Annotated in this window: 105 protein-coding genes and 2 pseudogenes (2 of these 107 running past the window's edge); 55 read left to right on the forward strand and 52 right to left on the reverse strand. The window is 70.3% G+C overall.

The window, feature by feature from the left end:
* Positions 1 to 1828: the 5' portion of a primary-amine oxidase gene (locus ACFSVL_RS32430; protein WP_378309571.1), read on the reverse strand. It extends 110 nt beyond the left edge of the window; 1828 of the gene's 1938 nt are visible here — the first part of the coding sequence; the start codon lies at positions 1826 to 1828; its stop codon lies off the left edge, out of view.
* Positions 1829 to 1906: 78 nt separating this feature from the next.
* Between ACFSVL_RS32430 and ACFSVL_RS32435 the strand changes: the two genes are divergently transcribed.
* Positions 1907 to 2515 carry a TetR/AcrR family transcriptional regulator gene (locus ACFSVL_RS32435; RefSeq protein WP_378309572.1) on the forward strand — a complete coding sequence of 203 codons (609 nt, stop codon included), beginning with the start codon at positions 1907 to 1909 and terminating at the stop codon, positions 2513 to 2515.
* Here the strand turns inward: ACFSVL_RS32435 and ACFSVL_RS32440 are convergent.
* Both ACFSVL_RS32440 and erm read right to left on the reverse strand, forming a co-directional pair.
* Positions 2506 to 3960: an aldehyde dehydrogenase gene (locus tag ACFSVL_RS32440; protein WP_378309574.1), complete on the reverse strand. Its 1455-nt coding sequence runs from the start codon at positions 3958 to 3960 to the stop codon at positions 2506 to 2508. The two genes, ACFSVL_RS32435 and ACFSVL_RS32440, sit on opposite strands and share 10 nt — an antisense overlap.
* 39 nt (positions 3961 to 3999) lie before the next feature.
* Positions 4000 to 4818, reverse strand: a complete 819-nt coding sequence (gene erm / locus ACFSVL_RS32445) for a 23S ribosomal RNA methyltransferase Erm (RefSeq protein ID WP_378309576.1) — start codon at positions 4816 to 4818, stop codon at positions 4000 to 4002.
* A gap of 567 nt (positions 4819 to 5385) precedes the next feature.
* On the opposite strand from erm, the gene ACFSVL_RS32450 reads away from it, so the two are divergent.
* From ACFSVL_RS32450 to ACFSVL_RS32470, 5 genes are all read left to right on the forward strand, one after another.
* Positions 5386 to 5625: a hypothetical protein gene (locus ACFSVL_RS32450; RefSeq protein ID WP_378309577.1), complete on the forward strand. Its 240-nt coding sequence runs from the start codon at positions 5386 to 5388 to the stop codon at positions 5623 to 5625.
* Positions 5606 to 7057, forward strand: a complete 1452-nt coding sequence (locus tag ACFSVL_RS32455; RefSeq protein WP_378309579.1) for a sensor histidine kinase — start codon at positions 5606 to 5608, stop codon at positions 7055 to 7057. Before ACFSVL_RS32450 ends, ACFSVL_RS32455 begins: the two co-directional genes overlap by 20 nt.
* Positions 7057 to 7716 (forward strand): response regulator transcription factor, encoded by a 660-nt coding sequence (locus tag ACFSVL_RS32460; protein ID WP_378309581.1) that lies wholly within the window; start codon positions 7057 to 7059, stop codon positions 7714 to 7716. The genes ACFSVL_RS32455 and ACFSVL_RS32460 overlap by 1 nt, the downstream gene beginning before the upstream one ends.
* 68 nt (positions 7717 to 7784) lie before the next feature.
* A complete protein-coding gene (locus ACFSVL_RS32465; RefSeq protein ID WP_378309582.1) occupies positions 7785 to 9206 on the forward strand; it encodes an SLC13 family permease in 1422 nt (473 codons plus the stop codon).
* Between the two features lie 30 nt (positions 9207 to 9236).
* Positions 9237 to 10547: a glycerate kinase family protein gene (locus ACFSVL_RS32470; RefSeq protein ID WP_378309584.1), complete on the forward strand. Its 1311-nt coding sequence runs from the start codon at positions 9237 to 9239 to the stop codon at positions 10545 to 10547.
* A gap of 156 nt (positions 10548 to 10703) precedes the next feature.
* On the opposite strand, the gene ACFSVL_RS32475 is transcribed toward ACFSVL_RS32470, so the two are convergent.
* The 3 genes from ACFSVL_RS32475 to ACFSVL_RS32485 are packed head-to-tail and all read right to left on the reverse strand — an operon-like array spanning position 10704 to position 14081.
* The gene (locus ACFSVL_RS32475; RefSeq protein WP_378309586.1) at positions 10704 to 11447 is read right to left on the reverse strand and encodes a succinate dehydrogenase/fumarate reductase iron-sulfur subunit; all 744 of its coding nucleotides are present in this window, start codon (positions 11445 to 11447) and stop codon (positions 10704 to 10706) included.
* The gene (locus tag ACFSVL_RS32480) at positions 11444 to 13372 is read right to left on the reverse strand and encodes a fumarate reductase/succinate dehydrogenase flavoprotein subunit (RefSeq protein WP_378309588.1); all 1929 of its coding nucleotides are present in this window, start codon (positions 13370 to 13372) and stop codon (positions 11444 to 11446) included. Before ACFSVL_RS32480 ends, ACFSVL_RS32475 begins: the two co-directional genes overlap by 4 nt.
* Before the next feature lies 1 nt (position 13373).
* Positions 13374 to 14081 carry a succinate dehydrogenase cytochrome b subunit gene (locus tag ACFSVL_RS32485; protein ID WP_378309590.1) on the reverse strand — a complete coding sequence of 236 codons (708 nt, stop codon included), beginning with the start codon at positions 14079 to 14081 and terminating at the stop codon, positions 13374 to 13376.
* 83 nt (positions 14082 to 14164) lie between these two features.
* On the opposite strand from ACFSVL_RS32485, the gene ACFSVL_RS32490 reads away from it, so the two are divergent.
* On the forward strand, positions 14165 to 15103 hold the full coding sequence (locus ACFSVL_RS32490; protein ID WP_378309592.1) for a LysR family transcriptional regulator: 939 nt from the start codon (positions 14165 to 14167) through the stop codon (positions 15101 to 15103).
* On the opposite strand, the gene ACFSVL_RS32495 is transcribed toward ACFSVL_RS32490, so the two are convergent.
* Positions 15078 to 15638 (reverse strand): TetR/AcrR family transcriptional regulator, encoded by a 561-nt coding sequence (locus ACFSVL_RS32495; protein WP_378309594.1) that lies wholly within the window; start codon positions 15636 to 15638, stop codon positions 15078 to 15080. The genes ACFSVL_RS32490 and ACFSVL_RS32495 overlap by 26 nt on opposite strands.
* 90 nt (positions 15639 to 15728) lie before the next feature.
* Here ACFSVL_RS32495 and ACFSVL_RS32500 point away from each other — a divergent pair, with 90 nt between their 5' ends.
* Positions 15729 to 16541 (forward strand): SDR family NAD(P)-dependent oxidoreductase, encoded by an 813-nt coding sequence (locus ACFSVL_RS32500; RefSeq protein WP_378309596.1) that lies wholly within the window; start codon positions 15729 to 15731, stop codon positions 16539 to 16541.
* On the opposite strand, the gene ACFSVL_RS32505 is transcribed toward ACFSVL_RS32500, so the two are convergent.
* The 7 genes and pseudogenes from ACFSVL_RS32505 to ACFSVL_RS32535 form a co-directional block, all read right to left on the reverse strand.
* Positions 16542 to 16922: a PPOX class F420-dependent oxidoreductase gene (locus tag ACFSVL_RS32505; RefSeq protein WP_378309598.1), complete on the reverse strand. Its 381-nt coding sequence runs from the start codon at positions 16920 to 16922 to the stop codon at positions 16542 to 16544.
* A gap of 11 nt (positions 16923 to 16933) precedes the next feature.
* Positions 16934 to 17536, reverse strand: a complete 603-nt coding sequence (locus tag ACFSVL_RS32510; protein WP_378309600.1) for a dihydrofolate reductase family protein — start codon at positions 17534 to 17536, stop codon at positions 16934 to 16936.
* A gap of 19 nt (positions 17537 to 17555) precedes the next feature.
* Positions 17556 to 18749: an FAD-binding oxidoreductase gene (locus tag ACFSVL_RS32515; protein WP_378309602.1), complete on the reverse strand. Its 1194-nt coding sequence runs from the start codon at positions 18747 to 18749 to the stop codon at positions 17556 to 17558.
* A gap of 313 nt (positions 18750 to 19062) precedes the next feature.
* Positions 19063 to 19902, reverse strand: coding sequence for a DUF6597 domain-containing transcriptional factor (locus ACFSVL_RS32520; RefSeq protein WP_378309604.1), 840 nt, complete (start codon positions 19900 to 19902; stop codon positions 19063 to 19065).
* 340 nt (positions 19903 to 20242) lie between these two features.
* Positions 20243 to 21586 (reverse strand): NADP-specific glutamate dehydrogenase, encoded by a 1344-nt coding sequence (gene gdhA / locus ACFSVL_RS32525; protein ID WP_378309606.1) that lies wholly within the window; start codon positions 21584 to 21586, stop codon positions 20243 to 20245.
* 72 nt (positions 21587 to 21658) lie between these two features.
* On the reverse strand, positions 21659 to 22411 hold the full coding sequence (locus tag ACFSVL_RS32530; protein WP_378309608.1) for a flavin reductase family protein: 753 nt from the start codon (positions 22409 to 22411) through the stop codon (positions 21659 to 21661).
* A 346-nt stretch (positions 22412 to 22757) separates the two neighbouring features.
* A pseudogene (locus ACFSVL_RS32535) lies at positions 22758 to 24992 on the reverse strand (molybdopterin-containing oxidoreductase family protein); the annotation flags it as partial.
* 97 nt (positions 24993 to 25089) lie between these two features.
* Here ACFSVL_RS32535 and ACFSVL_RS32540 point away from each other — a divergent pair.
* Positions 25090 to 25731 (forward strand): GntR family transcriptional regulator, encoded by a 642-nt coding sequence (locus tag ACFSVL_RS32540; RefSeq protein WP_378309609.1) that lies wholly within the window; start codon positions 25090 to 25092, stop codon positions 25729 to 25731.
* A 268-nt stretch (positions 25732 to 25999) separates the two neighbouring features.
* On the opposite strand, the gene ACFSVL_RS32545 is transcribed toward ACFSVL_RS32540, so the two are convergent.
* The 3 genes from ACFSVL_RS32545 to sucC all read right to left on the reverse strand — a co-directional run bounded on the left by ACFSVL_RS32545 (position 26000) and on the right by sucC (position 28963).
* Entirely contained in the window at positions 26000 to 26854 is an 855-nt protein-coding gene (locus ACFSVL_RS32545; RefSeq protein ID WP_378309611.1) for a LysR family transcriptional regulator, read from the reverse strand.
* A 69-nt stretch (positions 26855 to 26923) separates the two neighbouring features.
* Positions 26924 to 27799 (reverse strand): succinate--CoA ligase subunit alpha, encoded by an 876-nt coding sequence (sucD, locus tag ACFSVL_RS32550; protein ID WP_378309613.1) that lies wholly within the window; start codon positions 27797 to 27799, stop codon positions 26924 to 26926.
* Positions 27800 to 27802: 3 nt separating this feature from the next.
* The gene (gene sucC / locus ACFSVL_RS32555; protein ID WP_378309615.1) at positions 27803 to 28963 is read right to left on the reverse strand and encodes an ADP-forming succinate--CoA ligase subunit beta; all 1161 of its coding nucleotides are present in this window, start codon (positions 28961 to 28963) and stop codon (positions 27803 to 27805) included.
* A 588-nt stretch (positions 28964 to 29551) separates the two neighbouring features.
* Here sucC and ACFSVL_RS32560 point away from each other — a divergent pair.
* The 4 genes from ACFSVL_RS32560 to ACFSVL_RS32575 all read left to right on the forward strand — a co-directional run bounded on the left by ACFSVL_RS32560 (position 29552) and on the right by ACFSVL_RS32575 (position 36525).
* Positions 29552 to 31576, forward strand: coding sequence for a thiamine pyrophosphate-binding protein (locus ACFSVL_RS32560; protein WP_378309617.1), 2025 nt, complete (start codon positions 29552 to 29554; stop codon positions 31574 to 31576).
* Between the two features lie 16 nt (positions 31577 to 31592).
* Entirely contained in the window at positions 31593 to 32822 is a 1230-nt protein-coding gene (gene frc, locus ACFSVL_RS32565) for a formyl-CoA transferase (protein ID WP_378309619.1), read from the forward strand.
* Positions 32822 to 34960: an acetate--CoA ligase family protein gene (locus ACFSVL_RS32570; protein ID WP_378309621.1), complete on the forward strand. Its 2139-nt coding sequence runs from the start codon at positions 32822 to 32824 to the stop codon at positions 34958 to 34960. The genes frc and ACFSVL_RS32570 overlap by 1 nt, the downstream gene beginning before the upstream one ends.
* Positions 34961 to 35121: 161 nt before the next feature.
* Positions 35122 to 36525, forward strand: a complete 1404-nt coding sequence (locus tag ACFSVL_RS32575; protein WP_378309623.1) for an OFA family MFS transporter — start codon at positions 35122 to 35124, stop codon at positions 36523 to 36525.
* A 428-nt stretch (positions 36526 to 36953) separates the two neighbouring features.
* On the opposite strand, the gene ACFSVL_RS32580 is transcribed toward ACFSVL_RS32575, so the two are convergent.
* Complete coding sequence (locus ACFSVL_RS32580) at positions 36954 to 37694, reverse strand: GntR family transcriptional regulator (RefSeq protein ID WP_378309625.1); 741 nt, start codon at positions 37692 to 37694, stop codon at positions 36954 to 36956.
* Between the two features lie 283 nt (positions 37695 to 37977).
* Between ACFSVL_RS32580 and ACFSVL_RS32585 the strand changes: the two genes are divergently transcribed.
* From ACFSVL_RS32585 to ACFSVL_RS32595, 3 genes are all read left to right on the forward strand, one after another.
* Entirely contained in the window at positions 37978 to 38988 is a 1011-nt protein-coding gene (locus tag ACFSVL_RS32585; RefSeq protein WP_378309626.1) for a pyridoxamine 5'-phosphate oxidase family protein, read from the forward strand.
* Positions 38989 to 39259: 271 nt separating this feature from the next.
* Entirely contained in the window at positions 39260 to 40447 is a 1188-nt protein-coding gene (locus ACFSVL_RS32590; protein WP_378309628.1) for a cupin domain-containing protein, read from the forward strand.
* Between the two features lie 78 nt (positions 40448 to 40525).
* Positions 40526 to 41473: a sucrase ferredoxin gene (locus tag ACFSVL_RS32595; RefSeq protein ID WP_378309629.1), complete on the forward strand. Its 948-nt coding sequence runs from the start codon at positions 40526 to 40528 to the stop codon at positions 41471 to 41473.
* Between the two features lie 6 nt (positions 41474 to 41479).
* On the opposite strand, the gene ACFSVL_RS32600 is transcribed toward ACFSVL_RS32595, so the two are convergent.
* A complete protein-coding gene (locus ACFSVL_RS32600; RefSeq protein WP_378309630.1) occupies positions 41480 to 41881 on the reverse strand; it encodes a polyketide cyclase in 402 nt (133 codons plus the stop codon).
* A 468-nt stretch (positions 41882 to 42349) separates the two neighbouring features.
* On the opposite strand from ACFSVL_RS32600, the gene ACFSVL_RS32605 reads away from it, so the two are divergent.
* The 4 genes from ACFSVL_RS32605 to gcl all read left to right on the forward strand — a co-directional run bounded on the left by ACFSVL_RS32605 (position 42350) and on the right by gcl (position 46951).
* A complete protein-coding gene (locus ACFSVL_RS32605) occupies positions 42350 to 43339 on the forward strand; it encodes a 2-dehydropantoate 2-reductase (protein WP_378309632.1) in 990 nt (329 codons plus the stop codon).
* A 200-nt stretch (positions 43340 to 43539) separates the two neighbouring features.
* Positions 43540 to 44364 carry a hydroxypyruvate isomerase family protein gene (locus ACFSVL_RS32610; protein WP_378309633.1) on the forward strand — a complete coding sequence of 275 codons (825 nt, stop codon included), beginning with the start codon at positions 43540 to 43542 and terminating at the stop codon, positions 44362 to 44364.
* A complete protein-coding gene (locus ACFSVL_RS32615; RefSeq protein ID WP_378309635.1) occupies positions 44364 to 45254 on the forward strand; it encodes a 2-hydroxy-3-oxopropionate reductase in 891 nt (296 codons plus the stop codon). Before ACFSVL_RS32610 ends, ACFSVL_RS32615 begins: the two co-directional genes overlap by 1 nt.
* A 2-nt stretch (positions 45255 to 45256) precedes the next feature.
* Positions 45257 to 46951: a glyoxylate carboligase gene (gene gcl, locus ACFSVL_RS32620; protein WP_378309637.1), complete on the forward strand. Its 1695-nt coding sequence runs from the start codon at positions 45257 to 45259 to the stop codon at positions 46949 to 46951.
* Between the two features lie 46 nt (positions 46952 to 46997).
* On the opposite strand, the gene ACFSVL_RS32625 is transcribed toward gcl, so the two are convergent.
* Positions 46998 to 47798, reverse strand: a complete 801-nt coding sequence (locus ACFSVL_RS32625; RefSeq protein WP_378309639.1) for a helix-turn-helix transcriptional regulator — start codon at positions 47796 to 47798, stop codon at positions 46998 to 47000.
* Between the two features lie 44 nt (positions 47799 to 47842).
* Between ACFSVL_RS32625 and cmtR the strand changes: the two genes are divergently transcribed.
* From cmtR to ACFSVL_RS32640, 3 genes are all read left to right on the forward strand, one after another.
* Complete coding sequence (gene cmtR, locus ACFSVL_RS32630; protein ID WP_378309641.1) at positions 47843 to 48169, forward strand: Cd(II)/Pb(II)-sensing metalloregulatory transcriptional regulator CmtR; 327 nt, start codon at positions 47843 to 47845, stop codon at positions 48167 to 48169.
* The gene (locus ACFSVL_RS32635) at positions 48145 to 48816 is read left to right on the forward strand and encodes a cation transporter (protein WP_378309643.1); all 672 of its coding nucleotides are present in this window, start codon (positions 48145 to 48147) and stop codon (positions 48814 to 48816) included. The genes cmtR and ACFSVL_RS32635 overlap by 25 nt, the downstream gene beginning before the upstream one ends.
* A 279-nt stretch (positions 48817 to 49095) precedes the next feature.
* On the forward strand, positions 49096 to 49836 hold the full coding sequence (locus tag ACFSVL_RS32640; RefSeq protein ID WP_378309645.1) for an SDR family oxidoreductase: 741 nt from the start codon (positions 49096 to 49098) through the stop codon (positions 49834 to 49836).
* A 13-nt stretch (positions 49837 to 49849) separates the two neighbouring features.
* Here the strand turns inward: ACFSVL_RS32640 and ACFSVL_RS32645 are convergent, their stop codons facing one another.
* A complete protein-coding gene (locus tag ACFSVL_RS32645) occupies positions 49850 to 50488 on the reverse strand; it encodes a hypothetical protein (RefSeq protein WP_378309646.1) in 639 nt (212 codons plus the stop codon).
* Between the two features lie 287 nt (positions 50489 to 50775).
* Between ACFSVL_RS32645 and ACFSVL_RS32650 the strand changes: the two genes are divergently transcribed.
* The 3 genes from ACFSVL_RS32650 (at position 50776) to ACFSVL_RS32660 (ending at position 52685) form a co-directional block, all read left to right on the forward strand.
* Positions 50776 to 51375, forward strand: a complete 600-nt coding sequence (locus tag ACFSVL_RS32650; RefSeq protein WP_378309648.1) for an RNA polymerase sigma factor — start codon at positions 50776 to 50778, stop codon at positions 51373 to 51375.
* Complete coding sequence (locus ACFSVL_RS32655) at positions 51368 to 51700, forward strand: hypothetical protein (protein WP_378309650.1); 333 nt, start codon at positions 51368 to 51370, stop codon at positions 51698 to 51700. The genes ACFSVL_RS32650 and ACFSVL_RS32655 overlap by 8 nt, the downstream gene beginning before the upstream one ends.
* Positions 51701 to 52013: 313 nt before the next feature.
* The gene (locus ACFSVL_RS32660; protein ID WP_378309651.1) at positions 52014 to 52685 is read left to right on the forward strand and encodes a hypothetical protein; all 672 of its coding nucleotides are present in this window, start codon (positions 52014 to 52016) and stop codon (positions 52683 to 52685) included.
* 539 nt (positions 52686 to 53224) lie between these two features.
* Here the strand turns inward: ACFSVL_RS32660 and ACFSVL_RS32665 are convergent.
* Positions 53225 to 53674 (reverse strand): single-stranded DNA-binding protein, encoded by a 450-nt coding sequence (locus ACFSVL_RS32665; protein WP_378309653.1) that lies wholly within the window; start codon positions 53672 to 53674, stop codon positions 53225 to 53227.
* 197 nt (positions 53675 to 53871) lie between these two features.
* On the opposite strand from ACFSVL_RS32665, the gene ACFSVL_RS32670 reads away from it, so the two are divergent.
* Entirely contained in the window at positions 53872 to 56169 is a 2298-nt protein-coding gene (locus ACFSVL_RS32670; protein WP_378309655.1) for a glycoside hydrolase family 15 protein, read from the forward strand.
* A 19-nt stretch (positions 56170 to 56188) separates the two neighbouring features.
* Here ACFSVL_RS32670 and ACFSVL_RS32675 read toward each other — a convergent pair.
* Positions 56189 to 57019: pseudogene (locus ACFSVL_RS32675) on the reverse strand (DMT family transporter); the annotation flags it as partial.
* A gap of 36 nt (positions 57020 to 57055) precedes the next feature.
* Here ACFSVL_RS32675 and ACFSVL_RS32680 point away from each other — a divergent pair.
* Entirely contained in the window at positions 57056 to 57616 is a 561-nt protein-coding gene (locus ACFSVL_RS32680) for a TetR/AcrR family transcriptional regulator (RefSeq protein ID WP_378309656.1), read from the forward strand.
* Positions 57617 to 57620: 4 nt separating this feature from the next.
* Here the strand turns inward: ACFSVL_RS32680 and ACFSVL_RS32685 are convergent, their stop codons facing one another.
* Positions 57621 to 58178, reverse strand: a complete 558-nt coding sequence (locus ACFSVL_RS32685) for a CGNR zinc finger domain-containing protein (RefSeq protein WP_378309658.1) — start codon at positions 58176 to 58178, stop codon at positions 57621 to 57623.
* A gap of 102 nt (positions 58179 to 58280) precedes the next feature.
* On the opposite strand from ACFSVL_RS32685, the gene ACFSVL_RS32690 reads away from it, so the two are divergent.
* Positions 58281 to 59204: a pyridoxamine 5'-phosphate oxidase family protein gene (locus tag ACFSVL_RS32690; RefSeq protein WP_378309660.1), complete on the forward strand. Its 924-nt coding sequence runs from the start codon at positions 58281 to 58283 to the stop codon at positions 59202 to 59204.
* Positions 59205 to 59217: 13 nt separating this feature from the next.
* A complete protein-coding gene (locus tag ACFSVL_RS32695; protein ID WP_378309662.1) occupies positions 59218 to 59679 on the forward strand; it encodes a nuclear transport factor 2 family protein in 462 nt (153 codons plus the stop codon).
* A 91-nt stretch (positions 59680 to 59770) separates the two neighbouring features.
* On the opposite strand, the gene ACFSVL_RS32700 is transcribed toward ACFSVL_RS32695, so the two are convergent.
* A complete protein-coding gene (locus tag ACFSVL_RS32700; protein ID WP_378309664.1) occupies positions 59771 to 61162 on the reverse strand; it encodes an amino acid permease in 1392 nt (463 codons plus the stop codon).
* A 334-nt stretch (positions 61163 to 61496) separates the two neighbouring features.
* Between ACFSVL_RS32700 and ACFSVL_RS32705 the strand changes: the two genes are divergently transcribed.
* From ACFSVL_RS32705 to ACFSVL_RS32725, 5 genes are all read left to right on the forward strand, one after another.
* Complete coding sequence (locus ACFSVL_RS32705; RefSeq protein ID WP_378309666.1) at positions 61497 to 63536, forward strand: MDR family MFS transporter; 2040 nt, start codon at positions 61497 to 61499, stop codon at positions 63534 to 63536.
* A gap of 154 nt (positions 63537 to 63690) precedes the next feature.
* Positions 63691 to 65235, forward strand: a complete 1545-nt coding sequence (locus ACFSVL_RS32710; protein ID WP_378309668.1) for a hypothetical protein — start codon at positions 63691 to 63693, stop codon at positions 65233 to 65235.
* A 33-nt stretch (positions 65236 to 65268) separates the two neighbouring features.
* Positions 65269 to 66210: a non-homologous end-joining DNA ligase gene (ligD, locus tag ACFSVL_RS32715; RefSeq protein ID WP_378309670.1), complete on the forward strand. Its 942-nt coding sequence runs from the start codon at positions 65269 to 65271 to the stop codon at positions 66208 to 66210.
* A gap of 77 nt (positions 66211 to 66287) precedes the next feature.
* Entirely contained in the window at positions 66288 to 66638 is a 351-nt protein-coding gene (locus ACFSVL_RS32720) for a hypothetical protein (RefSeq protein WP_378309672.1), read from the forward strand.
* Between the two features lie 77 nt (positions 66639 to 66715).
* On the forward strand, positions 66716 to 67492 hold the full coding sequence (locus ACFSVL_RS32725) for an SDR family oxidoreductase (protein ID WP_378309674.1): 777 nt from the start codon (positions 66716 to 66718) through the stop codon (positions 67490 to 67492).
* On the opposite strand, the gene ACFSVL_RS32730 is transcribed toward ACFSVL_RS32725, so the two are convergent.
* The 13 genes from ACFSVL_RS32730 to ACFSVL_RS32790 form a co-directional block, all read right to left on the reverse strand.
* The gene (locus ACFSVL_RS32730; RefSeq protein WP_378309676.1) at positions 67489 to 67962 is read right to left on the reverse strand and encodes an SRPBCC family protein; all 474 of its coding nucleotides are present in this window, start codon (positions 67960 to 67962) and stop codon (positions 67489 to 67491) included. The genes ACFSVL_RS32725 and ACFSVL_RS32730 overlap by 4 nt on opposite strands.
* A gap of 43 nt (positions 67963 to 68005) precedes the next feature.
* Entirely contained in the window at positions 68006 to 68209 is a 204-nt protein-coding gene (locus ACFSVL_RS32735; RefSeq protein ID WP_378309678.1) for a DUF6186 family protein, read from the reverse strand.
* Positions 68206 to 68799 carry a hypothetical protein gene (locus ACFSVL_RS32740; protein WP_378309680.1) on the reverse strand — a complete coding sequence of 198 codons (594 nt, stop codon included), beginning with the start codon at positions 68797 to 68799 and terminating at the stop codon, positions 68206 to 68208. Before ACFSVL_RS32740 ends, ACFSVL_RS32735 begins: the two co-directional genes overlap by 4 nt.
* 153 nt (positions 68800 to 68952) lie before the next feature.
* On the reverse strand, positions 68953 to 69852 hold the full coding sequence (locus ACFSVL_RS32745; RefSeq protein WP_378309682.1) for a cobalamin-binding protein: 900 nt from the start codon (positions 69850 to 69852) through the stop codon (positions 68953 to 68955).
* 14 nt (positions 69853 to 69866) lie between these two features.
* Positions 69867 to 70967, reverse strand: coding sequence for a serine hydrolase domain-containing protein (locus ACFSVL_RS32750; protein ID WP_378309683.1), 1101 nt, complete (start codon positions 70965 to 70967; stop codon positions 69867 to 69869).
* A 10-nt stretch (positions 70968 to 70977) separates the two neighbouring features.
* Positions 70978 to 72543: an ATP-binding cassette domain-containing protein gene (locus ACFSVL_RS32755; RefSeq protein WP_378309685.1), complete on the reverse strand. Its 1566-nt coding sequence runs from the start codon at positions 72541 to 72543 to the stop codon at positions 70978 to 70980.
* Positions 72540 to 73436, reverse strand: coding sequence for an ABC transporter permease (locus ACFSVL_RS32760; RefSeq protein WP_378309686.1), 897 nt, complete (start codon positions 73434 to 73436; stop codon positions 72540 to 72542). Before ACFSVL_RS32760 ends, ACFSVL_RS32755 begins: the two co-directional genes overlap by 4 nt.
* Positions 73433 to 74389 carry an ABC transporter permease gene (locus tag ACFSVL_RS32765; RefSeq protein WP_378309688.1) on the reverse strand — a complete coding sequence of 319 codons (957 nt, stop codon included), beginning with the start codon at positions 74387 to 74389 and terminating at the stop codon, positions 73433 to 73435. Before ACFSVL_RS32765 ends, ACFSVL_RS32760 begins: the two co-directional genes overlap by 4 nt.
* Positions 74386 to 75978, reverse strand: coding sequence for an ABC transporter substrate-binding protein (locus ACFSVL_RS32770; protein WP_378309690.1), 1593 nt, complete (start codon positions 75976 to 75978; stop codon positions 74386 to 74388). The genes ACFSVL_RS32765 and ACFSVL_RS32770 overlap by 4 nt, the downstream gene beginning before the upstream one ends.
* 82 nt (positions 75979 to 76060) lie before the next feature.
* On the reverse strand, positions 76061 to 76486 hold the full coding sequence (locus ACFSVL_RS32775) for a thioesterase family protein (RefSeq protein ID WP_378309692.1): 426 nt from the start codon (positions 76484 to 76486) through the stop codon (positions 76061 to 76063).
* Positions 76479 to 77432 carry a 3-hydroxyacyl-CoA dehydrogenase NAD-binding domain-containing protein gene (locus ACFSVL_RS32780; protein ID WP_378309694.1) on the reverse strand — a complete coding sequence of 318 codons (954 nt, stop codon included), beginning with the start codon at positions 77430 to 77432 and terminating at the stop codon, positions 76479 to 76481. The genes ACFSVL_RS32775 and ACFSVL_RS32780 overlap by 8 nt, the downstream gene beginning before the upstream one ends.
* Entirely contained in the window at positions 77425 to 78318 is an 894-nt protein-coding gene (locus tag ACFSVL_RS32785; RefSeq protein WP_378309696.1) for a BKACE family enzyme, read from the reverse strand. Before ACFSVL_RS32785 ends, ACFSVL_RS32780 begins: the two co-directional genes overlap by 8 nt.
* The gene (locus ACFSVL_RS32790; RefSeq protein ID WP_378309699.1) at positions 78318 to 79178 is read right to left on the reverse strand and encodes a TetR family transcriptional regulator C-terminal domain-containing protein; all 861 of its coding nucleotides are present in this window, start codon (positions 79176 to 79178) and stop codon (positions 78318 to 78320) included. The genes ACFSVL_RS32785 and ACFSVL_RS32790 overlap by 1 nt, the downstream gene beginning before the upstream one ends.
* Positions 79179 to 79600: 422 nt before the next feature.
* Between ACFSVL_RS32790 and ACFSVL_RS32795 the strand changes: the two genes are divergently transcribed.
* The 6 genes from ACFSVL_RS32795 (at position 79601) to ACFSVL_RS32820 (ending at position 84184) form a co-directional block, all read left to right on the forward strand.
* On the forward strand, positions 79601 to 80923 hold the full coding sequence (locus ACFSVL_RS32795) for a M20/M25/M40 family metallo-hydrolase (RefSeq protein WP_378309701.1): 1323 nt from the start codon (positions 79601 to 79603) through the stop codon (positions 80921 to 80923).
* Positions 80923 to 81816, forward strand: coding sequence for an alpha/beta fold hydrolase (locus ACFSVL_RS32800; RefSeq protein ID WP_378309702.1), 894 nt, complete (start codon positions 80923 to 80925; stop codon positions 81814 to 81816). The genes ACFSVL_RS32795 and ACFSVL_RS32800 overlap by 1 nt, the downstream gene beginning before the upstream one ends.
* A gap of 31 nt (positions 81817 to 81847) precedes the next feature.
* Complete coding sequence (locus ACFSVL_RS32805; RefSeq protein ID WP_378309704.1) at positions 81848 to 82450, forward strand: ArsR/SmtB family transcription factor; 603 nt, start codon at positions 81848 to 81850, stop codon at positions 82448 to 82450.
* A complete protein-coding gene (locus tag ACFSVL_RS32810; protein WP_378309706.1) occupies positions 82443 to 83171 on the forward strand; it encodes an SRPBCC family protein in 729 nt (242 codons plus the stop codon). Before ACFSVL_RS32805 ends, ACFSVL_RS32810 begins: the two co-directional genes overlap by 8 nt.
* A 68-nt stretch (positions 83172 to 83239) precedes the next feature.
* Positions 83240 to 83602 (forward strand): YciI family protein, encoded by a 363-nt coding sequence (locus ACFSVL_RS32815; protein WP_378309708.1) that lies wholly within the window; start codon positions 83240 to 83242, stop codon positions 83600 to 83602.
* A gap of 6 nt (positions 83603 to 83608) precedes the next feature.
* A complete protein-coding gene (locus tag ACFSVL_RS32820) occupies positions 83609 to 84184 on the forward strand; it encodes a dihydrofolate reductase family protein (protein ID WP_378309710.1) in 576 nt (191 codons plus the stop codon).
* Between the two features lie 3 nt (positions 84185 to 84187).
* Here the strand turns inward: ACFSVL_RS32820 and ACFSVL_RS32825 are convergent, their stop codons facing one another.
* From ACFSVL_RS32825 to ACFSVL_RS32850, 6 genes are all read right to left on the reverse strand, one after another.
* Entirely contained in the window at positions 84188 to 84604 is a 417-nt protein-coding gene (locus ACFSVL_RS32825; RefSeq protein ID WP_378309711.1) for a VOC family protein, read from the reverse strand.
* 10 nt (positions 84605 to 84614) lie between these two features.
* Positions 84615 to 85817 carry an RNA polymerase sigma factor gene (locus ACFSVL_RS32830; RefSeq protein WP_378309713.1) on the reverse strand — a complete coding sequence of 401 codons (1203 nt, stop codon included), beginning with the start codon at positions 85815 to 85817 and terminating at the stop codon, positions 84615 to 84617.
* Positions 85818 to 85831: 14 nt separating this feature from the next.
* Positions 85832 to 86149: a dihydrofolate reductase family protein gene (locus ACFSVL_RS32835; RefSeq protein ID WP_378309715.1), complete on the reverse strand. Its 318-nt coding sequence runs from the start codon at positions 86147 to 86149 to the stop codon at positions 85832 to 85834.
* A gap of 180 nt (positions 86150 to 86329) precedes the next feature.
* On the reverse strand, positions 86330 to 86554 hold the full coding sequence (locus ACFSVL_RS32840; RefSeq protein ID WP_378309717.1) for a DUF5703 family protein: 225 nt from the start codon (positions 86552 to 86554) through the stop codon (positions 86330 to 86332).
* Positions 86551 to 87564: a YncE family protein gene (locus ACFSVL_RS32845; RefSeq protein ID WP_378309719.1), complete on the reverse strand. Its 1014-nt coding sequence runs from the start codon at positions 87562 to 87564 to the stop codon at positions 86551 to 86553. Before ACFSVL_RS32845 ends, ACFSVL_RS32840 begins: the two co-directional genes overlap by 4 nt.
* Positions 87565 to 87662: 98 nt before the next feature.
* Positions 87663 to 88625: an aldo/keto reductase gene (locus ACFSVL_RS32850; protein ID WP_378309721.1), complete on the reverse strand. Its 963-nt coding sequence runs from the start codon at positions 88623 to 88625 to the stop codon at positions 87663 to 87665.
* 161 nt (positions 88626 to 88786) lie between these two features.
* Here ACFSVL_RS32850 and ACFSVL_RS32855 point away from each other — a divergent pair, with 161 nt between their 5' ends.
* From ACFSVL_RS32855 to ACFSVL_RS32865, 3 genes are all read left to right on the forward strand, one after another.
* Positions 88787 to 89629 carry an undecaprenyl-diphosphate phosphatase gene (locus tag ACFSVL_RS32855; protein WP_378309723.1) on the forward strand — a complete coding sequence of 281 codons (843 nt, stop codon included), beginning with the start codon at positions 88787 to 88789 and terminating at the stop codon, positions 89627 to 89629.
* Between the two features lie 29 nt (positions 89630 to 89658).
* Positions 89659 to 90363, forward strand: coding sequence for a histidine phosphatase family protein (locus tag ACFSVL_RS32860; protein ID WP_378309725.1), 705 nt, complete (start codon positions 89659 to 89661; stop codon positions 90361 to 90363).
* A gap of 92 nt (positions 90364 to 90455) precedes the next feature.
* Complete coding sequence (locus ACFSVL_RS32865) at positions 90456 to 92507, forward strand: M3 family metallopeptidase (RefSeq protein WP_378309727.1); 2052 nt, start codon at positions 90456 to 90458, stop codon at positions 92505 to 92507.
* A 55-nt stretch (positions 92508 to 92562) separates the two neighbouring features.
* On the opposite strand, the gene ACFSVL_RS32870 is transcribed toward ACFSVL_RS32865, so the two are convergent.
* A complete protein-coding gene (locus tag ACFSVL_RS32870) occupies positions 92563 to 93513 on the reverse strand; it encodes an Lrp/AsnC family transcriptional regulator (RefSeq protein WP_378309729.1) in 951 nt (316 codons plus the stop codon).
* Between the two features lie 85 nt (positions 93514 to 93598).
* Here ACFSVL_RS32870 and ACFSVL_RS32875 point away from each other — a divergent pair, with 85 nt between their 5' ends.
* From ACFSVL_RS32875 to ACFSVL_RS32900, 6 genes are all read left to right on the forward strand, one after another.
* Positions 93599 to 95038 (forward strand): UbiD family decarboxylase, encoded by a 1440-nt coding sequence (locus ACFSVL_RS32875; protein WP_378309731.1) that lies wholly within the window; start codon positions 93599 to 93601, stop codon positions 95036 to 95038.
* 25 nt (positions 95039 to 95063) lie between these two features.
* Positions 95064 to 95531, forward strand: coding sequence for a pyridoxamine 5'-phosphate oxidase family protein (locus tag ACFSVL_RS32880; protein WP_378309733.1), 468 nt, complete (start codon positions 95064 to 95066; stop codon positions 95529 to 95531).
* Complete coding sequence (locus tag ACFSVL_RS32885; RefSeq protein WP_378309735.1) at positions 95528 to 96115, forward strand: UbiX family flavin prenyltransferase; 588 nt, start codon at positions 95528 to 95530, stop codon at positions 96113 to 96115. The genes ACFSVL_RS32880 and ACFSVL_RS32885 overlap by 4 nt, the downstream gene beginning before the upstream one ends.
* Before the next feature lie 19 nt (positions 96116 to 96134).
* A complete protein-coding gene (locus ACFSVL_RS32890; protein WP_378309737.1) occupies positions 96135 to 97565 on the forward strand; it encodes an amidase in 1431 nt (476 codons plus the stop codon).
* Between the two features lie 155 nt (positions 97566 to 97720).
* The gene (locus ACFSVL_RS32895) at positions 97721 to 98971 is read left to right on the forward strand and encodes an MFS transporter (RefSeq protein WP_378309739.1); all 1251 of its coding nucleotides are present in this window, start codon (positions 97721 to 97723) and stop codon (positions 98969 to 98971) included.
* A gap of 257 nt (positions 98972 to 99228) precedes the next feature.
* Entirely contained in the window at positions 99229 to 100947 is a 1719-nt protein-coding gene (locus ACFSVL_RS32900) for a glycosyl hydrolase family 18 protein (RefSeq protein WP_378309741.1), read from the forward strand.
* A gap of 64 nt (positions 100948 to 101011) precedes the next feature.
* On the opposite strand, the gene ACFSVL_RS32905 is transcribed toward ACFSVL_RS32900, so the two are convergent.
* From ACFSVL_RS32905 to ACFSVL_RS32915, 3 genes are read right to left on the reverse strand one after another with little or no spacing between them, the layout of a single operon-like run.
* A complete protein-coding gene (locus ACFSVL_RS32905) occupies positions 101012 to 102682 on the reverse strand; it encodes a beta-ketoacyl reductase (RefSeq protein ID WP_378309743.1) in 1671 nt (556 codons plus the stop codon).
* Positions 102683 to 102701: 19 nt separating this feature from the next.
* Positions 102702 to 103301 (reverse strand): AAA family ATPase, encoded by a 600-nt coding sequence (locus ACFSVL_RS32910; protein ID WP_378309745.1) that lies wholly within the window; start codon positions 103299 to 103301, stop codon positions 102702 to 102704.
* Between the two features lie 10 nt (positions 103302 to 103311).
* Positions 103312 to 104109 (reverse strand): MBL fold metallo-hydrolase, encoded by a 798-nt coding sequence (locus tag ACFSVL_RS32915; protein ID WP_378309746.1) that lies wholly within the window; start codon positions 104107 to 104109, stop codon positions 103312 to 103314.
* Positions 104110 to 104208: 99 nt separating this feature from the next.
* Between ACFSVL_RS32915 and ACFSVL_RS32920 the strand changes: the two genes are divergently transcribed.
* Positions 104209 to 104643, forward strand: a complete 435-nt coding sequence (locus tag ACFSVL_RS32920) for a MarR family winged helix-turn-helix transcriptional regulator (protein ID WP_378309748.1) — start codon at positions 104209 to 104211, stop codon at positions 104641 to 104643.
* Here the strand turns inward: ACFSVL_RS32920 and ACFSVL_RS32925 are convergent.
* Positions 104567 to 105205 (reverse strand): TetR/AcrR family transcriptional regulator, encoded by a 639-nt coding sequence (locus ACFSVL_RS32925; RefSeq protein ID WP_378309751.1) that lies wholly within the window; start codon positions 105203 to 105205, stop codon positions 104567 to 104569. The two genes, ACFSVL_RS32920 and ACFSVL_RS32925, sit on opposite strands and share 77 nt — an antisense overlap.
* 93 nt (positions 105206 to 105298) lie before the next feature.
* Between ACFSVL_RS32925 and ACFSVL_RS32930 the strand changes: the two genes are divergently transcribed.
* Positions 105299 to 106336, forward strand: coding sequence for a Gfo/Idh/MocA family protein (locus tag ACFSVL_RS32930; RefSeq protein WP_449224394.1), 1038 nt, complete (start codon positions 105299 to 105301; stop codon positions 106334 to 106336).
* Positions 106337 to 106475: 139 nt separating this feature from the next.
* Here ACFSVL_RS32930 and ACFSVL_RS32935 read toward each other — a convergent pair whose 3' ends face one another.
* Positions 106476 to 107465, reverse strand: a complete 990-nt coding sequence (locus ACFSVL_RS32935; protein WP_378309755.1) for a malate dehydrogenase — start codon at positions 107463 to 107465, stop codon at positions 106476 to 106478.
* A 649-nt stretch (positions 107466 to 108114) separates the two neighbouring features.
* On the opposite strand from ACFSVL_RS32935, the gene ACFSVL_RS32940 reads away from it, so the two are divergent.
* The gene (locus ACFSVL_RS32940) at positions 108115 to 108744 is read left to right on the forward strand and encodes a DUF4360 domain-containing protein (protein ID WP_378309756.1); all 630 of its coding nucleotides are present in this window, start codon (positions 108115 to 108117) and stop codon (positions 108742 to 108744) included.
* Positions 108745 to 108781: 37 nt separating this feature from the next.
* Here the strand turns inward: ACFSVL_RS32940 and ACFSVL_RS32945 are convergent, their stop codons facing one another.
* The gene (locus ACFSVL_RS32945) at positions 108782 to 109219 is read right to left on the reverse strand and encodes a MarR family winged helix-turn-helix transcriptional regulator (RefSeq protein ID WP_378309758.1); all 438 of its coding nucleotides are present in this window, start codon (positions 109217 to 109219) and stop codon (positions 108782 to 108784) included.
* Between the two features lie 102 nt (positions 109220 to 109321).
* Between ACFSVL_RS32945 and ACFSVL_RS32950 the strand changes: the two genes are divergently transcribed.
* Entirely contained in the window at positions 109322 to 109708 is a 387-nt protein-coding gene (locus ACFSVL_RS32950) for a nuclear transport factor 2 family protein (protein ID WP_378309760.1), read from the forward strand.
* Positions 109709 to 109813: 105 nt separating this feature from the next.
* Here the strand turns inward: ACFSVL_RS32950 and ACFSVL_RS32955 are convergent, their stop codons facing one another.
* Complete coding sequence (locus ACFSVL_RS32955; RefSeq protein ID WP_378309762.1) at positions 109814 to 111604, reverse strand: hypothetical protein; 1791 nt, start codon at positions 111602 to 111604, stop codon at positions 109814 to 109816.
* Between the two features lie 128 nt (positions 111605 to 111732).
* Between ACFSVL_RS32955 and ACFSVL_RS32960 the strand changes: the two genes are divergently transcribed.
* Positions 111733 to 112086 carry the beginning of an aldo/keto reductase gene (locus tag ACFSVL_RS32960; RefSeq protein WP_378309764.1) on the forward strand. It continues 597 nt past the right edge of the window, so 354 of the gene's 951 nt are visible here — the first part of the coding sequence; its start codon is at positions 111733 to 111735; its stop codon lies beyond the right edge, outside the window.

Below are 112086 nucleotides of genomic sequence, written 5' to 3' on the forward strand. Positions count from 1 at the left end.
TGATCGGCCAGTCCTCGGTGCGCGGGTAGTGCGTGAGCCCGAAGGTATGCCACACGACGAGGTCAGTGCCGTCGAGGTCGCGGTCGGCCTGGATCCAGGTGTCGATGCCGGTGGTGCCGTCGTTCTGGTTGACGTACTCGCCGGCCGGGAACCGCTCGTCCTCGGCGTATGCGGTGACCCACAGGTGCTTCCGGGTGAAGGCGGCGCGGCGGGCGATGGACGACGCGTCGTCGGCGAGCAGCGGCGGCAGGCCCTCCGGGTGCAGCGTGTAGCCGACCGGCTGCCCGAGTGCGTTGCGGGAACCGGGATTGCTGATCCGCCAGGTTCGACCGACGGTGCCGTCGGCGAGCCTCGCCGCCTCGGATTCCTTGGCCAGTCTGGTGATCTTGCGGGTGAAGGCGTTGCCGTGCGGGTTGCCGGGGCCTATCGGCACGCGCTGCGCGTCGATCTCGTCCACGGCGTTCGCGAGGCCGTCGACCATCATGTCCAGCCGCGCGGAGAACAGGTGCTGGTGGAACGGCGCGCCGACGCCCGGGGCGATTTCGCTCGCCCACGGATAGTCCTCGGTGCCGCTCGGGAACGCGGACGTGAAGACGATGCCGGTGGCCTTGCACTCGAGTTCGATCGTGCCGTCGAGGTAGAGGTACCAGTAGAAGCCGTAGTCGTAATTGCCGACTGTCACGAAGAACGAGATGACCAGCCGCCGCTGCCTGCGGGTCGAAACACTGCCGTTGTAGTGGTCAGTGTGCTTCCACAGCACTCCGGCGTCTTCCTCGTGCATGCAGATCGCGTTGGCGATGGTGTGCGGGTGGCCGTCGTCGTCATGCAGCACGGCGTCGAAGTAGCGGATCTCGCCGAGACAGTCGCAGCCGAGAGTGAGGGAATTGGCTTCCTTGCCCAGGGAGTACTCGCCCGCGTCGAAGTAGTTCTGCCAGAACCGGACCGGGCTGGGATCGCCGTACGGCACGACCATCTCGGCGACCGAGGCGCGGTAGACCACCGGACGCAGCCGTTCGCCGTCCTGGAAGCCGATTTGGTGCAGGGTAAGGCCTTCCACGGCGTTGAACCCGATCCGGAACTGCCACTTCTCCCACGTGACGGCGTCGCCGTCGACGGTGAAGCTCGGCCCCTCGGGCTGGGTGATCACGATGGGCTTCTGGGTGGTCCGCTCGGGGCCGTCGAGGTGGTAGTCGTAGGCGGTGCGCGGGATGTCGGCCGGGCCGTCGTCGATCAGGTCGTGCACGCGGCCGGCGATCAGGTCGACGTAGGCCACCACGCCGTCGATCGGGTGCGCCCAGAGGTTGTCGTCCTTGTTCAGCTGCAGGAACGCCAGGCAGCGCACGAGCCGCAGGCCGGTCTCGCCGGGGATGTCGAAGCACCCGGCGCTGAGCGCGGAGATCCGGACCGAACGGGGTTCTTCGATGCCGCGACGGCCCATCGCGGCGTTCCACGCCTCGTCCGCCCAGAGGATCTCCTCGACCAGGTCGAACTCCTCGTGCAGGATCGGCGGCTGCCCCTCGGCGACGACGTCCACCGCCCGGTCGGCCACGACTTCACCAGCGGTCAGCGAGACGACCACCTCGCGTACGTCGCCGGTCTGCCGGTCCAGCAGCAGCGAACGGACGCGCCGGTCCGCCGGGTCGCCCGGCTGCCAGGCCAGCACGGCCGCCTTGGCCGGTTCGAGCAGGGAGACGAGCGCGAACCGGGTGTGCTCGGTCGCGATTCCGGCTTCGACCAGCAGCGCGCGGTTGCCGGCGACCTCGGCTTCGGTCAGGCGCGAGAGGGGGTGGGCCATGCGCGTCTCCTCATTCTTTGCGGTCTGTCGCAAAGAATGCGCCCTCGCTGTCCGGGTGGCAAGCCCTGTGCCGGTTGGGTTTTTCGATGCTCGTCATCAATAATCCTGGACGTGGCACGACCCAAGGACCAGGCGAAGCGGCGCGACGAGCTGGTGGCGGCGGCCGGTCGCGCGATCCGGACACGGGGGCTGGCGGGCCTGCGGGTGCGGGACGTCGCGGAGGAAGCGGGGCTGTCGGCCGGGTCGGTCAGCTATTACTACCCGGACCTCGACGACCTGCTGTTCGAACTGCACCGGGACGCGGTCGACCGGTTCTACTGGGCGCGGGCGCGGGCCGCCGAGGTGGAGGAAGACCCGGCCCGGCGGCTGGTGCGGCTGGTCGACGCGGGGCTCCCGGACGCGGAGGGGGATCCGCTGAGCCGGGTGCTGTACGAAATGCACGTCCACGCGGCGCGCAACCCGGCGCATGCCGTGCTGATGACCGCGCTCTGGGACCGCGAGGTCTCGCTGTACTCGGCCGCGCTCGCGCACGGACGGGACACCGGGATGTTCGAGCTGCGGTCGCCTGCGGCGGACATCGCGGCGAATGCGGTCGCGCTGGAGGACGCGTACGGCCTGCATCTGGCCGGGCGCAACACCAGCCTGTCCGCGGCCAGGGTGCGGGAACTGCTGCTCGGCTACCTGGCCGCGGAGACCGGGCGGGACCTCGGTCAGGCGTAGGCGGTCCAGACCGTTTTGAGGCCGGTGTACTTGTCGAACGAATGCAGGGAGAGGTCGCGGCCGAAGCCGGACTGCTTGAAGCCGCCGAACGGGGTGGCGGTGCTGAGGGCGTCCACTGTGTTCACCGAGACGGTTCCGGCGTGGATTCCGTCCGAGACGCGGTGTGCGCGGGCGAGGTCCCGGGTCCAGACCGAGGCGGCGAGGCCGTAGGGGGTGTCGTTCGCGAGACGGATGGCTTCGGCTTCGGACTCGAAGGTCTGCGTGGCGAGTACTGGGCCGAAGAGTTCGTCGGTGACCAGCGGGTCGTCCGGGCGCAGGCCGGTCACGATAGTTGGGTCGAGGAACGCGCCCCGGCGGGTGCCGCCTGCGAGGACGGTCCCGGTGCTGGCCTCGACTGCGGCCAGTACCCGGGCCGCGGCGGGTTCGTCGATCATCGGGCCGAGCTTCGTGGCCGGGTCCAGCGGGTCGCCGGGCACCCACGCGGCGACCTTTTCGCGGAGCAGAGCCAGGAAGTCGTCGGCCGCTTCCGCTTGGACGAGCAGGCGGGTGGTGGCGGAGCAGACTTGGCCGGAGTTCGCGCAGAAGCCGAAGGCGACCTGGGCTGCGGCGGCTTCGAGGTCGGCGTCGGCGAACACCGCGACCGGGCTCTTTCCGCCGCATTCCAGCCAGACCTGCTTGAGGTTCGATTCCCCGGCGTAGCGCAGGAACAGCCCGCCTACCGGGGTCGATCCGGTGAAGGCGAGGACGTCGACGTCCGGATGCTGCCCGAGCGCTTGGCCCGCGGTCTCGCCGAAGCCCGGGACGACGTTCAGGACCCCGTCCGGAATGCCTGCCTCGGCGGCCAGTTCCGCCAGCCGCAGCGCGGACAGCGGCGATTGTTCAGCGGGTTTGAGGACGACGCTGTTGCCCGCGGCCAGTGCCGGGGCGAGTTTCCACCCGGCGATGTCCAGCGGGAAGTTCCACGGTACGACTGCGCCCACCACGCCGAGCGGGACGCGCTGGATGGTGGCGAAATTGCCGGGCGGAGTGGGGGCGACCTCATCGTAGCGCTTGTCGATTGCTTCGGCGTACCAGGCGAAACACTCGGCGGTCGCGGGTACGTCCTGGTCGAACGTGTCCGTGATCGGACGGCCGACGTCGAGGGTGTCGCAGAGGGCTAGTTCGCGTTCGTGAGAACGGATCAGGTCGGCGAGCTTCAGGAGGCGTTTCTTGCGTTCGGCCGGGGCGGACCAGCGGCCGTCCTCGAACGCGCGCCGGGCGGCCCCGACCGCGAGGTCGATTTCGTCGGGGCCGCCTTCGGCCACGTGCGCGACTGGGTGCCCGGTGGCGGGGTTGAGGTCGGCGAAAGTCTTGCCCGACTTGGGGGTGAGCCAATCGCCGTCCACAAAGGCCGCGGTGCGGGGCCGCAGGTGCGCCGCCTCGTGCACCCAGTCGCTGTGGTCCATTGCCGGAACCGCCTTTCGTCGCTTCCGGTTCACTATTCGTCAGGGGCGGGGGCGCGGGAAAGCGGAGCTTTCCGGTGCGCTGCATCGGGTTCGTTGATGCAGGGCCAGGTGCCACAGCGAGGCCCAGTGCTCGGCGGTCAGGTCCCGGGGGAGTGCTTGCGGGGACAGCCGGTGCCGGGCGAGCCAGTTGCGCGCCGCCCGGGCGCTGAGGTGTCCGGTGCGGGGGAGGATTCCGGCCAGCCCGCGTCCGCGGCCGGTGAAGACTTCGCGCACGAACTCCTGATAGCCAGCCTGGTTCTCGACGAGCGGTTCCGGCCGGCGGGCCATCACGAGGATCCCGCCGTCGACGGCCGGGCGGGGGCGGAAGGCGTGCGCCGGGACCTTGGCCGGGACGGAGAACTCGAACCACGGCCACCAGGACGCGGTCATCTGGGAGGCACCGCCGATGCCCGCGCGGCGACGGGCGACTTCCCATTGCACCAGCAGCACCGCGAGTTCCCAGTGCCGCTGGCGGAACAGGCGGCGCAGGGCCGCGGTGGTGAGGTGGAAGGGGAGGTTGCCGACGACGGTGTGCGGGACGTCCGGCAGCCGGTGCCGGAGAAGATCGCCGTGGACGACCTCGACGTTGGCACCGGTCCGCCGGGCAAGGCGGCTTGCTCGGCGGGGGTCCAGTTCCACGGCGGTGACGGGGCGGCCGGTGCGGCTGAGCGGGAGGGTGAGGGCTCCGTCGCCCGCGGCCAGTTCCACCAGGGGACCGGTGGTGCGGCTGGCGGCGGTGCAGACGGCGGCGATGACGGCGGGGTCGGTCAGGAAGTTCTGGCCGAGTTCGTGCCGTCCGCCGTAGGGAAGGGCAGACATGGGTGTAGTGCTCCGCGGCAGGAAGAAGTGTCCCGGGGGCCGGGAACGGCGGCCGGGGTGGGCTCTGCTGAAGGAGCGGCGGAGGGCTTCCGGCGCTCAGCGGCGGCGGAAGCGGGTCAATGCGAAGAATGCACCCATGGGCGGTGAGCTTAGCCGGTGGGGCGGGCGGGGCGCAGCCGGGTTTCCGGGGCGCGACGAGCGGAACGTCCCCGGGCACGTGCCGCGCGGGCCGGTCCTTTGTGGATGGACCAGCCGTCGGCGGCCCCAGCGCGCCCCTCCCGGTTGATGCCCATATGACCATATCCGAAGGTCCGTGAGGGGAACCCTGAGGGAATCAGAGTCCGTGAGGGTTCCCCTCACGGACGACGGCATCCGCTGCCGCCGCTCTGCCGTGAGACGCATCGGCCCTGGCCAGCCCGTTCGACCTCGGCAGACGAGCCTCAACGGTGCCGACTTGAGTCCTTGGCATTGGTGGCGGAGAAGGCGCGGTGCGGCGAGGGTGGGCAGATGAAGAAATCCTCATCTCCGCCTCATCCGGTCTTCGCCGGGACCGGAGACGGTGGGGGCATGAGCCGGGTACCTCGCATCGCCGCGTTCGTCGGCGTCCTGCTCCTGCCGGTCGGCGCGGGCGTCGCCGTCGCGCTGGCCGCCGATCCGGATCCGCCGCGGGTGCCGCCCGCCGTGCGGATCGGCGAGTCCCCTGCCGCGCCGCTGCCGTCCTCCGCCGGCGCCCCGGGCCGGCTGCCGCCCCCGGCGCCGAAGACCGACGATGACGACGATCCCTTCGATGACCTCTTCGACGACTGAACCGGCACCCCGGGGCAGCCGGATTCCTGCGCGGGCGCGGATCATGGGCTGGTTCGTGCTCCTGATGACCGCGGGGCTCGCGACGGTCGTGCTGCTGGTGAGCGAGTTCGAGTACGCCGCGGTCGACGACCGCGTCAATCGCGCGCTCGAACAGGACGCGACCGAGTTCCGCACGTTCGCCGCGGTCGGCAGCGACCAGAGCGGCGTTCCGGTGGCGTCGCCGCGCGCGGTGTTCGACCGGCACCTGCGCACCCAGTACGTGCACGAGGCGGAGGTGCTGATCGGCGTCGTCGACGCCGGGGCCCGGCTGGAGCCGCTGGCGCAGGCGGACCGGTCGATCGAGCACGTCCGGCTGGACCAGGCGCTGCTGCGGCGGCTGGTCGCGGAGCCCTCGGGCACCGGCACGATCGCCACCGCGGCCGGGAGCCTGCGGTTCCTCCGGGTCGACGTCGCGGAGCAGGCGGGCGGGCCGCCGCGGGCCTGGTTCGTCGCGGGGTACTTCGTCGACCGGCTGCGCGAGGACGCCTCCGGCACGGTCCGGACGCTGCTGTGGGTGAGCCTGGTCGCGCTGGTGCTCGCCGCCGGGGTGTCGTGGCTGGCGGCGGGCCGGATCCTGGCTCCGGTGCGGACAGTCCGCCAGGCGGCCGCGGCGCTGACCGGGGACGACCTCACCCACCGCATCCCGGTGCACGGGCGCGACGACATCGCGGCGCTCGCGGAGCAGTTCAACGCGATGCTGGACCGGCTGGAGCGGGCGTTCCGCACCCGCCGCCAGTTCCTCGACGACGCGGGGCACGAGCTGCGCACGCCGATCACGATCGTCCGCGGGCACCTCGAGGTGATGGGCGACGACCCGGCCGAGCGCGCCGAGGTGGTGCGGCTGTGCACCGACGAACTCGACCGGATGGCCCGGATCGTCGGCGACCTGCTGCTGCTGGCGAAGACCGAGCAGCCGGACTTCCTGCGCTTGGAACGGGTTTCGGTGCCGGAACTGACCAGCGACATCGAGGCGAAGGCCCGCGCGATCGCCGACCGGAGGTGGTCGCTGGAGTCGGTGGGCGAGGGCGAGGCCGTGCTCGATCCGCAGCGGGTCACCCAGGCGGTGCTGCAGCTGGCCCAGAACGCGGTGCAGCAGACCGCCGGGGGCGCGGTGATCCGGATCGGTTCGTCAGCCGATGACGGCGCAGTGTCGTTCTGGGTGGCCGACTCCGGGCCGGGCGTCCCGCCGGAGGACGCGGAGCGGATTTTCGAGCGGTTCGCCCGGGCGGGCGGCGGCGAACGGAGCGGGGCCGGGCTGGGGCTCGCGATCGTGAAGGCGATCGCCGAGGCGCACCGCGGCCGGGCCTGGGTGCGTTCGGCGCCGGGCGAGGGCGCGACGTTCGGGATCGAGCTGCCCGCCGGGGTCCGCGAGCAACAGCCGGAGGCGGTGTGATGGGACGGATCCTGATCGCGGAGGACGAGCGGCGGATCGCCTCCTTCGTGGAAAAAGGACTGCGGGCCAACGGGTTCGCCACCACGGTGGTGGAAGACGGGGACGCGGCGCTGGCCGCCGCGCTCGCCGGCGGGCACGACCTGATGGTCCTCGACCTCGGCCTGCCGCGGCGGGACGGCTTCGAGGTGCTGCGGGAGATGCGCGCGGCGAACGTGCCGACCCCGGTGCTCATCCTGACGGCGCGGGACTCGGTGCACGACACCGTGGCCGGGCTCGAAGGCGGGGCCGACGACTACATGACCAAGCCGTTCCGGTTCGAGGAACTGCTGGCCCGGGTGCGGCTGCGGCTGCGCGCCGGGGAGGCGAAGGCGGAGTCCGGCGTGCTGCGGCACGGGTCGCTGGCGCTGGACCTGCGCACCCGCCGGGCGCGGATCCCGGAGTCCCTGGTGGACCTGACCGCCCGCGAATTCTCGCTGCTGGAGCTGTTCCTGCGGCATCCCGGCCAGGTGCTGGCCCGCGAGCAGATCCTGTCGCACGTGTGGGGATACGACTTCGATCCCGGGTCCAACGTGGTCGACGTCTACGTCCGCACGCTGCGCCGCAAGCTCGGGGCGGAACGGATCGAAACCGTGCGGGGCATGGGGTACCGCCTGACCTGACGCCCGGATGAAGATCCTCTCATCCGGGCTTCACGCACGGCTCAGCCGCGGTCGGCAGGCTCGGCCGTATGACCAACCCGACTGCGGTGCGCCCGGCGGTGCGCGGCACGGTCCCGCTGTGGCCGTTCGCCGCCGGGTCCGTTCTCGTCACCGCGATCATCCTTCTCCCGTCCGGCGCCGCGCCGGGCACGCACGGCCGGATCGCGCTCGCGGTGTTCGCGCTGGCCGTGGTCGCCTGGGTTTCCGGCCGGCTCGACGACACCTTCGTCGGCCTCGCCGCGGTGGCCGTCCTCGCGTTCGCCGGCGTCATCAAGGCTTCCGCCGTGTTCGGCGCCCTCGGCGGCGAGACGATCTGGCTGCTCATCGCCGCGTTCGTGCTCGCCGCCGGGCTCGGTGCGACCGGATTGCCGGAGAAGGCCGCCATGGCGCTGGCGGCGAAGGCACGCACCCCGCGCCAGCTCGCGCACCTGGTCACCGCGGCGCTGACCGGAACGGCACTCGCGGTCCCGGCCACGTCCGGGCGCGCCGCGCTCGCCCTCCCGGTGTTCGTCGCGCTGGCGAAGGCGCTCGCCGGGCAGCGGCGGCTCGTGCGCGCCCTGGCTTTGCTGTTCCCGACCGTCATCCTGCTGTCCGCGGCGGCGACCCTGATCGGCGCGGGTGCGCACGTGATCACCAACCAGCTGCTGGAGACCGCGACCGGGCAGGGCATCGGCTACGGCCAGTGGCTGCTGCTGGGCCTGCCGTTCGCGGTGGTCAGCTCGCATCTCGCGGCCGAGGTCGTGCTGCTCACCGCCACCGGCCGCGCGGACCGCCGGGTCCGGCTCTCGATCCCGCACGAAAAAAGCGCGCTCAGCGGGGGACAGTGGCGCGCGCTGGCCGTTCTCGCGCTGGTGGTTTCCTTGTGGTGCACCGAATCCTGGCACGGGTTGTCGCCGGCGCTCGTCGCGCTCGGTGGCGCGCTGCTGATCACCTCGCCACGGCTCGGCACGATCAGCCTGGGACCGGCGTTCGGCTCGGTTCCGTGGTCGCTGCTGGTGTTCATGGCTTCGACGGCGGTGCTCGGCACCGCGCTGGCGGCCACCGGGGCTGCGGGCTGGCTGGCCGGGCTGGTGTTGGGGTCGGGCGGTTCCGCGGCCGGGTTCCTGGTGGCCGTCGTCGTGCTGAGCGCCGCCGCGCATCTGGTGCTGCAGTCCCGTTCTGCCCGTTCCTCGGTGCTCGTACCGCTGGTGATCCCGCTGGCGGCCGGCTTCGGGCTGAACCCGGCCGCCGTCGCGTTCGCCTCGACCGTCGCGGCCGGCTTCTGCCACACCCTTCCCTCGTCGGCGAAACCGGTCGCCTTGTTCGCCGCCGTACCGGACGTGCCCGGTTATCGCGGAGCGGATCTCGCCCGGCTCTCGGCGGTGCTGGGACCGCTCGTGGTGGTGCTCGTCCTCGGCTTCGCCGTCGCCGTGTGGCCGACGCTCGGTCTCCCACTGTCAGTGTCCGATTAGAACTGTCTCATTAGGACTGAAAGGACCGTCATGCCTACGCGTTTCCTCGTCGCTCCCAGCGGTTTCAAGGAATCCCTCCCGGCGGAGGAGGTGGCCGCCGCGATCGCCGCGGGCATCCGCCGGGTCGTCCCCGGCGCGGTCGTCGACCTCGTTCCGCTGGCCGACGGAGGCGAGGGTTCCGCGCGGACGCTCGCCGCGGCGACCGGCGGCGAACTCGTCCCGGCCGTCGTCACCGGCCCGGTCGGAGACCCGGTTTCCGCGCACTTCGCGATTCTCGGCGGAGACGGGCCGCGCACCGGTTTCGTGGAGATGGCGGCGGCCGCCGGGCTGCGCCTGGTGCCCGCGCGGCTGCGGGATCCCGGCCGGACCACGACGCACGGGGTCGGCGAGCTGATCGCCGCCGCTCTCGACGCGGGCTGCCGCCGGATCGTCGTCGGCTGCGGCGACTCCGGGACCTGCGACGGCGGGGCGGGCGCCCTGCACGCGCTGGGCGCGAAATTCCTCGACGCGAACGGGACGCCGGTGCGCCCGGACGGCACCGCCCTCGCCGACGTCGTCCAGCTCGACCTGTCCGGCCTGGACGAGCGGCTTGCGTCGGCGGATGTGGTGGTCGCGTGCAACGAGCACAACGTGCTCACCGGCCCGCGAGGCGTCGCCAGGGTCTTCGGCGCGCAGAAGGGGGCGACCGCCGACCAGGCCGACAGCCTGTCCGCGACAATGGACCACTGGGCGAAACTCCTCGAACACCACTGCGGCGCCGACCTGCGGACCGCCCCGGGCGGCGGCGCGTCGGGCGGGCTCGGCGCCGGGCTCGCCGGTGCGCTCGGCGCGCGCCTGGTGCCCCGGTTCGAGGTCCTGCCTGGCCGCGCCGCACTGGCGGCCGCGCTGCCGGGGACAGACCTCGTGCTCACCGCGGAAGGCGCGCTCGACGCGCAGTCGCCGTCCGGCAAGGTGCCCGGCGAGGTGGCCCGTCAGGCGAAACGGCACGGCAAGCCGGTGATCGCGCTCGCCGGGACGATCGGGGTCGGCGCGAGGACCGCCCATGACGCCGGAATCGACGCGTTCGCCGGGATCCTGCCCGCGCCGCTCTCGCTGCCCGAAGCGATCGCCAGGACCGCGGAGCTGGTGACTGACGCCACCGAACGGACCCTGCGGCTCGTCCTGCTCGGAACGGCACTCGCGCACGGCGAGTTTCGCGTCCGGATGGGGGTTAACGGCCAATGCGAGGAACTTGAGGCTGCGTCATGTGTGCGGCGTGAGGCGCGTCCGCCCCGGCCAAAAGAGCCGGCGGGCTCTTGCCAGGCCCAGCACGAGCGGCGAGAGCAGGATCATCGTCTGTGAGGGACTCCCTGAGGGAATCAGATTCCCTCAGGGAGTCCCTCACAGCCCTGCACACCCGGTCACATGGGTATTAATCGGGCATTTCGCCGAGCCTGGCGTCCTTTGTGGACGGTCGAAAGGCTCGGCGCCTCGCAGCTCAAGTTCCTGGCATTGGGGTTAACGGCGGGTGCGGCTGGCCTTCATGAACTCGCGGTTGAGGTTCGCGATGCTCGTCAGCGGGATGCCCTTCGGACACGAAGCGACGCATTCGCCGGTGTTGGTGCAGCCGCCGAAGTCGGCCGCGTCCATGGTGTCCACCATGTCGAGCACCCGCTGCGCGCGTTCCGGCTGGCCCTGCGGCAGCGAGTTCAGGTGTGCGACTTTCGCCGCGGTGAAGAGCATTGCCGAACCGTTCGGGCAGGCCGCCACGCAGGCGCCGCAGCCGATGCAGGTGGCGTTGTCGAAGGCCAGGTCCGCGTCCGGTTTGGGCACGGGGGTCGCGTGTGCTTCGGGCGCGCTGCCGGTGGGGGCGGTGACGTAGCCGCCTGCCTCGATGATGCGGTCGAACGCCGAGCGGTCGACCACCAGGTCCTTGATCACCGGGAAACCCTTGGCGCGCCAGGGTTCCACGTCCAGTACGTCGCCGTCCTGGAAGGAGCGCAGGTGGAGCTGGCAGGTGGTGGTGCGTTCGGGGCCGTGCGCGCGGCCGTTGATGACGACGCCGCAGGAGCCGCAGATGCCTTCGCGGCAGTCGTGGTCGAAGGCGATCGGCTGGGCGCCGTCCTCGATGAGGTGCTGGTTGAGGACGTCCAGGAGTTCCAGGAAGGACATGTCCGGGCTGGCGTCGTCGACCGGGTAGTCGACCAGCCTGCCGTCGTCGTCCGGGCCGGACTGGCGCCAGACTCGCAAGGTGAGTTTCACGTGTAGCTCCGCTGGGTGGGGTGGACGTGCTCGAAGTTCAGGATTTCCTGATGCAGCACCGGCTTCTCGCCGTATTCCCAGGCCGAGACGTAGGAGAACCGCTCGTCGTCGCGTTGCGCCTCGCCGTCTCCGGTCTGGTGTTCCTCGCGGAAATGACCGCCGCAGGACTCTTCGCGGACCAGTGCGTCCAGGAGCAGGAGTTCCGCCAGTTCCAGGAAGTCGGCGACGCGGCCGGCCTTTTCGAGTTCCTGGTTCAGCTCCGCGCCAGTGCCGGGGACGCGGACGTCCCGCCAGAATTCGGCGCGCAGTCCCGGGATGCGGTCGAGTGCTTTGCGCAGGCCCTCGGCGGAGCGGGACATGCCGCAGTGATCCCACATCAGGTGCCCGAGTTCGCGGTGGAACGAGTCGACGCTGCGGGTGCCGCGCACGGACAGCAGCCGTTCGAGCCGTTCGCGGACAGCGGTTTCCGCGGACGCGACAGCGGGGTCCGCCGGGTCGAGGGCGGGGAAGCTGCCGCGGGCGATGTAGTCGTTGAGGGTGGCCGGGAGGACGAAGTAGCCGTCCGCCAGGCCCTGCATCAGGGCGGACGCGCCGAGCCGGTTCGCGCCGTGGTCGGAGAAGTTGGCCTCGCCGATCACGAACAGGCCGGGCACGGTGCTCTGCAGGTCGTAGTCGACCCACAGACCGCCCATCGTGTAGTGGATCGCCGGGTAGATCCGCATCGGGACCTCGTACGGGTTCTCCGCGGTGATCCGCTCGTACATGTCGAACAGGTTGCCGTACTTGGCTTCCACCGCCGGGCGGCCCATCCGCTCGATCGCGTCCGCGAAGTCGAGGTACACGCCGAGCCCGCCGGGACCGACGCCGAACCCGGCGTCGCAGACGTTCTTCGCCGCCCGCGAGGCGATGTCGCGCGGCACCAGGTTGCCGAAGCTCGGGTACATCCGCTCCAGGTAGTAGTCCCGTTCGGACTCCGGGATCTCCTGCGGCGGACGGGGATCGCGCGGCTGCTTCGGGACCCAGATCCGTCCGTCGTTGCGCAGTGACTCGCTCATCAGGGTGAGCTTCGACTGGTGCTCGCCGGAACGCGGGATGCAGGTCGGGTGGATCTGCGTGAAGCACGGGTTGGCGAAGTACGCGCCGCGTTTGTGCGCCCGCCAGATCGCGGTGGCGTTGGAGCCCTTCGCGTTGGTGGACAGGTAGAAGACGTTGCCGTAGCCGCCGGTCGCGAGGACCACGGCGTCCGCCAGATGAGTGGTCACCTCCCCGGTCACCAGGTCGCGCGCGACGATGCCGCGGGCCCGGCCGTCGGACACGATCAGGTCCAGCATCTCCGTGCGCGGGTGGATTTCCACGCCGCCGGCGTCGATCTGCCGCGCCAGCGCCTGGTACGCGCCGAGCAGCAGCTGCTGACCGGTCTGGCCGCGCGCGTAGAACGTCCGCTGCACCTGCACGCCGCCGAACGAACGGGTGTCGAGCAGCCCGCCGTACTCCCGGGCGAACGGCACGCCCTGTGCCACCGCCTGGTCGATGATCTGCGTCGACACCTGCGCCAGCCGGTACACATTGGACTCCCGGGACCGGAAGTCGCCGCCCTTCACCGTGTCGTAGAACAGCCGGTAGACCGAATCGCCGTCGTTGCGGTAGTTCTTCGCCGCGTTGATCCCGCCCTGCGCGGCGACGGAGTGCGCGCGCCGCGGCGAGTCCTGGAAACAGAACTGGACCACGTGGTAGCCCTGCTCGGCGAGCGTCGCCCCGGCGGACGCGCCGGCGAGGCCGGTGCCCACCACGATGATCCGGTGCCGCCGCCGGTTGGCCGGGTTGACCAGCTTCGCGCCGAAACGGCGGCTGTCCCAGCGTTCCTCGATCGGGCCGTCCGGCGCGCGGTCGTCGGCGATCGGCTCGCCGAGCGTGTAGTCGCTCATGTCAGGCCACCCATCCCGCCATCACGGCGATCGGCACGATCAGGAAACCGCCGGTGATCACGACGGCGAGCACGGTCCCCACGGTCTTCAAGGCCCGGTCCCGCGTCTTGCTGGCGATGCCGAGGGTCTGCGCCGCGCTCCAGAAGCCGTGGTTGATGTGCAGGCCGAGCATCAGCAGCGCGACGATGTAGATCAGGTTGACCCACCAGACCTGGAAGTCCGCGACGACGTTGTGGTACGGGTGGCCGTCGCGGAAGTCCTGGTTGGCCACGCCGACGGTGAGGTCGAGGATGTGCCACACGATGTAGAGCGCCAGCGTGGCGCCGCCCCAGCGCATGGTGTGCGTCGCGAAGCTGGCCTTGCGCCGCTGGCCGTGCGCGTACTTCACCGGGCGCGCTCGCCGGTCCCGTTTGGACAGTTGCACGGCGGCGACCACGTGCAGCACCAACGCGATCAGGAGCACGACCCGCTGGATCGAGAGGTACCAGGCGTTCTGCAGCACCGGTTCGCCGATGGTGCGCAGCCAGGCCCCGTAGTCGTCGAAATGCTGCGGGCCAAGGAAAACCTTGAGGTTCCCGGCCATGTGCACGAACAGGAACGCGACGAACATCAGCCCGGTGACGGCCATGACGGCCTTCTTGCCGATGGTCGAACGCCAGAACGTCACCAGCGCGGGGCGACGGCGGGGCGGAGCGGGTGCGAGTGCCACGGAACCGACGGTAAGTCGGCGCTGACGAGAGGGCAAACACATGCTTTCTCTCGACATGAGAGGCAATGCCTATGATGGCGGTCATGCAGTTCCAGCAGCTGGCGTATTTCCTGGCAGTGGCCGAGACGCGGCATTTCACCCGCGCCGCGGAACGGATGCGTGTGGCGCAGCCCTCACTGTCGCAGCAGATCCGGGCGCTGGAACGGGATGTCGGCGCGGGGCTGTTCCACCGGATCCGCGGCAACGTCACGCTCACCGAGGCGGGGGAGACGCTGCTGCCGATCGCGCGCCGGATCCTCGCCGAGACGGAGAACGCGTACCGGGCGATCCGCGAGCTGGACGAACTGGGCCGCGGCCGGGTGCGGCTGGGCGCGACCCCGAGCCTGTGCACCGGCCTGCTGCCCGCGATGCTCGCCGCGTTCCGCCGGGACTATCCGGGGATCGAGCTGGTGCTGCACGAAAGCGGGTCCCGCGACCTGCAGACCGAGCTGTCCGAAGGCGGGCTGGACCTGGCGATGATCGTCGACAGCCGGCTGCACGACGATTCCCGGCTGGAGAGCCGCGCGCTGTTCGTCGAGGACCTGGTGGTGATCTCGCCGAAGGACGCGCCTGCCCCGGTGCGCGGGCGGATGCCGATCGCCGCGCTGCGGGACCGGCCGCTGGTGATGTTCCGGCAGGGCTACGACCTGCGCGAGGCGACCGTGACCGCTTGCCGCGCCGAGGGTTTCGACCCGCTCTTCGCGATCGAAGGCGGCGAGATGGACGCCGTGCTGGAGCTGGTGCAGGCCGGACTGGGCTTGGCGGTCGTGCCGAGCACCGTGGTCGGGGACCGGTTCCGCCGCACGCAGTTCACCGCACCCGGCCTGAGCCGCGTGGTGCGGCTGGCGTACCGGCGCGACGTCGAGCAGCCGCGCGCGGTGCGGGCGCTGCAGGAGGCGGTGGTGCGGTACCTCGGCGGCGGGGTGGCGCAGCTGCCGCCGGGGACGCGTCCGCTCGTCAGCGGGCCAGTGAGTCCAGGATGAGGCCGATGAGCCGTTGCACCTGGGGTTTTTCGCAGTACTGCGCGGAATAGCCGATACCGCCGACGAGGAGCAGGACGTCCTCGGCGGGCACGTCGTCCCGGAGCGTGCCGTCTTTCGCGCCAGCTTCCAGGAGGGCATTGACGGCGTCGAGGAGCAGCTTCCGGCTGTCCGAATAGGGATCGACGCCGGACGCGATCACCGCATTGAGCGCTTCGGACATCCCGTGCTTGGCGCGGACGTAGGCGAGGAAATGCGTCAGCCACTCCCGCAGCGCTTCCGCGGCCGGATGCCGGGCGAGGAGCGTCGAGGCTTGCTCGCAGACGCCCGCGAGCTGATGCCGGTAGGCGGCGTCGATCAGGGCTTCGCGGGTCGGGAAGTGCCGGTACAGCGTCCCGACGCCGACCCCGGCCTGCTTGGCGATCGCGGACGGCGCGGCGTCGAGGCCCTGCTCGGCGAAGGCCTGCGCGGCGACCTCCAGGAGCCGGGCGCGGTTCTCTCGCGCGTCGCGCCTGGTGCGGCGCGGGGCGTCGGACATCGGGCTCCTCCCGGGTTGCTAACCGGAACGCGTTCCGGATACGGTAAACGGAACGCATTCCGGTTGACCTTACCCCTGGGAGATCCCGTCATGGCCGCTCGGCATTGGTTCGTCACCGGCGCTTCCGGCGGTCTGGGCCGGCACCTGGTCGGGGAGGCGCTGCGCCGCGGCGAGCACGTCACCGCGACAGTCCGGCGGCCGGACGCCTTGCCCGCTTCGCCGCGGCTCACCGTGGAGCGGCTCGACCTCTCGCGCCCGGCCGACGTCGCCGCCGTGGTCGAGCGGACGTCGCGGCGGCGGCCGGTGGACGTGGTCGTGAACAACGCCGGTTACGCCCTCGTCGGCGCGGCCGAGGAGATGACGCCCGCGCAGATCCGGGACCAGATCGAGGTGCTGCTGCTCGCCCCGATCCTGATCACCCGCGCGTTCCTCGGCCCGATGCGCGCGCGGGGCGGCGGCCGGATCCTCCAGATCTCCAGCATGGGCGGCCAGCTCGGCTCGCCGACGCACAGCGCGTACCACGCGGGCAAGTGGGGGCTGGAGGGGTACTCGGAGAGCGTCAGCCGGGAGGTCGCCGAGTTCGGGATCCACCTGACGCTGGCCCAGCTAGGCGGGACCCGGACCGGCTTCGCGTCCGCGCTGCGGTACACCGCCGAAACGGAGCCTTATCGCGACAACGCCGTCGGCCGGACCCGCCGCTACCTGGAATCCCTCGATGACAGCGCGCTTGCCGGCGACCCGGCCAAAATCGCCGCGCTGCTGTACGAAACCACTCTCCAGCCGAACCCGCCGCTGCGGCTTTCGCTGGGCTTGGACACCTACGAGGCTGTCCACAATGCACTCGCCGAACGGCTGAACGTCCTTGAGTCGCAACGGGAACTGGCGGCGTCGATCGCGTTCTGACTACATCCCCACGGACTGCCGCTCCGGCTCGATCAGGCCCACGACGCGCACCTGCTCCCGCGTGTACGGCTGGCCGATGTACTTCTTGGCCACCTCGTCGACGATCTCCCACGCCGGGTCGCCCTCGATCCATTCGGCCACCCGGCCGCGGATGGTGATCGGCTCGAACGGATTGTCCGGCGGGGTAAGGGAAATCGCCACGCGCGGGTCGTGGCGGAGGTTGCGGGCCTTGCGGCTGTCCGGGCCGGTCAGGAAGACGATCCGGTCGCCGCGGGTGCCGATCCACACCGGGACGACGTGCGGCGACCCGTCCGGGAGCACGGTCGCGAGGTGGGCGATCGGGGTGCCGTCGAGCACGCGGCGGATCTCGGGGTTCAGCATGGGATTTCCTTTCAGCGGAGGATTTCGTAGTGAAGGTGGGTGACGCCGGGTGCCGGGACGGCTTCGACCAGCCGCAGCCGGACGTGCTCGGGCAGTTCGCCGAAGAAGCTCCGGCCGCCGCCCAGCAGGACCGGAACCTGGTGCAGGACGAAGTCGTCGACCAGCCCGGCCTTGATCGCCTCGGTGACCAGAACCCCGCCCATGAGCGCGACGTCCTTGTCGCCGGCCGCCGCCCGTGCGCCGGCGATGGCCTCTTCGACGCTGGCGGCGTGGGTCTGCGTCCCGCTCAGTTCGGGCACCGGCTGGTGGCTGACCACGAACAACGGAGCGGTCGGATGCGGGCCGCCGCCGTTGAAGTGGCTGGAGTGGTCGTAGGTCGCGTGCCCGACGACGGACGCCCCGACGCGCGCGGCGAGCTTGTCGAACACCCGGGCGCTGGGTTCGGACAGGGTGAAGCCGTCGAGGACCTTGCTCGGCGTGTCGCCGGTGAAGTACCAGTCGAACAGCATCCCGGCGTCGCCGAGCCCGCTCCCGGTTTCGTCGGCTCCCGCCGGACGGCGGCCGCTGATGTAGCCGTCGACCGAGACGGACAGGGCACTGAACACTGTGGTCATTACGCTCCTTAGTAGTCGCTCAAATCGCCTGGGGGAAGTGGAAAACGCGGTGCGGGTCGTAGCTCTTCTTGATCGCCGCCAGCCTGGGGTAATTGCCCGCGTGGTACGCCCCGGCCGGATCCTCGAGCGCGAGGTCGGGAAAGTTCGGGTAAACCCGGCCGGACCCCTCCGCGTGCGCCGCGCCCCAGGACTCGTCCACCCACGGGGCGTCGCCGACGTGCTCCAGCAGAAACCGCTCACCCCGATGGGCAAACGCGGTCTCGTCCGCCGCGACCCGGTTGTACGCCCCGCCCATCGCCGTGAACGCGAGCCGCCGGTTCCCCAGCAACTGCCGGACGAGCCTGGCCGTGGTGCGCTCCGACATCGTGCGCCCGAAAAACTCGGACCGGCTCCGCTGGTGCCCCTCGACCGGGTCGAGTCCACTGAATGTCGGCTTCAGCATGCTGTAGGGAACATCCTGTCGGATGTCTATTGCATACAGAACACCGGCCCGCGCGGTGAAGTCCCGGAGCAGCTCCCGGGTCGTGGCGGCGGGCAGGGCGGAGGAGCCGAAGAGCGTCGCGTGTCCGGCTGAGACAGTGAGGTTGACGGTCAGTTCGTCGGGTGCGTCGGGTGCCCAGTCCTGCCAGGCCGTGACGAGGTTTTCCGATGCCGCCCAGCGTCCTTCGATCCGGCAGGCCAGCGGTTCCGGCACGGTGGCGAACCGCAGTTCCGTGACGATGCCGAACTGCCCGCCGCCCGCGCCGCGCAAGGCCCAGAACAGGTCAGGCTCCCGGCCTTCGGCGCACTCCACGACGCTCCGGTCGGCGAGGACCACCTGCGCCCCGACGAGCCGGTCGCAGGTCAGCCCGTACTGGCGGCCGAGAAGCCCGATCCCGCCGCCGAGCGTCAGCCCGGCGATGCCGACCGTGTCGCCGCACCCGGCGGGAATCGTCCGGCCGCACGCGTGCAGTGCCCGGTACACCGCGCCGAGCCGAGCGCCCGCGCCGATCGTGGCCACGCCGGCGGCGTCGACGGTGATCCGGTCCATCCCGGACAGATCCGCGACGATCCCGTCGGTGGCGGACCGGTTCGCGAAGCAATGCCCGCCACCGCGCGGCACGAGATGCTCGCCGGTCCGGGCCGCGAGTTCCATGGCGTGCACGACATCGGCTACCGAGCGGCAGCGGACGACCTGGCGGGGCCGCGGACTGGGGGCGAGGGCTTCGATCACGGATCAGACGCTACGGAGGGGCGGCTCGCGGTTCTTGAACAAAACGCGCACGGGTCCTCGGGGGCAATGCCAGGGATTTAAGCTGCGCGGCCGCACGCCCGCTGGACCATCCACAAAGGACGCCAGAACCGCTGAATCGCCCGGTTGATGCCAACATGACCACATCCGGAGGGCGGTGAAGGGAACCCCGAGGGGATCAGAGGCTGTGAAGGTTCCCCTCACGGACGGCCCAACCCCGCGCTGGCCAGCCCCTTCGACCCGGGCAAGACGAGCCCCAAGTCGCTGCCGAGGAAGTGCTTCGGGGTGCCGCTGGTCAGCCAGAGAGTTTCACCCGCGAACGCCCCCGGGTAGCAAGAAACGGCGCATACGAAGCCGAATGATCATGCCCGCAAGCACACCGATCCAAATCCCCGCCGAGAAGCTGCCTAGGCGTAACTCCAGTCAACCGGAGACACTCCCGGCTCAGATGCGCCTGATCGGCATACCCGGCGTCAACGGCGAGACCCGCCACCCCGTCCGCCCCGCGCCGCCCGCTGGCGATCGCGCCGGACTGGGCCAGCGCGAGAAACCCCTGGAACCGCAACGTCCGTTGGAGCACCTTCGGGCTCGTCCCGACCGCCTGCAGGCACCGTCGCCGCAGCTGGCTCGCCGAGAGCGCCAGATGTGCCGCGACTGCGTCGACGCCGACCGGATCCCACGGCATCAGCACCTGAACCGCTTCCCCGACCAGCGGATCCAGCCCGCCGCGACGCCGGAACTCCCGCACGAGATGCGCCTGCAACGCGGCCAGGCCCAGCTCCGGCGTCGCGGCCAGAGCGACCGTCTCGGCGAGCCGTTCCGCCGCCCGGCCCCACAACTCGGACAGTCCGACGTGCTGATCGGCCAGCTCGTCAAGCCCGGCCGGCAACGGAGGAGCCGCCCCGGGCCGGAACCGCACGCCGACGACGGTCGTATGCGCCGGGATGACCTCGATCTGCGGCCCGGTCAACGGCCCGAGCAGCCGCGGCCGCCCGCCGACCGGGAAGTGGATCTCGACGCCGCCGGTCGGCAGATGCCGCTGCACGTACGGCGCGTCGCCGGTGTGCTGGATCCACACCGTGCGCACCGCCGCGGCCAGGCCAGGCGCCGGCGGACGTTCGAGATACGCGGTCATCCCCGTACCGAAGCGTCCCGCCGCACGCCCGTCAAGTGCGGATTCCCGCCGGGCCACAAGTCCCTGGACCGGACGACCTTCTCCCGTAGCCGCCGACCGGCCGGACGGGGATTCTCGGACCCCGGGGAGCAGCGCCGCCGAAGGAGGCACCGGCCATGCCGACGTTGATCATCATCCTGCTCGTCCTCGGCGCGGGGCTCTTTCACCGGCTACCGGCAGCGAACCACCACCGGCCTGGTCACCTGGGTGCGCAGCGCGATCGCGGCCGTGCTCGGCGTCGCCGGACTGCTGCTCTTCCTCTATCTCCTGATCACCCTGTCGTCGGCGCGGTAGCCCCGGCTCAGATGTACCCGCACACGTCCATCGCGGCGACCACCTTGCGGAACCCGGCGATGTTCGCCCCGCTCACGTAATCCCCGGCGACGCCGTGCTCGTCGGCGGTTTCCAGGCAGGTCCGGTGGATGTCGGTCATGATGTCCCGCAGCGTCCGGTCGGTGCGCTCGAACGTCCACCGCTCGCGGGCCGCGTTCTGCTGCATCTCAAGCGCGGACACCGCGACCCCGCCGGCGTTCGCGGCCTTGCCGGGTCCGACCGCGACGCCCGCCTCGCGGAAGATCTGCAGCGCACCCGGCGTGCACGGCATGTTCGCGCCCTCGGCGATCGCGCGGACCTCGTTCTTCACCAGCCGCAACGCGGACTGTTCGTCCAGTTCGTTCTGCGTCGCGCAGGGGAGCGCGAGGTCGCACGGAACATCCCACGGCGTGCCGTCGGTGACGTACGTCGCCGTCGGCACCCGGTCGACGTACTCGGAAAGCCGCCCGCGCCGCGCGACCTTCAGCTCGTGCAGCACTTCGAGGTCGATCCCGCGCGGATCGTGGACGTAGCCGCCGGAGTCCGAGCACACGATCGGCTTCGCGCCGAGTTCCTGCAGCTTCGCGATCGCGTGGTAAGCGACATTGCCCGATCCGGACACCACGGCCGTGCGGCCGGAGAACGAGTCGTCACGGGCGCCGAGCATCGCGTCGAGGAAGTACACGGTGCCGAAGCCGGTGGCCTCCGGACGCGCCGGAATGCCGCCCAGCAACGGGTTCTTGCCGGTGATCGTGCCCGCGTCGTAGCGGTTGGTGAGCCGCTTGTACTGGCCGAACAGGTAGCCGATCTCGCGGCCGCCGACGCCGATGTCGCCCGCGGGCACGTCGGTCTCCGGGCCGATGTGCCGGACCAGTTCGGTCATGAAGGCCTGGCAGAACCGCATGATCTCGCCGTCGCTGCGGCCGGCCGGGTCGAAGTCGGACCCGCCCTTGCCCGCGCCGATGCCGAGGCCGGTGAGCGCGTTCTTGAAGATCTGCTCGAAGGCGAGGAACTTGACCGTGCCGAGCGTGACGTCGCCGCGGAAGCGCAGCCCGCCCTTGTACGGCCCGAGCGCCGAGCTGAACCCGACCCGGAAGCCGCGGTTGACGTGCACCGCGCCCGCGTCGTCGGTCCAGACCACCCGGAACAGCACCTGCCGCTCCGGCTCGCACAGCCGTTCCAGCATCGCCGCGTCGCGCAGGCCCGGGTCGCGCCGCAGCGCGGGCCGGATCGCCTCGAGGACCTCGTACACGGCCTGATGGAACTCCGGCTCGGCCGGGTTCTTCCGGACGATGTCCTCGTACACTTCGCGGGATGTCTGGTCGAGTGGCATCCGCCGATGATGCCTTCCGGCCGCCCGGAATCGCACCCCCGACGGGGTTTGCGAGGTTAGGGGTGACCAGGCTCACGCATCCAGGACCACGTCCGAAGTGGGCACCGCCTGGCAGGCGAGGCACTGGTCGGCGGGCAGATCGTCGGCGACGGCGACCAGGTGCGCGACGGTCCCGTCGAGCACTGGCACGGCACAGCTTTCGCACTGCCCGAGCCGGCATCCGCTCGGCAGCGCCACGCCGGACGCCTCGGCGAACCGCAGCAGATCCCCGTCTCCGGCGCGCCAGGTGACCTCGCGGCCGGACCGCGCGAACCGCACGGTCGCGGTGGCGTCGTCCGGGATCTGTACCGGTGCCGGAGCGGCGTGGAACTTCTCGGTGAAGATGTCGAAGCGCGGCACGCCCCGGGCGACCAGCCCGGCGGTCAGCTCCTCCAGCATGGTTTCGGGTCCGCACAGGTAAAACCGGGCGCGGCGGCGGATCAGGTCGGCATCGACGCGGTCGGCGGTGACCCGCCCGGTGAAATCGCTGTGATCATCCGGACCGGGACGACTGTAGTGGTCCAGCACCTGGACAGTCGGCAAGCGCGCGGCCAGTTCGGCGATGCGCTCGCGGAAGGCGTGCCGGGAAGCGTCGCGGCTGCCGTGGTGCAGCACGATCTCCGGTGCGGACGCGGGGTCGAGGGTCTCCAGATGGCTCAGGAACGGCGTGATCCCGATCCCGGCGGCGAGCAGCACGATCGGCCGCGAATGGACCGCCGGCAGCGCGAACCCGCCGGACGGAGCCGTGACCAGCAGCCGGGTCCCCGGCCGGACCCGGTCGTGCACCGCGGGGCGAGAACTGCCCGCCCGGCACCCGCCGCACCGCGATCGTGTAGCCGTCGCCCGGCGCTTTCGCGGGCCCGGTAAGGGAATAACTGCGGGTCAGCCCCGGCGCGTCGGGCCACGCCACGGTGATGTGCTGCCCGGCCCGGAACGCCGGCACCGGCTCGTCGTCCACCGGCCGGAGCCGCACCGAGCGGATGTCCTCGGTCTCGAACTCCGCGCGCTCGACCACGAACTCCCGCTGCCCGGTCCACGGCCGCGGTTCGTCCGGCCGGACGTCGCAGAACGTCGAGCGCAACGGGACCGATCCGCTGACCGGGTCGTGGGCGTCGTCGCCGACGAGCAGGTTGTAGTTGGTCCCGCCTTCTTCGAGCGGGTCCGAACCGGGCAGCGCGAGGTCGGGCGCCGGCTGCCACCAGCCGTACTCCGCCACGACCACGTCGCGATGCAGCGCGGGATCGATCCGCGCCCGCATCCGGACATCGGCGGACGCGGTAGTGATGCGAACCCACTGCCCGTCCTCGATCCCGCGCTCCGCGGCGGCTTCCGCGCTCAGCTCGACGACCGGTTCCGGGAACCGCTTGCGCAGCGAGGAAATCCCGCGATGCTGACTGTGGCAGAAGTACCCGTTCTTCGCGCAGGTCAGCACCAGCGGGTGCGCCGAATCCTGCGGCGGCTCGGCGACCGGGACCGCGGGCTGACCATGCTCGGCGAGCCGTTCGGAATACAGCTCGACGCGCCGGGTCGGCGTCGAAAACCCAGTGACCGAGCGATTCTCGGCGCATTCGGCGTACTTGCGGTACTCAGTCTCCAGCGGCAGATCGACGCCGCCAGGCCGCTCCCGCAGCTGCGCGGCGGTAAGACCGAGCGGCGCGAGCTGATGGTTCCAGCCGTCCTCGATGCGCCCGTCGAAGAACTCCGCGCCCAGCCCGAGCCGTCCGGCCAGCTCGAACACGACCTCAGTGTCCGAACGCGACTCACCGATCGGATCGGTCATCCGCGGCCGCAGCTGCACATGCTCCTGCGCCGCACGGCTGATTTCGAAGCCCGCCTTGACCGCTTCGTGCTCCCACGGCGTTTGGACCGGCAGCAGAAGGTCGGCGAACCGCGAGGTCGGATTCTCGAACAGATCGAGGTGCACCGAGAATTCCAGCTTCCGCAACGCTTCCGCGGTCCGGCGCGGATCCGGTTGGGACAGCAGAAGATTTCCGCCGAACGACACGAGCGCGCGGACCGGGTAAGGCTTCTTTTCGAGCACCGCGCGGCAGAAGTTCCGCGCAGTCACCCAGCCCTGCGCCGGCGGGCCGAGCGGAAACTCCTGAATCCCCAACGCTTTCGCGCGCTGCTCAGGCGCGAGCTGATCCGGCGAAGTGACCGGCGCGACCGGCAGTTTCGGCAGGACGACGTTGCCGCCGGGGGAGTCGTAGCAGCCGGTGAGCGCGTAGAGGGTGGCGATGGCGCGCTCGGTCTGCGTCGCGTTCGCGTGCTGGCCGATGCCGGACCACGCCGCGTAAGTCACCGATTTCGCCGCCGCGAGGTCCGCCGCGAACGCCTCGATCGCAGCGGCCTCGACGGTCGTCACCGCCTCAGTCCGGTCTAGCGGCCACGCGGCACACGCCTCGACGTAATGCTCGAACGCGGGAACACAATCGACCGGCCCGTGCAACGTTCGAACGCGACGTTTCCCGCGCAGCGCGAACCGCTCCGGTGCGACTGCTGGATAATCCGTGTCGTACGGCACGGCTTGCCCGGAAACCTCGTCCCAGACCGCGAATCCGCCCGCTGCGGGATCAAGCTCCGCAGCCCGCAGAAACCGGCCGGTGTCCGCGCGGACCAGCAGCGGAGCGTTCGTCCACGACCGGACGAACGCCTCGTCGTGCCCTCGCCGCTCCAGCAACGACCGCGCGACGCCGAGCGCGAGCGCGCCGTCCGTGCCCGGCCGGACCCGGAGCCAGTGCTCGGCCTGCACCGCACTGGCGGTCCGCCGCGGATCGACCACCGCCAGCCTCGGCGGGCGCGCCCCGGCCAGCGCGGCCGATTGCGCGAGCCACGCCTTCGCCGGATTGTGCCCCCACAGCACCGCGAAGTCCGTGCCCGCGTAATCGGGGGACGGCAGCCCGGAGCCGAACGTGAAGACGTGCGCGAAATCCTTGTGCCAGTTGCAGATCTCGGTGGAGTACAGCGTGTTCGGGCTGCCGAAGAGCCGGATGAACCGCTCGACCCAGTCGATCGCGTCGGACATCGGCGTGCCGCTCGGCGAGGTGACCGAGAACGCGACGGCCTCGGCGCCGCTGGTCGCGCGGATGTCGCCGAGCCGCTCAGCGACCTCGGAAAGCGCTTCGTCCCAGCTGATTTCACGCCAGCGCGGATCCGGATCGGACTTCGGCGTCGTCCGGCGCAACGGCTGCCGCAGCCGCTCGGGGGAGCGGACCAATTCCGGCGCGGCCCGGCCTTTCGGGCACAGCGCGGCCCCGGTCGGATGCGCGGGATCAGGCCGGACGCCGAGCAGCGTGCCGTTCTCGACGGTGTAGACCGCGCCGCAGCGCGAGCGGCACAACGTGCAGTAACCCCGGACCTCAGACATCTAGTTACTCCTTAGTAACCGGCTACCGGCTACTCCGGTACCATGCTGGACGGAAGCGGGCGAAGTCAAGCCCGCGAGAGAGTGGAGGAGCGCCCCCGTGACGCAACTGCAGCGCTCGAACCTGCGCGAGCAAGTGCTCGAAGTGGTGCGGCAGGCGATGGTGTCCGGCGAACTGCGCCCCGGCGACATCTACTCGGCGGCCGCGCTCGCGACGCGCCTGGGCGTGTCGAGCAGCCCGGTGCGCGAGGCGCTGCTGACCTTGGTCGACCAGGGCCTGCTGGAACCGGTCCGCAACCGCGGCTACCGGGTCGTCGCGATGAGCGAACGCGACCTCGACGAGATCTACGAGATGCGCCTCCTGCTGGAAGTCCCGGCGACTCTGTCCGCAGCCGCGAACGCCGGCCCCGACGACCTCGCCCGGCTGGACGGCCTGGCCGGCGAAATCGAATCCGCCGCCTCGGCTGGCGACGTGGCTCTGTTCCTGGAAGCGGACCGCCGCTTCCACCTGGACCTGCTGTCGCTGTCCGGAAACGGCCGCCTGACCGCCGCGATCGCGAACCTGCGCGACCAGACCCGGCTGTACGGCCTGGAAAAACTCGCCGAACACGGCCGGTTGGCGGACTCGGCACGGGAGCATCGGGAGATGCTGGCGACGGTGTCGGCCCGGGATTGGGCTCGGCTGGAGGAGCAGGTCCGGGTGCATTTGGAACACATCCGGGCGGATTGGGCGTCCGGCTGAGCTGGGGCGGGTGCCGACCGGTGCACTCCCGCCACCATCACGCTCGGCATCAGTCCGGCCCGGCTGCTGCGGCGGCGTCCGACTGGTCACGCGCCGACCGGCGCACTGACGCCATCATCACGCTTGGCATTGGCTTTCGCCCCGACATCAGACTGGCCGGTCAGGCGCCACCATGGTGCGGCAGGGCTCGATCGGCCGGAGGCTCCTGCCGCGAGCGCCGTGCGACCGCGCCGCAGGCACAGCGCCGCGGGGCAGGGGGATCGCCGCCTCACACCAGATGCCGCAGCACCGCCGCCACCGCCGGTCGAGGATCGCGAGCATGCGTCGCGGTGATGTGCCACGCCGGGCCGCCGCGAGCGAACCGGCGGCCGGTCAGATCGGGGAATTGCGCGGCGACCGATACCGGCAGCACGCAACCTCCGAGGTCGTGCCGGACCAGTTCGGCCGCCGACGGCGCGTCGGTGACCTCGTGCACGACCGTCCGCCGGACGCGAGCCGACTGGAACGTCCGGTCGGTGGCCTCGCGGATCGCCCAGCCCGGCGCGAAATCGACCACCGCCGTACCGGCGGCTTCGGCGGCCGACACCGGCCGTTCCGCCGCTCCGTCTCCCGCCGCGGTGACCAGCACCATCTCCTCCCGCCGGACCGGACGGCTCACCAACCCGTCACTGGGAGCGCAGCCGGCGACCGCGACCACTATGTCCACAGTGGACGTCACGACCGCCTCGCGCAGCTGGTGCGGCGGCGCGGTCCGCACCAGGACGCGCACCCCGGGGTAGTCCCGCCGCAACGCGCTCAGCGCCCGGTGCGGTTCCGGCCACGCCCCGGGCATGACGCCGATCCGGACCTCCCCGGTCACCTGCCAGCGCGCCCGGTCGACAGTCGCCCGAGCCTGGCTCGCGGCCTCCAGCGCGGTGCGCGCCGCCGGGAGAAACGCTTTGCCCGCAGGCGTTAACGCGACCCGGTGGGTGTTCCGTTCGAACAGTTCGGCGCCGAGATCGCGTTCGAGCGCACGGACCACAGTGGACACTGTGGACTGCACCGTGTGCAACCGCCGTGCGGCAGCAGTGAACCCGCCCTCCTCGGCCACCGCGACGACGGTTTCCAGCTGCCGCAAGTCCATCGGTCCTCCCGCGTTGAGACCACTCCGCCGGTAGCACTACGGTCGTAGTACTTTGTATCGGACGCTTCTTCAGGCGAGCACTTCGCGCACCAGCCGGGCCATCTCGCTCGGCGTGCGCCCCACCCGGATCCCTGCCGCTTCGAGCGCCTCCTTCTTGGCCGCGGCGGTCCCGGACGACCCCGACACGATCGCTCCGGCGTGCCCCATGGTTTTGCCTTCCGGCGCGGTGAACCCCGCGACATACCCGACGACCGGCTTCCGCACGTTCTCCCGCACATAGGCCGCGGCGCGCTCCTCCGCGTCGCCGCCGATCTCGCCGATCAGCACGATCACGTCGGTGTCCGGGTCCTTCTCGAACGCCTCGACCGCGTCGATGTGCGTGGTGCCGATGACCGGGTCGCCGCCGATGCCGATACAGCTGGAAAACCCGATGTCGCGGAGTTCGTGCATGAGCTGATAGGTGAGCGTCCCGGATTTCGACACCAGCCCGATCCGCCCGGGACCGGTGATGTCCGCGGGAATGATCCCGGCGTTCGCGAGCCCGGGGGAGATGAGACCGGGACAGTTCGGCCCGATGATCCGGGTCCGGCTGTCGCGGGCGCGCGCCCAGAACGCGGCGGAATCGTGCACCGGCACGCCCTCGGTGATGACCACCGCGAGCCCGATCCCGGCGTCGACCGCTTCGAGCACCGCGTCCTTCACGAACGGCGGCGGCACGAACAAGACCACTACGTCCGCACCGGTCTCCGCCATCGCCTCCGCGACGCCGCCGAACACCGGCAGCTGGTGCCCGTCAAGGGAAACAGTCTGCCCGGCCTTGCGCGGATTGACTCCGCCCACGACCTTCGTGCCCGCGGCCAGCATCCGGCGGGTGTGCTTGGTGCCCTCCGCGCCGGTCATCCCGGAAACGAGAACCCGGCTGGTGCCGTCAAGGAAAATCGCCATCGGTCAGCCCTCCGCCCCGGCCGCGAGCTTGGCCGCTTCACGGGCCGCGTCGTCCATCGTCGCCACCACCGTGACCAGCGGATGCGCTGCCTCGGCCAGGATCCGCCTGCCCTCGGCGACGTTGTTCCCGTCGAGCCGGACGACCAGCGGTTTCGTCGCTCGTTCTCCCAGCAGCGCCAACGCTTTCACGATGCCGTCCGCGACCGCGTCGCACGCGGTGATCCCGCCGAAGACGTTCACGAACACACTCCGCACCGCCGGATCCCCGAGAATCAGCCCGAGCCCAGCCGACATCACCTCGGCCGACGCACCCCCGCCGATATCGAGAAAGTTCGCCGGCCCCACGGCGCCCGCTTCGTGCGCCGCCGCAGCCACTACATCCAGAGTGGACATCACCAGCCCGGCCCCGTTGCCGATCACGCCGATGTCGCCGTCGAGCTTCACGTAATTGAGCCCTTGCTCCGCGGCCTGCTGCTCCAGCGGATCCCCGGCTTCCGCGTCCGCGAACGCCTGATGCCCGGCCTGCCGGAACGCCGCGTTGTCGTCCACCGTGACCTTCCCGTCCAGCGCGACGATCTCCCCGTCGGCAGTCCGGGCAAGGGGATTCACCTCGACCAGCGTCGCGTCCTCCGCCGTGAACACGTCCCACAACCGGACCAGGACGCAGGCCGCGTCAACCGGAAGCCCGGCCGCCGCGGCGATCTTGCGCGCCTTCACCAGATCCACCCCGACGCGAACGTCGACCGGCACCCGGACCAGCGCTTCCGGCCTGGTCGCGGCCACCTCCTCGATGTCCATCCCGCCCGCCGCCGACACCATGGCGAGGAAGGTCCGGTCGGCGCGATCGAGGAGGTAGGAAACGTAGTACTCGTCGGCGATGTCGCTGGCCTCGGTCACCAGGACGCGATGCACCCGGTGTCCTTTGATGTCCATGCCGAGGATTTCCCCGGCGAGCCGCTCGGCGTCGTCCGGCGTCGCGGCGAGCTTCACCCCGCCCGCCTTGCCGCGCCCGCCGGTCTTGACCTGCGCCTTGACCACAACTGCGCCACCGATCGCGACGGCCGCCGCCCGCGCTTCCTCGGGCGTCTCGGCGACGCGACCGCGGGGGACCGGTACGCCGTGCGCGGCGAAGAGATCGCGCGCTTGGTGTTCTAAAAGGTCCATGGGGATTCCTTTCCTGCACTGAGGCGGGGAGTCGGTGGTTGTCCTGCCTGGATGGCGAGTCGGTGGTTGTGCTGCCTGGAGGTGGGGAGCCGGTGATCGTCATGCCCTGAGGCGGGGAGTCGGTGGTTGTCCTGCCTGGATGGCGAGTCGGTGGTTGTGCTGCCCGGAGATGGGGAGCCGGTGGTTGTCCTGCTTGGAGGCGGGGAGCCGGTGGTCGTCCTGCACGGAGATGGGGGTCGGTGGTTGCGGCTGAACGGCTCGCGGCCCAGCGCCGGATCCGGGCCTCGTCCGTCGTCGAGGTCGCCGCGCGGAGCCCGCTCGGCGGGCCGTCCGGGCAGGTCTCCGGTGCGTGTCGGACGGTCCGTTCCGGGACCGACAAACCGGCCGACAAACCTGCGGATGCCCCTGGACAGCGGGCGGCTCGAAGAGTAAGTCTAATGCCTACCTCATACGGTATGCAATCTACAGTCTTCCGGCGATGAGCCGCTGACCTGCGGCGACAGGCCCGGCGGGCGGCGGAGAGGGCACGAGCAGACCGGGACGAGCGCGCGGATCAGAGAGGTCCGCCGCGGACAGGAGGAGTTGCGCATGTCGCCAACCACGACCGGCCGCCAAGCAGGCCAGCACACCGGCGAGAACGTCAGCGGGCAGGACGGAAAGCAGGCCGGGGAGACCACCGGCGAACAGATCAGCGAGACCGCGATCGGGCCGACCGGCGAGCGCGCGCGGAAGCAGGTCGGCGAGAGCGTCAGCGAGCGGACCGGCGGGCACGCTGGGGAGCAGACCGGCGAGACCGCCAGCGAGCAGGCTGGCGAGCGCGCGGGGAAGCACACCGGCGAGAGCGCCAAGGGCAAGATCGGCGTGACCTCGGGAGAGAAGGCTGCCGGGACCACCGGCCAGCCCCGGGCAACCGCCTCAGCCACGAGCGCGAACGGCGACCACCCGGCTGAGACGATCTCCGGCGGCCACCTCGTCGCGAAAGCCCTGAAAGCCGAAGGCGTCGACACCATCTTCACCCTCTGCGGCGGCCATATCATCGACATCTACGACGGCTGCGTCGACGAGGGCATCAGCGTCATCGACGTCCGGCACGAGCAGGTCGCGGCGCACGCGGCCGACGGGTACGCGCGGATCACCGGCCGTCCGGGGTGCGCGGTCGTCACGGCGGGCCCGGGGACGACCGACGCGGTCACCGGCGTCGCGAACGCGTTGCGCGCGGAGAGCCCGATGCTGCTGATCGGCGGCCAAGGCGCGTTGAGCCAGCACAAAATGGGCTCCCTGCAAGACCTTCCGCACGTGGACATGATGACCCCGATCACCAAGTTCGCCGCCACCGTCCCGCACACCTCGCGGGCCGCGGACCTGGTGTCGATGGCGTTCCGGGAAGCCTTCGCGGGTGCGCCGGGACCGTCCTTTTTGGAAATTCCGCGTGATGTCCTCGACGCCCGGGTGCCACTGGAGAACGCGCGGATCCCGCAGTCCGGCCGTTATCGCGCCTCCACCCGGAACGCGGGCGATCCGGCGGACGTCGAGCAGCTGGCCGATCTTCTGGTGCACGCCAAGAAACCGGCGATTCTGCTCGGCAGCCAGGTCTGGACGACCCGCGCCACCGAGCCCGCGACGGAACTCGTGCGCGCGCTGAACATCCCGGCCTACATGAACGGCGCCGGCCGGGGAACGTTGCCGCCGGGCGATCCGCACCATTTCCAGCTTTCCCGTCGCTACGCGTTCGACAACGCCGACGTGATCGTCATCGTCGGCACGCCGTTCGACTTCCGGATGGGTTACGGCAAAAGGCTTTCCGCCGCCGCGAAGGTGGTGCAGATCGACCTCGACTACCGCACGGTCGGCAAGAACCGCGACATCGACCTCGGCATTGTCGGCGACGCGGGCCAGATCCTCGCCGCGGTGGCGGACGCCGCGTCGGGTCGGGCGGACAACGGGGCGGTCGCGCGCAAGCCGTGGCTGGAGGAATTGCGCGCGGTCGAGGAGAAAGCCAAGCTGAAGCGACTGCCGCACCAGCATTCCGACGCGAATCCGATCCATCCGTACCGGCTGGTGCACGAGATCAACGAATTCCTCACCGAGGATTCGATCTACATCGGCGACGGCGGCGACATCGTCACGTTCTCCGGCCAGGTCGTGCAGCCGAAGGCGCCGGGACACTGGATGGATCCCGGTCCGCTCGGGACACTCGGCGTCGGCATTCCCTTTGTCCTGGCGGCGAAGCACGCGCGGCCGGACCAGGAAGTCGTCGCACTCTTCGGCGACGGCGCGTTCTCGCTGACTGGCTGGGATTTCGAGACGCTCGTGCGGTTCGATCTGCCGTTCGTCGGGATCGTCGGGAACAACTCGTCGATGAACCAGATCCGCTACGGCCAGGCGCAGAAATACGGACTGGCGCGCGAACGCGTCGGAAACACTCTCGGCGACGTCCCGTACGACCAGTTCGCCCGGATGCTCGGCGGCTACGGCGAGGAGGTCCGCGACCCGGCGGACATCGCCCCGGCGCTGCGCCGCGCGCGGGAATCCGGCAAGCCGTCGCTGATCAACGTCTGGGTCGACCCGGACGCCTACGCCCCCGGAACCATGAACCAGACGATGTACAAGTAGTCGGGAGGAGCCGAAGATGGGAAAGGCACTGGAGGGCGTCCGCGTCCTCGACATGACCCACGTCCAATCCGGACCGTCGTCGACGCAGATCCTCGCCTGGCTCGGCGCGGACGTCGTGAAGCTCGAAACCCCCGGCCGCGGCGACATCACCCGGGGCCAGCTGCGCGATCTGCCCGGAGTGGACAGTCTCTACTTCACGATGCTGAACTCCAACAAGCGCAGCATCACGCTGAACATGAAAAGCGAGCAGGGCAAGGAGGTCTTCACCAAGCTCGTGTCCTCAGTGGACGTGCTGGTGGAGAACTTCGGACCCGGCGTGGTGGACCGGTTCGGCTTTTCCTGGGATCGGCTGCGCGAGATCAACGAGCGGCTGATCTACGCGTCCATCAAGGGTTTCGGGCCCGGCCGGTACGCGAATTTCAAAGCCTACGAGGTGATCGCGCAGGCGATGGGCGGCTCGATGAGCACCACCGGCTTCGAACAGGGCCCGCCGACCGCCACCGGCGCGCAGATCGGCGATTCGGGCACCGGCATCCACCTCGTCGCGGCCATTCTCGCGGCGCTGTATCAGCGCACGAGCACCGGGCGCGGCCAGCGCGTGCAGGTCGCGATGCAGGACGCGGTGCTGAACCTGTGCCGGGTCAAGCTGCGCGACCAGCAGCGCCTCGCGCACGGCCCGCTGGGGGAGTACCCGAACGAACGCTTCGAAGACGAGGTGCCGCGCTCGGGCAACGCGTCCGGCGGCGGGCAGCCGGGGTGGGCGGTGCGCTGCGCGCCGGGCGGGCCCAACGACTACATCTACGTCATCGTCCAGCCGGTCGGCTGGACCCCGCTGACCGAGCTGATCGGACGGCCGGAGCTGGCCGACGACCCGGATTGGGCGACCCCGGAGGCCCGGCTGTCCAAACTGGACAAGGTGTTCGCGATGGTCGAGGAATGGACCGAGCAGCGCACCAAATGGGAGGTCATGGAGCTGCTCAACGCGCGCAACATCCCTTGTGGACCGATTCTGTCCACTAAGGAGCTGATCGAGGACGAGACGCTGGCCGAACTGGGGTCGGTCGTCGAGGTTCCGCACCCGGAGCGGGGCGCGTTCAAGACCGTCGGCTGCCCGTTGAAGCTGTCGGATTCGCCGGTGGACGTCGAGCGTTCTCCGTTGCTGGGCGAGCACAACACCGAAGTGCTCGGCGAACTGGGCTACAGTGCGGCGGACGTCGAGCAATTGCGTGCGGCGGGTGTGATCTGATGATCAGCGAAACCAGCCGCGCGGCAGTCGAGGAAATCCTGGCGCGCGCAGCGGCGGAAGGCCGTTCCGCGTTGACCGCACCGGAGGGTCGTGCGGTCTGTGAGGCTTACGGTATTCCGACGCCCCAGGAACGGCTCGCGACGTCCGCGGCGGAAGCGGTGGCGCAGGCGGCGGAAATCGGCCTGCCGGTGGTGCTGAAGATCGTGTCGCCGGACATCCTGCACAAAACCGAGGCCGGCGGAGTGCTCGTCGGCCTCGGCAGCGAGCAGGAAGTCGCCGACGGTTACGCCACGATTCTGGCCAACGCCAAGGCCTACGACGCGTCCGCGCTCATCACCGGCGTGCAAGTGCAGCAGATGCTGACCAGCGGGCAGGAGGTGATCATCGGCGCGGTCACCGACCCGAGCTTCGGCAAGATCGTCGCGTTTGGACTCGGCGGGATTCTGGTCGAGGTGCTGAAGGACGTCACTTTCCGGCTGGCACCCACCAGTACGGAGGAAGCACTGTCCATGGTGGACGGCATCGCCGCGGCCGAAGTCCTCAATGGAGTGCGCGGCGGCGCGGCGGTGGACAAGGCGGCGCTGGCTGACGTCGTGCACCGGCTGTCGCAGCTGGTCACGGACTTCCCGCAGCTGGCCGAGGTCGACCTCAACCCGGTGCTCGCGACCGGCGACGGGGCGACCGCGGTGGACGTGCGGATCATCGTCGACCCGGCGGCGGCCGCGGAACCGGTCCGGTTCGACCAGGACGAAATCCTCGCCGCGATGAACCGGATCATGAAACCGGCGGCGGTCGCGGTGATCGGCGCGTCCGCCGAGGACGGCAAGATCGGCAATTCGGTGATGAAGAATCTCGTCAACGGCGGCTACGCGGGCGAGATCTACCCGATCAATCCGAAGGCCGCCGAAATCCTCGACCGCAAGGCGTATCCGAGCATCGCGGACGTGCCCGGCGACGTCGACGTGGCGGTGTTCGCGATCCCGGCCAAATTCGTGCCGGCGGCTCTGGAAGAGGCCGGCGCCAAGGGGGTCGCGGGCGCGATCCTGATCCCGTCGGGCTTCGGCGAGACCGGAAACATCGAGCTGCAGAACGAAGTCCTGGCCATCGCGCGCAAGCACGGCGTGCGGATTCTCGGGCCCAACATTTACGGCTACTACTACACGCCGGAGAATCTGTCCGCGACGTTCTGCACTCCGTACGACGTCAAAGGCGGTGTCGCGCTGTCCTCGCAGAGCGGCGGGATCGGGATGGCGATTCTCGGCTTCAGCCGGTCGGCCGGGATGGGCGTGTCGGCGATCGTCGGCGTCGGGAACAAAGCGGACATCGACGAAGACGATCTTCTCACCTTCTTCGAGCACGACGACAACACCGAACTCGTCGCCATGCACCTGGAAGACCTCAAGGACGGCCGCGCGTTCGCCGAGACCGCGAAACGGGTGTCAGCGAAGAAACCGGTGGTGGTCCTGAAAGCCGGTCGGACGTCGGAAGGTGCGAAAGCGGCCGGATCGCACACCGGCGCGCTGGCGGGCAATGACCGCGTCTACGACGACATCCTGCGTCAGAGCGGCGTCATTCGCGCTCCCGGGCTGAACGACCTGCTCGAATACGCGCGAGGCGTGCCGAAACTGCCGACGCCGAAGGGCGAGAACGTCGTGATCATCACTGGCGCGGGCGGCTCGGGTGTGCTGCTGTCGGACGCCTGTGTGGACAACGGGCTCACGCTGATGCGGATCCCGGACGATCTCGACGCTGCGTTCCGCGAATACATCCCGCCGTTCGGCGCGGCGGGAAACCCGGTCGACATCACCGGCGGCGAACCGCCGTCGACCTATCGGAACACCATCGCGCTCGGCCTTTCCGACGATCGTATTCACTCGTTGGTTCTCGGCTACTGGCACACGATCGTCACGCCGCCGATGGTGTTCGCGGAACTGGTCGTGGACGTCGTGGAGGAGTTCCGGCGGAAAGGGATCCACAAGCCGGTGGTGGCCTCGCTGTCCGGAGATGTCGAGGTCGAGCAGGCCAGCGAGCACCTGTACGCACACGGCGTCGTCGCCTATCCGTACACGACCGAGAAACCGGTCGCGGTGCTCGGTGCGAAGTACCGCTGGGCGCGTTCGGCGGGTTTGCTCTCTTGATCAAGTCCGGAGGGAGGCGTACGTTGCCCGACACCTAACCGCTGGTCAGCGGAGTGCGGCGAGGAAGGGACGCCGGAACGCAGCCCGCGTTCCGGCTCGGGGGAAGAACGGAGACAGCCCGGGACGGGAACCGAAGCCAACGGTGACGAAAGAGAATGCTGATGACCGCAGCCCAACCGACATACCAGGAGATCGTCGACGACAACGGGCGGACTTACCGGATCGGGGAGAGCCCCCGGGACCTGATGGGACGGTCCCGCAGCTGGATGGTGTGGCTGCCGTGGGTGGCCATGATGGCGGTGAGCGTTTTCGAATACGGCTGGGGAGCCGTCGAGGGAACGCTCGAGGACAAATACGGCTGGTCGCTGTCGGACGCGTTCTGGCTGGCCAGCATCTGGGCCGTGTTCCAGGCCGGGGTCGCGTTCCCGGCCGGGCGGCTGCGGGAGAAGAACATCGTGTCGGCGAAGACGGCGATGCTGACCGGGGCGGCGTGTTCCGGGATCGGCTACTTCTCCATCGCGCACAGCGGAAATCTGGTGGTGGCGTTCATCGGGTATTCGGTGCTGGGCGGCATCGGCGCCGGCCTGGTGTACGCGACGTGCATCAACATGGTCGGCAAATGGTATCCGGAGAAACGCGGTGCCCGCACCGGTTTCGTGAACGGCGGATTCGCGTACGGTTCGGTTCCGTTCATTTACCTGTTCAGTGCTTTCCTCGGACAGGAGAATGTGACGATCACGCTCGACGCGATCGGCCTGTACATGCTCGTGGTGGTCGGGCTGTGCGGTTTCCTGTTCAAGGACCCGCCGAAGAACTGGTGGCCCGCCGACGTCGACCCGATCGCCTGGCTGAAGGGCAACGCGGCCGGGAAAGCCAAGAGCCTGGCCAAAAACCCGCCTGCGGTGCGCCAGTTCACGCCGATGGAGGCGATCCGCACCGGGATGCTCCCGCTGATGTGGGTCACCCTGGTGGTGATCGGCGGGGTTTCGCTGTTCGGGATCAATTTCCAGGTCGATTTCGCCAAGGAAAGCCAGTTCGGCGCTTTCGTGGCGGCGTCGTCGGCGGGAATCCTGGCGGTGGTGAACGGCGTCGGGCGCGGAATTGTCGGCTGGGCGTCCGACCGCATCGGCCGTAAGGCGACGCTGTTCTGGGTACTGGTGATCGCCGCGCTCGCGCAATTCGGCGTGCTGTGGTCGGGCAAGTCGCACAGTTTGTTCTGGTTCATGGTGTTCGCGGTGCTGACCGGTTTCGGCAGCGGCGCGTTCTATCCGCTGTTCGCGGCGCTGGTGCCGGATTACTTCGGCGAGAACCACAACGCGACCAACTACGGCATCGTCTACAGCGCGAAGCTGGTCGGCGGCGTCGGCGGCGGTGGCCTGGCGGCCGGAGTGATCGCGGCGTGGGGCTACACCGGCGCGTATGTGCTGGCCGGATGCATCGCGCTGCTTTCCGCGGCGATGACGCTGTTCCTGCGTCAGCCTGGCCGGTCCGGTCCTGGCGCGGCGGAGAAGGCGGGCAAGCCGATCGCCCGCACTGCTCCGGCGACTGGCACTGCCGGGAGCTGAGTTCGGGAGACGGGCCCGGGAGCGACGGGACGGCTGGCATCCGCCCCGTCACTCCCGGGTTGCTTTGTGCGGCCGGGCGTTGCCCGGCCGATCCTGTTGTGCCGCCGATGTCGCGGAGGGACGGTGGTTTCTGCGCCGGGGACTCAAGCCGGCTGGCCTCGGCCTGCTGCCCCTGCCCGACCGTTTCCTTGGGGTCTGTGAGGGGCCCCTTGAGGGAATCAGATTCCCTCAAGGGGCCCCTCGCGGACCTGCGAGAACGACCATCTTATCATAAATCGGATATTTCGGCAGAGCTGGAGTCCTTTGTGGACGGTTGGTGGCCGGAAACGACGCACCTTGAGTTTCCGGGCATGGGAACCGCATTCCTTCGAGGCTCCGCGGACAGCGCGACCGCCCAGGGAGTCCGGTGCGGAGCCGACACCGTGTCGCTAACCTTGCTCAGCCGCGTCCGGCCGGTCGTGGAACGCCTGGCGGGTGCGTTCGGTGTGCTGCGCCATGATTTTCTCCGCCTTCTCGACGTTGTGCGCCGCGATCGCCTCGATCAGCGAGGCGTGCTCCTGCCAGGCGTCGCGGCCGCGCGGACGGGCGATCGGCGTGTAGTACCAGCGCACCCGGCGGTCGACCAGGCCGATCAGCTCGGACAGGACGGCGTTGCCGGTCAGCTCGGTGATGTAGGAGTGCAGATCGGAGTTCGCCGCGACGAGCCGTTCGCTGTCGTCCGCGGCGAGGGCTTTCATGCCGACGTCCTGCAGTTCCCAGAGGCGCTTGATGTCCTTCTCGGTCGCGCACGCGGCGGCCAGCCGCGCGGAATGGGTCTCCAGTACGGCCCGGACGCCGAGCAGCTGATCAGCCTCCTCGTCGGTGGGCAGGTGCACGAACGCCCCCTGCGCGGGCCGGAGGTCGACCCAGCCCTCGCTCTGCAGCCGTTGCAGCGCTTCGCGAACCGGCTGACGGCTGACGCCCAGGTACTCCGCCAGATCGGCCTCGACGAGATGCTGCCCGGGCTCGAGCGTGCGGTTGATGATCAGCTCGGCGAGCGCGTCGTACACGACCTGCCGCAGCGGCGCGGGCCGCTCCACCCGGTTGGCGCTCTTGCCGGCGAGCGACCCCTTGGCCGTCCGGCGGCCGGTGGGCCCGCGTTCGGGCAGGGGAGAGACGGTCTCGGTCACGGTGCACCTCGGGTGGGATCTGCGGCGGGAATCCGGGAACTCAGTCTTCAGAATACAGGTTTTGGTATGCAAAATCCCGGGATTCTGAATCGTGTCCGCGGATCGGGTGCCGGAGCGGCCCGGCGGAAGGGGTGATCCGGGGGTTTGGCCTGGTGGGGCGGGCGAGCGGGTCGAGGCGAACCGAGGCTGGCGAGCACATGGCGGCACCTGTCGGACGTGTGAACCCGCGCCTCTCGCCGCCCGCCGAGGCCGCGGCAAGATCGTCTTAGGCTAGCCTAAGAACATGGGGATCATCCGAGCAGTGCCGGACCTGGAACGCGTCGTCGGCGAGCGGCCGCTGCCGGTCATGATGAAGTCGATCGATCATCTGGACCCGCATTGCCTCGCACTGCTCAGGCACAGTCCCGCCGCCGTCCTCGGCTACGTGGGTGCCGGGAACCGCCAGCGAGCCGAAATGACCGGTGGCGCGCCCGGGTTCGCGGCGGCGGAGAGCGAGTCGCGGCTGCGGCTGCCCATCCCGGCGGATGCCGAACCGGGCGCCGGCGCCGCGCTGCTCGTGCTCGTCCCCGGGTGGCGCGAAACCTTGCGGATCAACGGAACCATCGCCGAAGACGGTCTCCGCGTCGAGGAAGCGTTCCTCCACTGCGGCAAAGCGGTGATCCGCTCGAACCTCTGGGACCCGGCCGCCGCGCCGGAGGACCCGGACGCCGTCGAGGAGGGCTCGGCACTCGGGCCCGCGGCGGCTGCTTTCCTTGCCGCAGCACGGTTCGCGGTGATCACGTCGCGGGACGGCGCCGGGCTCGCGGACGCCAGTCCCAAGGGCGACCCGCCCGGGGTGGCCAAGATGATCGGACCGACGACGGTCGCACTCGCCGACCGGCCCGGCAACCGGCGCACCGATACGTTCCACAACGTCGTGGAGCGGCCCGACGTGGCTGTCGTGGTCGTCGCACCGGGTGACACCCGCACGTTGGAGATCGCTGGGAAGGCCGCGATCAGCACGGAACCCGAGCTGCGCGAGTCGATGACCGAGCGCAACCGCACCCCGAAAGCGGTGCTGAAGGTGGAAATCGAGACCGTGCGGCTCGCGCAGAGCGCCGCGGTCCGGGACGCCGGACTGTGGGACGCCGCCCGGCGCGTCGACCCCGCTGACCTGCCGAAGCCGTCGACGATCTGGACTGATCACGTCCGGCTGAACGACACCGAGGGCACCGCCGCGAAACTGGTGCGGGCCGGGGCGAAGGAGCGGCTGGTGCGAGCCGGTCTCGCGCGCGACTACCGGCAGAATCTATGATCGGCGGGCTTTGCCCAGCGTCGTCGCAGACCCGGCCAAGACTACTCAAATGACCGATGTCCGCCCCCGCGATCGACACGTAGCGTGGGGCTGACCCAGTCGTCGACGTTGTGAGGTCCGCATGGCTCAAGAACGCATGACAACCGACACCGACACGGCCGCCAGCGGCTTGCTGCTCAGCGTGGAACCGCTGACCGCCGCGGTGGACCGGGGCAAGGCCAACGGCGCGGTCGCCGACAACGACGGCAACGACTAGCCGTTGACCCGCTCCATGACGGAGATTCCCGGACTGGCCGGCCTCGTGGCACCGCTCGAGGCCGGCCAGTTCTTCGCGGACGTCCTCGGCAAGGCCCCGCGCCGGTTCCCCGGCGAGAAGGGCCGGTTCGCCTCCCTGCTCCCGTGGCCGGAGCTGGACCGAGTGCTGCGCCAGCACCGGCTCGAGTTCCCCCGGTTGAGGCTCGCGCTCGACGGCGACGTCGTCCCCGCGCACACCTATACCGAAATGGTGTCGACCCGGCGCAACGGCCTCGTCCCGCGCGTGCTGTCGGCGCCGTTCGCCGAGCACCTGCGCGCCGGCGCGACGCTCGTGGTCGACTCGGTCAACGAACTGGTCGACGAGGTCGGCGAGCTGGCGAGCAGGCTCGAACACGACCTGCGCGAGCGGATCCAGGTCAACCTCTACGCGGGCTGGGGCACCACGCACGGCTTTGACGTCCACTGGGACGACCACGACGCGTTCATCATCCAGCTTTCCGGGCGCAAGCGGTGGCGCCTGCACGGCGTGACCCGGCCTTCGCCGCTGCAGCGGGACGTCGAACTGCCGGAACGTCCGGAGGGCGATCCGTACGACGACTTCCTCCTGGAAGACGGCGACGTGCTCTACCTGCCGCGCGGGCATTGGCACGACGTGTCCGCCGTCGGCGAGGAGTCCTTGCACCTGACGATCGGCTTCAACGCGGCCACCGGCGTGGACCTCGTGGCGTGGCTGGCCGACCAGCTGCGGTCCGACGAACTGTTCCGCACCGACCTGCCCCGGTTCGCCGGCCCGGACGCGCGCGCCGAGCGGGCCGAAGCACTGCGCAGCCGGCTCGCCGAACTCACCGCGGGCGACGTGGTCAGCCGGTTCCTCGACGACCGGGACGCGCAGGCTCCCGCGCAGACCCGCGTCGGCCTGCCGTGGGCGGCGACGGCGGACTTGCTGCCGCCGGACGACGATTTCGAGGTCCGGCTGCTGGTCCCGCGCGCCGCGCTGGTGGACGGCGACGGCACGGTGGCCCTGTTCGGGGCGGGGAAGCGGCTGGTGTTCGCCGATGCTGCGCGACCGGTGCTCGCCGCGTTGCTGGGGTGCGCTCCGCAGCCGTTCAAGGTCCTGGCCGACGCCGCGCCGGGCGTGCCGCCGGAGACAGTGCGGGCGCTCCTGCGGGAGCTGGTCGTCCAGGGTCTCGTAGCCCGCGCCTGAGCCGCCCGATCGAGTGATCGTCGCGCGGCGGGACGGTCGGGGCGGAAGGGGTTGGCGGGAAGTCAGCTATACTTAGGCATGCCTAAGCCCGACGTGCCGCACTCTGGGCCGGGAGTCTGCTTCCCGGGCCGGAACGCGGTGCCCGGATGCGCCGCGCTGACCCGCGAACTCGGCGGCGAGCCCGCCGGGACCGCCGCGCGCATGACGTCCTGGCTGCTGGTCGAGCAGCCGGGTTCGTGGGGGCCGGACGCCCTCGAAGAGCTGCTGGCCGCCGCGTTTCCCGCCGAACGCCTCGACGCCGCGCGAGCCGCGGGCCTGCGTCCGCTGCTCATCCGGAAGCCGGGCCGGCACGCGCGGGTGCCGGGTGCGCCGCGCACGGTGTACCTCGCCAGCGGGCAGCCCGGGAACCGCTGGACGGAACGCCTCGACGTCGCCGACCTGGCCGAACTAGCCCACCTCGACCTCGAAGCGGTCGCCGCCGGCCGTCGCGGGCACGGCGAACCGGTGTCCGGCCCGCTCTTTCTCGTGTGCACGCACGGCAGCAAGGACATGTGCTGCGCGGTCTTCGGCCGTCCGCTGGTGACCACCCTCGCGCAGAACCATCCGGGGCAGGTGTGGGAGGTCAGCCACGTCGGCGGGGACCGCTGGGCGGGCAACCTGCTGACGGTGCCGGACGGTTACCTCCACGGCAGCCTCGCGGTGCCCGAAGCCGAACTGGTGGCGAAGGAAGCACTCGGCGGGAACGTCCGGTTGGAGAACCTGCGCGGCCGCACGTCCGCGGAGAGCGCGTGGTCGCAGTTCGCCGAGATCGAGGTCCGCGGCCGCACTGGCCGGCGCGGCCTCGACGCGGTGCTGGCGGTCGCGGAGGAACCCCGGGGCGAGGCCAGGAGCGTGCTGGTCGAGGCGGGCGGACGGCGGTACGAGGTGCTGGTGCGGCGCACGGAGCCGATTGCCTCCGCGCACAGCCGGTGCTCCGCGCGGCTGGTGCTGTCCGGGTTCGTGGCGGAGTCGGTGCGGGAGGTCTGACCTCGCTCAGTTCGCCGTTTGCTCGGCGAGCCGCTTGAGGTTCAGCAGCTGCCGCCGAGCCATGATCAGATCGCCGACGGACACCCCGACCGCCACCCAGCGGCGGGTTTGCATGACGACCTTGAGCAGCAGACGCGTCGTGTCGTCCGGCTGGGGCACGAGGACGTAGGACATGAAGGCGCCCATGACGCTCGCCGTGAGCTGTTTTCCTTGCTCTACCGAGACGATCCGGCCGAGTTTGCGCCCACCGGAGGCGGTGAAGCTGTCGCCGGTCCGGGGTTCGGGGAGTCCGGCCAGTTCGCGGGGCGAGCGGCGGCCGAGGTTGTCGATCCAGTCGTAGGAGTACGGGGCGAGTCTCACCTGGGTTACCCATGGCCAGACCGCTTCGGCGGCTGTTCCGACGGTCACGCCGCGCCAGGCTTGCAGGGCGGGGGGAGGTGACGAAGTCGTCGCAGGGGTAGGGGCGCGCGATCTCGCTGTCGTTGACTCCCCATCGGTCGCCGATCATGCCGCCATTCTCCACTGGGGTTGGTGTGCGACGGTGGGCGCGTCGCGTGGCCGGGCCGGGGCCGCTGCGCGACGCGGGATCCGTTGCGTGGCTGGGTCGGGGCCGCTGCGCGACGCAGAGTCCGTCGCGTGGCTGGGTCGGGGCCGTTGGCTGCGTGTGCTGCGGGGGCCGGACCGAGCGGGTGGATTGGCGCGCTGCGCGGCGAGCCCGCACAGTCCGCAGGCTCCGCACCGCCACGCAATTCGCGGCCCCTGCCCGTCCCCGGTCGCCATCGCCGTTTCCGATGACCAGATCCTGGCTCCGCAGACACCACACGGGATACTGTATGCAATCTAACATCGGCAGAATCCTGACCACAGGAGGCAACCATGCGGGTGGCTGTTCTGGGCGCGGGAGCGATCGGCGCGTACGTCGGCGCGGCCCTGCATCGCGGCGGTACCGAAGTCCACCTCGTCGCCCGCGGTGCGCATCTGGCCGCGATGGCGGCGGACGGCGTGCGCGTCCGGAGTCCCCGCGGTGACTTCGCCGCGCGTCCGCACGTCACGTCGGACCCGCGCGAGATCGGGCCGGTCGACTACGTTTTCCTTGGCCTCAAAGCACATTCGTACCCGGACTGCGGCGCTCTGCTGGAACCGCTCCTCGGTCCGGGCACCGCGCTCGTGGCGGCGCAGAACGGCATCCCGTGGTGGTATTTCCACGGGCTGGCCGGTCATCCGCTGGAGGGCCAGCGGGTCGAGGCGGTCGATCCCGGCGGGGCGACCAGCCGGGTGCTCGCGGTCGAACGGGCGGTCGGCTGTGTGGTGTACTGCTCGACCGTCATCGAGGAGCCGGGCGTGATCCGGCATCTCGAGGGCACGCGGTTTTCGCTTGGGGAACCCTCTGGCGGAACCTCCGCCCGTTGCCGGAAGCTCGCGGACGCGATGATCGCGGGCGGGCTCAAAGCGCCGGTCGAGCCGAGGCTGCGCGACGACATCTGGGTCAAGCTGATGGGCAACGTCGCGTTCAATCCGCTCTCCGCGCTCACCCGGGCGACCATGGCGCAGATGTGCGAGCACGGCGAAACCCGCGCGCTCGTCGCGGAGATGATGACCGAAACCCTCGCGATCGCCCGGGCGGCGGGAGCGGATCCGCAGGTGTCGGTGGAGAAGCGGATCGACGGCGCGTGGCGGGTCGGGCACCACAAGACGTCCATGCTCCAGGACCTCGAAGCGGGGAAACCGCTGGAGATCGACGCGATCATCGGCGCGGTCGTCGAACTCGCCGATCTGACCGGGGTTCCGGCTCCCGCGCTGCGGCACGTCCGCGCCGCGATCGGGCTGCTCGATCGCACGGCGACGGCGGCGATTCCGGTCGGCTGAGCGGAAATCGCGCCGCTGTCCACTGTGGAGTAAACCGGGCGGTCGCGGCGAGCCGGGCGTCGCCGTCTGCTCCGCCCGTGGAGACCCCGTTCCCGAACTTCCCGTTGACCGGACCCTTCGCGTCCAGCTATTCTCGAACTACGGAAGAAAACTTCCACACAGCGAAATAGCTGATCGAGATGTGAGGAGCCGAGGTACTCATGACCGGTCCCGCCGGGGAGCGGCACTCGCTGCCCTATGCCGCCAACCTGTCGATCCTGTTCACCGAACTCCCGATGCTCGAGCGCGCGCAGGCCGCTCGGGCAGCGGGCTTCACCCTGGTGGAGTACTGGTGGCCGTTCGAAAGCGCCGACCCGTCCGGGGACGACGTCGACCGGTTCGCGCGGTCGGTCGAGCAGGCGGGCGTCCAGCTGACCGGGCTGAACTTCTACGCGGGCGACATGGCCGCGGGCGAGCGCGGGCTCGTGTCGTGGGTCGGCCGCGAGGCGGAGTTCGCGACGAGCCTGACGGTCGCGCTCGGGCTCGCCGAACGGCTCGGCTGCCGCAGCTTCAACGCGCTGTACGGCAACCGGATCGACGGGGTCGATCCGTCCGAACAGGACGGCCTGGCCCGTGATCACCTTGCCGCGGCGGCGAAAGCGGCCGAGGGCATCGGCGCGCAGCTGGTGCTCGAACCGCTGTCTGGCACCCCGGCGTACCCGCTGAAGACCGCGGCCGACGCGGTCGCGGTGCTCGACGAGCTCGGCCTGGACAACGTCCGGCTGCTCGCGGACCTCTACCACCTCGCGGTCAACGGCGACGACCTCGACACCGTGATCGCCCGCCACACCCCGCGCACCGGGCACGTGCAGATCGCCGACGCGCCGGGCCGGCACCAGCCGGGCACGGGGGAGCTGGATCTCGAAGGATATCTGGAAAAGCTGCAGGCGGCGGGCTACGCCGGACCGGTGGGCGTCGAGTACAAACCGGACGGCTCCACTGTGGACTCGCTGGCCTGGCTGCCGTACGAGCGAAGGGGAAACTGATGAGCAGGATCGGGTTCGTCGGACTGGGCGTGATGGGCACGCCGATGGCCGCTCACCTCGCCGCCGCCGGGCACGAGGTGAGCGGGTTCGACCTCAACGCCGACGCGCTGGCCAAGCTGGAAGCGGCGGGCGGCCGGGCGGCGAAGGACGTCGCCGACGCGGTGTCCGGGGCCGAGTTCGTGATCACCATGCTGCCGAACCACCCGCAGGTCGAGCAGGTCGTGCTCGCGCCGGGCGGAGTGCTCGACGCGGTCGCGCCCGGCACGCTGCTGGCCGACATGAGCACCATCCGGCCGGAGACGTCGATCGAGGTCGCGAAAGCCGGTGCGGCCAAGGGGATCCGCGTGCTGGACGCGCCGGTGTCCGGCGGCCAGGCCGGTGCCGAGCAGGCCGCACTGTCCATTATGGTCGGTGGCGACGAGGCCGATTTCGCGGCCGCGAAGCCGGTGTTCGACACGCTCGGCAAGACCGTGGTGCACGTCGGCCCGCACGGCGCGGGCCAGGTCGTGAAGGCGGCCAACCAGCTGGTGGTCGGCGGGATCTACGGGCTGGTCGCCGAGGCGATCGTGCTGCTGGAAGCGTCCGGAGTGGACGCGGGCACCGGGCTCGACGTGCTGGCCGGCGGGCTCGCCGGCAGCCGGATCCTCGAGCTGAAGCGGAAGTCGATGGTCGAGCGGAAGTTCGAGCCGGGCTTCCGGATCGACCTGCACCACAAGGACATGGGCATCGCGCTGGCCGCCGCCCGGCAGTCCGACGTGGCGCTCCCGCTCACCGGGCTGGTCGCGCAGCTGGTCGCGGCCGGGCGCGCGATGGGCTACGGCTCGCTGGACCACTCCGCGCTGCTGAAGGTCGTCGAAGAACTGTCCGGCCGCTCGTCCCAGGAGGTGTGACCATGGCCCGGGTCCCCGCTATGCAGGCAGTCGTCGACGTGCTGGTCGACGAAGGGATCGACGTTGCCTTCGGCTGCCCCGGCGCGGCGATTCTGCCGCTGTACGAGGCGATGCAGGACCGCGGTATCGACCACCTGGTGGTGCGCCACGAGGAAGGCGCGACGCACATGGCCGACGGTTGGTCGCGCACGACCGGCAATGTCGGCGTCGCGATCGGCACGTCCGGTCCGGCCGGGACGAACATGATCACCGGCCTGTACACCGCGCATGCGGATTCGGTCCCGATCCTGTGCATCACCGGCCAGGCCGCGACGACGAAGCTGCACCAGGAAGCGTTCCAGGCGGTGGACATCGTCGAGATCGCGCGGCCGGTCACGAAGTGGGCGGTCCAGGTGAAGGAAGCCGCGCAGCTGCCGTGGATCTTCCGCGAGGCGTTCCGGATCGCCCGGTCCGGACGACCGGGTCCGGTGCTCATCGACCTGCCGATCGACGTGCAGAAGCAGATGATCGAGTGGGACTCGTCGATCGATTCGGCGCTGCCGGTGAGCACGGTCAAGCCTTCGCCGGCGCGGGTCGAGCGGGCGCTGGACATGCTGCTCGCCGCCGAACGCCCGCTGATCCTGGCCGGCGGCGGCGTCGTGCTCGGCGAGGCGAGCGATCCGTTGCGGCGGCTGGCGGAACGGCTCGGCGTCCCGGTCGGCGTCACGCTGATGGGCAAGGGCAGCTTCCCCGAGGACCACGAGCTGTTCGCCGGCATGGCGGGCATCCAGACGTCGCAGCGCTGGGCCAACGCCGCGTTCCTGGAGTCCGACCTGGTCCTGGCGCTGGGCGCGCGGTTCGGCGACCGGCACACCGGCGAGCTGTCGGTGTACCGCGGCGAGCGGAAGTTCATCCACGTCGACATCGAACCTACGCAGCTGGGCAAGGTGTTCGGCCCGGACCTCGGCGTCGTCTCGGACACCCGCGAGTTCCTCGAAGCGCTGCTGGCGGCGCTGGACGCGCGCACGACTCCGGCGCGGGACCGCGCGTGGGTCAAGCGGCTCGGCGACCTCAAGGCGGAGCTGCCGCGCAAGGAGGACTTCGACTGCACGCCGATCAAGGCGCCGCGGGTGTTCAAGGAACTCAACGAGTTCTACGGGCCGGAGACGTATTTCGTCACCGCGATCGGGCTGTACCAGATCTGGTCCGGGCAGTTCCAGCGCGCGCACCTGCCGCGGCACTACCAGGTGTGCGGGCAGGCAGGCCCGCTCGGCTGGGAGATCCCGGCGGCGATCGGGGTCAAGAAGGCGCGGCCGGACGCGGAGGTCGTCGGCGTGGTCGGCGACTACTCGTTCCAGTTCCTGGTGGAGGAGCTGGCGGTGGCCGCGCAGTACGACGTCGGGTTCGTGCTGGTCATGCTCAACAACGAGTACCTGGGCCTGATCCGCCAGTCCGAGCTGCCCTACGCGATGAACTACCAGGTCGACATCCACTACGACGACCACGGCACGGACAACGTGAAGATCATGGAGGCCTACGGCTGCTCGGGCACCCGCGTGGCGGACCCGGGGGAGATCCGGTCGTCGCTGGAGTGGGCGCGCAAGGAAGCGGAACGCACCCGGCGGCCGGTGCTGGTCGAGATCATGATCGAACGCGAGGGCAACGCCGCGATGGGCGCCGCGCTGGACGCGGTGCGGGAGTTCGAAGCGGCCGAATGACGGAAACCGGGCCGGGGCGGTCGCGCTTCGGCCCGGTTTTCCGTTGTCAGGTGGCGGAAACGAGGTCCGCCAGCGAAGCGAGCGCCTCCGCGTCGCGGGTGCCCGGGGTCGCGTGGAAGACCACCAGCTGCAGCGCGGCCGGGCCGGGGACGTCCAGTTTGTCGCTGTGCAGATCGAGGTCTCCGGCGACGGGATGGCGGAGCCGGACGAGGTGGCCGGTGCGCGGTTTGACGTCGTGCCGGGCCCAGAGATCCCGGAACCGTTCGCTGCCGGCGGCGAGGTCGGCGACCAGTCCTGCCGCGGCACCGAGGTCGGGTCCGAGCGCGGCGCGGAGACCGGCCACGCCGTCGGCCGCCATCTGGTCCCAGTCGCGGCGCAGGTCTCGCTCGGCCGGGTCGAGGAAGACCGCGCGGAGCAGGTTCCGGCCGACCGCGTAGTTCGGCGAAACCGCGGCGGCGATGGGATTCGCGGCGAGGACGTTGGTGAGCCGGTCCTGGACGTACGCCGGATTCGTCGGCCAGGTGGCGATCAGCTCGACGATGCTCGCGGGCACGTCCGGCTCGGCTTCTCCGGGCTGGGCTGGCGCGGCGAGCTGGTGCAGGTGCCTTCGCGCGGCTTCGTCCAGGCCGAGTGCGCGGGCGAGTGCGTCGAGCACCTGTGCCGACGGATTCTGGTCGCGGCCCTGTTCCAGCCGGATGTAGTAGTCGCTGCTGATCCCCGCCAGGAGCGCGAGTTCCTCGCGGCGCAGGCCTCGCACGCGGCGTCGTCCGCTGTCCGGCAGGCCGACGTCGGCCGGGGAGATCCGCTCTCGCCGGGCGCGGAGGAAGTCGCCGAGGAGGTTGTCCACCGGACCAGTATATTTGATTCAGCGACTGCTGTACTATTGCGGCTGTGCTGATCTCAGAGACTCGTGAGGCGGCGCTCGCGCGCCTGGGCCGCGCGCTGGCGGATCCGACGCGCTGCCGGATTCTGGTGGCACTGCTGGACGGTGTCTCGTACCCGGCGCAGCTGGCGTCGCGGCTGGAACTGAGCCGTTCGAATGTCTCGAACCATCTCGCGTGCCTGCGCGGCTGCGGCCTGGTGATCGCGACTTACGAGGGCCGGCAGGTGCGGTACGCGATCGCCGACCCGCATCTCGCGCGCGCGTTGTCGGAACTGACGCAGGTGGTCTTGGCTGTCGCGCCGACGGAGGCATGCGTCGAGGAGACAGCGCGGTGACGGATTGCTGCGCCGACTCGTCGGGCTGCGGCGACGCTCGGCCGGCGGTGGACGCCGCTCGCCGGGCAGTTTTGCACCGCCGGGTGCAGTGGCTGGTCGCCGGGACGATCACGTACAACGTGGTCGAGGCGATCGTCGCGGTTTCCGCCGGGACGATCGCGTCCTCGTCCGCGCTGGTCGCGTTTGGACTCGACTCGGTGGCCGAGGTGCTGTCCGCGGTCGCGGTGGCGTGGCAGTTCGCGAGCGCGGATCCGGAACGCCGGGAACGGACCGCGCTGCGGGTGATCGCGGTGTCGTTCTTCCTGCTCGCCGCCTACGTGACGGCCGATTCGGTGCGTTCGCTGTTCGGCGGCGGCGAGGCGGAGCATTCGACCGCCGGGATCGTGCTCGCCGCAGTGTCCTTGGTGGTGATGCCGGTGCTTTCGGGTGCGCAACGCCGGGCTGGCCGGGAACTCGGCTCGGCCAGCGCGGTCGCTGACTCGAAGCAGACGCTGCTCTGTACTTACCTCTCCGGGGTGCTGTTGGCCGGGTTGCTGGTGAACGCGCTGTTCGGCTGGTATTGGGCGGATCCGGTCGCGGCATTGGTCATCGCCGCGGTCGCCGTCCGCGAGGGGCTCGAGGCCTGGCGGGGCGAGCACTGCTGCTGATCGCGGATCAGATGTCGCTGGATGGTGCGCAGGGCCATGGCCAGCGCGATGAATACGCCGATCAGCGTCAGCGCGGCAGCTAGGTCGTTCACCTGGGGCCTTTCTCCGGTGTTCGTGCGGACTGGCCGAGCATGACCGGGCGCGCGGGCGGATCCGGCCGGCGCTCACGCTTCCTTGACTGCACTCCAGGCGATGTTGACGCGCTCCCTGCGGCACCGTTGCGGACACGTGTCCGGTAAGCTATCCGGACACGTGTCCATATGGTTGGCAGGAGTGGAAATGCCCGTCATGAATGAGAAAGTCGTCGCGATCACCGGAGCCAGCAGCGGAATCGGTGAGGCGACCGCCCGGCTGCTGGCCGCACGGGGCGCCGCAGTGGTCCTCGGTGCGCGCCGCGCGGATCGGCTGGACGCAGTGGTGGAGGAGATCCGCGGGGGCGGCGGTCGCGCGATCGCGTGCGTCACCGACGTGACCCGTCGCTCGGATCTGGACCGGCTCGTGCAGCGGGCGGTGGACGAATTCGGCCGCCTCGACGTGCTGGTGAGCAACGCCGGTGTCGCCAAGCTGGGGCCGGTGGCGGAGGTCGACGTGGACGGATGGTCGGCGATGATCGACGTGAACGTGCGCGGCGTGCTGCACGGGATCGCGGCCGCGCTGCCGGTGTTCCGGCGGGAAGGGCGGGGCCATCTGGTGACGACGGTGTCGACGGCCGGGCTGAAGATCGTGCCCACGCAGGCGGTTTACGCGGGGACGAAGAACGCGGTGCGGACGATCATGGAGGCATTGCGGCAGGAATCGACGGACGGCGTGCTCCGGACGACGTCGGTGTCGCCGGGGTTCGTCCGCACGGAACTGGCGGATTCGATCGACGATGCCGGGCAGCGAGAGCAGATCCGGCGGCGGGTCGAGGAGTTCGCCCTCGACCCGGCGGCGGTGGCGCGGGCGATCGCTTTCGCCATCGAGCAGCCGGACGACGTGGAGATCGGGGACATCACGATCCGGCCCGCTGTGCAGAATTAAGAGCGTCTTGGGGCTATAGGCACGGCGGTTGGTAGCCGTCGATGAGGAGTTCCCGGAAGTCGAGGCTGTTGGGGGTCTTGCCGACGAAGACCAGGCCGCGGGCTTCGTTCAGCGCGGAGGCGAACGAGTACTGCGGCTGGCCCAGTTCAGGGAGCCAGGTCCAGGCGTCGGCGTCGAAGGGGAAGAACTTGCGGACCAGTTGACCGCCGGTCGAGGGAATGCGGGTGAGCCATTTGTCGCCGCCGCTCCAGTGGGAGGCGGGGCGCAGCTGGACGTAGAGGTCTTCGGTGGCGCTGTAGGTCAGCCAGAATCCGGCGGAGCGGCTGAGGTCGGCCTGGGCGTCGAACTGGTTGCCGAGCCAGACGACGGCGACGTGCCATTCGTTGTTCTGGAAGACGATTTTCGCGGCGTAGCCGTCGCCTTCCGGGACGAGGAGGCTCCCGGTGGCCGGGACGGTGGTGCCTTCGCCGCTGGCCAGCCACTTCTGCAGCCGGTTGATCGACGGGGTGCTGCATTCGTCCTGTCCGCCGGCTGCTCTGGCGGCGGTCGCGGGCGAGGCTTGGGCGGCTGGTGCGGAAAGCGGGGCCAGCAGCAGTACGGAAATCGCGGCGAGGACTGGGATTCCGGCCTTGGTCCGGCGAGATGCGGGCATGGATCGGAAGCTACCAGCGGGATTTCCGGCCGGTCAGGGCCGATAGTCGGCATTCGGGCAGTGGTATGGACCTTTTGGGGAAAGGACCATACCATTTGCGCGGGTCCGGACCGGAGCGCGCGGCTGGCCGACGCGGGGGCCGAGCGCGGGCGGCGATCAGGCTTGCCGAGGTCGCGGCTTCCGCCGGCCGCTCCTGGCGAACGGGCCGGACCGGGTGTCCGGGTCCTGGGGCCTTCGTGCCGCGTGGCGGCGATGAACACTTCCGGCGGCTCCGGCGAATACCCGATGTGACTAGGGCTGAGCGCTACGCCGCGGCAGGCGCGGTGGACGGCGACGATCGACCGGACTCGTGCGGGCACGACCTTCAGCCGGTCTTCCAGAGCTTGTTCGACCGGCACGCCCGGGACGTGCGCCGGTACCTTGCCAGCCGCGCCGGGCCGACGGTGGCCGACGACCTGGTCAGCGACACGTTCCTGATCGCGTTGCAGCGCCGGGCCAGCTACGACCCGGCCAGGGCCGGCGTCCGCGCCTGGTTGTTCGGCATCGCCACCAACCTGCTCCGCCAGCATGCCCGGGCCGAAAGCCGGTACCTGCGGACGGCCGCCCGCGACCAGGGCGCGCAGATCGCGCGCGGTCATGCCGATCGGGTGGCCGACCAGGTCGACGCCGAAGCCAGGGTTCGGGAACTGGCCGGTCTCGCGCCGGGAGACCGGGACGTGTTGCTGCTGGCGAGCTGGGGAGAACTGGATGCCAGCGAGATCGGCGCGGTCCTCGACATTCCGGCGGGCACTGTCCGTTCCCGGCTGCATCGGGTCCGGCAGCAGCTCCGGGCCCGAGCCACGCCGAGGGCCCCGCACAGCCTGGAAGGAGAGCGCATCGATGACTGAGAACAACGTCCGTCGCTTGTGGACGAACGACGAGCTGGACGAGGCACTGAATTCGCTGCGCGCCGAGGAACTCGCCAGCCCGCGTCCGCTGGCAGCAGCCAACGACGCGCTGGTGAACGCAGTGCGGTCGATCGAAGGAAAGGCTGCTCCGGTGCCGGAAACGATCCCGCCGGCCGAGGTCAAGGGCAAGGCGGAGTCCCGCGCCAGGCGGCGCTGGTGGATCGGCGCGGCTGCCGCCGCGCTGGTGATCGCCGTTGGCGCCACCGCGGCGATCCCCCGGCCCAGACGCCGGCAGCCGCGCCGAGGGCGAAGCTCTTGTCGGTGAAGCAGGTGCTGAATACCGCCGTCGACAGGATCCACGTCATCGGGGGGACTCCCATCCCCGCGGGCAAGTTCCGCTATGTCGCCACCCGCACCGGGATCCTGTGGAACGACAGCAGGATCCCGGCCGCCTTCGCCGGCGAGCAGCTGACCCAGACCTGGCAGCCCAGCGACTTCTCCGGGCAATCGCTGCTCACAACCGCGCGCACCGGGAGCCGGAAATGGCTCGTCGGCGACGAGCAAACGCTCAAAGCGGGCACCGAGAAGATCAACGGAGGCCACGGCGCCGACCTCAGCGAATACTGGCCGAGCGGTGAATGGCGCGCCGCGGCCATCGGACCCGGCTTCACCGGGCCACCGGATCGGGCCGCCCGTGGGTGTGGCGGACCAAGGACTGGCTGCTCGACGTCACGGTGCCGGTGTTCTCCGACGCCGCCGGGCACAGCAGCAGCGCGGACTACACCTACGAACTGGACCGGGGCACCACTTCGGCCTATCTGGACGGTCAGCTGCTCGGCACCCAGAACTCGCCGGGCCGCGGCGTTTTCCAGGCTCCGGCGCGGTTCGGCACGTACCGGATCACCACGGAGGCGACCCGGGACAAGCCCTGGTGGCCTACCTCCACGAAGGTCAGCGGAGAGTGGACGGTCGCCCCGACATTGTTCGCGGACGGCCCGCTGGGCATGCTCGCCGTCGGATTCGCCCCGCCGGCGGACCTGCGCAACATCGTGCCGGGAGGCAAGGAGATCACCTTCCCGGTGACGGTGACCCGGCAGGACTCGCCGCCGAAGGTCACGGAGCTGTCGGTAGAGATCTCCTACGACGACGGTGCGACCTGGCAGCCGGTGGAGCTGAGTCCGGACGGCCCGCGGTGGACGGCGAAGGTCCGCAATCCGGCGAGCGGGTTCGCGTCGTTGCGGGCGAAGGCTGCCGATGACAAGGGCAACGCGGTGAGCCAGACCGTTACCCGCGCTTACCAGATCGGGTGACCGGGGCGGGGGTTCGCCTCGACGGGCGAACTCCCGCGTCCGCGCGCCGGTCGGGGACGGCAGCCGGGGTGAGTGGCGGCTTTCCGGTCTCAGAGGTCTGTCCGTGGCGGCGTGCCCTGCGGTTCGCCGGGGGTGAGCACCACGAAGGCGTCCTCGGTGCGAGCGACGGAGCGCTCGGAGCAGGGGCCGGCGGGGACTCTCGGTCCTCGGGTGTCCCGGCCGGTCCTCGGTCGGGCCGACACGGGTTCGATCGGCAGTGCCGCAGCTTGAAGTTCTCCGGAACACGACATCTCCGCTTCGGTGGGGTGGTTCGGTGTGGTCAAGGGGCGGCCGCAGAGCCCGGCTCGTTCCGGGATGCGGGTGTTTCGGCGCGGCTGCCAAGGAATCCGCGCCCGACGGTTTGTTCGATGATGGCGGGTACGCCCGGAGGCAGCCGCTGATGTCCTAGCGGTGCAGCGGTCTCCGGCGCGGGCAGGGCGCATCGAGCGTCCGCTGATCCACCACAGTGGACGTACCGGAGAAGGAAGTGCGGGCGAAGGTCAGAAGGGCGGGGCATCGCCTGCCGTTACCGGGGTCTCGGTGATCCAGCCGCCGCTGGGCGAGGAACTGTGGCCGTTCGCGGAACGGGACGCTTTGACGACCTTCGCGGTGGCATAGCGCAGGGAAGGGCCGATTTCGTCGACTTGGAGTTCGACTACCGTCCGGCGTTCGCCCTCTCTGGTTTCGTAGGAGCGTTGCCGCAATCTGCCCTGGACTATGACCCGTGCGCCCCGCGTGAGGCTTTCGGCGACGTTTTCCGCGGGGTTCTTCCACAGGCTGCAGCGGAGGAACAACGGGTCGCCGTCTTTGAAGTCGTTGGATTGGCGGTCCAGGATTCTCGGCGTGCTGGCGACGGTGAAGTTCACTACCGCGGAACCGGACGGGGTGAAGGCGAGTTCCGGGTCCGCGGTCAGGTTTCCGACGACGGTGAGGACGGTTTCTCCGGCCATGGTGACGCTCCTTCTGCTCGGTGCGGGCCCGGGCGGGTGCCGCTTCGGGAATCAGGAGACCATCCGGGTACGACAGTTTCCGGGGCTTCTCGGTCACTCCATCGGGTGGGACTCCCTCGGGTTCTCGCGGCGACGGCGGAGCGGTTCCCACCGTTCGGCTGTTGTTCCGGGCAGGGGCGGCGGGGAGCATGAGCGGCATGGCCGGTGGGAAGCGGGGACGGGCGACGGCGGTGGTCGCGGTCGTGGGGATTTTGGTGGCGGCGCAGGGGATAGCACCTGCCAAAGCGGGGGCAAGGCCCGGGCAGGCGGCGGAACGCGGAGCGGGCGGCGGCGGGCAAGGGGCGGCGCGCTCGCCGGCGGGAGGCACGCCGGGAGATTGCTGCGGCGGGCCGTCATCGTGGACAACCGGGGACAAATCCGCCCTCGGGACGGCCGCCGGGACGGCGAGCCCGTTGTGGTTCACCGTCGCGAAGGGTGTCACGTCCGAGGTGTTCTATCCGCGTGTGGACGTCGCGAATATGCAAGACATGCAGTACGTCGTCACCGACGGGAAGTCCTTTGTGGACCTTGAACGCGACGCGACCGAACACGTCGTTTCGATGCCGGACGAGAAGGCGCTCGAGTACACCGTCACGAACACCGCCAAGAACGGTCGTTATCGCATCACCACGACGTACATCACCGACTCCGGACGGCCGACTCTTCTTGCTCGCACGCGGTTTCTGTCGCTCGACGGCGGTCAGTACCAGGTTTACCTGCTGGCGAATCCGTCTATGGCGGGCGGCGCGGCCAATGACACGGCGGCGTGGGACGGGACCGGTTTGACGGCCAGTGGCACCGAGGAGTTGTTCGGCAGCAGGACGACGGTGGTGTCGGCGTTGCGGGTCTCGACTGGGTTCGTCGCGTACGACAACGGATATTCCGGCGCCGCGAGCGATTGCCTGGTAGACTTGCGAGCACATAAAACTCTTGCGAATCACTTCGACTCCACCAGTTACGGCAATGTAGTCCAATGTGGACAGATTCCGGTCGGGCGGGACACGACGTTCTCGGTCGCGCTCGGGTACGGGACTGACGCACGGAGTGCCGCGGCGGCTGCGGACGGGTCGCTGGGCGGCGGATTCGACACTCTCGAACAGGCGTATCGGCGCGGATGGGAGGAGTATGCCGACAGCTTGAAAGCGGTGCCGGCCAGTGTTGCGGGCGATGAGCGGCAGCGGAGGGCGTATTACGTCGCGCTGATGGCGTTGCACGCGGCGGAGGACAAGGCGCATCGCGGCGCGAGTGTCGCGGGGCTGGCCACGCCGTGGGGCGACGTCGTGAACGGCGACGGGCTCAACGACGGGTACCACCGCGTGTGGGGCCGGGATTTGTACCAGCAGGCAACGGGATTGCTCGCGGCGGGCGATGCCGCGCAGGCGGAGCGGATGGCGCGGTTCCTGTGGTCCTCGCAGTGGATTTCCGCGCCTACCCCAGGCGACGGGACGACGTATCCGGCCGGTGCGTTTCCGCGGTACAGCCCGGTGAGCGGGGTCAGCGGGGCCGCGCCGCAGCAGCTGGGCTGTTGCGAGCAGCTCGATCAGGACTCCGACGCGATCGTGCTGGCGTGGATGACCGGGCTGACCGACCCGGCGACCTATGCGCGGGTGAAGGTGACGGCGGAGCACATCCGGGCCAGCGGGCCCGCGACGACGGAAAGGTGGGAGGAGCAGTACGGGCGGTCGCCGTCGTCGGTTGCGGCGGAGGTGGCCGGGTTGGTCACGGCTGGGGCGATCGCGCGGGCGAATGGCGACGTGGCGGCGGCACAGCAGTGGGAGCCCACGGCGGATTCGTGGCGGGCGCAGCTCGACGGCTGGACGCGGACGACGTCCGGGTACTGGGGCGGCCACACCTACTACGAAAGGATCGACAAGGGCACGGACCCGAACGACACCGGACAGATCTGCTTCGACGAGGGGTGCTTCTACGAGCACGACGTCGTCGACTTCGGGTTCCTCGAACTGGTTCGGCTCGGGGTGCGCGGACCGGCGGACGCCGAGGTCGCGCGGTCGCTGGCTCCGACGGCGGCGGCCCGCGACGGCAACGCGCCGATGCAGGTCACGACCCCGGGCGGAGACGTCTACTTCCACCGCTATCCGCACGACAACTACGGCGAGAGCAACCCGACGTGCGCCGGCTGGCCGGCGAACGGGCCCCAGCGGTTCGGGCGGTTGTGGCCGGTCCTGTCCGGCGAGCGCGGCGAGTACGAGCTGGCCAACGGGCGTTCGGCGGCGGTGTACCTGAAGTCGATGGCGGACGCGGCGAACGACGGCTACTTCATTCCCGAACAGGTGTGGGACCGCGCCGACGTCGCGTGCTTCGGCCTGGGCCGTCCGACCGGGAGCGCGGCGCCGTTGATGTGGGCGGAAGGCCAGTACCTCCGGCTCGCGCAGAGCATCGACGCGGGGAAGAACCTGGAGACCCCGTCGGTGGTCCGGCAGCGGTACGGGAGCTGACCCGCCGGTTCGCGACGACGGCCGCGACGAGGGCGAGGCCGAGGCCCACGCCGGTCAGCACGGTGAAGGGCTCGCCGAACAGCAGGGTGCCCCACACCGAGGTGACCGGCGCGATGAGGAACATGAGGCTGTTCACCGCGGTCACGCCGATGCGGTCGACGAGGAGCCAGTACAGGCCGTAGCCGCCGAAGGTCGCCAGGACGATCAGCCAGGTCAGGGCGAACCAGAAGTGGCCGGACGCGGGAGGCACCGCGGTCCCGGTCGCCAGTGCGAGCGCGGTGAACACGACGGCTGAAGTGCCGCAGTGGATGGCCAGCGCGCGCAACGGGGGAGCGGGGACACGGGCCCGGCGTTCGAGCACCGTCGAGGCGACCAGCCCGAGCATGCCGGCGAACGGGATCAGGTACGCCCACGCCGGGGCATGCGACGCGGCGTCCGACCAGCTGACCACGACCACGCCGACCAGGCCCAGCGCGAGCCCGGCCCATTGCCGTCCGGTCGCGGCGGCGCCGAGCAGCGGGCCGGCGAGTGCGGCGGCCACCAGCGGTTGCACGCCGTCGATGAGCGCGGTCGTGCCGGTGCTGACGCCTTCGCCGATCGCCCAGTACACGGTCAGCAGATAGCCCGACTGCGACAGCAGGCCGATCAGCACGTGCCGGCCGAACTCGCGAGCCGGCGTCCCGCGCGGGCGCAGGAACGGAGCGAGCAGCAGGGCCAGCGGCAGGAACCGCCACATCAGGACGGTCGGCACCGCCGCGTCCGCCGCACCGAGTTTCGCGCCGATGAAGCCCGACGACCAGCACGTCACGAACAGGACCGCGAGCCCGGCTATACCGATCGGTTTACTCATGGCACCGGACTATACAGATCGGTATACGCTGGGGCCATGACGATCGACTGGACGCCCAAGGCGCACGCGGTGCTGGCGGCCGCGTCGGAACTGTTCTACGAGCGCGGGATCCACGCGGTCGGCGTCGACGTGATCGCGGCCCGCGCGGGGGTCACCAAGAAGACGCTCTACGACCGGTTCGGCTCGAAAGACCGGCTGGTCGTGGAGTATTTGTCCGCCCGGGACGCGCGGTGGCGGGAGTTTCTGGACGGGTGGATGGAAAAGGCCGGGCCGGACCCGGGGGATCGGGTCGCCCAGGTCTTCGCCGCGTCCGAGGCCTGGGCGAAGAAGTACGGCGGCAAGGGCTGCAGCATGATCAACGCGCACGCGGAGATCAGCGACCCCGCGCATCCGGCGTACGCGGTGCTGACCGAGAGCAAGCGGTGGATGCTCGGCGTCTTTGTCGAACTGGCCGAGTCGGCTGGCGTTCCGGACCCTGCGAAGACGGCCGAGCAGATCATGTTGCTGCACGAGGGTGCCGTGGTGATGGCGGGAATGCGGGTGGCGGAGAACGTCTTCGAGCGGGCGGCGGAAACGGCGGTGGGGCTGTTGGGCTGAACCGTCAGCGTGTCGATCGGATCTTCTCGTAATGCCGCGCGGCGCGCGCTCGGTTTCCGCAGGCGACGGAGCACCATTCGCGGCGCGGATGCGTTTTCATGAAGTAGAGCACGCAGCCGGGTGCGTAACAGGCGCGCAGTTTCGCCGCGTCCGGGCCGCCCAGCAGCGCGATCGATTCCCGTGCCACGCGGGCTAATCCGGTGACGACTGCGGAGGCGTCATGCGCGGACGTTTCCCGCAATTCCCCGGAAACCAGGGTCAATTGGGGGACCGGCAGGTGGGTCACGAGGTCGTTCAGGTCGCCGAGGGCGGCGTCCAGCGAGACGGTCGCGGTCTGCCGGTCGTCGGCGGTCACTTGCGCGGCTAGTCGGCGGACGGCGTCGCGAAGCCGTTGCGCCAGCGCGAGTTCTGCGGCGGACGACTGGCAGGAGCCAAGGCCGACGGCGTCGAGCCAGGCGTCGAGGTTTTCGCGAGTCCGGAGGTCGTCGTGGAGCCCGCTGGTGTCGGCCCAGACGGTCGCCATCAGGCGGACCGGCACGACCTCGTCCGGGAGCATCCACATGGCTGAGACCGTATCACGGATGGAACGGGTTGCATCCGTGAGAAGCGGCTGCTACAACTTCTCACGGAACATGACTGCACAACCCGTGAGAAAGGAGGTGTCGTGAACACGGCTTCGACACCGGCGGCCGCCGCGGGTTTCCACCCGGGCGAGCTGGCGGTCCAGCGCGAGGCGGGGGTCGAACGGCAGGCCGCGCGGCTGTCGCGGATGGCCGAGCCCGCCGGGCTTTCCGCGGGGATGGCGGGGTTTCTGGCCGAGCGGACGTTTCTCGTCGTGACCGGCCGGGACGCGGACGGGCGGCTGTGGACGTCGCCGATCGCCGGCCCGCCCGGGTTCCTCGAAACCAGGTCGGCAACGACACTCGCGGTCCATCGCGGCATCCCGGAGGGCGATCCGCTGCATGGTCTCCCGGCCGGGCAGCAGCTCGGGATGACCAGCATCGAGTTCGCGACCCGCCGCCGGGTCCGGATCAACGGAAGCCTCACTACCGCGGCGAAAGACCACCTCATCGTGGAGGTCGAGCAGGCTTACGGCAACTGTCCGCAGTACATCCAGCAGCGTGTGCTGTCCGAGGAATCAGCATCGAGAGCGCCAGCAGAAAAGCGCGCGGAACTGAGTTCGGCGGACACCGAATTGGTCACCACGGCCGACACGTTCTTCCTCGGCACTATCAACCCGGAACACGGCGCGGACGCTTCCCATCGCGGCGGCGCGCCCGGGTTCGTCCGGGTCGAGGGAAATGCGCTGTGGTGGCCCGATTACCCCGGCAACAACCTGTTCAACAGCCTCGGCAACCTCGCCGTGGACCCGGAGGCCGCGCTGCTCTTCCCGGACTTCGCCAGCGGCCGGATCCTGCAGGTCTCCGGCACCGCCGCGATCGAATGGGGCGAAGCCGGCCGCACGGGCGACGACGGCTACACCGGCCGGATCGTCCGGTTCGCCGTGGAGCGCGTCGTGTCCGGCCGTCCGGTGGCGCGGCAGCTCGCGCACGCGCCTTACCCGCGCAATCCCGCGCTCATCAACTGAAAGGACCGTAATCATGACCGAAGCACGGCCGCCGTTCCCGCCGTTCGACCTGTCCGCCGCGCTGAAGAAGGTCCAGGCCGCCGAGGACGCGTGGAACACTCGGGACCCGGAGAAGGTTTCGCTCGCGTATACGCCGGATTCCGTGTGGCGCAACCGGGATACGCATGTCGTCGGCCGCGCCGCGATCGTCGAGTTTCTCGCCGCGAAGTGGGAGCACGAGCGGGATTACGCGCTGCGCAAGGGACTGTGGGGGTTCCGCGAGAACCGCATCGCGGTCCGGTTCCAGTACGAGAGCCGCGACGCGGACGGGCAGTGGTGGCGCAGCTACGGCAACGAGCTGTGGGAGTTCGCCGAGAACGGGCTGATGAGCCGGCGCGAGGCGTCGATCAACGACCGGCGCATCGAGGAGGCCGAACGCCGCATCTTCGGGCCGCGGCCGGAGGCGGAGCACAGGGTCGATTTTCCTTTGTGGTGAACGAAAAACCCGGCCGGTCCCTCCGGTGGTACCGGAAGGACCGGCCGGGCCGGCGTGCCGCGTTCGCGGGATGGGGGAACGCGGGATCCGCTCAGGCGCCGGTGCGCGCCTGCCGTTTGCGGGACACCAGCCGCCAGCCGACGGCGAGCACCACGACGATCGCCGGGATCGAGTAGAACGCGATCTTCTCGGCTCCGTCGGAGAATCCCATCAGCACCACGACCAGCACGAGGAATCCGAGTGTCGCCCAGCCGGTGTACGGCGCGCCGGGCATGCGGTAGCTCGGCCGCTCCAGTTCGCCGCGCAGGGACGCCTGGCGCATGCGCATCTGGGAGAACACCAGGGTCGCCCAGGTCGCGACCACGCCGAGCGAGGCGATCGCGGTGGCGATGTCGAACGCCTTCGACGGCACGATGTAGTTCAGCACCACGCCGAGCACGTAGGCCACGGACGTGAAGAGGATGCCGCCGTACGGCACGTGCCGCGAGTTCATCTTGCCGACGAACTTCGGCGCTTCGCCCTCGTCGGCGAGCGCGCGGAGGATGCGGCCGGTCGAGTAAAGACCCGAGTTGCACGAGGACAGTGCCGCGGTCAGGACGACGGCGTTCATCACGTCGCCGATGCCGCCGATGCCCAGCCGCGAGAACACTGTGACGAACGGGCTTTCGCCGCCGTTGTAGAACGGCCACGGCAGCAGCATCGCCAGCAGCAGCACCGAACCGACGTAGAAGACGCCGATCCGCCACACGACGCCGTTGATCGCCTTCGGCAGCACCTTGCGCGCGTCCTTGGTCTCGCCCGCCGCGATGCCGACGACCTCGATCGCGGAGTACGCGAACACGACCGCCTGCAGCGTCATGAGCGCGATGCCGACGCCGGCCGGGAAGAACCCGCCGTGGTTGGTCAGGTTGTGCACGCCCGCGGTGGTGCCGCCGATGTTCGCGCCGGTGAAGACGAGCCCGAGCGCGGTCACCAGGAACACGACGATCGCGAGCACCTTCACGACGGAGAACCAGAACTCGAGTTCCCCGAACAGCTTCACGCTCAGCAGGTTGACCGTGATGAGCACGCCGAGCGCGATGAGCGCGGTGATCCACTGCGGCACGTCCGGCAGCCACTTGTGCACGTAGATCGCGACCGCGGTGATCTCCGCGATCCCGGTCATCGCCCAGTTCAGCCAGTACATCCAGCCGGACACGAAGCCGGCCCACGGCCCGATGAACTCCCGGGCGTAGGTGACGAAACTGCCGGAGCTGGGCCGGTGCATGACGAGTTCGCCGAGCGCCCGCATCACGAAGTAGGCCGCGATGCCGCACAGCGCGTAGGAAAGAACCAGCGACGGCCCCGCTTCGTGGAGCCGCCCGCCCGCGCCGAGGAAGAGCCCGACCCCGATCGCCCCGCCGATCGCGATCATCTGCACTTGGCGATTGCCGAGTGCTTTCGTGTAGTTGTCGCCCTCTTTGGCGACCACTGTGGATTCCATGGTTGCGTGACGCTAGCGGTACCGGACCGGGTGACGCAGCACACCTAGGCTGGACTTAAGGTGTGCTACAGATCACCGTGGAGGAACCGGCCAAATCGGGCAGAACCCGTTTGAAATCCGGAAATCGCGCTGGAGCAGCGGGAATGTCCACGGTGGACGGTCCGGCCGGAGTCTTTCGGGTAGGCGGGGGTGTCCGCAAGGGTATCGGGTCCCGAAGGCGCAAGGCGTCACCGGAACGGGCGACGCTGCGGCCGGGCGGCTATTCCACAGTGGACCGAGGTGCTTACGTGGACGCGCCGGGAGCGGCCCGGCACGGGCGCGCGAGGAGGAGCCGATGACGGCCACGGCGGAGGAGACCCGGGAGGAACCGGCGCCGGCGGCGCTGTCCCGGCGCAAGATCCACGCGGTGTTCGGCGCGGTCATGCTCGGCATGCTGCTCGCCGCGCTGGACCAGACCATCGTCGGGACCGCGCTGCCCACCATCGTCGGCGACCTCGGCGGGGCCGGGCACCTGTCGTGGGTCGTCACCGCGTACCTGCTGGCCGAGACGATCATGACGGTCGTCGTCGGCAAGCTCGGCGACCTCTTCGGCCGCAAGCTGATGTTCCAGCTGTCCGTGGTCGTGTTCGGCATCGGCTCGTTCTTCTGCGGGTTCGCCGACAGCATGACCTGGCTGATCGTCTGGCGCGCGGTGCAGGGCCTCGGCGGCGGCGGGCTCATGGTCACCTCGACCGCGCTGATCGCCGACGTCGTCCCGCTGCGCGAGCGCGGCAAGTACCAGGGCGCGCTCGGTTCGGTGTTCGGCGTCGTCACGGTGGCCGGGCCGATGCTGGGCGGGCTGTTCGTCGACCACCTGTCCTGGCGCTGGGCGTTCTACGTCAACATCCCGCTCGCCGTGGTGGTGCTCGCGGTCGCCGCGTCGGCGATGCCGAGCGCGCGCGCCGCGGTCAAGCCGGTGATCGACTACCTCGGCATCCTGCTGATCGGCCTCGCCGCCACCGGGCTGACGCTGGTCACGAGCTGGGGCGGCACCACCTACGCGTGGGGTTCGCCGGTGATCATCGGCATGGCCGCGGGCTCGGTCGTACTGCTCGGCGCGTTCGTCGCGGTCGAACTGCGCGCGCCGGAGCCGATGCTGCCGATGCGGCTGTTCCGCAACCCGGTGTTCACCGTCGCCGGGATCATGAGCTTCGTCGTCGGGTTCGCGATGCTCGGCGCGCTGTCCTATCTGCCCACGTACATGCAGTACGTCCAGGGCGTCTCGGCGACCTCGTCCGGCGTGCGGCTGCTGCCGATGGTGCTCGCCCTGCTGGTCGCCTCGATCCTGTCCGGCACGCTGGTGAGCCGCACCGGGAAGTACAAGATCTACCCGCTCGTCGGGTCCGCCGTGATGACGGTCGGGCTGTATCTGCTGTCCCGGCTCGGCTCGCACACCGGGTTCTGGGAGTCCGCGCTCTACATGGCGGTGCTCGGCCTGGGGATCGGGCTCGGCATGCAGGTGCTCACCATCGCGGTGCAGAACACCGTGGACTACAAGGACCTCGGCGTCGCGACGTCCGGGGTGACCTTCTTGCGTTCCATCGGCAGTTCGTTCGGCGCGGCCATCTTCGGCACCATTTACGCGAACCAGCTCGGCCCGAATCTCGCCAAGGCGCTCGCCGAACATCCGCTGCCGCCGGGCGTCGATCCGAAGGCCGTCCAGGTGCCGATGGCCTTGCATCAGCTGCCCGCGACGATTTCGGAACCGGTGATCGGCGCGTACGCCGAATCGCTGCACATCGTGTTCCTTTATGCCGCTCCGGTCGGCTTGGTCGCATTCGTGCTCGCGTTCTTCCTCAAGGAAATGCCCTTGCGCGACACCGCCCGTGCGGCCGCGCCGGATCTCGGCGACGGATTCGCGATGCCGGAGGCGCACGAACACGACCGCGAACTCGAACGGGCCATCGCGACGCTGCTTTTCCGGGAACGCCGCAAAGCCGCGCCCGCGATCGTCGCGCGGGCCGGTTCGGAACTGGACGTCGGCGGATTGTGGTGCGTCCTGCAGGTGCGGCTCCGGCAGCGGGCCGGGCGGCCGGCGACGCTGGAAGCGATCGGGGAGGACCACGGCGTCCCGGCGCAGGTGCTCGAACCGGCCTTCGCGCGGCTGGAACTGACCGGGCACCTGAACTACGCCCGAGACACCTGGTCGCTCACCGCGGACGGGGAACGCGAATGGGACAAGCTCGTCCGCGCGTGGCACGACTGGATCGCCGAACGCCTCGGAGACTGGGGCACCGGGGACAGGTCCGAACTGGACGCCGCGATCACCCGCGTGGCGACCCGGATCCTGGACCAGGGAGCCGACCGGGCGGACGGGCGTCACGCGCTGGCGTGAAACCGCGGGAAATTCGGCCGCGCGACGGGAAACCGTTGCGAAACCGGTACGGCCGGACAAGCCGGTGCGGCGGCAGCCACGTTTCGGCCAGCCCGTTAGCATCGCCTTGTCGGACACCCTCTACTGTTCCGGGATCATGTCGGTGGATGAATCTGTGCTCACGACTTCGGAGGGCCCGGACAGCGCCAGCGCGCGCGTCCCGGTCCGGTCCCGCCTCGCCGCTTGGCTGCCCCTGGCCGCCGCGGTGCTCGGCCTGCTCTCGTTCCTGCTCGTGCGCGGGAGCCTCACCGACGACGGGTACATCACCCTGTCCTACGCGAAGAATCTCGCGTTGCACGGAGAATGGGCGCTCGTCCCGGGTTCGGTCGCGAACTCCGCGACCTCGCCGCTCGACGTCCTGCTGCTCGGGTTCCTGACCTTCGTCACCCGGATCAGCGGCTCGGCGCACCCGGTGCTGGCGCTCGGCGCGCTCACCGTGCTGAGCAGCGCCGCGATCGGCTGGGCGTGGGCGCGGCTGACCCGCCGCTTCGGCCTGTCGCCGTGGGTCGGCGCGCTGGGCCTGCTGCTGGTGATCGCCAACCCGTTCCTGCTGTCGGCCACCGGCCTCGAGGTGCTGCTCGTCCCGACCGTCCTGCTGTGGCTCGTGGTGGCCGCGCTGGAGAAGCGGCCGGTGCTGTTCGGCGCGGTCGCCGCGCTGACCGTGCTGACCCGGCTCGACCTCGTCGTGTTCGTGATCGTGATCGCCTTCTCCACCGCGGCGATCCGGAAGAAGTTCTGGACCGCCGTCGCCACCGCCGTGATCGTGTCCGCGCCGTGGTTCCTCACGAGCTGGTTCGCGCTCGGGTCGTTCATCCCCGACACGCTGGTGATCAAGCAGGACCAGGAAGGCCTCTTCGGCGCCTGGGGCTACTTCAGCGGCCCGATGATGTACTTCCTGTACCTGCCGTTCACCGTGATGGTCGCCTTCGCCTCGGCGCTCGTCGGCGTGACCGTGCTGCTCGGCTGGCTCGCGCTGCGCTTCGCCCGCCGGTGGGACGACTTCCCGCAGCTGGCCCCGGTCGTCGCGCTCGGCGCGGGCGGCGTCATCTACTACATCGTGTACTCGACGCTCGGCGTCGGCCCGTACCACTGGTACTACGTCACCCCGATCGTCAGCACGGCCTCGTTCGCGGTCCTGATGATCGGCGTCTGGCACGCCGAGACCAAGAAGCAGCCGAAGCTCAGCCGCGTCCCGCCGCTCGTCGCGCTCGGCCTCGGCGGCGCGGTCGCGCTCGCCAACGTGGGCGTGGACCTCGCCCAGGGCGTGCCGTGGCCGTCGCCGGTCATCTTCGGCAACTGGGCGAGTTCGACCGACTACGCGCGGGTCGGCAAGGAGCTCGGCGCGCGGCTGCAGGGCAAGTCGGTGGCCGGGCCGGGCGAGATCGGCACCCTGGCGTACTACTGCGACTGCCAGATCCTCGACGTCTTCTCCGACCGCAGCCAGGTCACGATGATCGTGAACAAGCGGCTCGCCGAGGACGGGTTCGTCAGCAAGACGATCCTGCGGATCAACTACCACTGGTTCAAGCGCCTGCCGCTGCGGAAACCGGACTACCGGCTGCTCTACGACCCGGGTCCCGGCCATGGTCCGGACCAGTGGACGGTCTATTCCGCGGCCAAGGGCGTCGGGCACTTCACCCTCGTGCCGTTCGACCGCTGACGCGCCGGCCGGTTTCCGGATACGGTCGGTTCCATGGCGAAGGGCGAGGCCGTCGAGCTTGAGGTGGGGGACCGGACGGTCCGGGTGTCCAACCCGGACCGGGTCTACTTCCCGGCGCGCGGCGAGACCAAGCTCGACCTCGTCCGCTACTACCTGTCCGTCGGCGACGGGATCGTGCGCGCGCTGCGGGAGCGCCCGTGCATGCTGCACCGCTTCCCGTCCGGCGTGTCCGGGGAGAAGGTGCACCAGAAGCGGGTGCCGAACGGCGCGCCGCCGTGGCTGGAGACGGTGCGGGTGCAGTTCCCGCGGTACAACCGGCACGCGGACGAGCTGTGCGTGACGGAGCTGGCGCACGTGGCGTGGGCGGTCCAGATGTCCACTGTGGAGTTCCATCCCTGGAATTCGCGTAGGGCGGACACCGAGCGGCCGGACGAATGGCGGATCGACCTCGACCCGATGCCTGAGTGCGGGTTCGACACCGTGCGCCGGGTCGCGCGCGTCGCCGAGGAGGTCCTCGCCGAGTTGGACATCCGGGGCTGGCCGAAGACGTCCGGCGGCAGCGGGATGCACGTCTACGTCCGGATCGAACCTCGCTGGGGGTTCGCGGACGTCCGCCGCGCGGCGCTGGCGTTCGCGCGCGAGGTCGAGCGGCGGGCGCCGGAGGAGGTCACCACCACCTGGTGGCGCAAGGACCGCGACCCGAAGAAGCTCTTCGTGGACTACAACCAGAACGCCCGGGACCACACGATCGCCAGCGCCTACTCGGTGCGCGGCGTGCCGGAGGCGCTGGTGTCCACGCCGATCCGCTGGGACGAGGTCGACGACGTCGATCCGCGCGACTGCACGATCGCGACCGTGCCCGCGCGGTTCGCCGAACTCGGCGACCTGCACGCGGGCATCGACGACACGGCGTACTCGCTCGAGCCGTTGCTGGAGTGGGCCGACCGGGACGGGTTGGAGGCGGAAGACACCTGAGCGAAGTCATTCGGGCGCCTGGCGTCATGGGGGAGTCTCCGCCGCGTCTCCCCGGCGACGGAGCGGAGGATGCCACGATGGACAGTGCTGGGGAAGGCGATCCGCTAGCCGTGCTGTACCGGCTGCACCACCAGTTGCGCGTGCTGTCGCCGGTGCTGACTGTCGCGCCCGGACGGCCGGAAACCCAGGTCATGCTCGACGGGCTCGCCGAAACCGTTTCCGAGGCGGAGGGGCTGCTCGCGACCGCCGAACCGGCCGCGCTGGCGGCGTTGCGGCAGGCGTTCGACTACGCCCGCGCGGGCCGGGGCAATGAGGCGAACTCGGAGCTGATCACCGCGTACGGGCGGCTGTCGGTGCTGCTGCGGAAGGACACGCCGCGCCGGGACAGCGCGAACGAGCCGACCGTGCGGTGGCGTTCGAAGTTTTGACCCGCGCGGCGCGCGCCGTGCCAGGATGGCGGGCGAGAGCCGCCTGAGCCCGGGCGGCGCGGCAGCGGGAGGACGACGTGGCCGAGCAGATCCTCGTCACCGGCGGGACCGGTCAGCTGGGCCGGGTGGTCGTGGAACGGCTCCGGGCCGAGGCGGCCCCGGTGCGGGCGCTGAGCCGGAAGCGGTGCGCCAGCGAGGGGGTCGAGTGGACGGCCGGGGATCTGCGGACCGGGCGGGGCATCGACGTCGCGGTCGCCGGCGTCAGTACGGTGCTCCACTGCGCGACGGACTACCGGCACGAGGTCGAGACGGTGCGCATGCTGGTGGAAGCCGCGCGGTGGAGCGGGCAGGCGCCGCATCTGGTGTACGTGTCGATCGTCGGCGTCGACAAGATCCCGCTGGGGTACTACCGGGCGAAGCTGGCCGCGGAGAAGCTGATCGCGGGTTCCGGGCTGCCGCACACGATCCTGCGCGCGACGCAGTTCCACGCCCTGGTGCGGAGCCTGCTTGCCGGTGCCGCGCGGTTGCCAGTGGTGCCGGTGCCGAAGTTCCGCTTCCAGCCCGTTGACGTGCGCGACGTCGCGGCGCGGCTGATCGAGCTGGCGCAAGGCGAACCGCAGGGACGGGCCGCGGACTTCGGCGGACCGGAGGTGCGGACGACGGCAGACCTCGCGCGTGCCCTGCTCGCCGCGTCGGGGAAACCGAAGCGGCTCGTCACCGTGCCGGTGCCGGGGCGGATCGCCCGGGGTTACGCGGCCGGCGCGAATCTGACACCGGATCATGCCGACGGAAAGGTCACCTTCGAGCAGTATCTGGCGGAGCAGGGCAAACCCACCGCGTTGCGGTATCGCTAGCTGGCGGCGCGGCGGCGGACGGTGCGCTCCAGGATGCCGAGCGTGGCCTTGAGCGCGGATTCGGGGACCACCGGGAAGGTCAGGCGCTGCTTCCACTCCTCGGGGAGTTCCGACCAGTCGTAGTAGGACGTGACGCGCGTGCCGTCCTCGGCGGGTTCGAGCCGGTACCCGTAGATGTGCCGGACGTGCGGCCGGATGTTGCCCTCGACGGTCCAGGCGATCTCCTCGTCCGGGACCAGCTTCGTGATGACGACCTCGACGTCGTACTTGCCCAGCGGCCGGTCGCCGAGCGCTTCCCGGTCCATGTGGACCACGAACCGGTCGCCGGCCTGGGCAACCGGCTCGCCCTCGGCGTCCATGAGCATTCCGGACGCGTCGATGTCGACGTGGCCTTGCGGGTCGGTGAGGACCGCGAAGACGGCGCCGGCGGGGGCGGGGACGATCCGGGAGACCTCGAGACGTTCGTTCATATCATCGACCATAGCAGAAATAATCGATGATTATCCGTGTCGGTTAGCTCTGCACGAAGAAGTGCCAGCCGACCCACCACCAGGCCAGCACGAGCGCGATCCGCGTGGACCGCTTGCGCATCAGCGCAGAGAGCACGCTGGTCAGCGACGGGATCTTCTTCGGGAACAGGTGGCTGCCGAGCCACAGCAGGAGGGCAGCGGCCACGATCGCGCCGAAGCCGATTTCGGTGATCAGGCGGCTGCTCATGCCGTCATCCTCGCCGCCGCGGCCGCGCGCAGCATCGCCAGTCCGGCCGCGACCCAGACGCCGATCGCGAGGGCCTGCACGACGCGGTTGTCGAGCATCGGGTCGACGAGGTCGCTCATCGTCGGATGCGTCAGGGATAGCCCGCCCGCGGCCTGTTCGTAGATGAAGGAGATCAGTTCCCAGAGACACCAGGAGATCGCCAGCGCCACCCACAGCCAGCCGCGCCGGGGGACGGGCCGCGAGGGGAGCGAGGGGTCCCGCCACTCCACGACCAGCGCGCCGACGCCGATCGCGGCGACGGTGAGGAACATCGGCACGGTCTGGCGGCCGAACACGAGCGCCACCAGCGCGGCGGCGGCGATGAGCGGAGCGCCGGGCAGCGGCGTGGACGGCACGAGGAGGGGGTCCGTGCTGATGCGGTGGCGTTCGGTGAAGACGAGGAGGATCGCGGCGGCGAAGAAGATCACGCCGTCGGCGGGGGCGTCGCGGATGAAGTGCGCCAAGGAGGCGATGAGGAGGGCGGCGATCGGGAGATCGACGGCCAGCCGGTGCGCCGGATAGTCCGCCGCGTGCCGTTCGGGAAGTGCCATGCGACGCCCCCATTTCGTGCCGGTCCTGCTTGAGGGACAACACGAAGGGGGGCGTTCGGCTTCCCGGGCGGGGTCGTGAGTGGCGTTGCCGGTTAGAACCGGGATTGCCACTCACGACCCCCCATGCCGAAGAGAACGCGCAGGCAGGAGCGCTCAGACGGGCCGGGCTTTCGCGTGGCCGACCGGCGGCTGGGCGGGAACGTCGTGGAGAACAGTGGCGAGGATCTCAGTGCCGCGAACGACGCGGGGGCCGGGGCGGTTGAAGTACGCGGGGCCGTCGAGCACCCAGACCCGGCCGTCGCGGACGGCGGGCAGGTCGGCCCAGCCTGGCCGGGACGTGAGGACGTCGAGTTCGGCCTCGGTGCGGTCCGGCGAGAAGCCGCAGGGGAGGACGAGCAGGACGTCCGGGCGGGCGGCGACGACCGCGTCCCAGGTCATCGGCTTGGTGTGCTCGCCCGGTTCGGCGAGCAGCGGCATACCGCCCGCGGCGGAGATCTGCTCGGGTACCCAGTGCCCGGCGGGCCAGAGCGGGTCGAGCCATTCCAGTGCGACGACGCGGGGTCGCGGACGTCCGGCGACCTGGCTGCGGACGGCGGCGAGCCGCGAATGGAGTTCGGCGACGCGGGCAGCGGCGACGTCTGGCACGCCCAGTGCGTCGCCGAGCGTGGTCAGGCAGCCGAGGACTTCGTCGAGGGTGCGCGGTTCGAGGCTGAGCACGCGCGGTCCGGCGTCCAGCATCCGCACCGCCGCCGCGACGCGGGTGTAGGACACCGCGCAGACCTCGCACAAGTCTTGGGTGAGCACGAGATCGGGCGCGAGTGCGGCCAGCCGGCCGACGTCGACCGAGTAGAGCGACGATCCCTGGTGGGCCGATACGGCGGAGATTTCGCGGCTGGTCAGCGCGTCGGAGTCGAGGTCCGCCGCGGTCACCACCGGCACCGACGCGACCTCGGCGGGCCAGTCGCATTCGTGGGTGCGCCCGACGAGGTCGCTCGCCTTGCCGAGGATGGCGACGAGGTCGGTGGCGGCGGGCAGCAGGGACACGATCCGCATGGGCCCACGGTAGGTCAGGCGGCCTCGTGCAGCGCCGCCAGCAGCGAGGAAGCCCGGTGGTCGACGTCCTCGGCCTGGAGTTCGTTCGTCACGAAGGAGAACGACAGCCCCCGCGTCGGCCATGCGCCATGGCGGCCGCCGCCGGCGCCGGAGTGGCCGAAGGCGGCCGGGTCGGCGTCGGCGGGGCCGTAGGTGCCGATCGGGTCGGCCAGTTCGTAGCCGAGGCCGAAGCGGAGCGGGCGGTCGTTGATCGCGTCGATGCCCTCGGACCAGGTGCGGGTCGCCTGGGCGAGGATGTCGTCCGGGACGAGTTTGCCTACGCGCACCAGGTCGTACAGGCGGGCCATGGCGGTCGCGGTGCCGACCGCGCCGCCTGCCGCGAGCGTCGCGCCGCGGTACTCCGGCGAGTTCATCGAGTCACCGGAATCGAGCAGGCCGCGGTACATCCGTTCGACGATCCGGCGGCGTTCCTCGTCTTGCAGGAAGGTGCTGATCCGGTAGCCGGGGGCGCGGCGCAGGGTGGCGACCGGGATCGTGGGCGGGGTGCCGAGCCGCAGGTCGAGGCCATACGGGTCGGCGAGCAGGTCTCGCACGTGCACACCCAGATCCGCGCCGGTGACGCGCCGTGCCAGTTCGGTGGCGAGGTAGCCGTAGGTGAGCGCGTGATAGGCGACCTTCGTGCCGGGTGTCCATAGTGGACGCTGGGCGGCGAGGGCGCTGGCGTTCGCCGCGTTGTCGAGCATCGGCAGGTCGGGCTCGACGTAGGGGAGTCCGACGGTGTGCGACAGCAGCTGCGAGACCGGGACGTCTTCCTTGCCTGCCTCGGCGAACTCCGGCCAGTAGCGGGCGACTCGCTCGTCCGGGTCGAGCAGGCCCCGCGCGGTCAGGATCGCCAGCACGGTCGCGACGACGCCCTTCGTGCCGCTGAACAGCACGGCCCGGGTGTCCTCGGTCCACGGAACGCCGTCCGCGGCCGAGCCGCCCCACAGCTCCACCACCGGTGCGCCGTCGCGGAACACGCTGAACGCGGCCCCGCCGGTGGCCGCCTCGACGATGTCGCCGAACGCTTCCCGCACGCCCTCGTAACCCGGCTTTACTGCACCGTGGATTGTCATGATCGGCTCCTCACAGCCTCGGGGTCGTAGCGAGCAGTTCGCTGGTGTACTCGTGCGACGGCGACTTCAGGACCGATTCGACGGCGCCCTCCTCGACAATCTCGCCGCCGCGCAGGACGGCGATCCGGTCCGCGACCTCCGGGGCGAGGGCGATGTTGTGCGTCACGAACAGCATCGCCATCCCGAGTTCCCGGCGGAGTTCGCCGAGCAGCTCCACGATGGTGGCCTGCACGGACACGTCCAGCGCCGAGGTGACCTCGTCGCAGACCAGGACGTCCGGCGTGGTCACGAGCGCGCGGGCGATCGCGGCGCGCTGGCGTTCGCCGCCGCTGAGCTGGTCCGGCAGCCGGTTCGCGAGGTCCTGCCGCAGCCGGACCCGGTCCAGCGTCTCGGCGACCCGCTGGCGGCGTTCGGTGCGGGAGAGGGAAGTCAAGCGCACCAACGGGACCTCGATCGACTGGGCGATCGTCTTGCGCGGGTTCAGCGACGAAAACGGGCTCTGGAAGACGTACTGGATCCGGCGCAGCTCGTCGGTGCTGCGCTGCCGGGCGGCCGGAGCCAGCGGAGTGCCTTCGAGCGCGACGGTGCCGGTGAAGCCGCGGTTGAGCCCGGCGATGCACTGCGACAGCGTGGTTTTCCCGGAGCCGGACTCGCCGAGCAGCATCACGCTTTCCCCGCGCGTTACGGCGAGGTCGATGCCGCGCAGCACCTGGTGGTGCCCGTACGACATCCGGATGTCGCGGGCGGCCAGCACGGCGTCGTCCGGCGGGGGAGCCGTGGCCGGCTCCGCGCCGAGGTCAGGCACAGCAGCGAGAAGCCGCTTCGTGTACGCGTGCTTCGGTCGCCGCAGCACGTCGTCGGCGATGCCGCACTCGACGAGATTCCCTTGGTACATCACGGCTACGCGGTCGGCGAGCTGCGCCACCACGGCGAGGTCGTGCGTGATGTAGAGCGCCGCGACACCGTGCTCGGACGTCAGCTGCCGGACCGTTTCCAGCACCAGCGCCTGCGTCTTCACGTCCAGCCCGGTGGTCGGCTCGTCCAGCACGACCACGCTCGGGCGGCACGCGAACGCCATCGCGATGCCGACCCGCTGCTGCTGCCCGCCGGACAGCTGATGCGGGTAACGCCGCTGGTAGGCCTCGTCGGACGGCAATCCGACCTCGGCGAGCACCTCGGCGACCCGTTCGTCGGCGGACCCGGCGTAGCCGTGCGTTTCCAGCACTTCGGCGATCTGCCTGCCGACCCGCAGCGCCGGGTTCAGCGACAGCGCAGGGTCCTGCGGGATGTACGCGACGGCGCTGCCCCGCAACTGGCGGCGCGCGGCGTCGTCGAGGGCCAGCACGTCGACCGGTTCGCCGTCGCGGGGATGCAGTATCACCTGACCGCCGCCGGACACCAGGCCGCGGCGGAAGTGGCCGAGCGCGGCCAGCCCGGCGGTCGTCTTCCCGGAGCCGGATTCCCCGACGAGCGCGAGCACTTCGCCGGGCGCGATCTCGTAGGACACCGAATGCAGCACCGGACGGCCTGCCGCCGTGCGCACGGCCAGCCCGGTCACCTCCAGCGCTTTCGTCATGCGCGCACCTCCCGGGTCCGCCCGGCCGCGGCCGAGGCGAGCGAGTCGGCGACGAGGTTCGTGCCGACGGCCAGCACCGCGATCGCGACCACCGGGAGCAGCACGCCCCACGGCTGCACGACGAGCGCGATCCGGTTCTCGTTGATCATCAGCCCCCAGTCCGCGGCGGGCGGCTGGATGCCGAGGCCGAGGAACGACAGCGAGGCGATGTAGCCGATCGAGTAGGTCAGCCGCAGCCCCAGCTCCACCATCAGCGGGCCGGTGATGTTCGGCAGGATCTCGCGCAGCAGGATCCGGCTGCGCGGGACGGCGTACATCTCGGCCGCGCGGATGTAGTCGTGGTTGCGCACCGAAACCGTGGCCTGCCGCGCGACCCGTGCGGTCCGCGGCGCGTGCGTCAGCCCGATGACCAGCACCAGCAGCCAGCCCTTCGGGCCGATCACCGCGATCGCCAGCAGCGCGATGACCAGCTGCGGGAACGACAGCAGCACGTCGTTGCCGCGCATCAGCAGGCCGTCCAGCCAGCCGCCGCCGTACCCGGCGACCATCCCGAGCAGCGCGCCCAGCACGATGCCGAGCGCGGTGGCGAGCACCGCGTAGAGCAGCAGAGTGGTGCCGCCCGCCAGGAAGCGCGTGAGGACGTCGCGGCCGAGGCCGTCGGTGCCCATGAGCCCGTCCGGTTTGAACGGTTTTCCGGCGAAGTCCGTCGTCGTGTGCCCGGTGATGATCGGGCCGAGCCACGGGCCGAGCAGGGCCACGAGAATGACGACCCCGGCCAGCACGGTGCCGACTTTGGCCTGCGGGAACGCCCAAGCGGCCCGGATCAGCCCGGCCGGGCGCGGCGGGGTCTCCGGGGCGGCGGGCACCATCTGCTCTTCTTCGACCGCGGTCATCGCACTGCCTCCGTCCGGAGCTTGGGATCGGCGAGGATGCCGATGACGTCGGCCAGCAGGTTCACCACGATGTAGACCGCGGCGATCAGCAGCGTCACAGCCTGGACGACGGCGACGTCGCGCTTGCCGACCGCGTCGATCAGCGCCTGGCCGATGCCGGGGTAGCGGAACAGGAATTCGACCACCACGACGCCGCCGGCCAGCCAGGCCAGCTGGATCGCGACGACCTGCGCGACCGGGCCGACCGCGTGCGGCAGCGCGTGCCGCAGCAGCACCGTCCGCTCGCGCATTCCCTTGAGCCGTGCCATTTCGACGTAGCCGGAATCGAGGACCTCGTTCATCGTCGCGCGCATCATCCGCGTGATGTACGGCGTGACGACGAGTACGAGGGTGAGCACTGGCAGGACTAGCTGGCTCGGTTGGGCCCATACCGCTTCGCCGGGTGGCGTGAGCGTCACTGAAGGCAGGACACGGAACACCGTGGTCGCGAAGAGAACGATGAGCGCCACGCCGATCACGAACTCCGGCAGCGCGGCGATCACCAGGCTGATCCCGGACACCACCTGGTCGCCGGCCCGGCCGCGGCGCATCGCGCTCCACGTGCCGAGCGCGAGCCCGAGCGGGGTGGCGATCACCGCGGCGAGCACGAGCAGCACGAGCGAGGCCGACACCCGGTCCGCCAGCAGCGTCGTGACCGGGCCCTGGGTCGACGTCGAGGTGCCGAGGTCGCCGGTGAACAGGCCGCCGAGCCACGAGAGGTAGCGCTGCCAGACCGGTTCGTCGAGGTGCAGCTGGTGCTGCAGCGCGGCGATCCGCTCCGGAGTCGCCTGCTGGCCGAGGATGGCCCGTGCCGGATCGCCCGGCAGCAGCAGCGTCGCGACGAACACCAGGAGGGTGACCAGCCACAGCACCACGAGGCTCACGAGAAGCCGTTTGAGGATCAGCCGGGTCATGCCGCGCCTCCTTCCGCCGTGCCGAGCCAGACCTGGCGGAACTGGTACCCGGACAGGGAAATCCCGGTGCGGTCCGGCACGAGTCCGGCCACATAGGACTGATAGGCGTCGACTTGGTCGACGAAGCCCCACACGATGAGCCCGCCGCGTTCGTACTCGATCCGCTGCGCCCGCTGGAGCAGCTCCGCGCGCGCCTTCGCGTCCACAGTGGCGCTCGCCCGCGTGACGAGATCGGTGAATTCCGGGTCGTTCCAATGGGTTTCGTTGTACGGCGCTTTCGGCAGCGCGCCGGACGCGACCTGCGGCAGGTAATTGCGCGTGTACCAGAAGTCCTGCGCGAAATCCCAGGACAGGTAGTTCTCGCCGTAGAACGTGGTGGTGTCGATCTTCCGGATCCGCACGTTCACGCCGGCGGCCTTGGCCTGCTGCTGGAACACCTGCGCAGCCTCGACCGCGCCGGCCTGGATCGGCGCGGTGACCAGTTCGATGTCGAGGTTCGGCTTGCCCGCTTCGGCGAGCAGCCGCTTCGCCTCGGCGATGTTCTGCTTGCGCTGCGGCAGCTGCCGGTTGTACGCCGGGTCGAAGGGCGCGTACAGGTCGTTGCCGACCCGGCCCTGCCCGCTGAGCACCTGGTTGATCATCTGCTCGCGGTCGACCACCAGCCGCAGCGCCTGGCGCACCCGGGCGTCGTCGAACGGCGGCCGGTCGACGCGCATGGTGAACGGCAGCCAGGTCCCGGTTTCCGACCGCAGCACCTGGATGCGCGGGTCGCTGCGGAGCACGTCCACCAGCGCCACCGGGACCTGGTCGATCGCGTCCACCTGGGACGAGAGGAGGGCGTTGATCCGGGCGTCGTCGTCGGCGAAGTTGATGAGCGACAACCGGTCCAGATACGGCTGGCCGGGCCGCCAGTAGTGCTCGTTGCGCACGAAGGTGCTCTGCAGGCCCGCGGTGAACGAGTCGATTTTGAACGGTCCGGTGCCGATCGGGCGCTTGACGTCGAAGTCGGCCGGGACGATGCCGAGGCTGTACTGGCCGAGCAGGTCGTCGAACCCGGAATTCGGCGCGGTGAGGCGGAATTCGACGGTCCGGTCGCCGGTCGCGACGACCTCGCCGAGCATGGTCAGCCCGGCCGCGCCGCTCTTCGGGTCCTTCGGGTCGGTGATCCGGCGGAAGGTCGCGACGACGTCGGCCGGGGTCACCGGGCGGCCGTCGTGGAAGCGGATGCCCGAGCGCAGCACGGCGGTCCAGGTGCGCGCGTCCGGCGAGGGCTTCAGCGATTCGGCGACCAGCATCTGGAGCCGGTAGTCGTGATCGCGCAGCAGGAGCGGCTCGTAGAGGTTGAGCACCCGGGCGATGTCCGGGTTCGTGGCGGGGATGTGCGGGTCGAGCGTGTCGGACGCGCCTCCGCCGGTCACGCCGACCCGGAGGGCGCCGCCGCGTTTGGGCGGGCCGGACGGCACGGCCGCGGCGACGGTGGAGCCGCAGGCGGCCAGGAGCGGAGCGGTGCCGGCGAGCGTGGCGCCGGCGAGGGCCGCGGTGAGGATGCGGCGGCGGGAAACGTTGGTCGGTTTACATCGGGCTTCCATGGGTGACTTTCGAGCGGGTGTCGTGAGTGGCAATGCCGGTTAGAACCGGCATTGCCACTCACGACACGGTGGGGGGAGGGGATCAGGCGATGGCGCGTCCCGCGTAGTCCGGGACCGGGGCGAGGTGCGTGTCGAGCGCGGTGGCGACCTCGGCCGGGAACGGCGTCGCGCGGCCACCGGAAACGTGCAGGCACAACAGCTCTTCGGTGGCGACGAGTTCGCCGCCGACGCGCATTTCGTGGCACAGCCGCACCTTTTTCGCGCCGACTGACAGCACGGAGGTCGTCACCGCCAGCTCGGCGTCCGCGCCGACTTCGCGCAGGTACCGCACGTGCGCCTCCACGGTGTACAGCGACGCCCCGGTTCTCTCGCGGTAGCCGGGGCCGAGGCCGACGATGTCCATCAGCGCGGTGGTCGCGTCGCCGAAGACGAGCACGTAGTAGGGCTCGGAGAGGTGGCCGTTGTAGTCGATCCACTCTGGACGGACCCGGTCGCGGTACTCAGCCACGCCGGGCCTGCCCGACCGCGCGCTGGATCGCGATGACCGCCCGGTCGCGTTCGGCGATCAGGTCGGCGATCGTCCGCCCGTCGGCCTCGTCGTCGCAGCCGGCGACCACGGCGTCGCGCAGTTCCGGGGTGAGTTCCGGTGCTTCAAGGCGCGTCCACGGCGACTTCAGCGACGGTCCGAAGTGGTCCAGCATGTGCGCCATGCCGCCCTCGCCGCCGGCGAGGTGGAACGTCAGCATCGGGCCCTGGATCGGCCAGCGCAGGCCGGGCCCGTCGGTGATCGCGAGGTCGATCTGCTCGACGGTCGCCTCGTCGTTCGCGACCATGTGCAGGGCTTCCCGCCACAGCGCTTCCTGGAGCCGGTTCGCGATGAACCCGGGCACCTCGCGGTCCATCGTGATCACGGACTTGCCGACGCGCCGGTAGAACGCGGCGGCCTGCTCGACCGCCCACGGCGCGCTGAGCTTTCCGCCCGCCACCTCGACCAGCGGGATCAGGTACGGCGGGTTGAACGGATGCCCGACCACGAGCCGTTCCGGCGTCTTCGCGGCGACCTGCATTTCGGTCATGCCGTAACCGGACGTGGACGAGGCGATCACGACGTCCGGCGCGGTGACGGCGTCGATGTCGGCGAGCAGTTTCTGCTTGAGCGCCAAGTCTTCCGGCGCGCTTTCCTGCACGAAGCTCACGCCCTCGACGGCCTCCGCGAGCGTCGCGGTGACGGTCAGCCGGTCGCGGCTCGCGCCAGGCTTGAGGCCCAGCTCAGTGAGCGCTGGCCAGGCTGCGTTGACGAGCCGTTCGAGCTTCTCCGCCGCGTCCGGCGCTGGGTCCCAGGCCCGGACGTCGAAGCCCTGGGCGAGGAAATGCGCGACCCAGCCGCCGCCGATGACCCCGGCCCCGATGCAGGCGACAGTGTTGGCCTCGTTGGACTTGTTGGCCTCAGGCATTGGCGCGCTCCTTCAGCCCGAGGATTTCCCGCGCCTGCCCGGGAGTGGCGATGTTCGCGCCGAGCTTCTGCACGATGTCGACCGCGCGTTCCACGAGCTGTCCGTTGGTGGCCTTGACGCCGCGCGCCAGGTAGAGGTTGTCCTCCAGCCCGACCCGGACGTGCCCGCCCAGCAGCACCGACTGCGCGACCCACGGCATCTGGTCGCGCCCGATGGCGAACGACGCCCACTGCGCGCCTTCCGGCAGCAGGTGCACCATCGCCTGCAGCAGGCCGGGATCCGGCGGCGCGCCGTACGGAATGCCCATGCACAGCTGGAACAGCGGCGGCGGGTCGATGAGGCCTTCCTCGACCATCTTCGTGGCGAACCACAGGTTGCCGGTGTCGAAGATCTCCAGTTCGGGCTTCACGCCCAGCTCCTGGATCCGCTTCGCGCCGGTGCGCAGCATGTCCGGAGTGGACACGTAAAGCTGGTTGCCCTCGCCGAAGTTCAGCGAACCGCAGTCGAGCGTGCAGATGTCCGGCAGCAGCTCCTCGACGTGCGGGAGCCGGTCGTGCGCGTTGACCAGGTCGGTGCCGTCGACCGGCTTGAGCGGGTCCTCGGCGTCGATGACGAGATCGCCGCCCATGCCCGCGGTGAGGTTGACGACGACGTCCACCCCGGACTCTTTGACCAGCCGCACCGCCTCGCGGTACAGCGCGACGTCCCGCGACGGGGCGCCGGTCTCGGGTTCGCGCACGTGGATGTGCACCACGGCCGCGCCGGCGTTGGCGGCCTCGATGGCGCTCTCGGCGATCTGCGCCGGGCTGACCGGGACGTGCGGGCTCCGGCCGGTGGTGTCCCCCGCGCCGGTGAGCGCGCAGGTGACGATGACCTCGTGGTTCATCAGGCTCCTTGGACGATCGAGCGGTCGATGAAGTCGTTCAGGTGCGCGCGCATCGCGCCCACCGTGCTGCCGGGACGCCCGGTCAGCACCTGGATGCCGAGGCCGTCGATCAGCGCGGTGAGCTGGGCGGTGGCGGCCTCGGGGTCGGCCAGGCGGAACACGCCCTGCTCCTGGCCGGTGCGGATGGTCATGAGAATGGTCTGGTACCAGCGGTCGTAGGAATCGGTGTAGAGGGAACGCAGCCGCGGGTCGAGCGCGACCTCGTTCCAGACCTGCAGCCACACCGACCATTCGGCGCGCAGCAGGCCCTCGGTCGGCAGCTGGAGCTCGACGAGCTTCAGCAGCCGGTCGTGCGCGCCGGGCACCGCGTGCAGCTCGGCGACCTGCCGGTCGAAAGCGAGCTTCACGTTGCGCCGCAACGCTTCGTCGAGGACTTCGGTTTTGGTGGGGAAGTGGTAGTGGATGGCCGCGGAGCTGGTGCCGCAGGCCTGGGCGATGTCGGCGATGCGGACCCGGTGGTAGCCGCGCTCGGCGATGAGCTGCCAGGCGGTTTCGAGGATCCGCCGTCGTGGTTCGGAGTGGGCCAGGTCGTCGGGGTCGCTCGCGGTTCCGGCCGCGGGGGCCGGGACGGCGGTGACGGTTTTGGCGTCGTCGCTGCCGTTGAGCAGCCAGTTCACCGTGACGCCGGAGTATTCAGCTACGCGGACCAGCTCGTGCGGGGAGAAGCGGCGGGCGCCGTTGAGGGCCTTGGAGAGCTTGGTCTGGTCCAGGCCGATGGCGGCGGCGAACTCGCGCTGGGGGACGGGCATGGACTGGATCAGCTGGCGCACCCGTTCTCTCAGCTGGTCTGTTTCGTCCATGGGCGGTGACGGTAGTGCGGGGTTGCGAAAATCGCAACTTCGGTGGGGTTGGACACGTAACGGTTTGAGACTTTCGTTTTGTGCCAAGGAGTTGCGATTCGCGCTTGACTGGCGGATCAGTCGGGTGGCACCCCGAAGCCCGAGTGTGCTGACGGTCTGGGGGTGCTTGTCAAGGCGGGAAAGATGCCTTGACAAGCACTCCCAGACCGCAGGGCGGCTTCGTATCGGGGTGCGGGGGAGGGGCTGGGTGCACCGCTGGCTGGGGTGCATCGGCGGCGGTTCGGTTGGGGGTCGTGAGGGGAACCCTGAGGGAATCTGATTCCCGCAGGGTTCCCCTCACGGACGTTCGGGCGCCGCGCCGGGGAGGGAGTCCACTCGCCGGGACGAAGGCGTCTTCGTGCGGCGGATGATAGGAATGGCCGGTGACCCAACCTGACTTGATCGACGCCGCCGCGGACGAGGCTGTCACGCTTACCAGCGAGCTGATCCGCATCGACACCACCAATACCGGCGACCCCGAAACCCTCGTGGGCGAGCGGGTCGCGGCCGAGTACGTCGCGGAGAAGCTGACTGACGCCGGGTACGAGATCACCTACGTTGAGTCCGGCGGCAAGAACCGGCACAACGTCATCGTGCGGCTGCCGGGGTCCGACCCGGGCCGGGGTGCGCTGCTGATCCACGGGCATCTCGACGTCGTCCCGGCGGACCCGGCCGAGTGGTCGGTGCACCCGTTCTCGGGGGCGGTCCAGGACGGGTACGTGTGGGGGCGCGGCGCGGTCGACATGAAGGACATGGTCGGCATGACGCTGGCGCTGGCCCGGCACTACAAGATCAACAACATCGTGCCGCCGCGCGATCTGGTGTTCCTGTTCGTCGCCGACGAGGAGGCGGGCGGCAAGTTCGGCGCGCAGTGGCTGGTCGAGCACCGGCCGGAGCTGTTCGAGGGCGTCACCGAGGCGATCAGCGAGGTCGGCGGCTTCTCGATCACCTTGAAGGACAACGTCCGCGCGTACGTGATCGAGACGGCCGAGAAGGGCATCCGCTGGATGAAGCTGCGCGTGCGCGGCACGGCGGGCCACGGGTCGATGATCCACCGCGACAACGCGGTCACCAAGCTGGCCGAGGCCGTGGCGAAGCTGGGGCAGCACCAGTTCCCGCTGGTGCTGACCGATTCCGTGCGCGAGTTCCTCGCGGGGGTCACCGAGATCACCGGCTGGGACTTCCCGGAGGACGACCTCGAGGGCTCGGTCGCGAAGCTCGGTAACATCTCGCGGATGATCGGCGCGACCCTGCGCGACACCGCGAACCCGACGATGCTCACCGCGGGCTACAAGTCGAACGTGATCCCCTCGGTCGCCGAGGCCGCGGTCGACTGCCGCATCCTGCCGGGCCGGCTGGAGGCGTTCGACCGGGAGCTGGACGAACTGCTCGGCCCGGACATCGAGAAGGAGTGGATGGAGCTGCCGCCGGTCGAGACGACGTTCGACGGCGCGCTCGTCGACGCGATGACCGCCGCGGTGCTCGCCGAGGACCCGGGCGCGCGCACCCTGCCGTACATGCTGTCCGGCGGGACCGACGCGAAGTCGTTCCAGCAGCTCGGCATCCGCAACTTCGGCTTCGCGCCGCTCAAACTGCCCGCCGACCTGGACTTCTCCGGGCTCTTCCACGGCGTGGACGAGCGCGTCCCGGTCGACGCGCTGAAGTTCGGCGTCCGCGTGCTGGACCGGTTCCTCCGCTCCTCCTGATGGCTGGGTTCCGGCTGGCCGACGGGACGCCCCTGCACCTCGTGCGCAGGGGCGACCCGGCGGCGGCCGTGACGGTCGTGCTGCTGCACGGCTACGCGCTCGACCAGCGCAGCTGGGGCCGGATCGCCCCGGTGCTGCCGGACGCGGTCGAGCAGCCGCTCGCGGTGCTCAGCTACGACCACCGCGGGCACGGCGAGTCCGGCCGGGCGGCGCGCGGCACCGCGACGATGGGCCAGCTCGCCGACGACCTCGCCGAGGTGCTGGAGAAAGCGGTCCCGGACGGCCGCGTCGTGCTCGTCGGGCACGACATGGGCGGGCTCGCGGTGATGTCGCTGACCCAGCGGCATCCGGAGCTGTTCGCCGCGCGCGCCGGCGGGCTGGTGCTGCTGTCGACGTCGTCCGGGCGGATCGCGACCGAGGCGTCCGCGGCGTGGCCGAACGCGCTCGGCAAGGTTGCGCAGGACCTGGAAATCGTGCTGGGCGGCAAGCTGTACGGCCTGGTCCGCGAGCACACCAGCCGCGCGGTGAGCGCCGGGCTGCGCTGGTGGCTGTTCGGCGACGACCCGGATCCGGACCTGGTCGAGCTGACCGTGAAGATGATCCGCGGGAACTGGCCGCACACCATCGCGCAGTTCCGGCCCGCGCTCGACGCCTACGCCCGCGAGGCCGCGCTGTCGCTGGCCGGCGACCTGCCGGTGACGGCGATCGTGGGGGAGCGGGACCGGATCGTCGCGCCGTCCGACGTCGAGCAGTTCGTGCGCGGCCTGGCCCAGGGCTACGCCGTGGTGCTGCCCGGGGTCGGGCACGTCGTCCCGCTGGAGGCCGCGGCGCAAGTGGTCCCGCGCATCGCGTCGGTGGTGCACGAGGTCTACCGACAACAAAACCTGTCTTGACAACCTGAGTTTTCCACCGCACGATGGGCGCATGTTTCCCGTTGCGGTGATCGAAGACGCGGCCGCGGCCGAGGTGTCGCTGGACCCGGTCCGGGCCCGGCTGCTGGCCGAACTGGCGCAGCCGGCCTCGGCGACGATGCTGGCCGCGCGCGTGGACCTGCCGAGGCAGAAGGTCAACTACCACCTGCGCGCGCTGGAGAAGCACGGGCTCGTCGAGCTGGTCGAAGAGCGGCGCAAGGGCAACGTCACCGAGCGGATGATGCGAGCGACCGCGGCGTCGTACGTGATCTCGCCGTCCGCGCTCGCGGCTGTGCAGCCCGATCCGGCGCAGTCGCCGGACCGGCTGTCGGCGCGCTGGCTGCTGGCGGTCGCCGGACGGCTGGTGCGTGACGTCGGAATCCTGATCACCGGTGCGGCGAAAGCGAAAAAACGCGTCGCCACCTTCGCGCTCGACGGCGAGGTCCGGTTCGCTTCGGCGGCCGACCGGGCCGCGTTCGCGGAGGAACTGGCGACCGCGGTGACCGCGCTGGTGGGGAAGTACCACGACGAGAAAGCCGAGAACGGCCGCGCGCACCGGGTGGTGCTGGCGGTGCACCCGAGCGTGCCGATGGGGGAGGAAGACGGGCGTGGGTAAGGAATTCGAGGAGATCGACGTCGCCGAGGTCCCGGTCGAACCGGAGCAGGTCTGGGCGGCGATCGCGACCGGGCCGGGGATCGACTCCTGGTTCATGGGCCGCAACGAGGTCGACGGCGGACCGGGCGGAGCAGTGCGCGGCGCGTTCGCCGCCTACGAGCCGACGCACGCGATCACCGCGTGGGACCCGCCGAACCGGCTGGCCTACGGCGGCGATCCGGAGCCGGACGGACGGCGGATCGCGTACGAATTCCTCGTCGAGGGCCGCGACGGCGGCAGCTCGGTGATCCGCTGCGTCACGAGCGGTTTCCTGCCCGGCGACGACTGGGCGGACGAGTTCGAGGCCATGCAGGCGGGCGGCGCGCTGTTTTTCCGCAACCTCGTGGAGTTCGTGCGGCATTTCCCGGGCCGGACGGCGAAGCCGGTCACCGCGTTCGGGCCCGACGTCGTCACGGACTGGCCTGCTTTGTGGACTGTGCTGGCGAAGGAACTGGGCGTCGAGCAGCTGATCGTCGGCGCGAAAGTCCGGCTGGACGGGACCGACGGCGTGGTCTACGCGGTGAACGACCAGACCGTCGGGATCCGCACCGGCGGCGGGCTTTTCTGCTTCCTGCAGGGCTTCCACGGTCCGCTGGTGGCGACTCACCACGTGGTCGCGCCGGACGTGGACACGGCGGCCGAGGAAGCCAAGTGGGCGGAGTGGCTGGCCGCCCTCGGCTGAGCCTTGTCGAAAACCGGGGCCGCCCGTTCGTCATCCGGTCGAGAGTGTTTCCGACAGGAGGAGAAACCGTGCAGTACGCGATGCTGATCTGCGGCGACGACCGCGAATGGGCTGGCCTGTCCCCGGCGGACGAGGAGGCCGCGATGACGCAGATCTACGCGTGGTTCGAGCGCTGGCAGCCGACCGGCAAGATCGGGAACGGCGTCGAACTGCAGCCGCGCGAGACGGCGAAAACGGTGCGCGCCGGGGCGAACGGGCAGCCGGTGATCACGGACGGGCCGTACGTGGAGTTGAAGGAGGTCGTCGGCTCAGTCCTCGTCCTGGACTGCGCCGACCTCGACGAGGCCGTGGAGATCGCGGCGACCTGGCCGCTGGGGCCGGGCGTGAGCGCGGTGGAGGTCCGTCCGATGCTGAGCCGCGAAGAAGGGTGAGGATCGATGCGGAAGCTCGTTCTGAAGATGTCGATGTCGCTGGACGGCTTCGTCTGCGGACCGGACGGCGAGGCCGAATGGATGCTGCGCTCGCGCGGTGAGGACTCGGCGGCTTGGCTCGTGGAGAACCTTCAGCAGGCGGGCGTGCACGTCGTCGGGGGCCGCACCTACCACGCGATGGCGCGGCATTGGCCGACGTCGCCCGAGCCGGTGGCGGTGCCGATGAACGACATCCCGAAGGTGGTCTTCACCCGGCAGAAGCCGGCGGATGCCGACCTGTCTTCCTACGCGGAGAGCTGGGCGTCGGCCCGCTTCGCGCACGGCGACCTCGCCGACGAGATCCAGCGGCTGAAAGAACAGCCGGGCAAAGACATTTTCGCCCACGGGGGAGCGGGTTTCGCCCGCAGCCTGGTGCGGCTCGGCTTGGTGGACGAATACCGGCTCGTAGTGCACCCGGTCGCGATCGGCGCCGGGAAGGCACTCTTCGGCGACCTGCCGAAGCCGGTGAACCTGGATCTCGTCAGCACGACCGCTTTCGCGGCGGGGACGATGGTGCAGGTCTACCGTCCTGCCGCCGGGTGACGGTCACTCGCCCGCGTAGCTGCTGAAGGTCCAGACCTGGCCTTCCGGATCGGCGCACGAGTACTCGCGGACCCCGGCCGGGGAATCGTGCACCGGGTTGAGGATCCGCGCGCCGGCGGCCTCGGCCCGGGCTTGGTGGCGGTCGAGCGTGCCGTCCGGCACCCAGACGCACAACGCGTGACTGGTGCCGCCCAGCACGCTCGGGCTGCGCATGCCGTAGCGGTCGGCGCCGTGGTCGCGGCTGAGGAAGATCAGGTTCGTGCCCGCCCGGACCTGGGCGTGCTCGACGCCGCCGTCCCCTCCGTCGACCACGAAATGCGACTCGAACCCGAAGGCCTCGGCGAGAAACTCGAGCGCGGTCTTCGGATCGGCGTACTTGAGGTTGGGGTACACGGTTTGCGGCGGCGGAGCGTCGGCCATACCGCGCAGACTACCCCGCCAACTCGGCCACGCGACGCTCCATCAGCGCCCGCTCGGCCGGGTTGGCGGCCAGCTCCAACGCCCGCTGCGCCGACGCCAGAGCCTCGCCTGACCGGTCGAGCGCGGCGAGCAGATCGGCGCGAGCGGCGTGCCACCGGTGATAGCCGGACAGCCGGTCCCCGAGCGCGTCGACCTCGTCAAGCGCCGCGCCCGGCCCGACCGCGTACCGCGTCGCCACCGCCCGGTTCAGCAACACCACCGGCGACGGGTCTAGCACGTACAGCCGGTCGTACAACGCCCGCACGCCAGCCCAGTCGGTGTCCTCGAAACTGCTTGCGACCGCGTGGATCGCGGCAATGCCAGCCCGGGTCTGATACGGCCCGGGCTGGCCAAGCCGCACCGCCTCGCGCAACCGCAGCACCGCGCGCTGGATCGCCGGACGGTCCCACAGCCGCCGATCCTGCTGTTCCAGCAAGACAATCCGGTCCTGCGCGTCGAACCGAGCCGCGACGCGCGCCTGCTGCAACTCCGCCAACGCGGCCAGCCCGGCGACTTCCGGCTCTCGCGGCAGCAATTCGGCGAGCTGCCGGGCCAGCTCAACCCCTTCGCGCGCCAATTCCTGCCGCTGCGCCGACGGGCCGCTGGACAGATACCCCTCGTTGAACACCAGATACACCACCGCGAGCACGGCCGGAAGCCGGTCGGCGTACTCGTGCGGCTGCGGCGGCTCGAACCCGATGCCGCGCTCCCGCAGCAGCCGCTTGGCCCGGGAAAGCCGTTGCGCCATCGTCGGCAGCGGCACCAGAAACGCGGCGGCGATCTCCGCGGTAGTCAGCCCGCCCGCGGCATACAGCGTGAGCGCGACCCGCGCCGGTTCGGGCAAATCCGGGTGACAGCAGGCGAAAATCATCGCCAGCCGATCGTCGACCCCGGGCTCCGGCGACGGCTCCAATGCGGCCCGGGCAGCCTTCTCCCGGCCAGCCGCATCCCGCCGAAGCCGGTCGATTGCCTTGCGCCAGCCGGTGGTGACCAGCCATCCGGCGGGACTGGACGGCACTCCTTCGCCGGGCCACCGCTTGAGCGCCTCGGCGATCGCTTCCGAGAGCGCTTCCTCGGCCTGGTCGAAGTCGCCGAGCCGCCGGCTGAGCGCTCCCAGCATGCTGGGAGCGTCCGTGCGCCAGATCCGCTCGGTCAGTTCGGCGACCTCGTCCACCACGCCATCCTGGTTCAGGCGCGGACGTAGCGCAGCAAGGCGACGCCGCTCCCGAACGTCCGGCTGTCCGCGAGCGCGTAGTTGTCCACAGAGAATCCGGCATCGAACAAGGGCGCCCCGGCCAGCGCGCCTCCGCCGACGAGCCAGACGTCCTTGCCGTCGTCCTTCTTCAGTTCGCGGATCTTCTCCGCCGGGTCGGTGCTGACCACGTGCACGGCCGGGCCGGGCGCCTCGGTCATGGTGCGGGAGAAGACGTAGTGCCGCAGATGGGTGCAGGCGTCCGGGACGCCAAGGTCCACGCCCATCTGGTAGGTGACGCGGCCTTCGACCACCGTGTCGAAATGCCGGTGGGAAACATCCGCTCGGCGAACACAGCACCCCGCCGAGAAATCGCCCCGGTTTCTGGACTGAGCGATCCGATCGGCCCCCCCCCGGGCCGAGCGGATCGGGAGGGAAGAAACCGGATGAGGGCGATTTCTCCGCCGCGACGAAGTCGCGGCAATCAGACACAGTCAGGTGGCAAGCCCCGTCGTGTGGTCCGCCGCCGAACGCTTCCTCCGCAGCCACACCCGCCGGGTCCCGTCCGCGTACAGCCGCACTGTCCGCAGCTCCCATCCCGCGAACTCCGCGTGGATGGAGAGCTGGATCATCGCCGCGCGCCGGGACACCGCGGGGGGAAGGCGCAGGCGGCGGTACTCCCAATCCCCTTCGACCACCGCCTCGTCGACTGTCGTCATGGCTGGATCACCTGGGTCCCTTCTCCGGCGGCCGAACCGACGAAAACGCGGCCGCTCTGGTCGTCGACGCCCACCGTGTCCGGCTGGCGCACGGTGGGGAATCGGTACTTCTCGACGGGCTCTCCGCCGCGGACGTCGTAGCCGACGACCTCGTTGCGGGCGGTCAGGGTGATCCACGCCAGGCTGCGTTTCGCGTCGTAGGCGATGCCGTACGCGCCACCCGGCACCGGGTAGCGCTGGCGGAGGATCAGGGGGTTGGTCGAAAACGCGAGCAGCGCGCCCGCGCGGGCGTCGGTGACGAGGACGCGGCCGTAGGAGTCGGCGACCGCGTTGGCCGCGCCGTCGCCCGCGCGCAGGCCTTCGTCCATGGTCCCGGCCTTGACGTCCACGCTGAACACGGCGGTGCGCAGCCGGTCGAGGACCACGACGCCGTTGCCGGTGTCGACCACGTCGTCGGCGCTGTAGAGCTGCCCGGTGATCGTTTTCGCCACCGAACCGTTCGCCAGCACCTCGACGGCCTTGCGGTCGCGGACCGCGACGAGCGTGTCCGGTCCGTCGGCGACCCCGGCGGCGGGCTGTCCGGCGACCTTCTCGGCGGTCAGCTGCCCGCCCGGCAGCGCGACGCGGGCGAGCACGCCCTTGCCCGGGATTCCGGCGAGCGCCTGGCCGCCGGACACGCTGAGCGATTCCGCCGGACCGGGCAGCGCGACGGTCTTCTTCGGCGCGCCGAGCGAGGCGAGATCGTAAATCCGCAGCTCGGGCGGCTGGGCGAAGGCGACGACGAGGGTGTGGCTCGGCTGGTCGGTCCCGATCGCGGACACCGCGGGCATGGGCAGCACCTGCCCGGCCGGACGCGCCGCCGCGGCGGGGGAGACGGCCGGTTTCGCGGCCGTCGGATTGGCCACGACCTGCAGGTTGTCCTTCGGCTCGGCCGAGGACGAGCAGGCGGACAGCGCGAGCGCACCGGCCAGCGGGATCGCGATCCGCGACGCGGCGGTGAGCCGACGCACCTTGAAACCTCCAGCAAAGCTCCGGCGAACGGGTCCCTCCAGCATCCTCTCCGAACGCCGAACCGTCACGCCCGTGTCACCGACCCGACACCTGCGGCTCACCGGGTGCCCCGTTCCGGATAGCCGAATTCGACGCTGCTGACGTCGTCGAGCGCGCTGCGGATGGCGGGCGGAAGCGTGAGGTCTTCGGCGGCGAGCGACCCGGTGAGCTGGCCGGTGTCCCGCGCGCCGACCACCGGTGCGGCCACCCCGGGCCGGTCCCGGACCCAGGCGAGCGCCACCGCGAGCGGCGACGTGCCGAGCCCTTCGGCGGCGGTCACGACGGCCTGCACGATCCGCGCGGCCCGTTCGGTGCGGTGGTGTTCGACGTAGCCGGCGTACTCGGCGGACGCGCCGCGAGAGTCGGCGGGCGTGCCGGTGCGGTACTTCCCGGTGAGGACGCCGCGGCCGAGCGGAGCCCACGGCAGGATGCCGATCCCGTGGTGCGTCGCGGCCGGGACGACCTCGCGTTCGATGCCGCGTTCCAGCAGCGAGTATTCGAACTGCCCGGACACGAACGGCACCGTGGCGAGCGACGCGGCGGTGGCGAGCTGCCAGCCTGCGTAATTGGAGACGCCGACGTAGCGGACCTTGCCGCTCGTCACGGCGTAGTCGAGCGCGGACAGCGTTTCCTCGATCGGCACGCCGCAGTCCCACGCGTGCAGCTGCCACAGATCGATGTGGTCGGTGCGCAGCCGCTGCAGCGAGCCTTCGAGCGCGGACAGCAGCGCACCGCGCGAAGCCCCGCCGCCGAACGGGCCGTCGCCGCGGCGCGCGACAGTCTTGGTGGCCAGCACGACGTCCTCGCGCGGCACCAGGTCCGAGAGCAGCTCGCCGAGCATCCGCTCGGCCTCGCCGCCGGCGTAGAGATCGGCGGTGTCCACGAGCGTGCCGCCCGCGTCCACGAACGCGACCAGCTGGCTGGCCGCCTCGTCCGGATCGGTGTCGCCGCCCCACGTCATGGTGCCGAGGGCCATCCGCGATATCCGCAGTCCCGACCGGCCGAGCTGTCGCTTTTCCACGACCGCCGAGCCTAGTGGGCGCGCCCGCCCGCACCCGACCAAGGTGACCCCGTGTCGGACCGGCGCCCTCCCATGGGTCCTCAGGAACCACCCGATAGGTTCCCGGCCGTGCGAATCGGACAGCGCCCCGCGCGGGCGGGCGAACCGGCGGGAGCGGCTTGATGGGATGGTTCGAGGCCCTGGTGCTGGGGCTGGTGCAGGGGCTCACGGAGTTCCTGCCGATCTCCTCGAGCGCGCACGTGCGGATCGTCGCCGCATTGGCGGGCTGGGGCGATCCGGGCGCGGCGTTCACCGCGGTGACCCAGATCGGCACCGAGCTGGCGGTGATCCTCTACTTCGGACCGAAGATCGGCCGGATCCTGCGCGCCTGGTTCTTCTCCCTCTACCGCCCGGACTGGCGGCGCGACCCGGACGCGCGGCTGGGCTGGCTGATCATCGTCGGCTCGCTGCCGATCGTCGTGCTCGGCCTGCTCCTGCAGGACGAGATCGACCGGGCGTTCCGCGACCTGCGGATCACCGCGACGACGCTGATCGTGTTCGGCCTGATCCTGCTGTTCGCCGACCGGACCGCGAAGCAGCAGCGGACGCTGGACCACCTGAACGTGCCGCACGGCCTGGTGTACGGCTTCGCGCAGGCGCTCGCGCTGATCCCGGGCGTCTCGCGCTCGGGCGGCACGACGAGCGCCGGCCTGCTGATGGGCTACACCCGCTCGGAAGCCGCCGAGTACTCGTTCCTGCTCGCGGTGCCCGCGGTGTTCGGCTCCGGGCTGTACAAGCTGACCGACATCGGCAAGAACGGCGAGAACGCCCAGTGGGGGCCGACGATCCTGGCCACGCTGGTCGCGTTCGGCGTCGGCTACCTGGTGATCGCCTGGCTGATGGCCTACATCAAGAAGCGCAGCTTCGTGCCCTTCGTGATCTACCGCGTGGTGCTCGGCGTGGTGCTGTTCGGCCTGGTCTTCGGGGGAGTGCTCGACCCGAACGCGGGACCCGCCGGGAGCTGAACCCGCCGGTCACCGGTTAGGGTGGCGTCGTGAGCACGGTCATCTTGCTGCGGCACGGAAAGTCCACGGCCAACGGTTCGGGCGTCCTCGCCGGGCGCACGCCGAAGGTCGGGCTGGACGACACCGGCCGGGCGCAGGCCGCCGCCCTCGTCGAGCGCTTCGCCGGGGTGCCGGTCGCCGAGCTGGTGGTGTCGCCGATGCTGCGCTGCAAGCAGACCGTCGCGCCGCTGGCCGCCGCGCAGGGCCTGGCGAAGCTCGTCGAGCCCCGGCTGTCCGAAGTGGACTACGGCGAGTGGACCGGCCGGGAGCTGAAGAACCTGGTGAAGGAACCGCTGTGGCGCGTGGTGCAGGCGCATCCGTCCGCGGCGGTCTTCCCCGGCGGGGAAGGGCTGGCCGAGATGCAGGCGCGCGCGGTCGCCGCGATCCGCGCGCACGACGCGCGGATCACCGCCGAGCACGGCGACCACGCGGTGTGGGTGGCGTGCAGCCACGGCGACGTGATCAAGTCGATCCTCGCCGACGCGCTGGGCCAGCATCTCGACGCGTTCCAGCGGATCGTCGTGGACCCGGCCGCGGTGTCGGTCGTCCGCTACACCGAGACCCGCCCGTTCGTGCTCCGGGTGAACGAGCACGGCGGCGATCTGGCCGGGATCGTGCCGCCGCCGCCCAAGAAGAAGGGCCGCTCGAAGAAGTCCTCCAGCGACGCCGTCGTGGGCGGAAGCACGGGCCGCTGACGATCGACAGTCCTTCCGTCGGATGCCCGACCCCGTAGGGTGGGCGGGACCCACGTGGAGAACCCTGTGGAGAACCAGGAGCGCAAACCCGAATGATTTCCCCGGACAACCCGTTCGCCGCCCCCAGCGACCTGCCGTACGAGCTGCCGCCGTTCGACCGGATCGCCGACGAGCACTACCGGCCCGCCTTCGAGGCCGGGCTCGCCGAGCACGCCGCCGACGTGGAGCGGATCGCCGACGACCCGGCCGAGCCGACGTTCGAGAACACGATCGCGGCGCTCGAGCGGGCCGGCGCGCTGCTGACCCGGGTGTCCGGCACGTTCTTCAACATCTCGGGCTCGAACGCGACCGACGAGGTGCAGGAGATCCAGGCCGAGCTGGCCCCGAAGCTGGCCGCGCACGAGGACGCGATCCACCTGAACCCGCGGCTGTTCGCCCGCATCGACGCGCTGTACCAGAAGCGCGCGGAGCTGGGGCTGACGCCGGAGGAACTGCGGCTGCTGGAGCGCCGCTACACCGACTTCAGCCGCGCCGGCGCCGGGCTGCCCGAGGCCGACCAGGCGAAGCTGCGCGCGCTGAACGAGCAGCTTTCGACGCTGCAGACCCGTTTTTCGCAGAATCTGCTGCGCGACACCAATGATCTCGCAGTGGTGCTCGACGACGCGGCGGAGCTGGCCGGGCTCGGCGAAAGCGCGATCGCGGCGGCGGCGCAGACGGCGGCCGAACGCGGTCTCGACGGCAAGTACGTACTGACTCTGACGCTGCCCACCGCGCAGGCGGCCGTGGCGTCGCTGGAAAACCGCGCGGTGCGCGAGCGCCTCTTCACGGCTTCGGTGTCGCGCGGCAATCGCGGCAACGCGTACGACAACAACGCGATCGTCGAGGAGATCACGCGGCTGCGCGCCGAACGGGCCGCGCTGCTGGGCTACCCGAACCACGCGGCGTACGTGATCGCGGACGAGACGGCCAAGACCGTCGAGGCGGCGGGCGGGCTGCTGGAGCGGCTCGCGCCAGTGGCTGTTGCGAACGCGCGCACCGAGGCGGCGGAACTGCAGCAGCTGCTGGAAGCCGACGTGCCGGGCGCGACGCTGCAGCCGTGGGACTGGGCGTTCTACGCGTCGAAGGTGGAACGCGAGCGGTTCCAGCTGGACACCGCCGCGCTGCGGCCCTACTTCGAGCTGGACCGGGTGCTGCACGACGGCGTGTTCGTGGCCGCGAACCGGTTGTACGGCTTGAGTTTCACCGAGCGGCACGACCTGCCGAAGTACCACCCGCAGGTGCGGATCTTCGAGGTCTTCGACGCCGACGGCAGCGGGCTCGGCCTGTTCCTGATGGACTACTACACCCGCGATTCCAAGCGCGGCGGCGCGTGGATGAACAACTTCGTGGACCAGTCCCGGCTGCTCGGGCGGCGCACGGTCGTGGTCAACGTGCTGAACGTGACCAAGCCGCGCGAGGGGGAGCCGACGCTGCTCTCGCTCGACGAGGTGCGCACCGCCTTCCACGAGTTCGGGCACGCGCTGCACTCGCTGCTGTCCGGCGTCGAGTTCCCGACTTTCACCGGCACCAACGTGCCGCGCGACTTCGTCGAGTACCCGTCGCAGGTCAACGAGATGTGGATGCTGTGGCCGGAAATCCTGGCCAACTACGCCAAGCACCACGAGACGGGGGAGCCGCTGCCGTCCGGGCAGGTCGAGCTGCTGGAGGCCGCGCAGCAGTACGGCGAGGGCTTCCGCACCACCGAGTACCTCGCCGCGGCGCTGCTCGACCTGGCGTGGCACCGCCTCGGCCCGGACGACCGGGTCGAGGATGTGCAGCGGTTTGAGGCCGAGGCGCTGGAAAAGGCGGGCGTGGCACTGGAAAGCGTCCCGCCGCGCTACCGGACGACGTACTTCAACCACGTTTTCGCGGGCGGCTACAGCGCCGGGTACTACTCCTACATCTGGAGCGAGGTGCTCGACGCGGACACCGTCGAGTGGTTCACCGAAAACGGCGGCCTGAAGCGGGAGAACGGCGACCACTTCCGGGCCACGCTGCTCGGCCTCGGCGGCAGCGTCGACCCGATGGAGGCGTTCGCCAGCTTCCGCGGCCGCGCGCCGGAAATCGAGCCGCTGCTGAAGCGCCGGGGTCTCGCCGGAGCGTAAGCGCGATAACTGTATAACGACCTATACGGCTGCCCTCTCGTGACCGCTCCGGCGGTCAGGGGAGGGCAGCCGCGCGTTTGACGACGCGCAGGATTGGGGCGGTCTGCACGGTCTGGACTCCGGGTAGCGAGCCGACCTGCGTGGTGATGAATTCGTAGAGCGCTCCGGCGTCGGCGCAGAGCGCGGTGGCCAGGAGGTTGGCCGGGCCGGTGGTAGCGGCTGCGTAGGCGATCTGCGGGCACTGGGCGAGCGCGGTGCCCGCGGCGTCGAGGGCGGCCGGGCTGACTGAGATCCACAGCAGGGCGTGGCTGGACCAGCCGAGCAGGCGCTCGTCGAAGTCGACGCCGAAGTAGAGCGTCCCGCTGGTCCGCAGCCGGTCGATGCGGCGGCGGACCGTCGACTCGTGCCAGCCGGTGCTCGCGGCCAGCGCGGCGTGCGGCGTACGCCCGTCGCGGGCCAGTTCGTCCAGCAGCAGCCGGTCTTCGTCGCCGAGGTCGAGCGGTTCCGCGGCCGGCGACGGCGGGGTGAGCTCGGCGACCTGCCCGGGGCTGAGCGACGCGATCGGCGTGTGCCAGCCGTCCGGGCCGCCGCGGAACACGCGCAGCACCTGGTGCGCCTCGATCGAGGTCACCTGGCGGGTGGCGGGGAGCTTGTCCAGCAGGAGCGCGTCGCGGGCCCGCTGGTCGGACGTCTGCATGTGGCAGCCGATTTCGGTGCCGCCGGAGGCGAGCCGGACCCGGTAGGTGTCGGACCGCTCGGCGAGAGCCTTGGCGACGGCGAGCGTGGCGGGCGGGGCGCACCGGACCCGCAGCACCCATTCCTCGGCGTGCCCCAGAAAACGCGGGTCGAGACGGCCGACGACGCGGACCGCCCCGGTCTCGCGGAGCCGGCGGTAGCGGCGGGCGATCGTCTGCTCGGAGACGCCGAGCACGGCGGCGATGCGGCGGAAAGAGGCGCGGCCGTCGAGGTAGAGCGCGTGGACGAGCTGGAGGTCGAGGATTTCCACGGTGCCGAGCGTATTCCGTGGCGGTATCCGGCGCGTTCCCGGCACTGGCTGGAGTGGGGGACGGTCCGGATCGGAAAGTGGGGGCATGACCGCTTTCCGTGATCTCCGGCATTACCTCAAGCATCTGACCGACACTCTCGGCGAGGACGAGGTGCGCCGCGTCGAAGGGGCCCACTGGGACCTGGAGATCGGTGGCCTCACCGAGCTGTTGGCCGAGCGCGAGGGGCCGGTGCTGCTCTTCGACGACGTCCCCGGGTACCCGAGCGGCTTCCGGGTTTGCACCAACTTCATGGGCACTCCGGCGCGCACCGCCGTCGCGCTCGGCCTGCCCTCCGACACTCCGAAGCTGGACATCGTGCGGGCCTGGAAGGACATCAGCGGCGATCTGCGGCTGATCTCGCCGGTTGAAGTCGGCACCGGGCCGGTACTGGAGAACGTCCTCGAAGGCGAGGACGTCGACGTGACCATGTTCCCGGCGCCGCGCTGGCACGACGGCGACGGCGGCCGCTACATCGGCACCTCCTGCATGGTCGTCACCCGTGACCCGGACACCGGCTGGGTCAACGTCGGCACCTACCGGGTTTCGGTGCACGGCAAGGACCGGCTGTCGGTGTGGTTCCTCGGCAATCGGCATGCGCGGGCGATCGCGCACAAGTACTGGGACCGCGGCCAGAACTGCCCGATCGCGATCGTCGTCGGGCAGGACCCGATCCTGTCCACCGCCGCCGCGATGTCCGCGCCCGAGGGCGTGTCCGAGTACGACCTGGCCGGCGGCCTGCGCGGACAGGGCGTCGAGGTGCTGCTCGCGCCCGGCACCGACCTGCCCGTCCCGGCGCACGCGGAGATTGTCCTCGTCGGCGAAATGCCGCCGCCCGAGGAGGAATCGGTGCTGGAGGGCCCTTTCGGCGAGTGGACCGGCTACTACACCCACAGCGGCCAGGAACCCGTGGTGCGGGTGCGGCAGATCCTGCACCGGAACGACCCGATCATCCTCGGCGCGCCGCCGATGCTCCCGACCGTCCCGGCGGGCGACCAGGCCGTGCCGCTCTACTCCGCCACCGTGACCTGGGACCACCTCGACCAGGCCGGGGTCCAGAACGTCCAGGGCGTCTGGGCCTATGCCCGCCAGCTCATGATGGTCGTCTCCATCAAACAGACCGGGTCCGGCGACGCCATGCACGCCTTGCTGGCCGCCGCCTCGCGCAAGCGCACCGGCGGCATGGAGCGCTATCTCGTCGTGGTGGACGAGGACATCGACATCACCGACATCAACCACGTGCTCTGGGCGCTGTTCACCCGCGTCGACCCGGCGGAGTCGATCCACGTCCTGCGCTCGCCCACCACCGCCATCGACCCGCGGCTCTCCCCGGCGAAACGGGAGGCAGGCGATCTGTCCATGGGGATCGTGCTGATCGACGCCTGCAAACCGTTCGCGTGGAAAGACCATTATCCGCGCGCCAACCGGGTCGGCGAGGGCTACCGCGCCGAACTCCGCACCCGCTGGAAGGGCGTCCTTCCGCTCTGACCGCCCGCTGACGAAGGAGGACGACGTGTCGAACCTGCCCGAGGAGGTGGCTCGCCTGGTAGCGGGGGAGCCACCGCTCGACGCCGACGAACAGGCGTTCCCGTTGCTCACCGTCGACCGGGACGGCTACCCGCACACCGTGCTGCTGTCCCGCGCCGAACTCGAACCCGCCGACGACCGTGCCGCGCTGTACGCGGTCGTCGCCGGGGCTGGCACCCGGGCCAACCTGCAGCGGCATCCGTACGCCGCGCTGTTGGCCGTGGACGGGACGGTGTGCCATCACCTCAAGCTCCGCCTGGTCCGGTCGTTGGCGCTGGACGACGTGCTGGGCTGCGTTTTCACCGCCGTACACCACAAACGCGACAGCCTCGGGATCCCGCTCAGCCCGCTCGGCTTCCGCACCACCGGGTGCCTCGCCGAACTCGAAGGCTGGCACCGCAGCGCCGCCGTCCTCACCCGGCTGAGGACCATCCACAAAGGACACTCAGCATGACCCGCCTCGTCGTCGCCATGTCCGGGGCCACCGGGGCTCCCTTCGGCGTCCGGCTGCTGGAGGTCCTGCGCGACCTCCCCGGCGTCGAGACCCACCTCGTGCTGAGCACCTGGGCGCGGACCACCGTCGAACTGGAGTGCACCCGCACCGTTCGGGAGGTCGTCGAGCTGGCCGATGTGCACCATCGGCCGGGGGAGCAGGGCTCGGTCCTGTCGTCGGGCTCGTTCCACACCGACGGCATGGTGGTCGTGCCGTGCAGCATGAAGACGCTCGCCGCGATCCGCACCGGCTATGCCGACAACCTCATCACCCGGGCCGCCGACGTCACCCTCAAGGAGCGCCGCCGCCTGGTTCTGGTGCCCCGGGAAACGCCGCTGAGCGAGATCCATCTCGACCACCTGCTGGCGCTGAGCCGCATGGGCGCCCGGATCGTCCCGCCGATGCCCGCCTTCTACCACCATCCCCGGACGCTTGACGACATGGTCGACCACGTCGTGGCACGGATCCTCGACCAGTTCGATCTGCCCGCCCCGGCTGCCCGCCGGTGGCAGGGCCTCGGCCATGCCCGCCGAACCGCTTCGTGACCCTTCCCTGGAGACTCGCATGACCGATCTGGCTTTTCGTTCCGCGCGCGAACTCGCTGCCGCTGTCGCGGGGAAGCAGGTGTCGAGCGTGGAACTGCTCGACCACTACCTTTCCCGGCTGGAGCGGCACGGTCCGCGAGTGAACGCCATCGTCGCCCGGGACGAGGAGGGGGCTCGGGCGGCGGCTCGGGCGGCCGACCGGGCGATCGCCCGAGGCGAGCCGCTCGGTCCTCTGCACGGAGTCCCGGTGAGCGTCAAGGACAGCGTCGAGGTGGCGGGAATGCGGACCACCGGTGGTTCGACCCGCTGGGGACACCACGTCTCGACCCGCGACGCCGAGTCGGTCGCGCGGCTCAGGGACGCGGGCGCGATCGTGTTCGGCAAGTCCAACCTGCCCGCCGACGCACGGGATTGGCAGACCTACAACGAGATTTACGGGACCACGAACAATCCGTGGGACCCGGCCCGCGGACCCGGCGGTTCGTCCGGCGGGTCCGCCGCGGCCCTCGCCGCCGGGTTGACTGGCCTGGAACTCGGCGGAGACACCGCGGGCTCGATCCGGGTGCCCGCGCACTTCTGCGGCGTCTACGGACTGCGCCCGTCGTACGGGATCGTGCCGAGGTTCGGGAGCGTTTCAGGACACGCGCCGGGGACGCTGGCGGAGTGCGACATGGGAGTGCTCGGCCCGCTCGGCAGGCACGCCGACGACCTCGACCTTGGCCTCGACGTCCTCACCGGCGCGGACCGTGACCAAGCCCCGGCCTGGCGGCTGGAGCTGCCCGCCGCCCGGGCGAGCACGCTGCGGGAGTTCCGGGTCGCGGCTTGGCTCGACGACCCGTTCTGCCCGGTCGACAGCGAGCTGGCCACGATCCTGCGGGCGACGCTGGAGGCGGTGCGGGCCGCGGGAGCCGTCGTGGTCGAGGGTCCGGGGCCGGTCGGGCTTGAGGAGACGATGGCGCTCTACCAGCCGTTGCTGATGGCGCAGTCCGGGCTGATGGAGCACGACGAGTCGTACGCGGAACTTGCGGCAGCGGAAGGCGGGTTCGCGTCCGCTATGACGATGCGCTTCCGTGACTGGCACTCGCTCGACGAGCGACGGCAGCACTCCCGCCGTCGCTGGGCCGAGTTTTTCGATGACGTCGACGTCCTCCTGTGCCCGGTGAGCCCGACCGCCGCCTTCCCGCACGACCACCGCCCCGACCACGACTGGTCCCTCCGGACCCTGCGGGTCGACGGCGCCGAGCGGCCGTACCGGGAAATGCTGTCGTGGATCGCGCCTTCTTCGCTCAACCTGCTGCCCGCGGCCGTGGCCCCGGTCGGGACGACGCGGGACGGGCTCCCGGTCGGCATCCAGGTGATCGCGCCCTACCTGCACGACCGCACCGCCGTCTGCTTCGTGCGGTGCCTCGCGGAGGTGATCGGCGGATTCCGCCGTCCGCCGGGATTCTGAGCGCCAGTGCGCTGACCTGCGGCGAAGCCGGTGCCCTGACGGCTCTTCGTCCGATCCGCTGACCGGCGGGCCCGGGATTCGCCGGATCCGACGAAGCCGGGGAGGGGGTGCGTGACCGCACAATGCGGCATCGCCGAATCAAGGAGGATCCGACGGTGAGCATTCCGAGTTCCGCCCCGGTCGTGCGGCGGACCGAACGGACCACGTTGGCGCTGCTGGTCGGCGTCTTCATCATCGACTACATCGACCGCGTCATGATCGCGGTCGCGCTGCCCCTGATCGGCGCGGAGTTCGGGCTGTCGAAGACCACGCAGGGGCTGGTCGTGTCCGCGTTCGCGATCGCCTACCTGGTCGGGCAGATGCCCGGCGGGCTGCTCGCGGACCGCGTCGGCGCGCGGCCGTTGCTGGTGATTTCGCTGGTGGCGTGGTCGATTTTCACCGCCGCCACCGGATTCGCGCCCGGGCTCGTCGTGCTGCTCGTGCTGCGCGCCGCGTTCGGGTTCGCGCAGGCGCTCTTCCCCGGCGCGGCGTTCAAGGCGCTGGCCGAGCGCACGACGCAGGAGGGCCGCAGCCGCGGCGCGGGCTTGCTGCTGGCGTCCAACTCGGTCGGGGCCGGGCTCGGGCCGCTGCTGGTCGCGCCGCTCGTGGTGGCCGCGGGCTGGAGGCACACGTTCTGGATCGTCGCGGTGGCCGGGCTGGTCGTCGGGCTGGCGCTGTGGCGGCTGCTGCCGGCGCCGCTGCCGCGCGAGCTGACCGAACCGGAGGCGCACGTCGCCCCGGTGAAGGTGCCGGTGTCGCAGGTGCTGCGGAACCGGTTGGTGATCCGCTGCGCGGCGATGTTCGCCTGCTTCAACATGCTGGCCTACGGGATGATCACCTGGGTCCCGTCGTACCTGGTCGAGACGAAGGGCCTGTCGCTGGTCGCGGCGGGGGTCTCGGCGGCGATCCCGCAGCTGGTCAGCGCGGCGGCGGTGCTGCTCGGCGGCTGGCTGATGAGCCGGTACTTCGACCACCGGCCGCGCTGGCTCGTGGTGCCCGCGCTGGTCGCCGCGGCCGGGGTGCTCGTGGCGATGCTGCTGTCGGATTCGGCGACCGGGTTCACCGTGCTGCAGACCGTCGCGATGTTCATCAGCGGCCTCGCCTCGATCGGCATCGTCGGCCTGCCGCTGCGGGTGCTGCCGCGCGATCTGGTGGGCGCGGGGATGGGCCTGGTCAACACCGGCGGCCAGCTCGCCGGCGTCCTCGCGCCGCTGGTGATGGGCTGGCTCGTGGACCGCTTCGGGTTCGCCGCGGCGTTCGGGTTCCTGGCGGTGTCGACACTGGCCGCGGCGGCGATTTCGATGACCACGCGGTCGACGAAGCTGTCGCTCGGAGCGGCGGCACCGGCGAGGGAGCAGGTGAGCTGAGCCGCGGGGGTCGTGAGTGGCAATCCCGGTTCTAACCGGCATAAACACTCACGACCCCCAGCCGCACCGGCGAAGCTGACCCACCGGCGCCCGGTGGTCCGGTGGCCCCCGACGATCCGACCCGGCCGTTCGGCCGCATTAGTGGTCTAGACCTTGACGGGTGACTGGTCCAGTCCAATTCTGAGAAGGTTCCGGCCGTGCGCCGCCGCCGCACGGTCCCTTCCGGCACTGGAGCCCGCATGCGACGAAGAAGTCACTTGTCCAGATTGTCCGCTCTCCTGGCCGCCGCCGTGGCTCCGCTCGGCGTGCTGGCCGCCACCGCGGGGACGGCGCACGCCGCCACGCCGCTGCCGAACCACGTGTTCGCGCCCTACTTCGAATCCTGGAACGGCCAGAGCCCGGCCGCGATGGCGCAGGAGGCCGGCGTCAAGCACCTGACGATGGCGTTCCTGCAGACCGCGTCCAAGGGTTCGTGCACCGTCCTCTGGAACGGCGACACCAGCATGCCGGTGGCCGATTCGACGTTCGGCGCGGACTTCCGCACCATCCGCTCGCGCGGCGGGGACGTGATCGCGTCGTTCGGCGGCTACACCGCGACCCACAACGCCACCGAGATCGCCGACAGCTGCACCGACGTCGACAAGATCGCCGCCGCGTACAAATCGCTGATCACCACCTACGACATCCCGCGCCTTGACATGGACATCGAGGACAACTCGCTGACCAACTCCGCGGGCATCGACCGCCGGAACAAGGCGATCAAGAAGGTGCAGGACTGGGCCGCGTCCGAGGGCCGCCAGCTGCAGATCTCCTACACGCTGCCGACCACCACGAGCGGTCTCGCCAGCGCGCTGGACGTGCTGCGGAACGCGGTGTCCAACGGGACCAAGGTCGACGTGGTCAACCTGATGACCTTCGACTATTACGACAACGCCACCCACAACATGGCCCAGGACACCCAGACCGCCGCGGCGGGACTGGTGTCGCAGCTGGGGCAGCTGTACCCGGGCAAGACGCAAGAGCAGCTGTGGGGGATGGTCGGCGTCACCGAGATGCCGGGCATCGACGACTTCGGCCCGGCGGAAACGTTCACCACCGCGGACGCGGTCACCGTCTACAACTGGGCGGTGTCCAAGGGCATCAACCTCCTGTCGTTCTGGGCGCTGCAGCGGGACAACGGCAACTGCCCGGGCACCGGCGCGCGCGACGACTGTTCCGGCATCGCGCAGGACAAGTGGTACTTCAGCCACACGTTCGCCCCGTTCACCGGCGGAACCCCGGTGCCGGGCAACGACTTCTCGGTGTTGTCGAGCCCGGGCTCGGCTTCGGTCGACCCCGGCGGTTCGACGACCGCGAAGGTGGTCACGAAGGTGACTTCCGGTACGGCGCAACAGGTTTCGCTCTCGGTGACCGGCGCTCCGGGCGGCGTGACCGCGTCGATCAGCCCGTCGACGGTCACGGCGGGGGAGACCGCCGACCTGTCGATCACGACGACCGCGGCGACGCAGCCGGGCGTCTACCCGTTGACCGTCACCGGTGCCGCGCCGGGCGGGAACAGTCACACTGCCACGTACACGTTGACGGTCAACGGAACCAGCCCGACCGGCAGCGTCATCAACGGCAACCTGGAGACCGGCGCGCTCAGCCCGTGGACCGGCGGGAACGTCGTGTTGTCGCCGGTGCACTCCGGCAGCCACGCGTTGCAGGTGTCGCCGACCGCGTCGACCACTGGGGAAGCGGCGCAGAACCTCACGCTCGCACCGAACCACGCGTACACGATGACGGCGTGGGTGCAGGGCGGCTACGCCTACGCCGGAGTCCGCGGGGGAGCGACGGCCAGCTCGTGGACGTCCAACACCGGCTGGACCAAGCTGACGGTGCCGTTCACGACCGGCTCCTCCGGCGCGGTCACGGTGTACATCCACGGCTGGTACGGCCAGGGCCCGATCTACGCCGACGACATCTCGGTCAGCTGATTACTGTATAACGACCTATACGGCTGGGCATCGGGCGGAAACTCGCCCGATGCCCAGCTCGCGTTCAAACCAAAAAGCGCTCAGAACCGTGGCAGGCTGCGCACGGGCCGGAGAGCGCGCCGGGGGCGAGCACGACCGGTTGTTCGCTGCCGAGAGCGGCGTCGAAGAGCGTGCTGTCCCATGGTCCCCAGGCGATCGAGACCGCGGGTAGCCCGGCCGCGTGCCGGTGGGTGGCGAGGGCGTCGAGGAACCGGTTGGCTGCCGCGTAGTTCGCCTGCCCGGCTACGCCGAAGGTGCCGGCGACGGAAGAGAAAAGCACGAACGCCGACAGCGGCAGGTGTTTGGTCGCTTCGTGGAGGATCCAGGCGGAATCGGCTTTGGCGCGCAGGACCGGGTCGAGGCCTTCGGCGGTCTCGTCGAATTCCGCCGCGCAGTGCACGACGGCGGTCAGCGGCGGGCTGCAGGAGGCGATGAGGCTTTCGACCAGGTCCCGGTCGGCGACGTCGATGGCGGCGATGCGGACGTCCGCGTCGAGTTCGGCTTGGAGGTGCTCCGCGGTGGCCGCGGCGGGACCGCTCCGGCTCGCCAGGACCAGATGCCGGACGCCGTGCGCGGCGACGAGGTGCTCGGCCAGCAGCGCGCCGATCCTGCCGGTGCCGCCGGTGATCAGGACGGTGCCGGACGGATCGATCGGCCGGGCGGGGGAGGCGTTCGCGCGGGCGATCCGGAAGGCGTGCGGGACGCCGTCGCGGAGGGCGAGCTGGGGCTCGGCGACCCCGCCGACGAGGTCGAGGACCTGGGCAGCGGGGGTGGGCCGGTCCAGGTCGACGGCGGTGATCTCGGCCGGGTGCTCGGCGGCGGCCGCGCTGACCAAACCCCAGACCGCGGCGCTCGCGAGGTCCGGGTCGGGTCCGGTGGCGTTGGTGGTGACGACAACGAGCCGTCCTTCGCGGTGCCGCCACTCCTGAAGAGCCAGGAGCGTGTGAGCGGTGAGCGCGTGAAGTTCGCTGCCGGTGGGGATTTCGAGGACTTCGGCTTCGCCAGGGATAGCCCGGACGGGGAGCCACTCGGGACGGTAGAGCAGGCCGTGCAGTTCGACCCTGCGGGCGCCGCTGCCGCTGAAGACCGCGTGCCAGTCGACGGGGATGCCTGCGGTGTGCAGGCGGGCGACCTCGGCGAGGAGGTCGCGGGCGGAGGCCGGGCTGAGGTCGAGGACCAGGTCGTCGCCGGGGCATTCGGTCGCGCGGGCGATGGCGTGCGGGCGGATGCCCCAGGATTCGAGCAGCTGGCACAGTGCGGCCTGGAAAGCGAAGAGACGGTCCTGATAATCGTCGTACATCGTGGTGTAGATGGCGGCGAAGCGCGGAAACCGGTGGGTGAACTCGGTTTCCCGGCCTGCCGGGAGTTCGGTGCCCCGGGACAGAAAGGTCAGCCGGGGACAGCCCGGCACGGTTTGGCCGGTCGTCTCGCCGTTCGCGACCGCCTTGAGGGCGGCCCGGTCGCCGGCCGGCACCAGGACGCGGTGCGCCAGCGGGGTGCGGGTGGCGAGGGTGTAGGCGAGGTCGAGATCGGACGCCGGGGTGTCGAGCAGGTCCGCGGCGACGGTGCGCAATGCGGTGCTGTCAGCGGCGCTGAGCAGCCAGGGCGGCGCGGGGAAGCCGGGGCGCGGCATGGCGGCGTCTTCCGGGTCGCGGTCCGCGAACAGCGGCCGGACGGCGGCTCTGTGTCCTGGCACTCCTCGACATATACCGCGCTCAGGCCGGGCTGGGCGGCGGGTTACCCGTTTGGTCCCCGTTCCGTGCACGCGGTACCTCCGCCGGTGCGCGGCGGGCAACGATTTCCGCTACCCGCGCGCACGTTTCGTCCGGGTTGAGGTGTTCGGTGTCCAGGACTGTGCATTGTGGACGGAGCGGGAGGTACTGCGCGACGTGGTCGTGGATCCGGTCGAGCACGACCGGACCGCCCAGCTCGGCCATCGCGTCGGTGGCCGCGTGCTCGCCGCGGCCCGCGTACCGGGCTTTCGCTTGGGGCCGGGGCGCGGCGAGCATGATCTCGACGTACTCGCCGCCGGCCGCGCGTGCTGCTTCCTCGAAGCGTTCGGCTTGTTCGACGCTGGCGACCAGCTGTGGCATCACGACGTCGTGCCCGGCCCGCAGATGCGTCTCCGCCATGGCGAGCGCGAGCCGCCGCGCCGCGGGCAAGGTGTCCCAGAACGCCGCCCGCCAGCCGCCGATCATCGTGACCACCTGGTCGGCTTCCAGGTCGAGCACGCCGGGGTGCCGATCGGCGTAGTGCCGCGCGACGGTGGATTTCCCGATGCCGGACGGGCCGTTGAGGTGGATGAGCCGGGCCATGCGGCCGACCTTAGCGTCCGAGCGGATTCCAGCGGCCGTCGCGGACGGTTCCGAAGACCGCGCCGGAGAAGTGGTTCCCGAAGCCGATGGTCCCGGGCTCGGCGAGTTCGGCGACGAGCTGCTTGCGGTGCACGGCGGCCTGGACCGGGTCGTGGTCGTACACACAGGACCATTCGGGATGCTCGATCTGCACCGGGGAATGGACCGCGTCGCCGAAGGCGATCAGCCGTTGGCCGCCGCCGGTGATCACGTACTCGGCGTGCCCTGGCGTGTGCCCGGCGGCGAAGCGGACCTGCACGCCGGGAAACACTTCCTGCCCGTCGTCGACGGTGTGGACCTTCGCGGCCATCGCGTCGGTCTCCCGGGAAGCCTCGCGCTGTGCCCATTCCGGCTCTGGCACCAGGTATTCGGCGGTGGCGAACGCCGAGGGATGCGAAGCCCAGCCGATGTGATCCGAGTGCAAGTGCGTGAACGCCACCGCCTCGACGTCTTCCGGCTTACGCCCGAGCGCGGCCAGATTGTCGAGCAGAGCACCGCCGTAGAGCACGCCGTTCGGTGCACCGGGCTCGGCCGGCAGCGACTGCGGCCCGAACCCGGCGTCGATCAGCAGCGCCCGATCGCCGTGCTCCACCAGCAGTCCGCCGATGCTGACCCGGAGGTAGCCCTCGTCGTCGAGGTACTCCGGATGTTCGGCCCAGGTCTCGGCGGTGCTGTCGGGCAGCCAGAGGCGCGGATTTCCTTGTACGGCACCGTCCGGCACGAACGACACCTTGGTGTCGCCCAGATGGACGGAGTGATGATCGGGCACGGTTCGGTCCTTCCTTCGGTTGCCCTCGACCATAAGCATCAAGCTAGAAACATTCAAGCTTGAAATATTCTGGCTTGATGGAGTTGCTAGGATGGCGGAGTGACGGAACCTCAGGCGATCGCCGAGCGGGAACTGTGCGGTCTGGTGAACGGGCTGGCGCAGCAGATCGCCGACCATGTCCGCGAGCGCGCGGTGGCGCTGGGGCTGACCGCCGCGCAGGCGACCGCGCTGCGGGAGCTGACCGGTCCGATGACCATGCGCGAGCTGGCCGAGCGGATGAGCTGCGAGCCGTCGAACGCCACCTTCGTCGTCGACAAGCTGGAGAAACAGGGGCTGATCGAGCGGCGCGCGCATCCGACCGATCGGCGCGCCAAGCACCTCGTCCTGACCGAGGACGGCACGGCGCTGCGCGAACGGCTGCTCGAATTGCTCACCCGCGATTCTCCGCTGGCTGGGCTCAATTCCCGGGAGCAGCGGACGCTGCAGAGCCTTCTGGAGCAGGCGATCGTGCCGGGCGCAGGCCGTCGAGGATGATGCGGAGATTCCGCCGCCACTGGTCGCCGCGCGGGGCGAGTCCGATCGTGTGGCCCGGCGGGATCGCGGTGGCGAGCGCGAAGGGGACGTCTCGCCAGTCGAGATCGGCGCGGAGCGCGCCGGCTTTCTGGGCTCGCTGCACCAGCTGACGCATGGTCCGCTGGAGCCGGTTGATCCGCTGCGCCAAATCGAGCCGTTCGCCGCGGCCGGAGAGTGCGTCGTGCAGTCCGCAGCTCTGCGCGCGCAGCTGGACGTAGGTCTCGGCGAAGTCGGCGAATCCCTGCCAGGCGTCGGGGGAGTCGAGCGCGTGGGCGGCGCGCGCCGTCATCTCGTCGATGGTGTCGGTGAGGATCGCGGCGAGGAGCGCGTCCAGGGACGGCACCCGCCGGTACAGGGTGCCGAGGCCGACGCCCGCGCGCTGGGCGATGTCGCGGGTCGTGACGGCCAGCCCCAGTTCGTCCAGGGCCTGCCGGGTCGCTTCGACGAGCCGTTCGGCATTGCGCTGTGCGTCGGCGCGCGGCTGGTTTTGGGCGAGCAGCGCGGTGACGGCGGAGTCCGGCATTCCCGCAGTCTAACCAAGCGGGTCGCGTTGTTCCGCTTCTGGTAGCTTGACAGAAACGGAACACATTGACCCGTTTAGTCGGAGGTGGGGGACTTGACCAAGCCGATCGGCGTCGGAATCCTCGGCGCGAACCCGGATCGGGGATGGGCCGCGCGAGCGCACATTCCGGCGATCGCCGCGTCGCCCGAGTTCTCGCTGGCCGCGGTCGCGACTACCCGCACCAGCAGCGCGGAGGAGGCGCGCAGCCGCTTCGGTGCCCGGTACGCGTTCACTGACGCGCGGAGTCTCGCGGAGCATCCGGACGTCGATCTCGTGGTGGTCACGGTGAAGGTGCCAGCGCACGTCGAGCTGGTGACTGCCGCGCTCGAAGCGGGCAAGCACGTCTACTGCGAATGGCCGTTGACGACGACTGCCGACGAGGCGGCCGCGTTGGCGGAGGCGGGGGAGCGGGCTGGGGTGCATACGGCGGTCGGGCTGCAGGCTCGGTTCAATCCAGCGGTCGTCCGCGCTCGGGAGATGCTTGCCGAGGGCCGGATCGGGACTGTGCAGTCCGCGACTGTCTACAGCTCTCGCGGCAAGGGGAACACTCAGGACGTCCCAGGCTGGACCGCGTACACGTACGACCGCAGCGCCGGTGCGGGACTGGTCGAAGTCCTCGGCGGGCACGCGCTCGACCTGGTGCAGCACCTGCTCGGGCCGGTCCGTGAGCTGACCGCGCGGACCGCGATCCGGAACCCCTCGCACCGCATCGCCGAGACGGGGGAGCGGGTCGTCGTCACGGCTCCGGACCATTTCCTGGCGCACGCCGAACTGGATAGCGGGGCAGTCGTGTCGATCCACCTGCACGATGGGGAAGCGGTCGTACCCCGGACGCGGATCGAGATCGCGGGCACCAAAGGGAATCTCACGCTGACGTCCGCGCCGGAAGCCGATCCGTGGGCCGCCCAGCTGCAGATCGGACGGTTCGATCTCTGCGGGCTTCCGGTGGACGAGGCCAGCGCACTGCCGATCCAAGCGGCGAATGTGAGCCGGGTTTACGCACGACTGGCGGCGGATTTGCGAGAAAACACCCACACGGCGCCAGACTTCCGCACCGCCCGCGACCTCCACAAACTCATCTCAACTGTATAACGACCTATACGGCTGGCAAGTGAGGAAAAGCCCCACTTGCGAGGCCATCGCTGAATCGACCAGCTGTAAAACAACCGCACAGACGCGAAAGCAATAATGGCCGCCCCGGATCCGGGGCGGCCATCATTCAGTGCGAATCTCAGATGAGGCCCAGCTTGCGGACCGCGTCGCGCTCCTCGGCCAGTTCGGCCACGGAGGCGTCGATGCGCGGGCGGGAGAACTCGTCGATCTCCAGGCCCTGCACGATCTCGTACTTGCCGTCCTTGGCGGTGACCGGGAAGGACGAGATGAGGCCCTCCGGGACGCCGTAGGAGCCGTCGGAGACGACGCCGGCCGAGGTCCAGTCGCCCTCGGCGGTGCCGTTGACCCAGGTGTAGACGTGGTCGATGGCGGCCGAAGCGGCGGACGCGGCCGAGGAGAGGCCGCGGGCCTCGATGATCGCGGCGCCGCGCTTGGCGACGGTCGGGATGAAGGTGTCGGCGAGCCAGGCCTGGTCGTTGATGGTCTCGGCGACGTTCTTGCCGTTGACCTCGGCGTGCTGCACCGACGGGTACTGGGTGGCCGAGTGGTTGCCCCAGATCGCGACCTTCTTGAGGTCGGTCACGGCCACGCCGAGCTTCTTGGCCAGCTGGGCGAGCGCGCGGTTGTGGTCGAGGCGGGTCATCGCGGTGAAGCGCTCGGCGGGCACGTCGGGGGCGTGCGACTGGGCGATCAGCGCGTTGGTGTTGGCCGGGTTGCCGACCACCAGCACGCGGATGTCGTCGGCCGCGCCGGCGTTGATCGCCTCGCCCTGGGGCTTGAAGATGCCGCCGTTGGCCTCGAGCAGGTCGCCGCGCTCCATGCCCTTGCTGCGCGGGCGGGCCCCGACCAGGAGGCCGATGTTCGTGCCGGAGAAGGCCTGCTTCGGGTCGTCGAAGATGTCGATGCCCGCCAGCAGCGGGAACGCGCCGTCGTCCAGTTCCATCGCGGTGCCCTCAGCCGCCTTGACCGCCTGGGGGATCTCCAGGAGCCGCAGCTTCACCGGGGTGTCGGCGCCGAGCAGCTGACCGGACGCGATGCGGAACAGCAGCGCGTAGCCGATCTGGCCGGCCGCACCGGTGACGGTGACGTTGACAGGGGCTTGGGTCATTGCGCTTCTCCAGCTTGAGACGACTTTGGCTAGTACCGAGGATGCTAGCCCTACCGGCGGGCGCCGTCCGGGTGCGTCCAGTCACGGTTGCCAGGATCACGTTCCGGGCGGGGGAGGGCGGCCGGTGCCGTGCGGGGGAACGGGGCGGGATAGCGCGGGAATTGCCTGCCCGGTTCGGGGTGGCGGATGTCGGCGCTGCGGGGGCGAATCCGCGCGGAGATCGGCGTGGTTTCACATCACAATAGAGTTGCGGGCCGGTTGTGGCGGGGCGGAAGCGGACCCGACTAAAGTCGTATCGGCGGGTTCGCTGGTGTGCGGTGTGCCGGTCCTCCGCCGTTTGCGCTGGAAAGCGCGGTGTGGTGCGGGAGCGGTCGGGGGCGTGCGAACTGCCCCAATTGCCCTGGTTTTCGTGGTGTTTTCGCCGGTCGGCCCCGGACCAGTGCGGCCGCGTGGTTCGGGTTGGTAGATTTCTGAACCATTTTTGTTGATTCGTCAATTGTCCATAAGCGCTTTTGTCAACGGTTTGTAAAAACGTTGCTGTGTGCAGCTAAGCAACGACGTTGCTCCATTCAGTGGGCCTGACCGGGCAGTTCCTGCGCTACCCTGTCGAAACCCCCCGCCCACATCGGAAGTAATGGGAAGGAAACCCATGCTTACCACGATGGCCGCTGCGCTTCTGGCGCTTTCTTCGACGGTCGCACCGCATTCCTGGCCGCAAAATCCGCCGCCGGACAAAATTATCATCGATGTCGCGACGGTGAACGGCACCGGTTGCCCGCCGGACACGGCCGCGGTTTCGGTCTCGGCCGACAATACCGCGTTCACGGTCACCTACAGCCAATACACCGCGCAGGTCGGCGTCGGCGCGGGACCGACGGACTTCCGCAAGAACTGCCAGATCGGCCTTCGTGTCCACGTGCCGCAGGGCTTCACCTACGGGATCGCCTCGGCGGACTTCCGCGGGTTCGCGCATCTGGAGAACGGCGCGTACGGCGTCGAGCGGGCGAATTACTATTTCCAGGGAAATTCGCCGACGCAGTACGCGAGCCATAAGCTGAATGGCTTCCTCGACGCGGACTGGCAGTTCACGGATGCGACGGAGATCGACGCGATCGTCTATCAGCCGTGCGGTCAGGAACGCAACCTGCAAATCAACACGGAATTGCGGGCGTATGCTGGCACGTCCGATCCGAAGAAGACGACGAGTTTCGTGACGATGGACTCGACCGACGGCAGTGTCACGACGGTTTACCACTTCGCCTGGAAGACCTGCCCGTAACCGCGGTATCCGGACCCGTGAGTGCCCTAGGGGGTGCTCACGGGTCCGTTTGCGTGACGTTGTCCGCGAGCCGGGTCAGCAGGGCGGCGAGGGTCGCGATCTCGTCGTCGGTGAAACCGGCGCGGATGCGTTTGTCGTGCGCGATCGCGGCGTCGGCGAGGCGGTGGAAGGTCCGTTCGCCGTATTCGGTGAGTTCGACCTGGTGCACGCGCCGGTTTTCCGGGTCGCGGCTGCGGGTGAGCAGGCCCGCGGTTTCCATGCCGTTGAGGTGGTGGGTGAGCGTCGCGCCCTGGATGCCGACGGCGTCGGCGAGTTCGCGCTGGCTGGCGTGTTCGCGGGTTTTGAGCGCGATGAGGATCTGCCACACCGGCTGCGATCCGCCGACCTCGGCGAGCGCGCGGTCGAACGCCTGGCCCGCGGTTTTGGCGGTACGGGCGAGGAGGACGCCGAGCGGCGGCGTGGCGGGTCGGGGCACGGGGAGACGGTACCGCAGGCCCGTCGTACTCTAAGCCTTTGACATCGAACGATTAGATATCTAACGTTTGTGGCGTCACACTGACCGGCACTGGAGGGAATCATGGACGCCGCGGACATCGCTGAACTGGGCAAACGCTGGGCCGCCGCCGAGGTCGCGGGCGATACGGACACCTTGGGCGACATGGTCGCTGACGGGTTCCGGCTCGTCGGGCCGCTCGGGTTCGTGCTCGACCGGGAGCAATGGCTGGGCCGCTACCGGTCCGGCGCGCTGGCGACGCTCCGGCTGGACTGGCGCGACGTCGAGGTGCGGGTGCACGGCGACACCGCGATCGCGATCGGCGTGCACGACCAGGAAGCGACGCACCAGGGCAACCGGGTGGACGGCACGTTCCGGGCGACGCACGTGCTCGTCCGCGGCGAGGACGGCTGGCGGATCGCCGGGATGCACCTCAGCCCGATGGGCGCGCCGCCGTCCTTCGCCCGCTGATCCGCCGGGCCCGAAGCGCCCCAATGCCACTTTGGGTGCATGCGACGTACCCAATGCCACATTCGGTGCGTCAGATGCACCCAAAGTCGCATTGGGGCGGTGTGGTCAGGGGGCGTGCCAGAGGTGCACGGTGTGGTCCGCCGGCGAGTCGGTCGTCGTGGCGACGGTCTTGCGGTCCGGGCTGACCGTGAACGACGAGATGCCGGGCACGCCGGGGCCGTCCTGTTTGCCGTCGAGGGCGTGGACGGTGAGGGTGCCCGAGGTGAGGGCGAGCAGGTGCTGGTCGTCCAGACCGGGGGCGACCATGGTGAAGAGGAGGTGCCCGCCTTCCTCGCCTCCAGGTGGCGGGGCCAGTGCGAAGGACAGGCGGATCTCCTCCTGGGTGGTGGTGTCCCATTGCCGCACCCTCGGTGCCGAGTGGCTCTCGCCGCCGCTGGTGGTGATCAGGGTGCGGCTGTCGGGGGTGAAGGCGAAGTAGCCGAGCCGGTCGTGATCGACCCAGGTGATCGGCTTGCCGATGGGTCGCAGCGAGGTCGCGTCCCGCAGTTCGAGCTTGCTGGGGTGGCTCGAACGGCCGTCCCATTGGTAGAGGGCGAGGGTCCGCCCGTCCGGGCTGAACTTCCCGTACCGGTAGAGGGCCGGGGTTTCGGCGCGGCCGACGCGGGTGTGGTCGGCGAGACGCCACAGTTCGAGTCTGCGCGGGGAGGACATCGGCACCGTCAGCATGCTGCCGTCGGCGCTGAGGCTCGGCCCGGAGCCGTCGGCGTCGATGTGGTCGATGACCAGCGGTTCGCCGGTTTCGCGGCCGGTTCGCGCGTCCCAGCTTTGGACGGTGAGCTGTCTCCCGCCGTTCACCCGCGCGGTGACCAGGGTGGTGCCGTGGAAGGCCACGCCGGCGAGGCCGGACTCGGGGAAGGGGCCGATGCGCTGGCCGACCGGCTGGTGCGTCGTGAGGTCGAGGACGTCGAGGGTGGTGTCGGCGTTCGCGGTGACCAGCAGTCGGCTGTCGGGGCTGAATATGACGGCTTGCGGGTGTCCTCCGCCGATGAGGAAGCCGGATTCGACGAGTGGCGACGGCTGCGGTGCGGGCGACGGGACGGCGGGCGGATCCGGCCAGGCGACCCAGGCGGCGAGTCCGGCGATCACCAGCGTGAGCGCGCCGAGGAGGATTCTGCGGCGTGGGACGGGACCTCGCTTCGGCACCGGCTGGGGGTCGGCGAGCTGGTAGATCACCGAGTCGTCCGGTGCTGGCAGCTGGTGGTCGTCGAGGAGCTGGTTGAGTTCGGCCGTGTGCGCCGCGAGGAGGGTTTCGATCGCGGGCGGCCACGGGGCGGTGGAGGGGCCGAGCGCGTCGAGGAGTTCGGCGGCGGTGGGCCGGTCGGCGGGGTGTTCCGCGAGGCAGCGGCGGATCGGCTCGGGCGGGTTCGTGGTGCTGGCGGCGAGAATCGAGCCGAGGGCGAGCAGGTCGTCGGCCGGTTCGCGGCCGGCTGCGCGGGCGATCAGCCTTGCCCCGGCGGTGGTGAGGCGGATGGCGGACGGGGTCAGGTTTCCGTGTGCCAGCCCGGTGTCGTGGAGCCGGGCGAGGTCGGCGGCGATTCCGGCGGCGATCCGGAGGACTGCTGGTTCGGGCAGTGTGCCGAGGGTGTCGAGCACGTCGCGCAGGGACGGTCCGGGGATGAATTCCGTTGCCAGCCACGGGGGTTCAGCCGCGATGATCGTCGGCAACGCGGCGGCTTCGGCGCGGAATCCGGTGTCGTCGGCGAAAAGCTTGAGTGCGACGAGGCGGTGGTCCGGTCCGCTGCCGAGCAGCACGCGGCTTGTCTCGCGGCGGGCCAGTTCCGCGAGCACCCGGTACGGCCCGAGCCAGAGCGGATCGTCGAGGGCCGGTCTTCGCATCAGCTGCCTCCCCAGATAGCTGTCCGACGAGGACGATCTTGCCAGCTCCGGTGCCCGTCGAGGGACAAGAGGGCAGAGTTTCCCGTCGGCACGGGCATTCCGCGGGGCCGGAGTGATTGAATGCGATCATGGTCGCACTTCGCACTCTTGGCTCATCCGACGTCGCCGTCTCCCCGCTGTGCCTCGGCGGGAACGTGTTCGGCTGGACCGCCGACGAATCGGCGTCGTTCGCGGTGCTGGACGCTTATGCCGAGGCCGGCGGCAACTTCCTCGACACGGCGGATTCGTACATGTACCAGTTTCCCGGCAACGAGGCCGGGCAGTCTGAGCGGATCATCGGCAAGTGGCTCGCCGCGCGCGGGAACCGGGCGGACGTGGTCGTCGCGACGAAGGTCGGGGACAGCCCGAAGTTCAAGGGGCTCGCGCCGGCGAACATCAAGGCCGCGGCCGAGGAATCGCTGCGGCGGCTGGGGATCGAGCGG

The organism is Amycolatopsis silviterrae, assembly GCF_042684085.1.
Classification (GTDB): domain Bacteria; phylum Actinomycetota; class Actinomycetes; order Mycobacteriales; family Pseudonocardiaceae; genus Amycolatopsis; species Amycolatopsis silviterrae.

What these genes read in the sequence shown, in the direction of transcription:
- ACFSVL_RS32615 (WP_378309635.1), top strand. Translation starts at nt 44,364, where the DNA reads ATGAGCAGGATCGGGTTCGTCGGACTGGGCGTGATGGGCACGCCGATG.
- ACFSVL_RS32640 (WP_378309645.1), top strand. Translation starts at nt 49,096, where the DNA reads ATGCCCGTCATGAATGAGAAAGTCGTCGCGATCACCGGAGCCAGCAGC.
- ACFSVL_RS32755 (WP_378309685.1), bottom strand. Translation starts at nt 72,543, where the DNA reads ATGACGAAAGCGCTGGAGGTGACCGGGCTGGCCGTGCGCACGGCGGCA.
- frc (WP_378309619.1), top strand. Translation starts at nt 31,593, where the DNA reads ATGGGAAAGGCACTGGAGGGCGTCCGCGTCCTCGACATGACCCACGTC.
- ACFSVL_RS32605 (WP_378309632.1), top strand. Translation starts at nt 42,350, where the DNA reads ATGCGGGTGGCTGTTCTGGGCGCGGGAGCGATCGGCGCGTACGTCGGC.
- ACFSVL_RS32585 (WP_378309626.1), top strand. Translation starts at nt 37,978, where the DNA reads ATGGGGATCATCCGAGCAGTGCCGGACCTGGAACGCGTCGTCGGCGAG.
- ACFSVL_RS32890 (WP_378309737.1), top strand. Translation starts at nt 96,135, where the DNA reads ATGACCGATCTGGCTTTTCGTTCCGCGCGCGAACTCGCTGCCGCTGTC.
- ACFSVL_RS32685 (WP_378309658.1), bottom strand. Translation starts at nt 58,178, where the DNA reads ATGTGGATGCTCCCGGACGAGGTCGTGCCGGTCCGCCTGATGGCGACC.
- ACFSVL_RS32480 (WP_378309588.1), bottom strand. Translation starts at nt 13,372, where the DNA reads ATGAGCGACTACACGCTCGGCGAGCCGATCGCCGACGACCGCGCGCCG.
- ACFSVL_RS32865 (WP_378309727.1), top strand. Translation starts at nt 90,456, where the DNA reads ATGATTTCCCCGGACAACCCGTTCGCCGCCCCCAGCGACCTGCCGTAC.
- ACFSVL_RS32805 (WP_378309704.1), top strand. Translation starts at nt 81,848, where the DNA reads ATGTTTCCCGTTGCGGTGATCGAAGACGCGGCCGCGGCCGAGGTGTCG.
- ACFSVL_RS32750 (WP_378309683.1), bottom strand. Translation starts at nt 70,967, where the DNA reads ATGACAATCCACGGTGCAGTAAAGCCGGGTTACGAGGGCGTGCGGGAA.
- ACFSVL_RS32705 (WP_378309666.1), top strand. Translation starts at nt 61,497, where the DNA reads ATGACGGCCACGGCGGAGGAGACCCGGGAGGAACCGGCGCCGGCGGCG.
- ACFSVL_RS32545 (WP_378309611.1), bottom strand. Translation starts at nt 26,854, where the DNA reads ATGGACTTGCGGCAGCTGGAAACCGTCGTCGCGGTGGCCGAGGAGGGC.
- ACFSVL_RS32610 (WP_378309633.1), top strand. Translation starts at nt 43,540, where the DNA reads ATGACCGGTCCCGCCGGGGAGCGGCACTCGCTGCCCTATGCCGCCAAC.
- ACFSVL_RS32560 (WP_378309617.1), top strand. Translation starts at nt 29,552, where the DNA reads ATGTCGCCAACCACGACCGGCCGCCAAGCAGGCCAGCACACCGGCGAG.
- sucD (WP_378309613.1), bottom strand. Translation starts at nt 27,799, where the DNA reads ATGGCGATTTTCCTTGACGGCACCAGCCGGGTTCTCGTTTCCGGGATG.
- ACFSVL_RS32520 (WP_378309604.1), bottom strand. Translation starts at nt 19,902, where the DNA reads ATGACCGCGTATCTCGAACGTCCGCCGGCGCCTGGCCTGGCCGCGGCG.
- ACFSVL_RS32820 (WP_378309710.1), top strand. Translation starts at nt 83,609, where the DNA reads ATGCGGAAGCTCGTTCTGAAGATGTCGATGTCGCTGGACGGCTTCGTC.
- ACFSVL_RS32745 (WP_378309682.1), bottom strand. Translation starts at nt 69,852, where the DNA reads ATGCGGATCGTGTCCCTGCTGCCCGCCGCCACCGACCTCGTCGCCATC.
- ACFSVL_RS32590 (WP_378309628.1), top strand. Translation starts at nt 39,260, where the DNA reads ATGACGGAGATTCCCGGACTGGCCGGCCTCGTGGCACCGCTCGAGGCC.
- ACFSVL_RS32950 (WP_378309760.1), top strand. Translation starts at nt 109,322, where the DNA reads ATGGACGCCGCGGACATCGCTGAACTGGGCAAACGCTGGGCCGCCGCC.
- ACFSVL_RS32925 (WP_378309751.1), bottom strand. Translation starts at nt 105,205, where the DNA reads ATGCCGGACTCCGCCGTCACCGCGCTGCTCGCCCAAAACCAGCCGCGC.
- ACFSVL_RS32450 (WP_378309577.1), top strand. Translation starts at nt 5,386, where the DNA reads ATGAGCCGGGTACCTCGCATCGCCGCGTTCGTCGGCGTCCTGCTCCTG.
- ACFSVL_RS32760 (WP_378309686.1), bottom strand. Translation starts at nt 73,436, where the DNA reads ATGACCGCGGTCGAAGAAGAGCAGATGGTGCCCGCCGCCCCGGAGACC.
- ACFSVL_RS32505 (WP_378309598.1), bottom strand. Translation starts at nt 16,922, where the DNA reads ATGCTGAACCCCGAGATCCGCCGCGTGCTCGACGGCACCCCGATCGCC.
- ACFSVL_RS32495 (WP_378309594.1), bottom strand. Translation starts at nt 15,638, where the DNA reads ATGTCCGACGCCCCGCGCCGCACCAGGCGCGACGCGCGAGAGAACCGC.
- ACFSVL_RS32840 (WP_378309717.1), bottom strand. Translation starts at nt 86,554, where the DNA reads ATGACGACAGTCGACGAGGCGGTGGTCGAAGGGGATTGGGAGTACCGC.
- ACFSVL_RS32455 (WP_378309579.1), top strand. Translation starts at nt 5,606, where the DNA reads ATGACCTCTTCGACGACTGAACCGGCACCCCGGGGCAGCCGGATTCCT.
- ACFSVL_RS32885 (WP_378309735.1), top strand. Translation starts at nt 95,528, where the DNA reads ATGACCCGCCTCGTCGTCGCCATGTCCGGGGCCACCGGGGCTCCCTTC.
- ACFSVL_RS32700 (WP_378309664.1), bottom strand. Translation starts at nt 61,162, where the DNA reads ATGGAATCCACAGTGGTCGCCAAAGAGGGCGACAACTACACGAAAGCA.
- ACFSVL_RS32740 (WP_378309680.1), bottom strand. Translation starts at nt 68,799, where the DNA reads ATGGCACTTCCCGAACGGCACGCGGCGGACTATCCGGCGCACCGGCTG.
- ACFSVL_RS32645 (WP_378309646.1), bottom strand. Translation starts at nt 50,488, where the DNA reads ATGCCCGCATCTCGCCGGACCAAGGCCGGAATCCCAGTCCTCGCCGCG.
- ACFSVL_RS32785 (WP_378309696.1), bottom strand. Translation starts at nt 78,318, where the DNA reads ATGAACCACGAGGTCATCGTCACCTGCGCGCTCACCGGCGCGGGGGAC.
- ACFSVL_RS32470 (WP_378309584.1), top strand. Translation starts at nt 9,237, where the DNA reads ATGCCTACGCGTTTCCTCGTCGCTCCCAGCGGTTTCAAGGAATCCCTC.
- ACFSVL_RS32460 (WP_378309581.1), top strand. Translation starts at nt 7,057, where the DNA reads ATGGGACGGATCCTGATCGCGGAGGACGAGCGGCGGATCGCCTCCTTC.
- ACFSVL_RS32660 (WP_378309651.1), top strand. Translation starts at nt 52,014, where the DNA reads ATGGCGCGCCGCGGCCATCGGACCCGGCTTCACCGGGCCACCGGATCG.
- ACFSVL_RS32440 (WP_378309574.1), bottom strand. Translation starts at nt 3,960, where the DNA reads ATGGACCACAGCGACTGGGTGCACGAGGCGGCGCACCTGCGGCCCCGC.
- ACFSVL_RS32695 (WP_378309662.1), top strand. Translation starts at nt 59,218, where the DNA reads ATGACCGAAGCACGGCCGCCGTTCCCGCCGTTCGACCTGTCCGCCGCG.
- ACFSVL_RS32500 (WP_378309596.1), top strand. Translation starts at nt 15,729, where the DNA reads ATGGCCGCTCGGCATTGGTTCGTCACCGGCGCTTCCGGCGGTCTGGGC.
- ACFSVL_RS32510 (WP_378309600.1), bottom strand. Translation starts at nt 17,536, where the DNA reads ATGACCACAGTGTTCAGTGCCCTGTCCGTCTCGGTCGACGGCTACATC.
- ACFSVL_RS32940 (WP_378309756.1), top strand. Translation starts at nt 108,115, where the DNA reads ATGCTTACCACGATGGCCGCTGCGCTTCTGGCGCTTTCTTCGACGGTC.
- ACFSVL_RS32665 (WP_378309653.1), bottom strand. Translation starts at nt 53,674, where the DNA reads ATGGCCGGAGAAACCGTCCTCACCGTCGTCGGAAACCTGACCGCGGAC.
- ACFSVL_RS32735 (WP_378309678.1), bottom strand. Translation starts at nt 68,209, where the DNA reads ATGAGCAGCCGCCTGATCACCGAAATCGGCTTCGGCGCGATCGTGGCC.
- gdhA (WP_378309606.1), bottom strand. Translation starts at nt 21,586, where the DNA reads ATGCCACTCGACCAGACATCCCGCGAAGTGTACGAGGACATCGTCCGG.
- ACFSVL_RS32490 (WP_378309592.1), top strand. Translation starts at nt 14,165, where the DNA reads ATGCAGTTCCAGCAGCTGGCGTATTTCCTGGCAGTGGCCGAGACGCGG.
- ACFSVL_RS32935 (WP_378309755.1), bottom strand. Translation starts at nt 107,465, where the DNA reads ATGACCCAAGCCCCTGTCAACGTCACCGTCACCGGTGCGGCCGGCCAG.
- ACFSVL_RS32680 (WP_378309656.1), top strand. Translation starts at nt 57,056, where the DNA reads ATGACGATCGACTGGACGCCCAAGGCGCACGCGGTGCTGGCGGCCGCG.
- ACFSVL_RS32790 (WP_378309699.1), bottom strand. Translation starts at nt 79,178, where the DNA reads ATGGACGAAACAGACCAGCTGAGAGAACGGGTGCGCCAGCTGATCCAG.
- ACFSVL_RS32465 (WP_378309582.1), top strand. Translation starts at nt 7,785, where the DNA reads ATGACCAACCCGACTGCGGTGCGCCCGGCGGTGCGCGGCACGGTCCCG.
- ACFSVL_RS32825 (WP_378309711.1), bottom strand. Translation starts at nt 84,604, where the DNA reads ATGGCCGACGCTCCGCCGCCGCAAACCGTGTACCCCAACCTCAAGTAC.
- ACFSVL_RS32910 (WP_378309745.1), bottom strand. Translation starts at nt 103,301, where the DNA reads ATGGCCCGGCTCATCCACCTCAACGGCCCGTCCGGCATCGGGAAATCC.
- ACFSVL_RS32670 (WP_378309655.1), top strand. Translation starts at nt 53,872, where the DNA reads ATGGCCGGTGGGAAGCGGGGACGGGCGACGGCGGTGGTCGCGGTCGTG.
- erm (WP_378309576.1), bottom strand. Translation starts at nt 4,818, where the DNA reads ATGTCTGCCCTTCCCTACGGCGGACGGCACGAACTCGGCCAGAACTTC.
- ACFSVL_RS32655 (WP_378309650.1), top strand. Translation starts at nt 51,368, where the DNA reads ATGACTGAGAACAACGTCCGTCGCTTGTGGACGAACGACGAGCTGGAC.
- ACFSVL_RS32770 (WP_378309690.1), bottom strand. Translation starts at nt 75,978, where the DNA reads ATGGAAGCCCGATGTAAACCGACCAACGTTTCCCGCCGCCGCATCCTC.
- ACFSVL_RS32765 (WP_378309688.1), bottom strand. Translation starts at nt 74,389, where the DNA reads ATGACCCGGCTGATCCTCAAACGGCTTCTCGTGAGCCTCGTGGTGCTG.
- ACFSVL_RS32875 (WP_378309731.1), top strand. Translation starts at nt 93,599, where the DNA reads ATGACCGCTTTCCGTGATCTCCGGCATTACCTCAAGCATCTGACCGAC.
- ACFSVL_RS32570 (WP_378309621.1), top strand. Translation starts at nt 32,822, where the DNA reads ATGATCAGCGAAACCAGCCGCGCGGCAGTCGAGGAAATCCTGGCGCGC.
- ACFSVL_RS32800 (WP_378309702.1), top strand. Translation starts at nt 80,923, where the DNA reads ATGGCTGGGTTCCGGCTGGCCGACGGGACGCCCCTGCACCTCGTGCGC.
- ACFSVL_RS32720 (WP_378309672.1), top strand. Translation starts at nt 66,288, where the DNA reads ATGGACAGTGCTGGGGAAGGCGATCCGCTAGCCGTGCTGTACCGGCTG.
- ACFSVL_RS32635 (WP_378309643.1), top strand. Translation starts at nt 48,145, where the DNA reads ATGCGTCGAGGAGACAGCGCGGTGACGGATTGCTGCGCCGACTCGTCG.
- ACFSVL_RS32780 (WP_378309694.1), bottom strand. Translation starts at nt 77,432, where the DNA reads ATGCCTGAGGCCAACAAGTCCAACGAGGCCAACACTGTCGCCTGCATC.
- sucC (WP_378309615.1), bottom strand. Translation starts at nt 28,963, where the DNA reads ATGGACCTTTTAGAACACCAAGCGCGCGATCTCTTCGCCGCGCACGGC.
- ACFSVL_RS32575 (WP_378309623.1), top strand. Translation starts at nt 35,122, where the DNA reads ATGACCGCAGCCCAACCGACATACCAGGAGATCGTCGACGACAACGGG.
- ACFSVL_RS32955 (WP_378309762.1), bottom strand. Translation starts at nt 111,604, where the DNA reads ATGCGAAGACCGGCCCTCGACGATCCGCTCTGGCTCGGGCCGTACCGG.
- ACFSVL_RS32855 (WP_378309723.1), top strand. Translation starts at nt 88,787, where the DNA reads ATGGGATGGTTCGAGGCCCTGGTGCTGGGGCTGGTGCAGGGGCTCACG.
- ACFSVL_RS32595 (WP_378309629.1), top strand. Translation starts at nt 40,526, where the DNA reads ATGCCTAAGCCCGACGTGCCGCACTCTGGGCCGGGAGTCTGCTTCCCG.
- gcl (WP_378309637.1), top strand. Translation starts at nt 45,257, where the DNA reads ATGGCCCGGGTCCCCGCTATGCAGGCAGTCGTCGACGTGCTGGTCGAC.
- ACFSVL_RS32730 (WP_378309676.1), bottom strand. Translation starts at nt 67,962, where the DNA reads ATGAACGAACGTCTCGAGGTCTCCCGGATCGTCCCCGCCCCCGCCGGC.
- ligD (WP_378309670.1), top strand. Translation starts at nt 65,269, where the DNA reads ATGGCGAAGGGCGAGGCCGTCGAGCTTGAGGTGGGGGACCGGACGGTC.